Raw genomic sequence first — 112,191 nt, 5'->3', positions numbered from 1 at the left:
TGAGAAAGAATCTGACCATGAAAAGATAAAGGCAAGCCTGTAAAGCGCTCAGCGCTCATGCGACGACGGCGGCAGGCGGATGCAGAAATTCAGGATGTGCAGATGCAAGCCAGAAGGCAGCGCGCAGAATATCAGAAGCTCCCGCCAAAGCCGCCACTATTTGCGCAAGACTCCCCCGACCCGGCGATGCCTTTACGCGCAGCTTTCCGGCCAAGAAGTCCCGAACATCACGGCAGAGGGACTGGCAGGGGCTGAGCGGCATACACCAGCACCTTCAGCGCCCGCTCCGGCTCCACATCGGCAAACACGGGTGGATTGGCCACGCGCTCCACAAACCGCAGATCCGGCGCCAGCTCCTGCATCTGGTCCTGCAAGAAGGCCAAGCCCAGCTCGGGCGCATTGAGGCACAGCAGCGCGTGGCCGCCGGGGGCCAGCAGGTCGGGCAGGCGGCGCATCAGGCGGGCGTAATCCTTGGTGGCGACAAAGCTGCCCTTTTGGTAGCTGGGCGGGTCCACTATGACCAGGCCATATGGGGCGCTGCGGTTGATCTTGCCCCAGCTGCTGAAGATGTCGTGCGGCAAGAAGGTGGCGCCCGTGGTGATGCCGTTGAGCTGGTGGTTCTGCTGCCCGATGCCGATGGCGCCATGGCTCATGTCCACGTTGACCACCTGTTTGGCGCCCGCCTGCAGCGCCACCACCGAAAACGCGCAGGTGTAGGCAAACAGGTTCAGCACCTTGAGGCCATAGCGGTCTGCACTGCGCGCTGCGGCGTAGTTGCGCACCCATTGGCGGCCTGCGGCCATGTCCAGAAACAGGCCGTGGTTCTGGCCGCGCAGCACATGCGCGCGGTAGCGCACGCCCGCTTCGGTGACCACATGGGGGTCGGGCACCGCACCTGCCATCAGGCGGGTTTCGCTGCGTCCCTCAATGCGCAGGGCCTCGCCCCGGTGCTGGAAGACCCAGTTCAGCGGCTGGCCTTCCGGCGCAATCTGGGACCAGCGTGCCTGCAGCGCCTCGCCGAGGGTCGCCAGTTCGGAGTCGCTAGCCGGCGCAAAGCTCGTCAGCACGAACACCGGCGGATACGCATCCAGCACCCACTGCTCGCAGCCCGGAAACAGCCCACCCCGGCCGTGGAAGACGCGCTGGGCGTCGGTGGGCAGGGGCATGGAGGCAATGGCGTCGAGCAGGGCTTGCATGGAGAAAAGGGCTGGCAAAAAACAATTTCAGAATCAAAACGGCACGATGCGCTAGTCCAGCATGCCTGGTCAGCTATTGATTCAATAGCAATTGAGCATTATCGCCGCCAGCGCTGGCGCAGACACCCACCAGCGACAGCGAATGGCCGTGGGCCCGGCTACACCAGCCCGTCGGTGCCAGGCAGCCCCTGCCGCCCCAACCACTGCTTGCGCGATGTGCGCAGCTTGAAGCGCTGGCGGTACGCCCCTGGCGTCACCCCGGCCACGCGGGTGAACACCTTGCGAAAACTGCCCGTGTCGTTGTAGCCGCATTGCTGCGCCACATCGTCCACCGTGAGGTAGGTGGTCTGCAGCAGCGCCTGGGCCTGGGCAATGCGCAGCCGGTGCAGGTAGTCCTGCGGTGTTTCGCCGTGCACCTGGGCAAACCAGCGCAGCAAGGTGCGTGGGCTGGTGGCCGCGGCGCGCGCCGTGGCCTGCAGGCTGTAGGGCTCGTTGCGGTGGTCCTGCAGCCAGCGCCGCGCCTGCTCCAGCGCGCCCGCAGCCAGGGGGTGGCCCGTAGGGGTCTCCATGGCGGTGGTGGCGGTCAGCTGGCGCTGGGGGTCGAACAGCAGCGCGTGCGATGCGGCCTGCGCCAGCTCGGCCGCCGGTGTCTGGGCCAGCAGGTCCAGCATGGCCGCCAGGGTGTCCTGCAGCGAGGCCGTGGTCCATAGGGCGCCATCGCGCTGCCAGGTTCGTTCCCGCTGCCAGATCACTTCAGCCGCATCGGCCGTCTTGGCGCCGCTCTCGCTGGACTGCAGCACGATGGACGGCGCAAAAACCCACGGCAACGCCGCCTTGCGCCCCGCCAGCAGGCCACAGTGCGCCAGCAGGCTGGACCCGTTGAACAGCGCCGCCACCAGCCCGCCCCGCTGCAGGTGGCCCCGCAGCATGGCGCCAAAGTGCTGGCTGTAGCGTTGACTGATCTCGCGCAATTGCGGCCCGGTAGGGACGAGCCAACCGGGGATGACGACCACATCCAGCACCTCTGGGCCCTGTTCTGCGCCGGGCACCGGCGGCGGTGCGGCATCGCGCTCCTGCGGCATGCGCAGCCAGAACCAGCGCACCACAGGCTGCGCGCCCCCGGGGCGCATCGCCGCCAGCATGTTCATGGCGCGCAGGGCGTCCACTGCAGCGGCGGCGGTGCTTGCAACGCTGCCGTGTCCCCAGAGGATGCCCACGTTCAGGCAGGACGGCAGTGCAGTTTTGGCAGTGGACATGGTGGCGATCTTGCCACCCTTTGTGGCCAAACCGCCACCGCTTGACAATGTTACCGGGCAGTAGCATGACCATGCGACGACAGCGCCCCGCAGCCATTGCCTGCGTTGCGGGCCCACACAAACGGAGACACCCACCCATGCACGAACCCTCAACCCACCGCAGCCTTTCCATGGCCTTGACCACCCTGGCTGCAGCCTGCACCGCCCTCTTCCTGGCGGGCTGCGCCAGCCAGCCAGGCGCTGCAGGCGCAGACCGCAGCGTGACCATTGAGCGCACCACGTACGGCATTCCGCACATCACCGCGAACGACCCCGAATCCCTGGCCTACGGCGTGGCGTACGCCTACGCGCAAGACAACGTCTGCATGACGGCCGACCAGCTCGTCACAGCACGCGGCCAGCGCAGCAGCACCTTCGGCGCGCAGACCATCGGGCTGCTGGGCCGCCGCTACATCCCCAACGCGCAGATCGACCTGTTCACGGCCGCCCACATGGACGACGCCATGCTGGAGCGCGCCTGGGCCCAGACCAGTGCCGAAACGCAGGCCCTGGCGCGCGGCTATGTGGCAGGCTACAACCGATTCCTGGCCGACAACGCAGCCACCCTGCCCGAGGCCTGCCGGGGCAAGCCCTGGGTGCAACCCATGACCATGGCCCAGTACCGCCGCATGGCCGAGGTGGTGGCCGTGCAGGCTGGCATCGCCGCGCTGGCCGACGGCATGCTGGGCGCCCAGCCGCCTGCCGCAAAGGCCGCACAGGCACCCAGCTCTGACGTGAACCTGGCCGATGCTGCCCAGGCGCTGCGCGATGTGGGCCTGCTCGACTCGCCCCTGGGCTCCAACGCCTGGGCCTTTGGCAAGGACGTGACGGCCAACGGCAGCGGCATGCTGCTGGGCAACCCGCACTTCCCGTGGAGCGGCCCCAACCGCTTCTATGAAATGCACCTCACCATCCCCGGTCAGATGGACGTGATGGGCGTGGGCATCGGCACCTACCCCATGGTCTCCATCGGCTTCAACAAGGACGTGGCCTGGTCGCACACGGTGTCCACCGGCAAGCGTTTCACCTTCTACGAAGTGACGCTGGCCGAAGGCGACCCCACCACCTACCTGGTGGACGGCAAGCCCGAGAAGATGACCGCCCGCAAGATCAGCGCCCAGATCCCCGGCCCGGACGGCAAGCTGCAGACGCAAGAGCACACCGTGTGGTCCACCCGCTGGGGCCCGTTGGTGGTCGTGCCCCGCGCGGGCCTGACCTGGAACGCCAAAACCGCCTACGCCCTGCGCGACGCCAACACCGGCAACACCCGCATGATGGACGCGGCCCTGGCCTTTGCGCGTGCCCGCTCGGTGCAAGACCTGCACAAGGCCCACGCCAACCTGGGCCTGCCCTGGGTGAACACCCTCGCGGCCGACCGCAGCGGCCAGGCCATGTATGCCGACGTGAGCGTGGTGCCCGACGTGGACGCCGCCCAGCTCGCCCGTTGTGCACCCAGCCAGCCCGCCGCCGCACTGCGCGCCGCAGCCGGCCTGGTGGTGCTGAACGGATCACGCGCCGACTGCGACTGGCGCCGCGACAGCGCATCGCCCGTGCCGGGGCTCATCCCGATTGGCCGCATGCCCGTGGCCTTCCGCACAGACTGGGTGCACAACAGCAATGACAGCTTTGTCTACACCCACCCCGGCCAGAAGTTTGAGGGCATCTCACCCCTGGTCGGCGACGCCAGCCTGACGCGGCCACGCACCCGCGCCGGTCTGGCGGAGATTCCTGAAATGCTCGGCCGGGGCAAGGTCACGCTGCAGGCCATCCAGGGCCAGTTGTTCGAGAACCGCAACTTCATGGCCCAGGTGGTGGTACCCGACCTGCTGGCCGCGTGTGACAAGGCCCCCACGGCCGAATCCCGTGACGGCTGCGGGGCCCTCAAAGGCTGGGACCGCCGCAACAACGTCGATGCACGCGGCGCCCATGTGTTCCGCGAGTTCTGGCGCACCGCGCGCAACATCCCCGGCGTGCACCGCGTGCCCTTCGATGCGCAACAGCCCGTGGCCACCCCTGCAGGCCTGAAGATGGAGGACGCCGCCACCGCCGCCAAGGTGTGGGAGGCGCTGGACGGCGCCGTCAAGGCCATCCGCACCAGCGGCTACACGCTCGACGCCACGCTGGGCAGCGTGCAGCGCCCAGCCATCACCGAAGAAGCGATTGCGCTACACGGCGGCGAGGAGTTTGAAGGCGTGCTCAACAACCTGGGCCGCCAGGAGCCCGCGCCCATCAACAAGGCAGGCTTGCGCATCGACTACGGCACCAGCTATGTGCAGACCGTGACCTTCGACGCCAAGGGCCCAGTGGCCCAGGCCATCCTGACCTATGGCCAGTCCACCAACCCCGCGTCGCCCCACGCCAACGACCAGATGCGCGAGTTCTCGGCCAAGCGCTGGCACACCCTGCCCTTCCACCGCGACGACGTGGTGAAGGCGCGCGTGGGCGAGCCGCTGCGGCTGGTGCGGCCTTGAGCGCCTGCGAGCACTGCGCCTTTTTACAGGGCGGTGCATCGCAGGTGCAAGGCCACATGCTGCAGCAGCATGATGGTCTTGCCGTCCTGGATCGTGCCGTTGGCAATGCCCGCCAAGGCGTCGGCCAGCGGCATCTCGATCACCTCGATGTCCTCGCCCTCTCCCTCCAGGCCGCCGCCGCTGCGGATGCGGTCGCCGGGTTCGTACTCGGCCACGAAAAAGTGCAGCTTTTCCGTCACCGAGCCAGGGCTCATGTAGGCCTCGAACACCTTGCGCGGCTGGCGCACGCGGTAGCCGGTTTCTTCCTCGGCCTCGCGGCGGATGCAGGTTTCGGGGTCGTCGCCGTCGAGCAGGCCCGCGCAGGTCTCGATCAGCAGGCCGTCAGCGCAACCGTTGAGAAAGGCGGGCAGCCGGAACTGGCGCGTCAGCACCACGGTGCTGCGACGCGGGTCAAACAACAGCAGTGCGGCGCCATTGCCCCGGTCGTAGGCCTCGCGGCTCATCGTCTGCCATTGGCCGTCGCGCCGGCGCAGCGAGCAGGTGACCCTGCGCAGCACATACCAGTTGTCGGAGAGCACCTGCACATCCAGCAGCTTCACATGCTCGGTGCGGGCGTTCAGCTCAGCGATGGGGACTTCAGGCACAGAGCGGCTCATGCAATGCTCCCCGCCGGCGGGCTTGGGTAGCGACGCACGGCAAGCGCCAGCGCGAAGGCAGTGTGGTCGGTTAATGAGTGCATGGTTTTGACAAGATTGATTTACGCAATATCATGCACAAACATGCAAATTCGTGCAATCAATTCGTGTAACCCTTCATGCTGACCACCCAACGCAAACAGCTTCTGCTCGACCGCCTGCGTCGGGACGGCCAGATCGTGGCCAAGGCCTTCAGCGAGGAGCTGGGCATCTCGGAAGACACCGTGCGGCGCGACCTGCGCGAACTGGCTGCGGAGGGCCGCTTGCAGCGCGTGCACGGCGGCGCCCTGCCCGCCTCGGCCGCAGTGGGCAGCTTGCAGGTGCGTGAGCAACTGGCCCCCGAAGACAAACGCGCCCTGGGCCGCGCCGGGGCCGCGCTGGTGTTGCCCGGCCAGGTGGTGATCCTGGATGGGGGTACCACGTCGTTGCAGGTGGTGCAGCACCTGCCGCTGGACTTGCGCGCCACTGTGGTCACGCACAGCCCCACCGTAGCGGTGGCGCTGGCTGGGCACACGCAGGTGGAGGTGCTGGTGCTGGGAGGGCGCTTGTTCCGCCACTCCATGGTGAATGTGGGGGCCAGCGTGGTCGAGGCCGCCGCCCAGTTGCGGGCCGACCTGTACCTGATGGGCGTGACCGGCGTGCATGCCGAGGCCGGTCTGACCACGGGAGATTTTGAAGAAGCCGCTGTCAAACGTGCCCTGCACCAGCGGGCGGCAGAAACGGTGGTGCTGGCTTCGCTTGACAAGCTGGACACGGCATCGCCGTTCAGCGTGGCCCCCTTGCACGAACTGGCCGCGCTGGTGGTGCCTGCCGCCACACCGCAGGCACTGCGCAAAAAGCTGCAGGCCGGTGGCGCCAAGGTGGAGATCGCAGCAGCCTGATCAGGCCATCAGACAGTAACGGCGCCAGCGCCCTGGCGCAGGTGCGCGACCAGCGCCGCAGCAAAGCCCGTCAGCACCGCCCCCTTGCGCACGCAGATCTGCAGGTCGCGCTGCGCCCAGGGCTCGTCCAGCTCGACCAGCACCGGCGGCTCGCTCAGGCCCGCCACCTGCAGGGCCGCTCCCCGAGGCACCAGGCCAATGCCCACGCCCGCCCCCACCATGCGGCACACGGCTTCAAAGCTGCGCACCTGAATGCGCACGTCCAGATGCCGCCCCAGCGCGGCAGCGGCGTTGGTCGTGAAGGTGTGGATGGCCGAGCCCGCGTGCAGCATCACAAAGGCCTGGTCCAGCACCTCGGCAAAACCCACGCGGCCACGCCCTGCCAACGCATGGCCTGCGGGCACGATGAGCACCAGGCGGTCCTGCCGGTAGGGTGACAACTCCACACCCGCACCCGTGCCACTGTCGGCCAGCACACCCACCTCGATCTCGCCGCTAGCCACTGCGACCACGATCTCTGCGCTGGTGCGCTCCTCCAGGCTCACGCTCACCTGCGGGTGCTGCTTCAGGAAACCCGCAAGGTCGTCGGGCAGAAAAGTGTGCGTGGCATGGGTATTGGCCCACAGGCTCACATGGCCCCGGATGCCACTGGCAAAGGGCGAGAGGTTGGCATGCATCTGCTCGACGCTGGCCAGCACCTGGCGCGCATTGCGCAGCAGGGCCTCGCCCGCCCGGGTCAGCGCCACGCCCCGGGTCTGGCGCTCAAACAGGGAGGTGTTCAGCGCCTCCTCCAGCCGGCGCAGCCGGTGGCTGGCCGACGACGGTGCAAGGTAGACGCGTGCAGCGCCGCGCGTGAGGTTGCGCTCTTCGGCAATGGCGACAAAAAGGCGCAGATCGATCAGGTCATAGGTCAATGGAGGCCCCTCTCACGTTCGTTTTTGACGAACGCATGGTTGCAGCAATGCCAATTGTGCCTGCCGTGCCTACAAGGCACTATCGCCGCATCCTTTCATATTGCGACTGCCCCATGTGCACTGCGTTCGCTGTTTTCGCATGGTCTGGCAGTTTCTACGCAACCCCACCCACCATCCCCCATGCCCTGGAAACACTGGTCCGCCGAACGCCTTGGCCTCCTCCTTGCCGTCCTGGCAGCGCTGGGCTTCTCGTTCAAAGCCATCTTTGTGAAACTGGCCTATGCGGTGCCCCAGGCCACGCCCGTGGATTCCGTCACCCTGCTGTGCCTGCGCATGGCGTTTTCCGTGCCGGTGTTTGCCTGGGTCGGCTGGCGCGCCAACCGCGACCTGGCACCACTTGCCCGGCGCGACTGGCTGCTCGTGATTGCGCTGGGCCTGCTGGGCTACTACGGCGCGAGCATCCTCGACTTCATCGGCCTGCAATACATCACCGCCAGCCTGGAGCGGCTGATCCTGTTCACCTACCCCACACTCACGATCCTGATCGGCGTGTTGTTCATGGGCAAGCGGGCATCCCGGCGTGAGATGGGGGCGCTGCTGCTGTCCTACGCGGGCATCGGCCTGGCCTTCGCGCACGACCTGCACATTGCGGGCGACACGCGCGCCGTGCTCGTCGGCGCGGGCTTTGTGTTGGGCTCGGCGGTGTCCTATGCGTTCTACCAGGCAGGCAGCGAGCCCGCCATCCGCAGGCTGGGCGCTGCACGCTTCACCGCCCTGGCCATGCTGGTCTCCACGGGCGCCACACTGCTGCATTTCATGGTGTCGCAACCCGTAGCCTCCTTGGTGCAACCCGCCCCGGTCTACCTGCACGCCTTGGGCATGGCCATCTTCTCCACGGTGCTGCCCGTGTTCATGACGTCAGCCGCCATCCGACGCATCGGCGCATCCAAAACCGCGCTCGTGGGCACGCTGGGCCCGGTGCTCACGATCTTTTTTGGGGTGTGGCTGCTGGGCGAGCCGTTGACTTTGTGGCAGATAGGCGGCGCGGCGCTGGTACTCGCGGGTGTGATGCTGATCGGGCGCCGCAGCGCGCCTGCACACTTGCCGAAGGCTGCAAAGCCGGCGGTATAGGCTCATCCCGAGCAGGACTGGCTCTGCCTTACGGGCTTAGGGCAGGTTTTCCCGAAAGATGACTTGGCTGCGTGTGGCCTCCACCCCACTCGTCGGCTCCCGCCCATCCCGCAAGTTGGCAAAAATCCGCACGCAGTTCATCACCGCACCCTGCGGGTTCTGCGTGATTACGGCGTCCATCGTCCCGTCGATCAACAGCGCCCGCGTATCCGGCGTGAGCCCGTGGCCGATGAACACGATCTTGCGGTCTGCACGCGCTTCTTTCAGCGCCCGGCCAATGCCTTCGGCCCCGCCGCCGATGTTGTAGATGCCTGCCAGGTCGTCGTGCTGCTCCAGCAGCGCGCGGGCCTGGCGGTAGTTGCGTTCGGCGTCGTCCTGGCCTTCGCGCACGCCCACCACCTGCACCAGGGGGAACTGTTCTTCAAACAGGTGCAGAAACCCCGCCTCGCGCTCCTCGTGGGCGCGGTAGCGCAGTGATCCAACAATCATCGCCACGTGCGCCTTGCGGCTGTGGGCCAGCGGGCCCATGAAGCGGGCGATCAAATAGGCGGCGGTGCGGCCTGCGGCGCGGTTGTCCAGGCCCACATAGGCCACGCGGCGCGAGCTGGATAAATCCGAGATGAGCGTGACGGTGGGCACGCCCTGCTCTGCCAGCTGGGCCACGGCCTCGCGCACCACAGGGTGCTCCAGCGCCATGAAGGCGATGCCGTCGCAGCGCTTGCCGTAGTGCAGCAGCGCTTTGGCCAGCGCGTCGGGGTTAAAGCTCTCGATGTACGCCGCCTGGCAGCGCACGTTGAACGGCGCCCAGTGGTCTTGCGCGTAGCCGATCACGTCGCCCAGCATTTGCAGAAAGCGGTTGCTGCCCTCGGGGATCAGCACCATCAGGCGCAGGGGCTGGGGTTGCAGTGCTGCGTGCAGCTCGGCCTGCGGCAGGTAGCCCAGGGTGGCGGCGGCCTGCAGGACCCGCTGCGCGGTGGCGTTGCGCACGCCCGAGCGCTGGTTCAGCACCCTATCGACAGTGGCGGTGGAGACGCCGGACAGCTGGGCGATGTCGGGGATGCGTGGGCTGCGGGGACTACTGGGACTGCTGGGGCTGGGCGGGTTTTGGGCCATGTGCAATTCAATCAAAAACCATCATTACGCCTGCTGGTATTTGATGGATTCTGCGGATACTATCACTCGGCGTTCGATGCTGAAAGGCATCAGAATCCATCAGTACAAACCCTAGGTTGTGACGACTGGCACGCTTGCCAGGCCGATCACGCAGGAGACAAAGACATGCCTGGTATTTCCGCTCACGCTCGCCTGCGCCCACAGGGCAAGCCGCCAGCTTTTGGCCGCCGCGCCAGCACTTGCTGATTGACGCGCACGGCTGCCCGACCCATGACGTACGAGTTCGACTTTGCCAGCGTGCTGGCCAACTGGCCCCAGTTTCTGGAAGGGGCGTGGATGACCATCCTGCTGTCCTTCCCGGCCACCGTGATTGGTTTTGTGGGCGGCACGCTGCTGGCCATTGGCCGGCGCAGCGACCAGCACTGGCTGGTGCGGGCCTGCGGTGCCTATGTGGAGGTGCTGCGCAACACGCCGCTGCTGGTGCAGGTGTTTTTGGTGTTCTTTGGCCTGGCCAGCCTGGGCTTCAAGGTGTCGGCGTTTGCTGCGGCGCTGCTGACCCTGGTGATCAACGTGGCGGCCTACACCTGCGAAATCATGCGGGCGGGCATGGATTCGATCCACAAGGGCCAGATCGAGGCGGCCGAGTGCCTGGGCCTGACGCGCCGGCAGGTGTATTGGCATGTGGTGCTGCGCCCGGCGATGGAGAAGGTGTACCCCGCGCTCACCAGCCAGTTCGTGCTGCTGATGCTGGCGTCGTCCATCACCTCTCAGATTTCGGTCGAAGAACTCACGGCCGTGGCGGCGCGGGTGCAGTCGGAGACCTTCCGCCCGTTCGAGGCTTACATCCTGGTGGCGGTGGCGTACCTGGCGCTGTCGCTGTTGATGCGGCTGGGGCTGTGGGTGTTCGGGCAGATCGTGTTCACGCGCCAACGCAAATTGGGGAACGCCAAATGATTGACGGTGGACTGAACTCGTATCACCTGCAGTACCTGCTGTTTGGCGCGCTGTGGACCATCGGCCTGTCGCTGATTGCGTTTGTGGGCGGTGGCGTGGCCGGGGGCGTGATTGCGCTGTGCCGCGTCAGCCCGATCAAGGCGGTGCGCTGGGCGACCATTGCGTGGATTCAGATCATCCAGGGCACGCCGCTGCTGGTGGTGCTGTTCCTGTGTTACTTCGGCCTGAGCATTGCCGGGTTGGAGCTGCCCGCCATCGTGGCGGCCAGCATTGCGATGATTGTTTACGTCAGTGCCTACCTGGGCGAGATCTGGCGCGGCTGCATTGAGTCGGTGCCGCGCACGCAGTGGGAGGCGGCCGAGTGCCTGGCCCTGTCACGCACCCAGCGCATGCGGCTGGTGGTGCTACCGCAGGCAGTGCGCATTGCCACGCCGCCCACGGTGGGCTTCATGGTGCAGATCGTGAAGAACACTTCGCTGGCGTCCATCGTGGGGTTCATCGAGCTGGTGCGTGCCGGGCAGCTCATCAACAACTCGATCTTTCAGCCCTTCACCGTGTACCTGCTGATCGCCATCGTCTACTTTGCGATGTGCTACCCGCTGTCGGTCTGGAGCCGCAAGCTGGAGCAGCGCCAGCAGTTTGGAAACACCCGTGGCACAGCCACCCCCTCTGTGGCCACCGCATGAAACGAGAAGACACCATGAACCTCGCCCGAGACGCTGCCGCGCAACCCTCCCAGCCAGCGGCCTCGCCTGCGCAGCCCGTCGTTGAACTAAAGGACGTGCACAAGAGCTTTGGCAGCAACCAGGTGCTCAAGGGCGTGTCGTTTGCCATTCCCCGGGGCCAGGTGGTGGCCATCATCGGCAAGAGCGGCTCGGGCAAAAGCACGGCGCTGCGTTGTATTGACCGGCTGGAGATCATCGACAGCGGCACCATCAATGTCTGCGGCCACGCGGTGCACGACCCTGCCATCGACCTGCGCCAGTTGCGCCAGGACGTGGGCATCGTGTTCCAGAGCTACAACCTGTTTCCGCACCTGACGGTGGAGCAGAACATCACCCTCGCCCCCAAGGCGGTGAAGAACCTGCCCACAGCCAAGGCGCGCGAGATTGCCGCCCGCACGCTGCAGCAGGTGGGCTTGGCGGACAAAGCACAGGCTTACCCCGAGCAACTGTCCGGCGGGCAGCAGCAGCGCGTGGCGATTGCCCGGTCGCTGGCGATGGAGCCGCAGGTGATGCTGTTCGACGAGGTGACCTCTGCGCTGGACCCGCAACTGACCGGCGAGGTGCTGCGCGTGATCGAAGCCCTGGCCCAGGGCGGCATGACCATGGTGCTGGTCACGCACGAGATGGAGTTTGCCGCCCGGGTGGCCGACACCATCATCTACATGCACGAAGGCAAGGTGTGGGAGACGGGCCCGGGCGACATGCTCAAGAACCCGCAGACCGCCGAGCTGCGCGATTTTCTTTCTCACGGGCTTTGAATTTCAGCTTCAGCCCAGCCCTTTTCGATTCCGTACTCAAAAACCACCAGGAGACAACCACCATGACCGTATCCCTCATCCTCCGCCGCACCTTGCTGGCCATCAGCGCCGCCGCCCTGTGCATGCCCGCCATGGCCGAGCTGGCCGACATCAAAACCGCCGGCAAGCTGCGCGTGGGCATCGACTTTGGCGCGCCGTTTTACGGCTACGTGGACGACAAGATGAAGCCCGTGGGCTCGGACGTGGAAGCCGCCGAGCTGCTGGCCAAGGACCTGGGCCTGACGCTGGAGATCGTGAACACCACCAACTCGGCACGCATCCCCAACCTGCTGTCCAACAAGGTGGACCTGATCATCTCGTCGCTGTCGATCACGCCCGAGCGCCAGAAGGCGGTGGACTTCTCCATTCCGTACGGCGCCATCCAGGCCGCAGTGGGCGCGCCCAAGAGCCTCAAGCTCACCAGCATTGAAGACCTGGCGGGCAAAACCGTGGCCGTGACCCGTGGTGGCCCGCAAGACAAGATCGTGACCGAGCGCGCACCGCAGGCCAAGGTGGTGCGGTTTGACGATGAATCCGCGTCCATCACAGCCGCCGCCACGGGCCAGGCCGACATCGTGGCCATCACGCCGCCGATCATCGCGGCCATCGCCAAGAAGAGCCCGGCGCGCGATTTCGAGACCAAGTTCATCCTGCAGTCGTACCAGCTCGGCGTGGCCATGCGCAAAGGCCAGCCCGAGCTGATGGCCGCCGTCAACGGCTGGATCAAGACCAACCTGGCCAACGGCAAGCTCAACGACATCCATGTGAAGTACGCAGGCGTGCCGATCCCCAAAGAAATCATCGACGGCGCCAAGTAAGCCAAAAAGTAAGCCAAGCGTGCAACCTGGGCGGCGCCTGATGGGCCCCGCCCGGCTACGCCCTGCCCTGACGCATCACCACCAAAGGAAATTTTTATGAGTCGTCATTTCGGCGCCATCCGCCAACTTGGCTATGTGGTCCACGACATCGAAGCCGCCATGGACTACTGGAGCAAGACCCTGGGCGTGGGCCCGTGGTTCTACAACCCCAAGGTTCCGATCAAGAACTACGTTTACAAGGGCGAGTCGTACGAGCCGCACAACTCGGTGGCGCTGGCCAACTCGGGCTATGTGCAGGTCGAGCTGATCCAGACGCGTAACGACGTGCCGTCGATGTACCGCGACTTTCTGCAGGCCGGGCGCACCGGGCTGCAGCACGTGGCGTACTGGACGAGCGACTACGACGCCGACCTGGCGCGTCTGACGGCCCAGGGCTTCAAGACGGTGATGAGTGGCGAGGTGGGCGAAAAAGGCCGCTTCGTCTACTTCGACACCGAGTACCACCCCGGCACCGTGATCGAGCTGTCGGAAGTGGCCGGCCCCAAGGGGCGAATGTTCGACCTGATCCGTGCGGAGTCGGAAACCTGGGACGGCACGACGGACCCGGTGCGGCCCTTCCCAGACCTCTCCAAGATCTGATTTCAAGCCAAATAGCCTTCAGGCGCCTATTCAATATGCACCTGCAGCTATCAATAACATAGCAAAAGCCACCCATGTCGCCAGACCGCTTCGAAGCCACCTACCTGATCGAGACCCCCATGGACCCGGCCCACGTGGCCGAGGTGCTAGCGGGCGAACAATCGTGTGGCACCTTCACCCGGGTGGAGGGCGAGACCGACGCGCTGCGCGAACGTGCCCGCGCCACGGTCGAATCGGTCGAACTGCTGGACGTGGCGCCCGCGCCGTCGCTGCCCAACGGCTGGATGCAGCGGCGCGGCATGTTCGACACGCCGCAGACCTGGCAACGCGCCCGGCTGCGCGTGAGCTTTCCGTGCGACAACATCGGTCCCAACCTGCCGACGCTGGCCGCCACGGTGTCGGGCAACCTGTACGACCTGGGCGAGGTCACCGGCCTGCGCCTGGAGTCGATGAAACTTCCCAGCGCCTACCGCGCCCAGTTCGACATGCCCCGCCACGGCATCGCCGGCACCCGGGCGCTGACCGGCGTGCAGGGCCGCCCGCTGATCGGCACCATCATCAAACCCAACGTGGGTTTGTCGGCCGAAGAAACCGGCGACCTGGCCGGCCGCCTGTGCGCTGCGGGGGTGGACTTCATCAAGGACGACGAGGTCTGCGCCAACCCGGTTCATGCGCCGCTGGCCGAGCGCGTCAAAACCGTGATGCGCCGGGTGCGCGACCACCAGGACAAGACCGGCAAGCGGGTGATGGTGGCCTTCAACATCACCGACGAGACCGATGCCATGCGCCGCCACGCCGACCTGATCGCCGCCGAGGGTGGCAGCTGCGTAATGATGAGCCTGAACTGGTGCGGCTACTCGGCCGTGCAAACCCTGCGCCGCCACACACCGCTGGCGCTGCACGGCCACCGCAATGGCTACGGCGCGCTGTCGCGTCACCCGCTGCTGGGCTTTTCGTTCAACGCCTGGCAGACGCTGTGGCGCCTGGCCGGTGTGGACCACATGCATGTGCACGGCCTGCAGGGCAAGTTCTCGCAGACCGATGAAGAAGTGATCGAATCCGCCCACGACACCCTGGCCCCGCTGTGCGAAGGGCTGGACGACCGCGTGCTGCCCGCGTTCTCCAACGGCCAGTGGGCCGGCACCGTGCCCGCCACCTGGGACAGCATCCGGTCCAACGACCTGCTGTTCATGTCCGGCGGCGGCATCCTGGCGCACCCCGACGGCCCCGCTGCGGGCGTGGCCAGCCTGCAGCAGGCGTGGGACGCGGTGCAGAAGGGCGAAGCCCTGGCCGAGCGCGCGGCCCACGCCCCCGAACTGCGCCGGGCCATCGACTTCTTTGGCAAGAAGTAAGCCCATGACGACGCCCCAGTACGGCTGGTACGGCGACGACTTCACCGGCGCCACCGACACCCTGGCCGTGCTGGCCCAGGCCGGCCTGCGCTCGATGCTGTTCATGGGCGTGCCCAACGCAGAGGCCCTGGCCGCTGCCGGGCCGCTCGATGCGGTGGGCATTGCAGGCGCTGCGCGCGCCATGCCGCCAGAGGCCATGCGGGCCGAGATGTCGGCTGTAGGCCGCTTCTTTGAAAAGCTTGCGCCGCCAGTGCTGCACTACAAGGTGTGCTCCACCTTCGACAGCGCACCGCATGTCGGCAACATTGCCTGCGGCATTCAGACCCTGCACCCGTTTGTGAGCAACCGTTGGGTGCCCATCGTGGGCGGGCAACCCAGCCTGGGGCGCTACTGCGCGTTCAGCAACCTGTTTGCGGCTGCAGGCACCGGCGGGCTCGTGCACCGCATCGACCGCCATCCCACCATGCGCCAGCACCCGGTCACGCCCATGGGCGAGGCAGATCTCCGGCTCCATCTGGCGCGCCAAGGGCTGGATGGCATCACCGCCCTGCACTACCCGCTGTACGACGCCACCACCGACACCGACGCCACCACCGACACCGACGCCACCACCACCGAAGCCCTGGACGCCGCCCTGCAGGCCCTGCTGGCGCATGGCGCAGCGTCCCACGCCATGGCGCCCACCTTGCTGGACCTGACCACGCCCGACCAGTTGGCCACCGTGGGCCGCCTGCTGTGGCAGCAGTCCCAACACGCCCGATTGCTGGCCGTGGGCTCCAGCGCCGTGGCCCAGGCGCTGGTCGCCCACTGGGGCAAGCCGACGTCCACGGCCGCTGCACCGCTGGCGCCCACCGACGGGCCGGTGTTGGCCTGGGCGGGCAGCTTGTCCCCCCTGACCGCCGCGCAGGTGCAGGCCGCCACCGCATACCACCGCATCGCAGTGGACGCCCAGCGGCTGTGCAGCGACACGGCCTACGCGCAGGGTCTGCAGGACAACCTCTGCGCGGGGCTGCACAGCGGGCAGAACGTACTGGCCTTCACCGGCCCCACGGACGGCGCGCCGCTGGCCGCTGCGGCCTCGTCCAACGACGTCGCCCAGGCCAGCGCCGATCTGATCGCCCGCGTGGTGCAAGCCCGCGCAGAGAGCGGCGCGCCACTGCGCCGCATCGGCATCGCCGGCGGTGACACGTCAAGCCACGCAGTCCAGGCCTTGCAGTTGTGGGGGCTGTCGTACCAAACCACGGTCTGCCCCGGGGTCACGCTGAGCCGCGCGCACAGTGCCAACCCGTCGCGCCACGGGCTGGAGTTGATGCTCAAGGGCGGGCAGATGGGGGGGGCGGATCTGTTCGAAAGGCTGCTCGGCGCGGGCTGACGGAGACATCCAGGCGACAAAAAAGCCCGCGCACGGCGGGCTCCTTATGGGAAGGCTGCGCGGCAGGCATGCCTGCCGCTATTTCTTCAAACACGCGGAACCGGAGTTCCCGAGTTCACGCACAGTGCCATGTTCAGCGCCTTGATCGCCGTCTTGTAATCCTCGCGCTCGATCACGAACTGCATATTCACCTGCCGCAGGGTCTGGGACACGCAGTTCACGTTGACGCGCGCATCGGCCAGCGCCTGCGCGGCCTTGGCCAGCACGCCAGGGATGCCGATGTTGGAGCCGATGGTGCACACGATGGCGCTGGGCTTGATCGTCACGACCTGATAGCCCTCCTGCAGCTCGGCCACCAGCTCGGGCGTGACCTGGTTGTCCCACACCAGATGGGCGATGGAGTTGGCGTTGGTGGCCTTGAGGATGTAGCTCACGTCGTGCTTGCAGAACACGTTCATCAGGCCCGCATCAAAGCCCACCGTGCCCACCATGCTGGGGTCGTGGATCTCGATCAGGGTGACCTTGTCAGTGCCGGTCACGATCTCCACACGCGCGCGCTCACCCACGAAGTCCTTGGTGATCAGCGTGCCAGGGTGGTCGGGCTCAAACGTGTTCTTCAGGCGGATGGGAATGCCCGCCAGTTCCATGGGCTTGGCTGCCTTGGGGTGGATGGCTTCCATGCCCACGTCGGCCAGTTGGTCGGCCACGTCGTAGTTGGTGGCGCCCACCACGATGGCGTTTTCCAGGCCCACGAGGTTGGGGTCGGCAGAAGACAGGTGGAATTCCTTGTGGATCACGGCCTCTGCGGGGCGCACTTCCACGGCGATCTTGCTGAACGTGACTTCGGAGTAGCCCCGGTCAAACTCGCGCATGATGCCTTCGGTGCCCTTGGTGTAGCCGGTGGCCACCACCACCTTGTCGCTCAGGTCGATGCCTTTAAAGCTGTTGGCAATGCGCTCGTCAATCGTCCAGGCTTCGTTGTCGTCAAAACCGGCCAGGTCCATCAGCATGGCATTCACGCCATTGGCCTTGAGGATTTCGACCGAGTTGAACGCGCTGTGCGACTCGCCAATCGAGGCCAACACTTCGCGCGCCGCGAGCAACACATCCTTGCGGCTGAGATAGCCGCTGGCCAGCACGTGCTGCATGGCGTTCAGATATTCACGCGCCTGGCCAATGCGCTGGTCGATGAAGGCATCGGCCACATCCAGCGGCAATCCCAGGTCAGCGTAGCCGGCGTTCAGCTTTTTGAGGCTGACCGCCAACTGGGTCAAGGCATCTTGGTAACCCTTGCCTTCGGCAAACAGGGCATAGATGCCGCGCTCGCCCGTCTTCTTGTGCTCCAGCAACTGGTTGGTCACACCCGAGTAGGCGGACACCACATAGATCCGGCCGTTAATGCGCTTGGGATCGTGCAGCACGATGTGGCGCAACACATCGCCAAAGGCGGTCATGGAAGTGCCGCCGATCTTCTCGACAGAGATCTTGGAGTTTTGAACGTCTTGCATGGACAGGCAGGCTCAGAGAGCAAACAAAGGTAAAGCCGGACGAATGTGCCGCCACATAGTGAATGGATTCGCGGCGAAAGTCTTCTATTTTCTACCACTTTTATCCGAGCACGTTCACTCTACCGAAGAGGAGAAGGTGAGGGCTTGGCCCTGCAGCCGGTTACTGGTACTGAATGTCGCCCGCCCAATCAACCACCGACGTGAAGCCATATCGAAGGTCTTAGTCAAGCACCGCTCAGGCGGACTGACGCCAACCGGCGGAGAAGCCCAGCGCGCATTTATTTATTTGGCGACGCGTGCAGGGGGTGCAGCATCACCATCCAAGGCGCAGCCGTATTGCCTGCCAAAGCCGTCGCATCGCGTTTCTGGGGTTGTGCAATACTCTGGCAATCCACATAGTTGAGCCGCCGTAAGGGCCGCGCAGCGCATCAATCTCGCGCTGTTGCTCTACGATGATCTCGCGCGCCTGCGCGAAGGCTTTCTGGTGTTCCAGCAGCGAGGCGTGTTCCTGCGCATACACCGTTTGCAACGCCCGCAAGTCTTCGCTGGCCTTGTCCGCAAGGGTTTGGGCGTCCTGAAGCGCAATGGCGGGTCCGTTTTCGGCGTGGCATGCCACGGTCATCCACTCATAGACTTCAGAGTCCGCGGCTCCAGCCACCAGGCTTTGCCGCTGCACGTCTGTCAAAGCCCCCCAGGCGCGCGCGAACTCACTTTGCTCCACTGGAAACGCATACGGCTCCCAGTAGTTCGGTGACCACCCTGTTCGCCACAGCAGTCGCTCCAGGCTGCGCCGGGTAAAAAATCGCAGGTGGGAATGATCGAGCAGCCCCGTCGGGGTGTAGTCAAACATGCCTTGCACCAGCGCCGCGATCACACCTCCGTAAGCGATGTTCGGCACTGAGACGATAAGCCGGCCCTGCGGCTCCAGACATTGACGCAGAGCTTCCAGCACACGCTCAGGATGGCGCAAATGCTCCAGGACATCGCAGGCCAGCACCGCGTCAAAGCGACGCCCTCGCAATTGTTCCAACCACTGCAAATCCTCAAGGTCAGCAACGATCGTCTCCGCTCCCAGGCCGCGCACGATCTGTGCAGAGTCTGGGTCGATTTCCACTACCGTCAACTGATAGCCCTTGTCAATCATGACCTTTGTCATGACTCCTGGCCCAGGCCCCAGCTCCAAGACTCTGCCCTTCTGGGGCAAGCGGCGGATCAGGCGGGCCGCCAACTCGTCTCCCTCTGGATCAAAGGCATAGTGATAACGTTCGAAATCGCTCAAAGCACCCCCCCTGTTCAGGCACATAGGCCCAATGCCATGTATTGGAATCAATGGGGTGATTGTGGCAGGCGAAGCCGCACTTGGCGTTGAAGGTGCGCCGTCGATTGTTCGAGCGTTTTTTACTTCCGCTGCTGGAGGCTGTCAGGCACCCTGCATGCCCAGCAGATCCTCTCACAGCACCGCTTTGCCGAATAGAGTGCCCTGCGCTAGCGGACGCCTGTCGGCGGCCAGGAAGTTGACCTGTTCGCGCGTTTCCCTACCTTAGGCATCAATGCTAGTTCAGGCACCGCGCAATCGACAAATGGCACTGATGAGTTCGGCCCTGAAATGGTCGGTGGCCGCGGAATGGATGAACGATTCGTCAATCTTGAGCGTATCAATGGGCAAGCGGGCCAGTACGATAGGCCAGAATAACCAATGCCAAAATCGTCAATAGCAATGGTTGCGCCCATGTCGCACAGGGCCTGCAAGGCCTTAACCACAACACTATTCTCGTCCAGGAGCGAGCTATCGGTAATTTCGAACTCCAGTCATTGAGGCTTGCACCCTGTCACGGTCACGATTTAGTGCACCTGCGCCACCAGGCAAGGGAACTGGATTTGGCGGGCCGACAGGTTGACGGCCACCTTGCGTGGCTGCAGCGCCCCGGTATTCCAGGCGACGGCAGTCCAGCAGGCTTCACGCAGCCCCCAGGCGCCCACATCGTTGATCGGGTCGAAGTCTTCTGCCACCGTAATGAACGACTCCGGGGGCACCATGCCCATGCCCATGCCCATGCCCATGCCCATGCGCGAACGCGTCCAGCGCAACAGCGCCTCGCAGCCGATCGTCGCGCCCGACGCTAACAGCACCTTCGGTTGGTAGTGCCGTGCCAGCTCGCCGTGCTTTAGGGCCCGGCGCAGGTCGAGCTCAAGGGTCAGCTGCTGTTGGGCGTGCACCGTCAGGTCCCTGGGGTAAAAACGAAGTTGTAGCGCTCTGAGCGTTTGGCGGAGTGCATCGCCGAATCTGGTACTTGAGCAGTTCTTCCACCACCTCGCGGTCCGTTGGGTACACCGCAACGCCGACACTGCCGGACACGAAAATTTCCTGCCCGTCCAGCCAAGAGCTCTGGTTGACAGTGGTCTTGACTTTCCCCGCCACACACGCCAAACAGCTGGCAGTACCGATCTGCGGCAGCAGCATGCCGAAATCGTCGCCGCCCAGCCACGCTATGGTGTGATAGCTTGTGCGCGCAGGCGCAGGGCGAACTCCTTGAGCAAGACGTCTCCTGCAGCATGGCCCATGGTGTCATTGATCTGCTTGAAGCGGTGGTCCAGGTCCCCCACCGCCTGGCAGCGGTGGTAGCCGCGTCTTCTAGCACTTGCGCCAGGCGGTCATGGAATAGCACTCGGTTGGGCATACCCTTGAGCGAATCGTAGAGGGCACTCTGGTGGGCCTTGTACTGGTAGTCCTCCAACTCACCGATATCGAGCCCTACCAGCAGCACACTGGATACGCTGGCGTTGTCGTCCACCTCGGGGGTCAAGCTGACCAGACTGCAGATGCGGCGCCCCAGCGCATCAGACAATTGCAGCTCAAACTCTGCTGGCATCGCGCCGCCCACCACCTGCACCAAATGCTGCGCCACCTTCGCTCCGGCCTCCTGCCCTAAGAGCACATGCGGCGAGCATCCCTGTGCACCCGTTTCCAGCCGCCCCACGGCCTGCATCAACACCGGGTTGACATAACGGCAGCGGAACTGAGGATCAAAACGTGCAATCACGTCGACAGAGTTTTCGACCAGGGTGCGGTACTCGCGCCACCACCTTGCCATGCTGGTGCAAAGGAGATTTACACACCTCAATCCAGCGCAGCTCCCCGTGCTCATCGACGTACAGCTCCTTCACATAGTGGGCTGCGCCCGACGCTATGAAGGCCTTGTCGTCGGCCACATAGGTTTCCGCCAAATCCTTGGGGAAGAAATCGAATTCAGTCCGGCCCTTCAGTTCGGCTGTCGAGGCCACCCGCGCCACTCTGGCGTACGCTGTATTGGCTGCCAACAAACGGCTTTGCTCGTCCTTGAGCCAGACAAAAATGGGAATTCGTCTAGCAAGGTGCGCCAATATGGCTGACGCTGCTGCAGCGCTTCCTGAATTCATTGGGCTTCCGACACCGACATGTCCGGACGATGGAGACGGCAAACAGGTCCCCTCCCGCCTCAGTGTCACGCCATCCACTTACACAGCCATCAATTTGCCGCTCTGCGTCTTGTGCACTGTGTCGATGACGAACGCCTGGCCCTCGCGGCTTTGCAGGATTTCCAGGCACTGCTCGCTGGAGATAATCGGATCGATGTCTGGCGGCCCCATGGTGAGCAGGGCCTCACAGCTGTACTCCTGGGCGTGGATGGCGGCATCGTTCACATAGACGAAGCGGTCCTCTTCGCCAAAGATGAATACGGCATCCTAGTACAGGCCCAGCCTTCGCCTTCGTCGGCGGCTGGCGGGGGTGGCGAGGCCTCGCCGGCCTCCAGCCCCACTGGTCCCAATCATCGCCAAACAATTCGGCTGGATGATGCTTGCGGTTCGAACCGTTGCCGCCCCGCATGCATTTGGCCGTGCAGTAGAGATCGCAGTCCCAACACACCCGCGCGGGGTGGGCGGGGGCCTTCGGGAAATTCTTGGTGGCGGCCATGTGGCCACTGACGTGGCTGTAGCCGTTAGAAGACCACTACGTTTTCTGCGGTGGCACATCCGTGCAGCTACCGTGCGCAATCTCCGCCGCCATGCCGATGCTTTCGCCCAGCGTGGGGTGCGGGTGGATCGTCTTGCCGATGTCCACCGCGTCGGCGCCCATCTCGATGGCCAGGGCAATCTCGCCGATCATGTCGCCCGCGTGGGTGCCGACCATGCCGCCGCCCAGGATCTTGCCGTGGCCATGGGCTTCTGGCGAGTCGTCGAACAGCAGCTTGGTCACGCCCTCGTCGCGGCCGTTGGCGATGGCGCGGCCGGAGGCCGTCCAGGGGAACAGGCCCTTCTTGACCTTGATGCCTTGCGCCTTGGCCTGGTCTTCGGTGAGGCCGACCCAGGCCACTTCGGGGTCGGTGTAGGCAACGCTCGGGATCACGCGGGCGTTGAAGGCGGCCGCGGCCAGCTCCTTGTTGCCTTGCAGTTCACCGGCGATGACTTCTGCCGCCACATGCGCCTCATGCACCGCCTTGTGCGCCAGCATGGGCTGGCCCACGATGTCGCCGATGGCGAAGATGTGCGGCACGTTGGTGCGCATCTGGATGTCGACGTTGATGAAGCCACGGTCCGTCACGGCCACGCCAGCCTTCTCTGCAGCGATCTTCTTGCCGTTGGGCGTGCGGCCCACGGCCTGCAGTACGAGGTCGTACACCTGGGGCGCGGGGGCGGTGCCACCCTCTTCCGCTGGCGCAAACGTCACCTCAATGCCTTCGGGCGTGGCCTTGGCACCCACCGTCTTGGTCTTGAGCATGATGTTGTCAAAACGCTTGGCGTTCATCTTCTGCCAGATCTTGACGAGGTCGCGGTCGGCGCCCTGCATCAGGCCGTCCATCATTTCGACCACATCGAGGCGCGCGCCCAGCGTGCTGTACACGGTGCCCATTTCGAGGCCGATGATGCCGCCGCCCAGAATGAGCATGCGCTTGGGCACTTCCTTCAGCGCCAGGGCGCCGGTGGAGTCGACCACGCGTGGATCGTCAGGCATGAAGGGCAGGCGCACGGCCTGGCTGCCGGCGGCGATGATAGCCTTCTTGAAGGCGATGACCTTCTTGGTGCCCGTCTTCTCCTGGCCGGTGCCGGTGGTTTCTTCCACTTCGAGGTGGTTGGCACCGACAAAGGCACCGTAGCCACGCACGGTGGTCACCTTGCGCATCTTGGCCATGGCGGCCAGGCCGCCGGTGAGCTTGCCGATGACTTTCTCTTTGTGGCCACGCAGCTTGTCGATGTTGACGGTGGGCGCGCCAAAGTCCACGCCCAGGTCGGCCATGTGGCTGACTTCGTCCATGACGGCTGCCACGTGCAGCAGCGCCTTGGAGGGGATGCAGCCCACGTTCAGGCACACGCCGCCCAGGGTGGCGTAGCGTTCGACGATGACGACCTTGAGGCCCAGGTCGGCCGCACGGAAGGCGGCGCTGTAGCCGCCGGGACCGCCGCCGAGCACGAGCACGTCGCAGTCCAGATCAGCGGAGCCAGCAAAGCTGGATGCTACTGGATTGATAGCTGCCGGCGCATTATTTACCTGCGCTTCAGCCGGTTTCTGCTCTGAAACTGCAGGCGCTGGAGATGCGGCAGGCGCTGGAGCGGCTGCGCCTGCACCCTGCACTTCCAGCGTCAACACCACCGAGCCTTCGGCGATCTTGTCGCCGAGCTTGACCTTGAGTTCCTTGACCACGCCGGCATGGCTGGACGGGATCTCCATGGAGGCCTTGTCGGACTCCACGGTGATCAGGCTCTGCTCTGCCTTGATGGTGTCGCCGGGCTTGACCAGCACTTCGATGATGGCCACTTCGGCGAAGTCGCCGATGTCGGGCACCTTGATGTCGATGATTGCCATGTGTGTTGTCCTCGCGTTACATCACGATGCGGCGGAAGTCCGCCAGCAGCGAGGCAAAGTACACGTTGAAGCGTGCGGCGGCGGCGCCGTCGATCACGCGGTGGTCCCAGCTGAGGGAGAGGGGCAGCATCAGGCGCGGGGCGAACTGCTTGCCGTCCCACTGGGGCTCCAGGCTGCTCTTGCACACGCCCATGATGGCGACTTCGGGGGCGTTGATGATGGGCGTGAAATAACGGCCACCAATGCCACCCAGCGAGCTGATGGAGAAGCAGCCGCCGGTCATGTCGGCCGGGCCGAGCTTGCCGTCGCGCGCCTTCTTGGCCAGGTCGCCCATCTCTTGCGAGATCTGGACAATGCCCTTCTTGTCGGCGTCGCGGATGACAGGCACAACGAGACCGTTGGGCGTGTCGGCCGCAAAGCCGATGTGGAAGTAGTTCTTCATCACCAACTGGTCGCCGTCGAGCGAGCTGTTGAACTCGGGGAACTTCTTGAGCGCAGCCACGGCGGCCTTGATCATGAAGGCGAGCATGGTGACCTTGACGCCACTCTTCTCGTTCTCTTTGTTGAACTGCACGCGGAAGGCTTCGAGGTCGGTGATGTCCGCATCGTCGTGGTTCGTGACGTGCGGGATGACGACCCAGTTGCGGTGCAGGTTGGCGCCGCTGATCTTCTTGATGCGCGAAAGGTCCTTGCGCTCCACCGGGCCGAACTTGGTGAAATCCACCTTGGGCCAGGGCAGCAGGTCCAGGCCCACGCCGGAGCCACCGGATGCCGCAGCGGGCGCCTTGGCGGCCTGGGCCTTGGTCTGCACCGCACCTGCCATCACCTGCTTGGTGAAGGCGGCCACGTCGTCCTGGGTGATGCGGCCCTTGGGGCCGGTGCCCTTGACTTCATCGATGGGCACACCCAGTTCGCGGGCGAACTTGCGCACCGAAGGCGATGCATGGGGCAGCCCTGCCGTGGGGGTGCCGGGCTGGTGGGCAGGGACAGGCACCGAGGCGGTGGCGGTGGCTGAGGCGGGTGCTGCGGCTGCGACGGCAGGAGCGGCCGCAGCCACTGGGGCAGGTGCCGGCGCAGCGGCCGCAACCGGTGCTGCTACAGGCGCTGCAGCAGATGCCGTACCTTCAAGCAGAGCCACCAGATCACCAATGTTGACGGTGTCGCCAATCTTGACCTTGAGTTCCTTGAGCACGCCAGCGGCGGGCGACGGGATCTCCATGGAGGCCTTGTCGGATTCGACGGTGAACAGGGACTGCTCGACCTTGATGGTATCGCCGACCTTGACCAGCATCTCGATGACGGCCACGTCCTTGAAGTCCCCGATGTCGGGCACGCGCACTTCGACCGGGCCTGTGGCCGCAGGGGCTGCAGCAGCAGGAGCTGGGGCAGGTGCCGCCACGGGGGCGGGCGCGGAAACAGCTGCGGCAGGAGCCGGTGCAGCCGCCGGAGCTGCCGCAGCGCCCGCGTCAGCGGACTCCACCACGGCAATCACCGAGCCTTGTTTGACCTTGTCGCCCAATGCAATCTTGAGTTCCTTGACCACGCCTGCGTGGCTGGATGGGATCTCCATCGATGCCTTGTCCGATTCGACCGTGATGAGCGACTGCTCGGCCTTCACGGTGTCACCCACCTTGACCAGCAACTCGATCACGCCCACTTCGTCGAAGTCCCCGATGTCCGGGACTTGAATGTTGACCAATGCCATTGTTCTGTCTCCGTTCGTTTTATGCGTAGAGCGGGTTGATCTTGTCAGCATTGATGCCGTACTTGGCGATCGCCTCGGCCACCTTGGTGGCGGGCAGCACGCCGTCTTCGCTCAGCGCCTTGAGGGCGGCGACGACGATGTAGTGGCGGTTCACCTCGAAGTGCTCGCGCAGCTTGCTGCGGAAGTCGCTGCGACCAAAACCGTCGGTGCCCAGCACCTTGTAGTTGCGGCCCTTAGGTACGAAGGGACGGATCTGCTCGGCATAGGCCTTCATGTAGTCGGTGGATGCGACCACGGGGCCGGTGCTGCTGCCCAGTTGCTGCGCCACAAACGGCACGCGCGGGGTTTCCAGCGGGTGCAGCAGGTTCCAGCGGTCCACGTCCTGGCCTTCACGGGTGAGTTCGTTGAAGCTCGGGCAGCTCCACACATCGGCCTGCACGCCCCAGTCGGCGGCCAGCAGGGTTTGGGCGGCCAGCGACTCGCGCAGGATGGTGCCCGAACCCAGCAGTTGCACGCGCTTTTCACCCTCAGCACCGGGCTTGCACAGGTACATGCCCTTGATGATCTGCTCTTCCGTGCCTTCCACGAGGCCCGGCATCGGGTAGTTCTCGTTGAGCAGCGTGATGTAGTAGAAGACGTTTTCCTGCTGCTCGACCATGCGCTTGAGACCACGGTGCATGATCACCGCCACTTCGTGGGCAAAGGTGGGGTCGTAGCTCACGCAGTTGGGGATGGTGTTGGCCAGGATGTGGCTGTGACCATCTTCGTGCTGCAGGCCTTCACCGTTGAGTGTGGTACGGCCCGAGGTGCCGCCCAGCAAGAAGCCACGGGCCTGCATGTCACCCGCAGCCCAGGCCAGGTCGCCAATGCGCTGGAAGCCGAACATCGAGTAGTACACGTAGAACGGCACCATGATGCGGTTGTTGGTGCTGTAGCTGGTGGCGGCAGCGATCCAGCTGGCCATGCCGCCGGCTTCGTTGATGCCTTCCTGCAGGATCTGGCCGGCCTTGTCTTCCTTGTAGTACATCACCTGGTCGCGATCGACCGGGGTGTACAGCTGGCCCTTGGGGTTGTAGATGCCGATCTGGCGGAACAGGCCTTCCATGCCGAAGGTGCGGGCCTCATCCACCAGGATGGGCACCACACGCGGCCCCAGGGCCTGGTCGCGCAGCAGTTGCGTGATGAAGCGCACGTAGGCCTGGGTGGTGGAGATTTCACGGCCTTCGGCCGTCGGCTCCAGGATGGCCTTGAAGGTCTCGATGGCGGGCACGGTGAAGTGTTCGTCCGCCTTGGGACGACGCTTGGGGAGGTAGCCACCCAGGGCCTTGCGGCGCTCGTGCAGGTACTGCATCTCCGGGGTGTCATCGGCCGGTTTGTAGTACGGAATGTCAGCCAGCTGGCTGTCCGGGATCGGGATGTTGAAGCGGTCGCGGATGTACTTGATGTCCTCGTCCGACAGCTTCTTGGTCTGGTGCACGGTGTTCTTGCCTTCACCGGCCTTGCCCATGCCATAACCCTTGACGGTCTTGACCAGCAGCACGGTGGGCTGGTTCTTGTGCTCGTTGGCGGCGTGGAAGGCTGCGTACACCTTGGCGGGTTCATGGCCACCACGGCGCAGCTCAAACACCTCTTCGTCGGTCATGTGCTCGACGAGCTTGAGCGTCTCGGGGTACTTGCCGAAGAAGTTCTTGCGGACAAAGGCGCCGTCATTGGCCTTCATGGCCTGGTAATCGCCGTCCAGCGTTTCCATCATCAGCTGCTTGAGCTTGCCGGTCTTGTCGCGGGCCAGCAAGGCATCCCAGCCATTGCCCCACAGCAGCTTGATCACGTTCCAGCCCGCGCCGCGGAACTCGCCTTCGAGTTCTTGCACGATCTTGCCGTTGCCCCGCACCGGGCCGTCCAGGCGCTGCAGGTTGCAGTTGATCACGAAGACCAGGTTGTCGAGGTTTTCGCGCGCGGCCAGGCCGATGGCGCCCAGGGATTCGGGTTCGTCCATTTCACCGTCACCGCAGAACACCCACACCTTGCGGTTTTCGGTGTTGGCAATGCCACGGGCGTGCAGGTACTTGAGGAAGCGGGCCTGATAGATGGCCATCAATGGCCCCAGGCCCATGGACACCGTAGGGAACTGCCAGAACTCTGGCATCAGCTTGGGGTGCGGGTAGCTGGACAGGCCCTTGCCGTCCACTTCCTGGCGGAAGCTGTCGAGCTGCTCTTCGCTCAGGCGGCCCTCGAGATAGGCGCGCGCATAGATGCCGGGGGCGCTGTGGCCCTGGATGTACAGCAGGTCACCGCCGTGGTCTTCGCTGGCGGCATGCCAGAAGTGGTTGAAGCCCGCACCGAACATGCTGGCCACCGAGGCAAACGAACCAATGTGACCGCCCAGGTCGCCGCCGTCGGCAGGGTTCAGGCGGTTGGCACGCACCACCATGGCCATGGCGTTCCAGCGCATGTAGGCTCGCAGGCGCTTTTCGATGGCGATGTTGCCAGGGCAGTGCGCCTCTTTTTCCGGCTCGATGGTGTTGACGTAACCCGTGTTGGCAGAAAACGGCAGGTCGATGCTGCTCTGGCGGGCGTGTTCAAGAAGTTGTTCCAACAGGAAGTGGGCGCGCTCTGGGCCCTCCTTGTCGATCACGGCGGACAGCGCGTCCATCCATTCACGGGTTTCTTGCTGGTCGGTATCGGAACCGATGCCGAAACCGGCCTGAGGGTCGGGCTGAGCTGACATGCTTTGTCTCCTGTAGGTGTGGCAGCAATTTAGTACGTTGGCTCTAGTTTCGCATATTTTTTCGCAATTTCAAATGGTGCTTATTCATTTCATATTGCAATAATTTGCTGCAAGCGCACATGATGCGGAGGCCTGAGCACTCCCGGGGCTCCTCTACACTCCCTATATGGATTCGATGCCCACCACCCCCTCCCCCACGGCCACGACCGTGGCAGCGCCGATACGCTGGTGGCGCAAGTGGTGGCGCGGCTTGTCGCCCACCCGGCAAGACCGTTTTGCCGCACTCGCCCCCCTCGCGGCAGTGCTGATGTTCCTGGCCGCCATCGTTGCGGCGTTCTGGTACCTGCGCGCCGAAGAAGCCGAGCGCGAACAAGAAGCCCTACGGCGCGACGTGGAATACGCCCAGCAGCGCGTACGCCTGCGCCTGCTGGAGCGGCAAGAGCAACTCATGCGCATCGCACGCGATGTGTCCAACCAGGACCTGGGTAAGGCAGAGTTCATCAGCCGCGCCGAGGCACTGATCAGCCAGTACCCTGAGCTGCAGGCCATCACCTGGATTGACGACCGCCGACGCATCCGCGCAAGCCAGGCCGCCCCGACACTGGCCAGTGGTGAGCTGCGCATTGCAGGCGAAGTTCTCAAGCCCGGGGACACCGCCGACACCTTTGGCCTGGCGCGGGACCTGCAGCAACCGGTGTACGCGCAGCCGGCCGCCGCGTCGGGCGATGCGACCCCACTGCTGCAGTTGCAGGTACCGCTCAATAACCAGGGCAAGTTCAGCGGCGTGGTGCTGGGTGAATATTCCATCGACAGCCTGCTGCGCTACGGCACCCCCACCGAAGTGCTGGCGCGCTACGCGGTGACGCTGCTCGACAGCAAGAACCAGGTGCTGGCGGGCACGCCGCTGGGTCCGCGCAACAAGGCCACGCAGTTGCTCCCCTGGACGCCCAAGGCCAACGAGTACGAGGTACCGGTCTCCCCCGTCGGCAACGGTCTGGTGCTGCGCGCTCAGGCCTACCGCACGTCGCTTGGCGTGGTGGGCAGCGGGCTGTTCTGGCTGGTGGGCACGCTGAGCGCGATGACAGCCTGGATGCTGATCGCCACCTGGCGCCACACCCGTCGCCGAATGCAGGCGCAAGAGGCCCTGGTGGCCGAGACCAACTTTCGCCGGGCGATGGAAAACTCCATCCTCACCGGCATGCGCGCCCTGGACATGGAAGGCCGTATCAGCTATGTGAATGCCGCCTTTTGCCAGATGACGGGCTGGAGTGCCGAAGAGCTGGTGGGCCTGAAAGCCCCCTTCCCCTACTGGCCCGAGGCCGATCACGAAACCCTGCAGGCCAAGCTGCGCGACGAACTGCGCGGCAACACCATGGCAGGCGGCTTTCAGGTGCGTGTCAAGCGCAAGAGCGGAACGCTGTTCGACGCCCGGCTCTATGTGTCTCCGCTGATCGACGCCCATGGCCAGCAGACAGGCTGGATGACGTCGATGACCGACATCACCGAGCCCAACCGCATTCGCGAACAGCTGTCGGCGTCACACGAACGCTTCACCATCGTGCTGGAATCGCTGGACGCCTCGGTGTCGGTGGCCCCCTTGGGCAGCGAAGAGCTGCTGTTTGCCAACAAGCTCTACCGCCAGTGGTTCGGGTCGCAAACCGGCGGGCACCTGCAACTGGTGGCGCAGGCAGGCGTGGTGCCGATTGCGGGCAAGGAGCAAAGTGGCATGGACGATGAGGACGGCCTGATGGGCCTGCCCACCGACACGCTGACCAGCGCCCGCAGTGAAAACGCCGAGATCTACCTGCCCGACCTGGGCAAGTGGCTGGAAGTGCGCTCGCGCTATCTGAACTGGGTGGACGGTCGCCTGGCCCAGATGGTGATTGCCACGGACATCACCCCCCGCCGCCTGGCTGAAGAGCAGGCCCAGCGGCAGGCCGAGCGCGCGCAGTCGGTCAGCCGCCTCATCACCATGGGCGAGATGGCGTCCAGCGTGGCGCACGAGCTCAACCAGCCGCTCACCGCCATCAACAACTACTGCAGCGGCATGGTTTCGCGCATCCAGAGCGGACAGCTCACGGAAGAGGCCCTGCTCACCGCCCTGCAAAAGACAGCCCACCAGGCGCAACGCGCAGGCCAGATCATCCAGCGGATCCGCTCGTTCGTGAAAAAGAGCGAGCCCAACCGCACACTGGCCGATGTGCATTCGATGGTCAACGAAGCCGTCGAGCTGGCCGACATCGAACTGCGCCGGCACAACGTGCGCCTGACGCACTACGTCGCCGCGCGCCTGCCGCAAGTGATGGCCGACACCATCCTGATCGAGCAGGTGCTCGTCAACCTGATGAAGAACGGCGCCGAGGCCATCCAGCACGCCGACCGCCCCGCCCCCAACCGCAGCGTGGAGCTGCGTGTGGTGCCCAAGCAGATCGATGACCGCCAGGTGGTCGAGTTCTCGGTGCAGGACACCGGCAAGGGGCTGGCCCCCGAAGTGCTGGAGCGCCTGTTCGAGGCCTTCTTCTCCACCAAGCAGGAAGGCATGGGCATGGGCCTCAATCTGTGCCGCAGCATCGTCGAGTCCCACCAGGGCCGGATGCAGGCGGAGAACCTCTACAATGGCTCGGAGGTTACAGGCTGCAGGTTCTCCTTCTGGCTGCCGCTTGCCAAGCCTGCTGATGCCACTACAAATTCTGTAGCAAACGAACAAAACCCAAGGACTGTTGCATGAGCTTGATTCCGAAAAAAGGCACTGTTTACGTTGTGGACGACGACGAAGCAGTTCGCGATTCCCTGCAGTGGCTGCTGGAAGGCAAGGACTACCGGGTGCGTTGCTTTGATTCGGCCGAGACGTTTCTCTCACGCTACGATCCACGCGAGGTGGCCTGCCTGATCGTGGACATCCGAATGGGCGGCATGACCGGCCTGGAACTGCAGGACCGCCTCATAGAGCGCAAATCGCCGCTGCCCATCGTGTTCATCACCGGCCACGGCGACGTGCCCATGGCAGTGAACACCATGAAGAAAGGTGCGCTGGACTTCATCCAGAAGCCTTTTGACGAAGAAGAGCTGGTGGGCCTGGTCGAGCGCATGCTGGACCACGCCCGCGAAGCCTTCGCGGGCTACCAGCAGGCCGCCAGCCGCGACGCCCTGCTGTCCAAGCTCACCAGCCGCGAGGCGCAGGTGCTCGAACGCATCGTGGCCGGTCGCCTGAACAAGCAGATCGCTGACGACCTGGGCATCAGCATCAAGACGGTGGAGGCACACCGCGCCAACATCATGGAAAAGCTCAACGCCAACACGGTGGCCGATCTGCTGAAGATCGCTCTGGGGCAGAACGCGCCCAAGGGTTGATTGCTCCCATTTTGATAGCTACTAGCGCATATTGCACTGGCGCTACCAGCCATTTTGACTTGTATTTTCTGACATGACAGCCCAACTCATCGACGGCAACGCCCTTTCCCGCCAACTTCGCAGCGAGGTGGCGCAACGCGCTGCCGCCCTCACCGCCCGTGCCCACCAGCCTGGCCTGGCGGTGATTCTGGTGGGCGAAGACCCAGCCTCGGCCGTGTATGTGCGCAACAAGGTCAAGGCCTGCGAGGACAGCGGCGTGCGCTCCATCTTTGAAAAGTACGACGCCGATCTCAGCGAGGCTGCGCTGCTGGCACGCATCGAAGCCCTCAATGCCGACCCCACGGTGCACGGCATTCTGGTGCAGATGCCCCTGCCTAAGCACATTGACCCGCACAAGGTCATCGAGGCCATTGCCACCTCCAAGGATGTGGATGGCTACTCGGTGCTGTCGGCTGGCGAACTCATGGCCGGGCTGGACGGTTTCCGCCCCTGCACACCCTACGGCAGCATGAAGCTCATCGAGTCCACGGGCCAGTCGATCAAGGGCAAACATGCCGTGGTCATCGGGCGCAGCAACACCGTGGGCAAGCCCATGGCCCTGCTGCTGCTGCAGGCCAATGCCACGGTCACCGTCACCCACAGCGGCACCCCCGACCTGGGCTACCACACCCGCCAGGCAGACATCGTGGTGGCTGCGGTCGGCCGCGCCAACACGCTCACCGCCGACATGGTCAAACCCGGTGCCATCGTGATCGACGTGGGCATCAACCGCAAGGCCGACGGCAAACTGTGTGGCGATGTGGACTTTGAGGGCGTCAAAGAGGTGGCGGGCTGGATCACCCCCGTCCCTGGCGGGGTTGGACCCATGACCATTACCATGCTGCTGGTGAACACCATCGAAGCCGCCGAGCGGGCTGCCGCGCGCTGACCGCGCCCGGGGAAGACGCCAGCCGCTTTGCAACTTGAACCTGCGCCGCCTGGCGCCATCTAATCCCGCATGAGCAACGCCCTTCTCGACTTCTCCGACCTCCCCGCCTTTGACCGCATCACCCCACAGGACGTAGCCCCTGCGGTTGATGTGTTGCTGGAGCGTGCCAATCAGGCTCTGGAGACCGTCACGGCGCCCGACTCCCCTGCCCGCTGGGATGCCATCGCCAAGGTGCTGGATGTAGCCACCGAACAGCTGGGCCGCGCCTGGGGGGCTGTCAGCCACCTCAACAGCGTTGCCGACACGCCGGAACTGCGCGCGGCCTACAACGCCGCCCTGCCCCGCGTCACGGAGTTCTGGACCCGCCTGGGCGCTGATGAACGCCTCTATGCCAAGTACAAGGCCATCGACCCCGCCACCCTGACGCCCGAGCAACGCCAAGCCCACCGCAACGCAGTGCGCAACTTCGTGCTCAGCGGCGCTGAGCTGACCGGGGCGGCCAAAGAGCGCTTCGCCCAGATCCAGGAACGCCAGGCCGAGCTGAGCCAGAAGTTCAGCGAAAACGCGCTGGACGCCACCGATGCCTTTGCCTACTACGCCACCGCAGAGGAACTGGACGGTGTACCGGCCGATGTGCAGCAAGCCGCTTTGGCGGCGGCACAGGCGGACGGGAAACCAGGCTACAAGCTCACCCTGAAAATGCCTTGCTACCTGCCGGTGATGCAGTTTGCCACCCGCAGCGACCTGCGCGCCAAGCTATACCGAGCCTATGTCACCCGTGCATCAGACCAGGCCGAAGGCGAAGGCCAGAAATTCGACAACACCGCGCTGATTGGCGAAATCCTGGCCTTGCGCCGAGAAGAAGCCCAGCTGCTGGGCTACGCCAACTTTGGTGAAGTGTCCGTGGTGCCCAAGATGGCCCAGTCGCCCGCCGAGGTTGTCCAGTTTTTGCGTGATCTCGCACGCCGCGCCCGGCCCTATGCCGAAAAGGATGTGGCCGACCTGCGCGCCTTTGCGGCCGAACACCTGGGCCTGGCCGATCCGCAGCCCTGGGACTGGCCCTACATCTCTGAAAAGCTCAAGGAAGCCCGCTACGCCTTCAGCGAGCAGGAGCTCAAGGCGTACTTCACGGCACCCAAGGTGTTGGCAGGCCTGTTCAAGATCATTGAGACGCTGTTTGAAGTGTCCATCCGCCGCGACACGGCACCGGTGTGGCACCCTGCGGTGGAGTTCTATCGCATCGAACGCAACGGCCAACTGGTGGGCCAGTTCTACCTCGATCAGCCCGCCCGCACCGGCAAGCGGGGCGGCGCCTGGATGGATGACGTGCGCACGCGCTGGCAGCGCCCCGACACCGGAGTGTTGCAAACGCCGATTGCCCACCTCGTCTGCAACTTCGCGGACGGCGTGGATGGTAAGCCGCCACTGTTGACCCACGACGACGTGATCACGCTGTTCCATGAATTTGGCCATGGACTGCATCACATGCTGACCCAGGTGAACGAACGCGATGTTTCCGGCATTGGCGGCGTCGAATGGGACGCCGTGGAGCTGCCCAGCCAGTTCATGGAAAACTTCTGCTGGGAATGGGATGTGCTCAAACACATGACGGCCCACGTGGACACCGGCGAGCCGCTGCCGCGCACGCTGTTTGACAAGATGATCGCCGCCAAGAACTTCCAGAGCGGCATGCAGACCCTGCGCCAGATCGAGTTTGCCTTGTTCGACATGCTGCTGCACACCGAACACGACCCGGCCCAGGACTTCATGCCCCTGCTGACCCAGGTGCGCCAGGAAGTGGCCGTGCTGCAGCCGCCCGCGTTCAGCCGCACGGCCCACACCTTCAGCCATATCTTTGCCGGCGGCTATGCAGCGGGGTACTACAGCTACAAATGGGCCGAGGTACTCAGCGCCGACGCCTACGCCGCCTTTGAAGAAACCGCCGGTACCGACGGCTTGCCCAGCACCGAAACCGGGAGACGCTACCGTGAGGCCATCCTGGAAGCGGGTGGCAGCCGCCCCGCCATGGAGTCCTTCAAGGCCTTCCGTGGCCGCGAGCCCAGTCTGGATGCCCTGCTGCGCCACCAGGGCATGGCGGAAGAACTGACCGCCTGAGGCTGCAGACTTAACAACCCGCAGCCTGACGTCTAACAACCAGAGTCAACAATAATGAGGAGAACCCGCATGGCCCGTCTTTCATTCGCTCCTGCTGCAGCTGCTTCTTTATTGATGGCCTTGGCATCTGTAGGCGCCCAGGCGCAGGCGGTCTATCGCATCGTTGGACCGGATGGCAAGGTGACCTTTTCGGACCGCCCCCCCGCCGAGGCTACTGCCCAGCCAGCGCGCAGCAGTGCCGCCGCGGCAAGCCCTGCGGCTGCCAATGGAGCGTTGCCCTACGAACTGCGGCAGATTGCCAACCGGTACCCGGTGACCATCTACACCGGCAGCGACTGCGCGCCCTGCGGCAGCTTGCGCAACCTGCTCACGTCACGCGGTGTGCCTTACACCGAGCGCACCGTGGTCAGCAATGAGGACATTGCGGCGCTGCAGCGCCTGAGCGGGAACTCCAGTCTGCCCTTTGGCACCATTGGGGGCCAACAGTTGGTGGGGTTTTCTGACGCCGAGTGGATCCAGTACCTCGACGCGGCGGGCTACCCCAAACAATCACAGTTGCCCAGCAACTATCGCCAGCCAGCGCCCACCCCGTTGGTCGCGGCCAAGCCGATAGAAGCGGCACCAGCGGCTGCTCCAAAAGCTCCTGCTCGGCCCACACCGCCACCACCGGCAAACGATGGCCCCACACCGAGCAATCCGGCAGGCATCCGGTTCTGACAGTGTCATTTAGCCGCCATCTGCGATGAGACCATTTGTTCACCCAGCAAAAAGGGGCCTGTAGAGGCCCCTTTTTGCATTTACTTTGTATCGACAGGCAGCGGGCGTGAGAGCGCCCCATCCACCGCCCAAATCGTCAATAGGCGATCGTCTTCACCCCCTGCGCCGTGCCCAGCAGGCACACGGATGCCTTCTGGTGGGCAAACACACCCACGGTCACCACGCCAGGCCATTGGTTGATCTCTGACTCGAACGCCAGCGGGTCGGTGATGGACAAGCCCTTCACGTCCAGAATGTGCTGGCCGTTGTCAGTCACCAGTGGCTGTCCGTCCTTGAGTCGCAAGCTGGCCTGTCCACCCATGGCGGCAAAACGGCGCGCAATGTGATTGGCAGCCATCGGGATCACCTCCACCGGCAACGGGAACTGGCCCAGGGTCTTCACCAACTTGGATTCGTCGGCAATACACACAAAGCGCTCGGCCAATGCTGCCACGATCTTCTCGCGTGTCAGTGCCGCGCCGCCACCCTTGACCATGTAACCCTGGCCGTCGATCTCGTCCGCGCCGTCGATATAGACGGAGAGCGATGGGACCTCATTGGCATCGAACACGGCAATACCCAGTGCCTTCAGGCGCTCAGTGCTGGCTATGGAGCTGGAGACAGCGCCCTTGATCTGGTCCTTCATGCCCGCCAGGGCGTCAATGAACTTGTTGACGGTGGAGCCGGTGCCCACCCCCACAATCTCGCCAGGCACCACGTATTGCAGCGCGGCTTGGCCTACCAGGGTCTTGAGTTCGTCTTGGGTCAGGGGAGTGGTGGTCGTCATGGGAGAAAATCGGGGGTAATCCTGAATTATCTCCCCATGTCCCTGATCCCCTACGCCCTCACCCGCCCCTTTCTCTTCGGCATGGATGCCGAGGCCGCTCACGAACTCACCATGGACATGCTGGCGCGCGGGCAGCGCACGCCGCTGCAATGGGCCTGGTGCAACGAAACTGTGAACGACCCCATCACCCTGGCGGGGCTGAAGTTTCCCAACCGCGTGGGCATGGCGGCGGGCCTGGACAAGAATGCGCGCTGCATTGACGCGCTGGGCGCCATGGGTTTCGGTTTTGTCGAAGTGGGCACCGTGACCCCCAAAGCGCAGCCGGGCAACCCCAAGCCGCGCATGTTTCGCCTGCCCGAGGCCCGCGCACTGATCAACCGGCTGGGCTTCAACAACGAAGGCCTGGATGCCTTCCTGCGCAATGTGCAGCAGGCGCAGTTTCGCAAGCAGACCCGCCAGCAGCACCCCATGCTGCTGGGCCTGAACATCGGCAAGAACGCCACTACCCCCATCGAGAACGCCACCAGCGACTACCTGATCTGCCTGGAGGGCGTATACCCCCATGCCGACTACGTGACGGTCAACATCAGCTCACCCAACACCCAGAACCTGCGCGCATTGCAAAGCGATGCCGCACTGGATGCACTGCTGGGAGCGATTGCCGAGCGCCGTGAGACGCTGGCCGCCCAGCACCAGCGGCGCGTACCGGTTTTTGTGAAGATTGCACCGGACCTGGACGAAGCCCAGGTGGCAGTGATCGCCGCCACGCTGCAGCGCCACGGCATGGACGGTGTGATTGCCACCAACACGACCATCAGCCGCGCTGCGGTGCAGGGCATGCGCCACGCGGAAGAAACGGGGGGGTTGAGTGGCACTCCGGTGCTGGAAGCCAGCAACCAGGTCATTCGGCAGCTGCGCGCAACCTTGGGCAGCGGATTCCCCATCATTGGTGTCGGCGGCATCATGAGCGCCGACGACGCAGTGAGCAAGATTCGCGCAGGGGCAGACGTGGTGCAGATCTACACCGGCCTGATTTATGAAGGCCCTGCGCTGGTCGTGAAGGCCGCCAAGGCCATCAAGGCCTTGCGCTAACCCCTCGGGCCACAAACGCTCGACCACATGACCCCATAAGAAAACGGAGCCTCTGGCAACAGGGCTCCGTTTCAGTTGTTGGCGTGGGTTTGAGCAGCGGGACGCCGCCCTCCGCAACCCCGCCAGTGGTCAGCGCCGCAAGCGCATCAGCATCGGCAGGACAATGCCCGCCCACCGGATCAACCTGCGCGGGCCGGCCACCAGAGCGACACCGGCCATGGCCGCCACCGCCAGCGGGTGTTCGCGCGCGAACCCGGCGGCGCGCAGCGCCAGCGAGGCATCTCCACCGCCCGTGGCACCTCCGGCTTGCTCCGCGAGCGCGCGGGCCTGGGCCCGGGCCACGCGGCGGGCACGCAGCCGCTCGCGCTGCAGTTCAATTCGGTCAAGCACGCGCTGCTGCTCCGGCGTAGCCACCAGCCTTACCGTGGGCGCAGTCTGCGGTGTACCAATGGTGGGGTGGGGGGTGCTCACAAGCGCTCCTTGATGTCACGCCAGTCCTGGGCCAACTCTCGCCGCGTCAGCGCAAAGCCGCTGCCCGCGCGCTGCGCCACAGACACCAACGACACCGTGGCGGCGGCCCAGCCTGCACCCCATACGGCAGCCACCAGCCACGCCACCAGCGTGCGTTGCGGTGAGTCCCAAAAGTGCACCAGCACCGCCAGCGACACCATGATCAGGGCCACCACCGTGAGCCCAACGACCAGAATGGTCAGCACCAGCAGTTGTTGCAGCCGCTGCTTGAGGTCCGCCCATTCCAGGCGGACCAGATCCATCCGGTCTTCGGCGGCGATGGCGCCCTCGATCAGGTTGGCACGCCAGCGGGCGGCCAACCCTTCCAGACCCAGCAGCGAGAGCCAATTCATGTCTTGTTGCCTCTGTGGCGTGCCGTCATGGGAGGACAGCGACGATCAGCGGCGTGCAAGCAGAAAGCCAACCAGCGCACCCACGGCCAATGCGGCACCCGCCACACGCCAAGGTTCGTCATGGGCGTAGCGGTCGGCTGCCAAAGCGGCTTCCTTCGCTTGGCGGGCGGCGTCCTGAGCAGCGCGCACAGCGGACTCACGCACGTTGTGCATGCCATCGTCCAGGCGCTGGCGCAGCAGCTTGATTTCAGGCACTGCGTCCAGGTCCTTGTTGGCCAACAGCCCCCGCAGATCGGAAACCAGCTTTTCCAGTTCGCCCTGGGTGGTCGTGGTGTCAGAAGCAGTCATACAAGCCTTTCTGTGTAGTGCCAAAAGTGATGGAAAACCCCGCACGCGAACGTTGGGACTGAAGTTCATCTTAGCCATCCGCGCAGAAACCCCTCGTAGGACGGGGACGCAAGAGGTTACTGATTGCAAATGGCTTGCTGCAGATCAAACCAGCGCAGCCACATGCTCCGCAATGGCCAGGGCACTTGTCAAGCCGGGCGACTCGATGCCAAAGAGGTTGACCAGCCCGGCTACCCCATGGACAGCAGACCCTTGAATGACGAAGTCGGCAGCGGGTGCACTGGGCCCGTGGATCTTGGGGCGCATGCCCGCGTAGCCCGCCGCCAGAGCGCCACCTGGCAAGCCCGGCCAATATTTGCGCACCTCGGCATAGAAGGCATCGCCGCGCGCGGGGTCCACCTGCAGATCGTCGGGCGAGTCCACCCATTGCACGTCCGGGCCAAACTTGGCCTGGCCGCCAAGGTCCAGCGTGAGGTGTACACCCAGCCCAGCCGCCTCGGGCACCGGGTAAATCAGTCGGCTGAACGGTGCCTTGCCAGACAACGTGAAATAGTTGCCCTTGGCGTAGCAAGCGGTGGGCACATGCTGCGGGGCCAGCCCCTCAAACCTTGCAGCCAGCGCGGGGGCGTGCAACCCGGCGGCGTTGACCACGGTGCGCGCGCGGAGACGCGTGCCATCCATTGCTTCTAAATCAATAGCATCAGAACCAATAGATGCTAGCGCTAGTGGCGAATTCAGCGCTACAACACCACCCGCATGCTCCAGATCGCCCTGCAGCGCCAGCATAAGCGCATGGCTATCGACGATGCCGGTGCTGGGCGAGTGCAAGGCACCAACGCAGGCCAGCGCGGGCTCCATCGCCAGGGCTTCTTCGCGGCTGAGGCGTTGCAGGTCCAGCACTCCATTGGCACGGGCCCGCACCTGGATACCTTCAAGGCTGTCCAGCTGGGCGGCAGAGGTGGCCACCAGCAGCTTGCCGCAGCGGCGGTGGGGCACACCGCGCTCCGTGCAGTAGGCGTAAAGCAATTCCTTGCCCCGCACGCACAACCTGGCCTTGAGCGAACCTGCGGGGTAATACAGCCCGGCATGAATCACCTCGCTGTTGCGCGAACTGGTGCCAGTGCCGATGGCGTCCGCTGCCTCCAGCACCATCACCTCCCGCCCCTGGAGCGCCAGTGCACGGGCCACCGCCAGACCCACCACGCCCGCGCCTACCACCACACAATCCACCGTATCGATCATCAGTGCATCTCCTGCATCACCTGCCGGGTGCCGCGTCAGGCCTGCTCAAAACCATCGAGCACGTTGACGGCATTGGTGCCCAGCTCGGCCGCCGCATAGCCGCCTTCCAGCACGAACACCGTGGGCAACCCCAGCCGTGCCAGCCGCTCGCCCAGGCGGGTGAAATCTGACGAGGCCAGTGCAAACCGCGAGATGGGATCGCCCTCAAAGGCATCCAGCCCCAGAGAAATCACCAGCCCGTCGGCGCGGTAATCCGTGATGCGCAGGCACGCTTGCTCAAGTGCATCGAACCATGTTGCCGCGCTGGTGCCCGCAGGCAAGGGCAGGTTCAGGTTAAACCCAACACCAGCCCCCTCGCCCGTCTCGTCGGCGTGGCCCAGGTAGAAGGGATACTCCGTGCGCGGGTCACCGTGCATGCTGATGAACAGCACATCGCTGCGGTCGTAAAAGATGCTCTGCGTGCCGTTGCCGTGGTGGTAGTCCACATCCAGCACCGCCACACGCTGGGCGCCCTGGTTGCGCAGGGTTTGCGCTGCCACGGCGGCGTTGTTCAAGAAGCAATAGCCCCCCATGAAGTCCGGGCCCGCATGATGCCCTGGCGGCCGTGTGCAGCAAAACGCGGCGCGCGTCCCCAGCGCAACGCGTGCCGCCGCGCTGGCAGCCGCATCGGCCCCCGCCTTGGCTGCGGCCCAGGTTCCTGCCGCCATGGGTGTACCGTTGTCCATGGAGTACAGCCCCAGCCGTGCGACAAAGTTATCGGGTTCCACATCACTGCGCAGCGTGCGCACCGGCCAGACAGACGGAAAAGGCTGCACTGACACATTGGTTGGGTCCAGCGCCAGCCATTGTTGCCAGGCGGTCTGCAGAAAGGCCAGATAGCGCGGCGCATGCACCTGCGCCAGCACGGCATTGCAGTCCACATCAGGCAACACCAGGGCGTGGCCGCGTGTGCGCAGGGCGTCTTCCACATAGTCCACACGTTCGGGTTTTTCAAAACAGGGCACGCGCTCACCCCGGAAGAATTCGTGGGCCGGTGCATGCCCCTGGTGCAAGGGATTGTGGAAGGTGATCATGGATGCAGCGTTGCAGGTACGGGCGACAAATGTAGCGCGCAAGCCTGCGTTGTACGCCGCTTTGGCGAATGGTCGCTGCACTTTGCAGCTAGCAGACAGCCGGACGAGCCAAGAAAAAACCCCTGCAGGTCGGGAACCTGCAGGGGTTTTTGAATTGGTGGGTGATACATGGATCGAACATGTGACCCCTGCCGTGTGAAGGCAGTGCTCTACCGCTGAGCTAATCACCCGTGCAAGCACCTTGGAGAAAGATACCGCTGCGAAAAGTCTGGCAGCAACATGGTGGGTGATACATGGATCGAACATGTGACCCCTGCCGTGTGAAGGCAGTGCTCTACCGCTGAGCTAATCACCCTTGTCGCTGCGACAGCCTTCTATTATGGCACAGCTTTTCAGGCCGACTGGAGAGTTCGCCAAATTGTTTTGCCACCGCTGGCCTTGTCGATCTGCGTGAGCACCTCGGCATGGGCCGCCTGCTCTTGTTCGCTCGCCCGCAGCACCGGCAGCGCAAGGCCACGCAAATCGATGGCTGCCACCTTCACGCCGTCAGCGCTGTCATGGCCATCGTCGGCGATCAGCAAGGCATCCTGCCCGCGTGTGAGATTGATGTAGACGTCGGCCAGCAGCTCGGCATCGAGCAAGGCGCCGTGCAGCGTACGGCCCGAGTTGTCCACGCCCAGGCGGTCGCACAGTGCGTCCAGCGAGTTGCGCTTGCCCGGGTACATCTCCTTGGCCATGGCCAGCGTGTCGGTCACGCTTTGCACATAGGTGCCAAATGCCGGGTGCCCCACCAGCTCCAGTTCCTTGTTGAGAAAGCCTACGTCGAACGCAGCGTTGTGGATGATGATCTCGGCGCCTTGCAGGTACTGCAGGATGTCGTCCACCACGTCGGCAAATTTGGGCTTGTCCTTCAGGAACTCGTTGCTGATGCCGTGCACCTTCAGCGCATCTTCATGGCTGTCACGGCCAGGGTTGAAGTACAGGTGCAGGTTGTTGCCGGTCAGCTTGCGGTTGAGCAGCTCCACGCAACCCAGTTCAATGATGCGGTCACCACCTTCGGCCGAAAGGCCGGTGGTCTCAGTGTCCAGAACAATTTGCCGGGACATCAGTGGTTTTCCTTGGCGTGGTTGATCGTGTACTTCGGAATTTCAACGATCAGATCGGTCTGCGCCAGGATGGCCTGGCAGGACAGGCGCGACTGCGGCTCCAGGCCCCAGGCGCGGTCCAGCAGGTCTTCTTCCTCTTCTTCTGCCGCATTCAGCGAATTCAACCCCTGGCGCACGATGACGTGGCAGGTGGTGCAGGCACAGCTCATGTCGCAGGCGTGCTCGATGTTGATGTGGTTGTCCAGCAGGGCTTCGCAGATCGAGGTGCCTGCGGGCGCCGTGATCTCAGTGCCAGCGGGGCAGTATTCGGGATGGGGAAGGATCTTGATGACAGGCATGGGGTGGTCTTTTTCTTGTTCAGAGGGATGCGCTGGCTCGTATCACAGGCTCGCAACGTTCTTGCCGGCCAGGGCCTGCTGGATACCGCGGTTCATGCGCTGGGCTGCAAACGCCTCGGTGCCCTTGGCCAGGGCTTCCGTGGCGGCCTCGATGGCCGCGGCATCGTCGGCGTCGCGCTGGTGGCGCAAGGCCACCATCAGGGCGTCGATGGCAGCCCGCTCCTTGGGGCTGAGCACGTCGCCATCCGCGTCAAGCGCGCTTTGCGTGGCGATCAGCATGCGGTCGGCGTCCACGCGGGCCTCGACCACGGCACGGGCTTTCATGTCCTGCGCGGCCGTGGCAAAGCCATCCTGCAGCATGCGCGCGATCTGGTCGTCCGTGAGGCCGTACGATGGTTTCACGTCAATGCGGGCCTCCACCCCACTGCCCTGCTCTTTCGCGGCCACGCTCAGCAGGCCATCGGCATCGACGGTGAAGGTCACACGGATGCGCGCAGCGCCTGCCGCCATCGGGGGAATACCGCGCAACTCAAAGCGCGCCAGGCTACGGCAGTCCTGCACCAGGTCACGCTCGCCTTGGACCACATGGATGGCCAGCGCGGTCTGTCCATCCTTGTAGGTCGTGAAATCCTGCGCCTTGGCGGTAGGTATGGTCTCGTTGCGCGCAACAATGCGTTCCACCAGCCCGCCCATGGTCTCGATGCCCAGGGACAGCGGAATCACGTCCAGCAGCAGCAGGTCGCCTGCCGTGTTGTTACCGGCCAGCTGGTTGGCCTGGATGGCGGCACCCAGCGCGACCACTTCGTCGGGATTCAGGTTGGTCAGTGGCTCCTTGCCAAAGAACTCCGCCACGGCCCGCTGCACCTGCGGCATGCGGGTGGAGCCGCCCACCATGACCACGCCCTGCACTTCATCGCGCGCCAGATGCGCATCGCGAAGGGCACGGCGCACAGCCGCCATGGAGCGGGCGGTCAAATCGGCCGTCACCGCGTCAAAATCCGACCTTTTGACGTCAAATTGCACAGAAGCGCGAGATAGCTCTGCCTTGAACGCTGCAAAATCAGTAGCGGTCAAGGCCTCCTTGCAGGAGCGCGCCGCCATGCGCACGGCCGACTTGTCGGCTGGTGTGACCGCCTGTTGCCCCACCTGCTGCAGAACCCAGTCCGCCAGCGCCGCGTCGTAGTCGTCGCCTCCCAGGGCAGAGTCGCCGCCCGTGGCGATCACTTCGAACACGCCCTGCGTCAGGCGCAGGATGGAAATATCAAACGTACCCCCACCCAGGTCATAAACGGCGTAGACGCCCTCGCTGGCGTTGTCCAGGCCATAGGCAATCGCCGCCGCAGTGGGCTCGTTGATCAGGCGCAGCAGGTTGATGCCGGCGAGCTTGGCCGCATCCTTGGTGGCCTGGCGCTGGGCGTCGTCGAAGTACGCAGGCACGGTGATCACTGCGCCATACAGATCATCATTGAAGGTGTCTTCGGCGCGGTAGCGCAGCGTGGCCAGGATCTCGGCACTGATCTCGACGGGCGACTTGTTGCCATCCACCGTGGCCAAGCTGACCATACCGCCCTCGCCGCCATCAGCAGCAGCCACGAAGTCGTATGGCAGCTTGCCCGCTTCCGCCACGTCCTTGAGGCCACGCCCCATGAAGCGTTTGGCCGAGGCGATGGTGTTGCGTGCATCCTGGGCCTGCGCCGCCACGGCGTCATATCCGATCTGGCGACCGCCGTTGACCAAGTAGCGCACCACCGAGGGCAGCAGCACCCTGCCCTGTGCATCGGGCAGGCATTCGGACACACCATTGCGCACAGCGGCAACCAGAGAATGGGTGGTGCCCAGGTCAATGCCCACCGCGATGCGCCGCTGGTGCGGGTCGGGGGACTGGCCGGGTTCGGAGATCTGCAAAAGCGCCATGAAATTTCGGGTCTCAACGTGGTGGGGAACGCCATCACCTCAGCAAGCGACAGGGGCCCCAGGGGGAAAGCAAAACCGCTCTATTGTCCCAGTTGCTCTCGGCGACGTTCTATGTCGTCCGCAAATCGCGCAATGAACATGAGGGCTCTGACCTGGCGGGCCGCGCCGGCATAGTCCTGCTGCTGGTCGATGAGTTGCTCGCACTGCGACAGAGCGGCACGCCGGGCTTGTTCCACCTCATCGTCCAGTGCGTCCAGCTCGCTGTCTGCGCGGGCATCTTCCAGTGCCTCGCGCCATTCCATCTGCTGCATCAAAAATGCAGCGGGCATGGCGGTGTTGTCTTCGGCACGGATAGGCGCTCCGTGCAGTTCGCACAGATAGGCCGCCCGGCGCATGGGGTCCTTCAGGCGTTGGTAAGCTTCGTTGATGCGCACGGACCACTGCATCGCTACGCGCTGCGCCGCAGCGCCTTGCGCAGCAAACTTGTCGGGGTGGGCTTCGCGCTGCAGTTCCTTCCAGCGCGCGTCGATGGCGCTGCGTTCTTGTGCAAAGCGGCAAGCCAGGCCAAACAGTTCGAAGTCGTCAGATTGCAGATTCATGCGCAAGGGGGCGTGAAGAAAATCCAAGAAAAAACCGCCAGCACAGAGCGCGTTGGCGGTTTGGCGTTACATCAGCTGAAGACGTTCAGACGCGGAAGCTCTCCCCGCAACCGCAGCGATCACGCTCGTTGGGGTTGTTGAACTTGAAGCCTTCGTTCAGCCCCTCACGGACAAAGTCCAGCTCGGTGCCATCGATGTAGGCCAGGCTCTTGGGGTCAATCAGCACCTTGACGCCGTGATTTTCAAACACGATGTCCTCAGGCTCGCTCGCGTCCACATACTCCAGCTTGTAGGCAAGCCCCGAGCAGCCGGTCGTCTTGACCCCCAGACGCACGCCCAGCCCCTTGCCACGGCGGGCAAGGTAGCGGTTGACGTGCCGGGCTGCAGCTTCTGTCAGCGTAATGGCCATGTCTCTCGATCTATCTGTCAAACAATCAGGCGGCAGAGGCCGTGGCGGCGTGCTTGGTCTTGTAGTCCAGCACAGCAGCCTTGATGGCATCTTCCGCCAGGATGGAACAGTGGATCTTGACGGGCGGCAAGGCCAGCTCTTCGGCGATCTCGCTGTTCTTGAGCGCTGCGGCTTCGTCCAGCGTCTTGCCCTTGACCCACTCGGTCACCAGCGACGAGGAGGCAATCGCCGAGCCACAGCCGTAGGTCTTGAAGCGGGCGTCTTCGATCACGCCGGTTTCAGGGTTCACCTTGATCTGCAGCTTCATCACGTCGCCGCAGGCTGGCGCGCCCACCATACCGGTGCCCACCGAATCGTCACCCTTGTCGAACGAACCCACGTTGCGGGGGTTTTCGTAATGGTCAACCACTTTGTCTGAATAAGCCATGATGTGTACCTCTTCAATACGTCCAGAATGTGTGCGGAATCAGTGAGCAGCCCACTGGATGGTGCTGATGTCGATGCCGTCCTTGTACATCTCCCACAGCGGGCTCAGCTCGCGCAGGCGGGCCACGTTCTCGCGGATCGTGGAGATGGCGTAGTCAATCTCTTCCTCGGTCGTGAAACGGCCGATGGTCATGCGCAGGCTGCTGTGGGCCAGCTCGTCGCTGCGGCCCAAAGCGCGCAGCACATAGCTGGGCTCCAGGCTGGCAGAGGTGCAGGCCGAGCCCGAAGACACCGCCAGGCCCTTGATACCCATGATGAGCGATTCGCCTTCGACGAAGTTGAAGCTCATGTTCAGGTTCTGCGGCACACGGCGCTCCAGGCTGCCGTTGATGTAGACCTGTTCGATGTCCTTGAGGCCGTCGAGCAAGCGCTGCTGCAGGGCCTTGGCCTTGGCGTTGCTCTCGGCCATTTCTTCTTTGGCGATGCGGAAAGCCTCGCCCATGCCCACGATCTGGTGCGTGGGCAAGGTGCCCGACCGCATGCCGCGTTCATGGCCGCCACCGTGCATCTGGGCTTCCAGCCGCACGCGGGGCTTGCGGCGCACATACAGCGCACCGACGCCCTTGGGGCCGTAGGTCTTGTGGGCGGTCATGCTCATCAGGTCAATGGGCAGCACGTTCATGTCGATCTCGACACGGCCCGTCGCCTGGGCGGCATCCACATGCAGCAGGATGCCCTTCTCACGGCACAGAGCGCCAATGGCGGGGATGTCCTGGATCACACCGATTTCGTTGTTCACGAAGAGGATGCTGATCAGCACGGTGTCTGGACGGATGGCAGCCTTCAGGGCATCCATGTTGACCAAGCCGTCTTCCTGCACGTCCAGATAGGTGGCTTCAAAGCCTTGGCGCTCCAGCTCGCGCATGGTGTCGAGCACGGCCTTGTGCTCGGTCTTGAGCGTGATGAGGTGTTTGCCCTTGCCTTTGTAGAAATGCGCAGCGCCCTTCAAGGCCAGGTTGATGGACTCGGTCGCACCACTGGTCCAAACGATTTCGCGAGGGTCGGCACCAATCAGGTCGGCCACTTGCACACGCGCTTTTTCCACCGCCTCTTCGGCCTCCCAGCCCCATGCGTGGCTGCGCGACGCCGGGTTGCCAAAGTGCTCACGCAACCAGGGAATCATGGCGTCCACCACGCGGGGGTCTACCGGGGTCGTGGCGCCATAGTCGAGATAGATGGGAAAGTGCGGGGTCATGTCCATGGCTGGCTCAGTAAAAGGTTCTGGCTGGCAAACAGAAGAGGCAGAACAAACAAGAAAACGATTACAACGCGGTCAGGGCAGTGCCGACCCCAGGGCCAGCACGGCGCACCAAGCATCAAGATTTGGCGAAGACGTTACCCAACGCAAACACCGAATTGGGGGCGTTCACGCGGATGGGCTTGACCACCGGCGTCGTGGAGATAGCGCGGCGAACCACAGGCTTGTCTTCGATCTGCACGCCCTTGGCGAGCTGCTCGTCCACCAGCTTTTGCAGGGTGACCGAGTCCAGAAACTCCACCATGCGCTGGTTCAGCGAGGCCCACAGTTCATGCGTCATGCAACGGCCGGCTTCACCCAGGCAGTTTTCCTTGCCACCACACTGCGTGGCGTCGATGGGCTCATCCACCGAAACGATGATGTCGGCCACCGTGATGTCGCCTGCCTTGCGGGCCAGCGTATAACCGCCGCCGGGGCCACGGGTGGATTCCACCAGTTCATGGCGGCGCAGCTTGCCAAAGAGTTGCTCCAGGTACGACAGCGAAATCTGCTGGCGCTGGCTGATGGCAGCCAGCGTGACGGGGCCGTTGTTCTGGCGCAGGGCCAGGTCAATCATAGCGGTGACCGCAAAACGGCCTTTGGTTGTGAGACGCATCGCAAGCTCCTTGTGCTAAGGCTTGTTCGTTGAAGAAACCGCCTGCGCTGACTGTTTGCCAGCGAGGCACCGTCTCCGCCCCTTACTCCGCCCAGTCACCTGCTGCGGAGCCCTTCATCGTTGGGCTGTTTTGTTGAGTGTTTTGTGCGAGTATAGCACAAATCCCTATTGATTCTGTCGGGTTAAAAAACCAAATAGTTATTAATCGACTCAATAGTATTTTCTCATCACATTCCCAATCGCAATCCCTTTTACAAGGCCACGGAATCGCTGCCGTGCGCACCAAAGGCCTGGTCCTTGAGACGCGTGAGCTGGTCGCGCACCCGGGCCGCCTGCTCGAACTCTAGGTTGCGCGCATGTTCCAGCATGAGCTTTTCCAGGCGCTTGATCTCGCGTGCCACGTCTTTCTCGGACATGTCCTCCACCTGCGCCCGCTGCAACGCTTCCTGCTCCAGGCGCTCGGCGTCCTTGCCGGCTTTTTCGCTGTACACGCCGTCAATCAGGTCTCTTACCCGCTTGACAATGCTGCGCGGCGTGATCCCGTTGGCCTCGTTGTATGCGATCTGCTTGATGCGCCGGCGTTCCGTCTCACCCATGGCTTTTTTCATGGAGTCGGTGATGCGGTCGGCGTACAGGATGGCATGGCCGTTCAAGTTGCGCGCTGCACGGCCAATGGTCTGTATCAGGCTGCGCTCGGCGCGCAAGAAGCCCTCCTTGTCCGCATCGAGGATCGCCACGAGTGACACCTCAGGAATGTCCAGCCCCTCGCGCAGCAGGTTGATGCCCACCAGCACGTCGAAAGCCCCCAGCCGCAGGTCGCGGATGATCTCCACCCGCTCCACGGTGTCCACATCGCTGTGCAGGTAGCGCACCTTGACACCGTTGTCGGTGAGATAGTCGGTCAACTGCTCGGCCATGCGCTTGGTCAACGTGGTAATGAGTACGCGCTCATGCTTTTCTACACGAATGCGTATTTCTTGCAGCACATCATCCACCTGATGGGTGGCGGGGCGTACCTCCACCACCGGATCCACCAAGCCCGTGGGGCGCACTACCTGATCCACCACCTGGCCTGTATGGGTCTTTTCGTAGTCGGCGGGCGTGGCCGATACAAAGATCACCTGCCGCATGCGTTGCTCAAACTCCTCGAACTTGAGCGGTCGGTTGTCCAGGGCCGAAGGCAGGCGAAAACCATATTCGACCAGCGTGGTCTTGCGCGAGCGGTCGCCGCTGTACATCGCGTTGAGCTGGCCGATCATCTGGTGGCTTTCGTCCAGAAACATGATCGCGTCCTTGGGCATGTAGTCGGTCAGCGTGCTGGGCGGATCGCCCGGCGCCGCGCCCGACAGGTGGCGCGTGTAGTTCTCGATGCCTTTGCAGTGGCCCACTTCGCTCAGCATTTCCAGATCAAATCGCGTGCGCTGCTCCAGCCGCTGCGCTTCGACCAGCTTGCCGTCAGCCACCAGCTGCTGCAGGCGCTCGGCCAGTTCCAGCTTGATGGTCTCAACCGCCGCCAGCACCTTGTCGCGCGGCGTCACGTAGTGGCTGCTGGGGTACACGGTAAAACGCGGGATCTTCTGCTTGACGCGGCCCGTGAGCGGGTCGAACAGCTGCAGGCTCTCAATCTCGTCGTCAAACAGCTCAATGCGAATCGCCAGCTCGGAGTGTTCGGCCGGGAACACATCGATGGTGTCGCCCCGCACACGGAACTTGCCCCGCGAAAAGTCCGCCTCGTTGCGCTGGTACTGCATGCGGATCAACTGGGCGATCACGTCCCGCTGCCCCAGCTTGTCTCCCACCCGCAGCGTCATCACCATGCGGTGGTAGCTCTCGGGCTCGCCAATGCCGTAGATGGCCGACACGGTGGCCACGATCACCACATCGCGCCGCTCCATCAGGCTCTTGGTGCAAGACAGCCGCATCTGCTCGATGTGCTCGTTGATCGCGCTGTCCTTCTCGATGAACAGATCGCGCTGCGGCACGTAGGCCTCGGGTTGGTAGTAGTCGTAGTAGCTGACGAAATATTCCACGGCGTTCTTGGGAAAGAACTCGCGGAACTCGCTGTACAGCTGCGCGGCCAGTGTCTTGTTGGGCGCAAAGATGATGGCCGGGCGGCCCATGCGCGCGATCACGTTGGCCATGGTGAAGGTCTTGCCCGATCCCGTCACACCCAGCAACGTCTGGAAGGTTTCCCCATCATTCAGTCCCTCCACCAGCTTGTTGATGGCCTCGGGCTGGTCGCCCGCCGGTGGGTACGGCTGGAACAGTTCAAACGGGGAATCGGGGAAGCGGACGAACTCGCCGTCTTGCTTTTCAGTTATGACTTCTGTGATATCCGGCATGGGGGCGGTCAACGGGTGGTGAAGGCGGGCCGTTAAAATCGGCCGAATCCGGCACAGTACACCACGCCCGGATTCTTCGCTACTGACAACCTTTCAAGGATTTTCATGTCTCTGTTCACCGCCGTCGAAATGGCCCCCCGCGACCCCATCCTGGGCCTCAACGAGCAATTCAACGCCGACACCAACCCCAACAAGGTCAACCTGGGCGTCGGCGTTTATTTCGACGACAACGGCAAGCTGCCCCTGCTGCAATGTGTGCAGGCCGCAGAAAAGACCATGATGTCCACCCCCACGGCCCGTGGCTACCTGCCCATCGACGGCATCGTGGCGTACGACAACGCCGTCAAGAGCCTGGTGTTCGGCGCTGAGAGCGAACCCGTGAAGTCTGGCCGCGTGGCCACCGTGCAGGCCATCGGCGGCACCGGCGGCCTCAAGATCGGTGCCGACTTCCTGAAGAAGGTCAGCCCCAACGCCAAGGTGCTGATCTCCGACCCCAGCTGGGAAAACCACCGCGCGCTGTTCACCAACGCCGGTTTTGAAGTGGACACCTACGCGTACTACGACGCTGAAAAGCGCGGCGTGAACTTCGAAGGTTTCCTGGCCAGCCTGAATGCAGCCGCCCCCGGCACCATCGTCGTGCTGCACGCCTGCTGCCACAACCCCACCGGCTACGACATCACCCCCGCGCAGTGGGACCAGGTCATCGCCGTCGTCAAGGCCAAGGGCCTGACGCCCTTCCTGGACATGGCCTACCAGGGCTTTGGCCACGGCATCGCCGAAGACGGCGCCGTGATCGGCAAGTTTGTGGCTGCCGGCCTGAACTTCTTTGTGTCCACCTCTTTCAGCAAGAGCTTCAGCCTGTACGGTGAACGCGTGGGCGGCCTGTCGGTGCTGTGCGCCGACAAGGAAGAAGCCGGCCGCGTGCTGAGCCAGCTCAAGATCGTCATCCGCACCAACTACTCCAACCCACCCATCCACGGTGGCGCAGTGGTGGCCGCCGTGCTGAACAACCCCGAGCTGCGCGCGATGTGGGAAAAAGAACTGGCCGAAATGCGCGTGCGCATCAAGGCCATGCGCCAAAAGCTGGTGGACGGCCTCAAGGCTGCGGGAGTGAAGCAGGACATGTCCTTCATCACCACCCAGATCGGCATGTTCAGCTACTCCGGCCTGTCCAAGGACCAGATGGTTCGCCTGCGCAACGAGTTCGGCGTGTACGGTACCGACACCGGCCGCATGTGCGTGGCCGCCCTGAACAGCAAGAACATCGACTACGTCTGCCAGGCCATTGCAAAGGTCGTCTGAGCACGATGAGGAAGCGGCGCTCGCGCGCCGCTTTGTGAGCGAAACGCTCCAGAACCCGCACAACGCGGCCCTTCTGGAGCGTTTGCCGTTTCTGGGCCTGCCCGACGCGTGGCTGGTGGCGGGCTGCCTGTTCCAGACGGTGTGGAACCTGCACTCTGGCCTGGAGCCCACCGCGAACATCAAGGACTACGACCTGTTCTACTTCGACGGCAACGACCTGTCCGAATCGGCGGAGCAGCAGGTGCAAGCCCGCGCCACCGCCCTCTTCGCCGACCTGCCCATCACCGTCGAAGCCAAGAACCAGGCCCGCGTGCACCTCTGGTACGAGCGCTGGTTTGGTTACCCGTATGCGCCGCTGCAGTCCGCCCGCAACGGGATCGAGCGTTTTCTGGTGCCCTGCACCTGCGTGGGCCTGCAACCTGCCATCACCCCCGGCGTTGCTCAGCCCACGCTGTACGCGCCGTACGGACTGGAAGAGCTGTACGCAGGACTTCTCAAACCCAACCCCGCCTGCCCGCACCTGCCGTTGTTTGAGGCCAAAGCGCAAAGCTACCGCGAACGCTGGCCGTGGCTGACGATCCAGACCGCAGGTCACGCGACGGCCTGAAGACGCCCCACCGCTGCGACGCGGAGATTTCAGGCGTTTTTGGCCTCAAGTGCTAGATGTACATGCGCCAACAGCTATCAAAAAAGAAGCATTCCATCCGCTTCAGAAAGCATCCATCAGCCCCACAGCACCGACCGCATCGAGATCGATGCCGACTGATAGCCCGTGTTGAAAAAGCGGGGCATCTCGCTGGGCAGCACGGCTCCCGCTGCGTAAAGCAGCGGCAGGTAGTGCTCGTAAGTGGGGTGCGCCTGCTGGGCCACGGCGCCCAGCTTCTGGAAGTCCTGCAAGGCGCCCAGCTGGCCCTTCTTGATCTGCTCCTGCACCACGGTGTCGAACTCCGTGGCCCAGTCGTAGGCTTCGTTGGCAGCCGAGCCACGGCGGGATGCGCGCAGGTTGTGCACGATGTTTCCGCTGCCCACGATCAGCACGCCCCGCTCGCGCAGGGCCTTGAGCTGCTGGCCCAGTGCATAGTGCTCGGCCGGTGCTCGGCTGTAGTCCATGCTGAGCTGCATCACCGGAATGCGCGCCTGGGGGAACATGGGCTTGAGCACCGACCAGGTGCCGTGGTCCAGCCCCCACTCGCCCTCGTCCACACCGAGGGCGGCGCCAGTGGCAGGAGATTTCAGCTCCTTGGCCAGGCTGCGCGCCACGGCCGGCGCGCCCGGCACGGGGTACTGCTGGTCGAACAGCGCCTGGGGGAAGCCGCCAAAGTCGTGGATGGTTTTGGGGTTGGCCATGCCGGTGAGCTGCCAGCCACCACGCGTAAGCCAGTGGGCCGACACACACAGGATGAGCTGCGGCTGCACGGCGCGCGCCATCAGTTCCGTACCCATGGCCTGCCAGCTGCGGCGCCAGGCGTTGTCCTCGATGGCGTTCATGGGGCTGCCATGGCCCACAAACATCACCGGCATGCGGGGCGAGGGCTTGAGCGCCTGCAATGCAGATGCCGTGGCGGCGCTGCTCAGGGACGTGGTCATGAAAGCTCCCGGAAAGGCGGCCAGGCCCGTGAGGGCGGCCAAAGAGGTTCTGCGTTGCATGGGTCAGGGAGCGTAACAAATTATGTATAACGCAGGGAGTGAGCCCGCGCGCCCTGCGAAGTTCCAGCGCCGCACCTTCCATTCCAAACCACAACACCGAGACAACCCTGAGCCCATGACCACTTCCCTGCCCCAGCCCCTGCGCAACACCCGTGTCCTGAGCCTTGCACTGAATCTGCCTGGCCCCGCCGCCCTGATGCGCTGTGCACGCATGGGCGCCGAGTGCACCAAGCTCGAACCGCCTCCAGCCCCCGGCTACCCCAGTGCCGACCCCATGGGCATCTACAGCCCGGCGGCCTATGCCACGTTGCACCAGGGCGTGCGCGTGGTGCATGCCCACCTCAAGACGACCGAAGGCCAGGCCACGCTGCATGCAGAGCTGGCAAGCACCGATGTGCTGATCACCTCGTTCCGCCCGTCGGCCCTTGCTAAGCTGGGCCTCTCCTGGGAGGCGCTTCAATCAAAATATCCACGCCTCTCGTTGGTACGCATCGTGGGCGCGGCGGCCGAGCGGGCCGAAGAGCCTGGCCACGACCTCACCTACCTGGCCGACGCCGGCCTGGTGACCGGCACCGAGATGCCACCCACCCTGTACGCCGACATGGGCGGCGCCCTGATGGCCAGCGAAGCCGTGCTGCAGGCCCTGCTGGAGCGCGCCCACACCGGCAACGGCGTGTGCATCGAAGTCGCCCTGGCCGACGCCGCTGCCTGGCTGGCCCAGCCGCGCGACTGGGGCCTGACCACCCCCGAGGGCGACGTGGGGGGCAACCACGCAGGCTACCGCATCTACCCCTGCGCCGACGGCCGCGTGGCCGTGGCCGCGTTGGAATCCCACTTCGCCGCCAGCCTGTGTGCTGCCGCAGGCTTGCCCGCCACGGGCGACCCGCAGGTGCTGCGCGCCCCAGCCACCCACGCGGCCGTGGCGGCGTTCTTGCGCACACAGACCCGCGCGCAACTTGATGCTTTGGCGGTGGCGCAAGACATTCCTTTGCACACCCTGGCCTGAAAGCATTTCCTGACCGATGCAGAAACAAGGCACCGTCGTCCGCTGGGACGCCAGCCGCGCCTTCGGCTTTATCCGCAGCCCTGACACGTCCGCCGATGTGTTCTTTCATGTGCGGGACTACCGGGGTACCGCCCCGCCCCGCGAAGGGCTCGCCGTGGTGTACGAGGAGATTCATGTCGGCGGAAAAGGGCCCCGGGCCATGGCCGTGTTGCCCACTGCACACGCGGGTGGCGCGTTCCAGCCCCGCAGCACGGCACCGACGCCGCCGCCTGCGCACCCCACGCGGCGCGCGCCGGTGCAACGGGCGGGGCAACCTCCGGCCGCCAGGCGCAGGCGCACTGTGACGGCCATCGAACCGACCACTCCCACCGGCTCGGCGCTGATACGGCTACTCATGCTCGGCTGGGCGGGGCTGCTGGGCTGGGGCCTCTGGGCAGGCCGGCTGCCGTGGTGGGTGCTGGGCGCGGCGGTCGCCGTCAACCTCCTGACCTTTCTGGTCTACGCCATCGACAAAAGCGCCGCGCAAAATGGCCGGTGGCGCACCAAGGAAAGCCACCTGCACCTGCTGAGCCTTGCAGGCGGCTGGCCCGGCGCATGGTGGGCCCAGCAGTGGCTGCGGCACAAATCCCGCAAGGCGGAGTTTCGCGCGGTGTATTGGGCGACGGTGGTGCTGCATTGCGCGGCGCTGGGGGCCTGGCTGGGTGGATGGCTGGGCTAGCAGATGCGGTCAAAAACTAACAAATTGATAGCAATCAACCCATGAAGCACTAGCGCATCAAGCGCTTTTGGCACATATTCTTGTGACCCAGCCCCCGGCAATGCAAAGCGGGCTGACGCACAGATGGCCCGCTGGCCTACACAGCGCGCCAGGAGGCCCGGTTTCAATCCCAAAGGTCTGAAACACTTCGGGAGATGCCCATGAAACCCCTCGTCCTTGATTCCACCATGACCACCATGGGCGGCGTTTTCTACCCCACCGGCCAGGTGTTTGCGCTGTTCCCCGACGAGGACTGCGCGCGCCAGGCCGCACTCGCATTGCAGGCAGCAGGCCATCAGGGCGATGTCGCCTACGCCAGCCCCGAAGTCATCCTCGAAGAAATTGTGCACACCCTGGGCACTGCAGATGCGCCGCTGCCATCTGTGGGCGCCGAAGGCGACATGGTGCGGCGCATTGCCGATCTGGCGGGCTCCGGCCACCACGGCATTCTGATCGCAGTGAACGACAAAGACGACACCGACACGCTGGTGGCAGCCATTGCCCCCGAAGGCGCGGTCACGGCGTTCTATTACCGCACCTTCATCATCGAAGACCTGATCTCGCAGCCCGCAGACGATGGCCCGCAGTCCGTGCTGGTGGGCACCCACGCTGCGGCGCCGTAAACACCGGCTTCTGTCAGGCCGGGCAAAACCTGGGCGGAGCCAGCGACGGCCCGCCGCGCGCAGGTTCAGGTGCGGGTGCGCATCGGCATGGCGGCCATTCCCCGCAGGCACAAGGGGTTGCCAAACTTTGCATGCGCTGGCAAGTTGATCTCTATATAGTGGGCCGGAAGCACCGCACCGCCGAACCAGCCATGCGTTCCAGGACAACACTGGACCGCAGGCATTGACAGAGCATGCGGACACACTGATGAGGGCGCGCCGGATGGGGCCACCAGGCATCACTGGCGCAAGCAGCTTGGCACGAGGCGAGGGACCCATCCATGGATGTATTGCAGCCGGTCGAGCGAAGGCCTGTGCCGTTGACGTTGCGGGTGACCTGGCCTTTCATCACCATGGTGTTGCTGCTGGCGGTGTGCGCCACGGCCAGCCTGCATGTCTTGTCCTCGGTGCGTGCCTTCGTCGCAGGCGAAAGCCTATGGACCAAAGGCCAGAAGGACGCCATCTATTTTCTGAACCAGTACGCCATCACCGGCTCCCCCCAGGCCTTTGAAGGGTTCACCCGCGCCATGGAGATCCCGCTGGGCGACCGGGCGGCCCGGCTGGCCCTGGAACCAGGCCAGGTGCAGACGGATGTGGCGCGCGACGGCTTTCTGCGCGGTGGCAACCACCCCGATGACATTGACGGCCTGATCTGGCTGCTGCGCTACTTTGACGACTTTGATCTGGTGAAGAAGCCGGTAGACCAATGGCTGGTGGGCGACGAGTACATCCGTGCGCTGCGCGAGCTGTCGCACGAGATCCACCTGCGCAACACCGCCGGCACGGTGGACGCCCCCACCCGCGAACGGTGGCAGAACACCATCCGCGAGATCAACGCGGGCGTGACCCCGGCGGCCCGGAACTTCAGCGACGCCCTGGGCGAAAGCTCGCGCCACATCGTGCTCCTGCTGATGTGGACCAACATGGGCATCGCCTTGGTGCTGATTCTTCTGACCCTGTGGCACACGCGCAAGTTGCTGGCCCAGCGCCAGAACGCGGAGCGCGCCCTGGAGGTCGAGCGGGAACAGGCGCGCACCACGCTGGCCGCCATTGGCGATGCCGTGGTGACGACCAACATCCACGGCGAGGTCACCTACATGAATCCTGCCGCAGAAACCTTGCTGGCCCGCCCGGCCGCCCAGGCCACCGGGCAACCTCTGGCGCAGTTGCTGGTCTTCGAAGGTGATACACCACCCCTGTCGGCCGACGCCCTGGTGCAGACGCTGCTGCGCAGCGATGGTGCTGCCAAGGGCAACATCCACCGCACCCTGGTGCGACCGGACCAGAGCATCGTTCCGGTGAGGCTGGTGGGCTCTCCCATCCGGCACCGGGGTGTGCTGACCGGGGCGGTGCTGGCGCTGCACGACGTCACGCGCGAGCAGCACTATGTAGAGCAGCTCTCGTGGCAGGCCAGCCATGATGCGCTGACGGGCCTGGTGAACCGCCGCGAGTTCGAGCACCGGCTTGAAGCCCTGCTCAGCCACCCGCGCCAGCCGGGCCGCGAGGGCTCGCTGCTCTACGTGGACATGGACCAGTTCAAGCTCATCAACGACACCTGCGGCCACCAGGCCGGCGACGAGATGCTGCGGGAGGTCTGTCGCATGCTGCAAAGCCACCTGCGCGAAGGGGACACGCTGGCACGGCTGGGCGGCGACGAATTCGGCATCCTGCTCAAGGACTGCCCCGTTGGCCCCTCGGCGCGCATTGCAGAGCAATTGCGCCAGGCTGGCCAGGACCTGCGCCTGGCGTGGGAAGGCCAGCAGCTCAGCACGGGCCTCTCCATCGGCATGGTGCAGCTCATCCCAGCGCTCACCTCCATCCAGGAGGCCATGCGCGTGGCCGACATGGCCTGCTACCGTGCCAAGGAAGGTGGGCGCAACAGGGTGTTCATCTACCAGCCCGAAGACATCGAGATGACCCGGCGCGAAGGCGACATGGACTGGGTGCGGCGCCTGCGCCTGGCGCTGGAGCACAACCGTTTCCAGCTGTACGCGCAGACCATCCGCGCGCTGCAAGGCACCGGTGAAGAAGGCCTGCACATGGAGGTGCTGCTGCGCCTGCGCGAGGAGGAAAACGGCCAGCTGGTGGCGCCTGGCACCTTCATCCCGGCCGCCGAGCACTACGGGATGATGCCGTCCATCGACCGCTGGGTGATCCGCCACACACTGCAGGCGCTGGTGCAGCACCAGCGCACCCCAGGCGCTCGGCCGCTGCACACCTGCGCCATCAACCTCTCAGGCACCAGCCTGGGGGACGACAGCCTGCTCAAATACATACGCACCACGCTCAACGAATCCGGGCTGGACCCCGCGCTGCTGTGCTTCGAGATCACCGAGACCAGCGCGATATCGCACCTGCCCAACGCGGTGCGCCTGATGAAGGAGCTGCAGCAACTGGGCTGCAGGTTCGCGCTCGATGACTTCGGCGCGGGGATGTCGTCCTTCACCTACCTCAAGCACCTGCCGGTGAACTACCTCAAGATCGACGGCGCTTTCGTGAAGGACCTTCTGCAAGACCCCACCAACCGTGCCATGGTGGAAATGATCCACCGCATCGGCCACGTGATGGGCAAGCAGACGATTGCCGAGTTCGCCGAGTCCGAAGCCACCGTGGATGCGTTGCGACTCATCGGCGTGAACTACGCCCAAGGCTATGCGGTGGCAAAGCCCGTGCCGCTGTCGGAATGTCTGGCAAGGGACTACACGACCACCTGACTACCGCGCGGGCCTGGCGCGCCTGAGTTCCGCCACCCCGCCGATGCGGTTGGCGCGGCATGCCAGCGCCCCGTTTCAGCCTGCAGATGCAATGGGCAGATGGACGCCCTACCCGCCACGCCACGCCACGCTGGCACGCTGGCAGCGGACTATCGCGCCTTCTTGAACGGTTTGCCGCCCGCAGCCGGCTTAGCCGCGCTCCCGGTCACGCGCGGTGGCAGGCCCGTGTGCTGGGTCAGGATGCGGCCCTTGGTGGGCTGCTGCACCGTGCGCGACGCCGGTGCCACGGCGGGCTTGGCCCCAGTCGGGGTCGAGTTCTTGCGCCGCGCGCTCTGATAACCACCGTCGGTAAGCGGCTGGAAGGTCGGGATCAGGTGGTGCTTGCCGTTGCCGATCAGGTCCGCCCGGCCCATGGCCTTGAGCGCCTCGCGCAGCAGCGGCCAGTTGTTCGGGTCGTGGTAGCGCAGGAAGGCCTTGTGCAGGCGGCGGCGCTTTTCGCCGCGCACGATGTCCACAGACTCTTCATCCACATCGCGCATTTCGCGGCGCACGCGGGTCAGCGTGTTGCGGCCCGAGTGGTACATGGCCGTGGCCGTGGCCATGGGGCTGGGATAGAAGGTCTGCACCTGGTCAGCGCGGAAGCCGTTCTTCTTCAGCCAGATGGCGAGGTTCATCATGTCCTCGTCACTGGTGCCCGGGTGCGCGGCGATGAAGTACGGGATCAGGAACTGCTTCTTGCCCGCCTCTTCGCTGAACTTCTCGAACATCTGCTTGAACTTGTCATAGCTGCCGATGCCCGGCTTCATCATCTTGGTGAGCGGGCCCTGCTCGGTGTGTTCGGGCGCGATCTTGAGGTAGCCCCCCACGTGGTGCTGTACCAGCTCCTTCACGTACTCGGGCGATTTCACCGCCAGGTCGTAGCGCAGGCCCGAGCCGATGAGGATCTTCTTGATGCCCTTGAGCGCGCGGCCACGGCGGTAGATCTTGATGAGCGGGCCGTGGTCGGTGGTGAGGTTCTGGCAGATGCCGGGGTACACGCAGCTGGGCTTGCGGCAGGCGGCCTCGATCTCGGGGCTGCGGCAGCCCAGGCGGTACATGTTGGCCGTGGGGCCACCCAGGTCGCTGATGGTGCCTGTGAAGCCCTTGACCTTGTCGCGGATGTCCTCGATCTCCTGAATGATCGAATCTTCCGATCGGCTCTGGATGATGCGGCCCTCGTGCTCGGTGATGGAGCAAAAGGTGCAGCCGCCAAAGCAGCCGCGCATGATGTTGATGGAGAACCGGATCATCTCCCACGCGGGGATCTTGGTCGCGCCGTCATGGCTGCCGTTTTCGTCGGCGTAGCTGGGGTGCGGGCCACGCGCGTAAGGCAGGTCGAACACGTAGTCCATCTCGGCCGTCGTCAGCGGGATGGGGGGCGGGTTGATCCACACATCACGCGCCGTCACACCCTCGCCATGGGCCTGCACCAGTGCACGCGCGTTGCCAGGGTTGGTCTCCAGGTGCAGCACGCGGTTGGCGTGGGCGTAGAGCACGGGGTCGCTTTTGACCTGCTCGTAGCTGGGCAGGCGGATCACGCTCTTCTCGCGTGGGGGGACCTTGAGCTTGGCCTTGAGCGCCGGATTGGCAACGAACTGGATCGGCTGAATGGCAGGGTTGGGGCTGTTTTGGCCGGTAGCGCTGGTGTTATTTGCGGTGCCCGCTACAGAATCAGTAGCATTCCCATCCTCTTTACTGCAAGTGCTGCCTTGGGCCGCAGCCTGCTCGCTGGTGGTCATGTACGGGTTGATGTGCGCCTCTACGCGGCCGGGCTCGTCCACCGTGGTGGAGTCGATCTCGAACCAGTCCTTGCCGCTCTCGTCGTCCGGCCGGCGCACAAAGGCCGTGCCGCGCACATCGGTGATCTGCTCCACCGGTTCACGCGCTGCGATGCGGTGGGCCACTTCAACGAGCGCACGCTCGGCGTTCCCGTACAGCAGCAGATCGCACTTGCTGTCCACCACGATGGAACGGCGCACCTTGTCGCTCCAGTAGTCGTAATGCGCAATGCGACGCAGGCTGCCTTCAATGCCGCCCAGAATGATGGGCACGTCCTTGTACGCCTCGCGGCAGCGCTGGCTGTAGACGATGGCCGCACGATCGGGGCGCTTGCCGCCCACGTCGCCGGGGGTGTAGGCGTCGTCGCTGCGGATCTTCCGGTCGGCGGTGTACCGGTTGATCATCGAATCCATGTTGCCCGCCGTCACGCCCCAGAACAGGTTGGGCTTGCCCAGCACCTTGAAGGGCTCGGCGCTCTGCCAGTCGGGCTGGGCGATGATGCCCACGCGAAAGCCCTGCGCCTCCAGCGTGCGGCCGATCACGGCCATGCCGAAGCTCGGGTGGTCCACATACGCGTCGCCCGTGACCAAGATGATGTCGCAGCTGTCCCAGCCCAGTTTCTCCATCTCGGCGCGGCTCATCGGCAGGAACGGTGCCGTGCCAAAGCGCTTGGCCCAGTACGGACGGTAGCTGGTCAAGGGCTTTGCGGCGCGCGCAAAAAAGGAGACGTCAACGGGGGCGTTCATGCAAAGGGGGTCGCGACCGCCCCCGGTGCGATGGGGGCCTTCGTGGGGCGCGTCTGTGGTGGATAACCCGTGATTTTACGTTGGCGGACGGTTTTTGTCGCCTCGGCAGCCCTTGCCCCTCACTGTTACAGGCTTGATGGCCGTCAGGCATATACTTGCTTTTGTCAATTAATTAACTGATAGAGGCATTCATGAGCAACAACACCTCTACCCTTCCCGAGTCCGTCCCGGTGCCTGCGAGCGCGGTGAAGGCCGTGCGCCAGTTCAACCGCTTCATCACCCGCCGCATTGGCGTGCTGGACCCGTACCTGGGCAGCAAGCTGTCGCTGACCGACGTGCGCGTGCTCTACGAGCTCGCCCATCGCGAGGCCCCTGTGGCCAGCGAACTCGCGCGGGAGCTGGGGCTGGACGGCGGGTACATGAGCAGGATATTGCGGCGTTTTGAGCAGGCCGGGTGGATAGAACGGCATGCCAACGCCAAGGACGCGCGCCAAAGCCTGGTCACGCTCACCGCTGCTGGACGCGAGGCGTTCGAGCCGCTGCAGCAGCGTTCGCGCGACGAAGCTGCCGCACTGCTCGCCCCCTTGCCCCCGGCTCGGCGCCAGGAGGTCGTGGAGGCCATGGAACGGATCGAAACCCTGCTGTCCTCCCCCTCCAACGCGGCGGATGGCACCCGAATCGCCGTCCTGCGTGACCCTTTGCCCGGCGACATGGGCTGGGTAGTGCAGCAGCATGGCGAGATCTATGGGCGCGAGTACGGCTGGGACAACCGTTTTGAGGCCTTGGTGGCAGACATCGCAGCGCAGTTCTTGCGCAAGTTCCAGCCCGCATGGGAGAAAGCCTGGATCGCCGAGCTGGATGGCGAGCGCGTGGGCTCGGTGTTTGTGGTGCGCAAATCGGCCACCACGGCGCAGCTGCGCATGCTCATCCTCAGCCCCAAAGCCAGGGGCCTCGGCCTGGGCGCCCGCCTCACCGACGAATGCATTGCCTTTGCGCGTGCAAAAGGTTACAAAAAGATGGTTCTATGGACCAACAGCTGCCTCACAGCTGCGCGTGGCATCTACGGTCAGCGCGGTTTTCGGCTGGTCAAGACCGAGCCCTACGAAGGCTTTGGTCAGCAATTGGTGGGAGAGACCTGGGAGCTAGAGCTTTGAAATGAGGCAACACGACCCGCTGACCGACCAGCGGCCTTCAACGCGAGGCCACGGAGTATCTCGATGACTTTGTCCGATTCGCTTTTGATTCGCCCAGTCACGGCCGACGATGACCTCGCACGCCTGACCTCCCTCATCCACTGCGCCTATGCACCCCACGCGCTGCGGGGTCTGCGCTACTGGGGCACCCACCAGTCTGTGGAAGATACGGCGAAGCGGTTTGCTTCAGGCACGGGGTTGGTGATGCTGGACGGCGAAGACTATGTGGGCACTGTCACGCTGCGACCGCCGCAACCCGAATCCTCGGTAACGCTGTACCGCGACCCTTCGGTGTGGTCTTTGTGCCAGTTCTGCATCACCCCTGACGCCAAAGGCCGGGGTTACGGCACACAGCTGCACGCCTATGCCCTGGACTATGCCCGCCGAGCGGGCGCCCGGGTGATGGCGCTGGACACTGCGCAACCGGCCACGGCCTTGATAGCGATGTATGAATCCTGGGGTTACCGGGTGGTCGGCGAGTGCGACTGGCGCCCTTTGACCAACTACACCAGCGTGCTCATGGCACGCGACCTGGGCGCAGCAGATGGTTGCATGGGCGACACCGGCTGAAGGGACGCTGCGTGGCTTGTTACGTTACGCAGCACGCCGTATCACCACTCGCCGATTTCCCGCACGCGCTGCGCCAGGTCCGGCATCTCTTCGTCGTGCTTTTCCACTGCGTTTGGCATCGCGCCGGTCGATGCCACCGAGCTGGCGCCCGATGCCTGGGAGACCGAGGGAGAGATGAAACGGCCAAACAGATGGCCGGCGAGGGAGGTAGGCAAAGGTGCAGAGAGCGAAGTGGCAAACATGGCGGTTCCTTTTCTGATGGCCCGAGTGCTTTCAAATGCGTAGCAACAGCGTAGGCCACAGCAACAAGTTCGCAGTGTAGGAACCCACGCCTATGGCATGTGTGACAGAACGCACATTCCCAACGCGATTTGTGCCGATCCACACCCTTCAGGGTCCGGGCTGTGACTTCCGTCACACACGGCCCCCTGCTGGCACCCAAAGCGCTCGCCGTACACTCGCTGCCCCATGCCCCAGACTCTGGCTGCCCCGGCGCACAGCGAACTCATCATCAAGAAAAGCCGCTTCATTGGCTGCGTGCAGCCCATGGCCGACCGCGCCAGCGCGCAGGCGGCAGTGGATGCGCTGTGGAAGCAACACCCTGGCGCAGCCCATATCTGCTGGGCGCTACTGGCGGGCGGACAGTCGGCTGCGGTGGACGACGGAGAGCCCGGTGGCACCGCTGGCCGCCCTATGCTGGACGTGTTGCGCCACCAGGACCTGGAAGGCGTGCTGGCCACGGTGGTGCGCTACTTTGGCGGCGTCAAGCTGGGCGCGGGCGGCCTGGTGCGCGCCTATACCGACACAATTGCCCAGGCACTGCTGACGGCCCCCAAGGTCACGCTGCAGCGCATGGCCCTGTTGCAGTGCCAGGTGCCCTATGCCCTGGAAGGCCTGCTGCGCCGCGAAATTGAAGCTGCTGGCGCCGAATTGGTGGACGTGCAGCATGGCACGCTGGTCACCTTGCAGCTGCGCCTGCCCCAGACGCAAGCCGCCCCTTTTGTCCAACGCATCAACGACCACGGGCAAGGCCGTGTGGGCTGGACGGACCCCGAAGCCTGACCGGACGCCGAGACCCGGCCCCCAAAGGGCAACCAGCTCGGTTTTCACATGCGCGCAAGCGCCCTCAGCGGCCTCACTGAAACGGCCTGTGCGCCTACAACGTTGCGGCGGCTCGCGCGTCACACTCCGGCTTTTCAGACCCCGAGAAAGCCCCATGGCCCAACCGCTCGACACCATCATCATTGGCGCAGGCACGGCGGGCCTGGCCGCGCTGCGTGAAGTGCGCAAGCGCACCGACCGCTACCTCATCGTCAATGAAGGCCCCTGGGGCACTACCTGCGCCCGCGTAGGCTGCATGCCATCCAAAGCGCTGATCGAGGCGGCCAACGCTTTCCACCGTCGCCACACCTTTGAAGCATTTGGCCTTCGGGGCGCCAGTGCATTGACCGCCGACCTGCCTTCCGTGCTCCAGCGCGTGCGCGCACTTCGCGACGACTTCGTGGCGGGCGCCCTCAAAGCCACCAATGAACTGGGCAGCAACCAGGTGTCAGGGCGCGCCATGCTGCTGGGGCCGCGTTCGGTGGACATTGATGGCACGGCTTACGCCACGCGCAGCATCATCATCGCCACGGGATCACGCCCCCGTGTGCCCGAGGCATGGCTGGCGTTCGGCGACCGCATGCTCACCACCGACACCTTGTTCGAACAACCAACCCTAGGCCCCCGCATCGCAGTGATCGGCATGGGCCCGATCGGGGTGGAGCTGTCGCAAGCGCTCGCGCGGCTGGGCCTGCAGGTGGCTGCGTTCACCACTGGCCACACGCTGGCTGGCTTGAGCGACCCAACGCTGAATGCCGAGCTGGCGGCCCTGCTCAAGCAGGACATGGTGCTGCACATGGGCGCCGAGGCGCAGCTGCGCGAAGTGCCTGGAGGCATTGAAGTCGCCAGCGGCGCCAACCGCGTGGTAGTGGACCAGGTCATCGCCGCCATGGGCCGGGTGCCCAACATTGAGCACCTTGGCCTGGAGACACTGGGCGTACCGCTGGATGCGCGCGGCCTGCCCGCCGTAGACCCACAAACCCAGCAAATTGGCAATTTGCCGGTGTTTCTGGCGGGTGACGCCAACACCCACACCCCGTTGCTGCACGAGGCGGCCGATGAAGGTCATATTGCAGGCCTGAACGCCCTGACCCCCACTCCCACGCGCTTTCGGCGCCGCACCTTGCTGTCCATCGTGTTCGCCGACCCCAACATCGCTATTGTGGGACCGCGCGTGGCCGACATGGACGCGCACAGCACCGTCACCGGCACCGCCAGCTACACAAACCAGGGCCGCGCCCGCACCGCCCAGCGCAACCATGGACGCCTGTGCGTCTATGCAGACCATGCGAGTGGTCGCCTGCTGGGCGCCGAGCTGTGTGCCCCTGACGGCGAGCACCTGGCGCACCTGCTGGCCTTGGCCGTGCAGCAGCAACTGACAGTGCACGACCTCTTGGGCATGCCCTTCTATCACCCCACGCTGGAAGAAGGCCTGCGCACCGCCTTGCGCGACGCAGCCCGCCAGCTGCCACACACCCACCCATCCGACCTGGCCGCCTGCCCAGCCCTTGGGGTACCCGCGCTGGACTAGGCGGAGCACTACAGAGCAGGTCCACGACCGCTGAACATGTAACAACGCTCAAGCCGCGTTCAGCCGTGCCGATAACCCACCATTGCCCCGAGGAGTCACCATGGACGTCGCCCTGACCAACAGCATCGTCAACACCGCTACCAACCTGGCCAGCGCCAAGACGTCGGACGCCTTGAACATGGTGGTACTGAAAAAGGCGCTGGATATGCAGGCGGTATCGGCCGCCACCATGATCGACGCCATGCAGCAGTCCATGCCCCAACCCCAGCTGGCCACCAGCGGCGCACTGGGCACCAACGTCAACACCTTCGCGTGAGAGGCTGAGCCCCTCCCGTCTGGGCACCTCAGCGCAAACGCGCAGGCGACAGCCCTTCCACCCCCACGCCCTCGCGCACCAGCTCCTCGGCCAGCGGCTCGCCCCGCAACAGTTGCCGCGCCAGCAACGAGGCGCCCGCCGCGCTCTGAATCCCATACCCGCCCTGCCCGGCCAGCCAAAAGAAGCCGGGCACGTGATTGTCCCAGCCGATCACCATGTCGCCATCCGACACGAAGGAGCGCAGCCCGGCCCAGGTGTGCGACGGCCGGCGGATCTGGAAGCGGGTCATTTCCTCGATGTGATAAATCCCGGTGGCCACGTCGAGCTCTTCCGGCACCACATCGTGCGGATGTGTAGGGTCGGCATTGGCCGGTGAGCCCAGTAGTTGCCCCGCGTCGGGCTTGAAGTAAAAGCTCTCGTCGATGCCAATCACGGCTGGCCAGTGGGTGGCATCCATGCCCTCGGGCACCGGGAAGGTGAATGCCGTGCGGCGGCGCGGCTCCAGCCTGATGGGTGGCACACCGGCCAGGCCCGCCACCACATCGGCCCAGGCGCCCGCAGCATTGACGATGATGGGGGCAGCAAACACCCGCCCATCGGCCAGCGTCACTTGCCATACATCACCCTCGCGGCGCACAGCCATGACCTCGGCGTTCGTCAGCACCTGGCCGCCGCGCTGGCGCAGGCCGCGCAGGTAGCCCTGGTGCAGGGCGTTCACATCAATGTCGGCCGCCTCGGGCTCGCTCATGCCGGCTGCCACAGCCTCGGGTTTGAGGCAGGGCAGCATCGCCAGCAGCTCAGCCTTGTCCACCCATTGCACATTGGGCGAGGTGGCGTGCGCTTCGTCGTAGGTCTGCTTGAGCAGGTCCAGCTGGTCCGGCCCGGCCACATAGACCACGCCCCGGGGCGAGAGGATGGGGTCAGCGCCAAACTCCGCCGGCGGCGCGTCGTAAAACGCGCGGCTCGCCCGGGTCAGCGCCTGGATGTTGGGCGTGCCATAGGTCGCCATGTAGAGCGCGGCCGAGCGGCCGGTGGTGTGATAGCCGGGCTGCGATTCGCGCTCCAGCAGCAGCACGCTGGCGCTCTGCCCTGCGGCGCCGGGCTGCACCAGTTGCCAGGCCACGGAGGCCCCGGCAATGCCTCCGCCGATGACGATGGTGTCTACGGTTTGCATCTGCTCCTCCTGCTCAAACGGCCGACACCTGCGCTGCCGATGCCGCACGGTCGTCACGCGGCAGGCTGCGGGCATCGCGGGGGTCGGGTGCCACGGTCACGATGGAGGTCAGCGCGGGTTCGGCATTGGTTTGCATCAGCTTGGCGAAGTCGGGCCGGGGCCGTGCCAGCCCGGCAATGCCCTTGAACGCCTTCTCCAGCGCATGCCCCACGCCCAGCGTGTGGCGGTCGGCACGGAAGCGGCCCACGATCTGCAGGCCAAACGGCATCCCGGCGTCGTCCAGTCCGCACGGCAAGCTCAGCGCCGGGTGGGTGGTGAGCGTGGTCACATAAGTCAGCGCCAGCCATCGGTAGTAGTTGGCCTGCGGCTCGCCGTTGATGTGGCTGGCGAACAGCTGGGTCCACGCAAACGGCGACACCGGCGTAGTGGGCGCCAGGATCACGTCGTACTCTTCGTACAGCCTCTGGAACCGCGCCAGGATGCGTGTCTGCTCGGCCTGCGCCCAGGCGCTGTCGAGCAGCGTCATGGCGGCGCCCATTTCGTAGTTGGCGCGGGTGTTAGGGCCCAGGGTGGCGGGGTCGCGTTCGTAGGCCTCGCGCGTGCTGGCCACAAAGGCCTCGGCGCGCAGCACGTCAAAGCAGCGGTGCACATCGCCCAGGTCGATGTCGATGGCGTCGCAACGCGCAAACAGGTGCTTCATGGCCTGCACCTTGCGGCGGAACACGGCGCGGATGCCGTCGTCCACAGCGCAGGCACCAAAGTCCTCGGAATAAGCCACGCGCAGGCGGCTCAGGTCCACGGCTTCGGGCAGAAGGAAGCCCATCGGGTCCAGCGGGTAGCTCAGCGGGTCGCCCGCCGACATGCCCGCCGATGCTGCCAGCTGCAGACAGGCCTCTTCCACCGTGCGGCCCATGGGGCCGACCACCGAAATCGGCGTCCAGCCCAGCAGCTTGCGCGAGCTGGGCACCACGCCGGGCGAGGGCCGGAAGCCCACCACCCCGCAGATGGATGCAGGAATGCGCAGCGACCCACCCGTGTCCGAGCCCGTACACACCGGCAGCATGTCACACGCCAGCGCAGCGGCCGAGCCGCCCGATGAGCCCCCAGCGTTCAGGTTGGGGTTGAACGGATTGCCCGTAGCGCCCCACACGGTGTTGCGCGAATTGGCGCCCGCCCCCATCTCGGGGATGTTGGTCTTGCCCGTGACGATGGCGCCCGCCGCGCGCAGGCGCGCCACCAGCACGTTGTCCTCGGCCGGAATGTGCTCGCGGTAGATCTGCGAGCCATAGGTGGTCAGCAAGCCCGCCGTGGCCTCCAGGTCCTTCACGCCCATGGGCAGGCCATGCAGCAGGCCCAGCGGCTCGCCGCGCAGCACCGCTTGCTCGGCCGCCTTGGCCTCGGTGCGGGCGCGGTCGTAGCAGGTGGCGGTGACGGCATTCACGTGCGGGTTCACCGCCTCGATGCGTTCAATGCAGGCGTCCAGCAGCTCCACCGGCGAAATCTCGCGTGTGCCAATGCGGTGGCGCAGTTCGTTGGCCGTCAGTTCAACCAGGGCTTGGGGGTTTGTGGTGGTCATCTCGGGCTTGTCTCCTTGTTCTGGTCCCACGGGTTCAGTCTGCGGTGATGGCAGCACGCTGTGCAATGGCGCGCATCAGCGGCAGCTCCTTGTCGATCAGCTCGGCCAACACCCTGGACGAAGCATAGGACGGCTCGAACCCCACCGCGATCATCTTGTCACGCGTTTCGGGGTCTGACACCACCTGGGCCAATGCTTGCTCCAGCCGAGCCGTCACGGCCGGTGGCAGGCCACGCGGCGCCACCATGGCCAGCCAGGTGTCCATCTCCAGGCCGGGGTAGCCACTCTCCGCCAGCGTAGGCACCTTGGGCAGCAGGGCCGAGCGTTTGCCAGAGGTCACCGCAATGGCCTTGATCTTGCCGTCCTTGAGCTGCGGCAGCGCGGCCGACACGGTATCCACCGTGAACGGGATCTGCCCTCCGAGCAGGTCGGTCATCGCAGGTGCACTGCCCTTGTACGGCACATGCTGGATCTTGAGACCCGCCGCGTGGAAGAACATCTCGCCTGCAAACTGCGAGGTGGTGCCCGTGCCGAACGAGCCATACGAATACTTGTCGGGAGCCGCTTTCACCAACGCCACAAACTGCTTCAGGTCGTTGGCAGGCACATCCTTGTTGGCCAGCAGAATCAACCCCGTGCGGCCCGTGATGCCGATGGGCTCAAAGCTCTTGACCGGGTCGTACGGCAGCTTGGCGCGCACCGCAGGATTGACGGTGAAGGTGGTGCCCGAGCTCATCAGCAGCGTGTAGCCATCGGGGGCTGCCCGCGCCACCGACGTTGCACCAATCACCGTGCCAGCCCCCGCGCGGTTGTCGATCACCACGCTCTGGCCCAGCTTGTCGCCCAGCTTTTTGCCGATCAGCCGCCCCAGCACATCGGTGGCGCCACCGGGTGGGAACGGAATCACCAGCGTGATCGGCTTGGTGGGGAAGGCGGCCTCCTGCGCCATGGCCGGAGTCCACGCAGTGGCCCCCAGGGCGGCGCTGAGGACGGCAGACAAAAGCAGTTGCTTGCGGTTCATGGCGTGGCTCCAGACAAAAGTGAAAAGAAAAAAGAGAAAAGAAGGTGCTCAGCCATCAGGCCTGCGCAGCCAGCACTGCCCGCCCGCGCTGCACAAAGCCCTGGTACTGCGCATCGGGCACCAGCAGGCCGCCCGTGGTCCACACCAGATGCGTGGCCTGGTGCAGCACGGCCTCAATGCCCGTGCTGCGCAGCCAGGCCTGCCCGGCCGTGGTACCCGTCAACATGGCCGGGCCGCTGAAGCCTGCGGCAGCCGAGGGCTCGATGTGCTCGCCCAAGGCGTCCAGCACCCGCACCAAGTGTGCAAACAGGGTGTCGTCGGCCACAGTGAACACGCCCGACAGCAGCGGCCGCATCAGCTCGGCCGCCAGCAGCGATGCACGCGGCACGGCCAGGCCGTCGGCCTCGGTGCGGTTGGTCAGGCCCCAGTCGTAGACCGAGGGGTGCTGCCCCACACCTTGCGTTGCATCGGCCATCATCTGCACCATGAAGCACGGCGACTGCACCGGCTCCGCAAAGAAGCAGTGCACATGCGGCCCCAGCACCTGCCGCAGGCCAAAGGTGATGCCCGCGGGCGCGCCGCCTACGCCGCAAGGCAGGTAGACGATGAGCGGGTGTTCGGCATCCACCGCCACGCCCTGCTCGGCCAGCTGCTTTTGCAGGTGCAGCGCGGCCGCGCTGTAGCCCAGCAACAGCGAGAACGATTGCTCGTCGTCCACAAAGTGGCACAGCGGGTTGCTGGCCGCCTCGGCACGGCCTGCGGCCACGGCGCGCTCATAGTCGCCCGTGTGCTCCACCACCTGCACACCCCGCTGGCGCAGGCGGTCTTTCTTCCATTCCTTGGCATCGGCCGACATGTGCACCGTGGCCTGAAAGCCCAGGGCCGATGCCACCACACCAATGCTCATGCCCAGGTTGCCCGTGGAGCCCACCGCCACCTGGTAGCGGCCCAGCACCTCGCGGGCCTGCGGCGTCGCCATCGCGCGATAGTCACCACCGGGCTGCACCAGGCCGTGCTGCAGCGCCAGCCCCTCGGCGAACTCCAGCACCTCGTGCATACCGCCGCGCGCCTTGATGGAGCCCGCCACGGGCAGGCTGTGATCGGCCTTGATGAACAGACGGCCTTGCGCGTCGGCCATGCCCAGTGCGGGCGCCAGCGCCGCAGCAGGCAGCAGGGGCGACTCCACGACGCCCCCGGTGGCGGCGAGTTCGGGGAACACCTGCGCCAGCAGCCCGGCAAAACGGGCCAGGCGGGCAGCCGCTCCTTGCGTATCATCCAGACTAATGGTTCTGCCCAGTGCAGGCAGCGCGGCGGCGGGCTGTGCCTTCTGCGCCGGGTTGGTCCACAGGGCGGGCTGGGCGTTGCGCAGGCGGGTTGCCAGCAAGGCATCGATGGCAGTTTTGGGTTCGGCAATCGTCATGGCGCGTTCATCTCGAAAAGTCTTGCCCTCATTCTTCGCCGGTCACGCTCCCGTCACAAACCATTTATATTGAGCGTATCATTAGTATTAATAATGGATATTCGCCTCTCCCCCTCCCTGCTCGCCTGGCTGCGCAGTTTTGATGCAGCCGCCCGCCACGGCAGCTTTACCAAGGCGGCCGCCGAGCTGTGCATCACCCAGGGCGCCGTGAGCCAGCAGGTCAAGCAGCTCGAAGACTGGCTGCGCCGCCCGCTGTTCCTGCGCACCCCGCGCGCGCTGGTGCCGACGCCCGAGGGCAAATGGCTGGCCGTGGTGCTGCGCGAGAGTTTTGACGCCATCGAAAGCACCCTGGCCCAGATGCGCCAGCCGGCCGAGGCCGCGACGGCCACGCTGAGCTGTTCACCGTCCTTCGCCATGAGCTGGCTCACGCCCCGGCTGGGCGACTTCTTTCGCCAGCACCCGCACACCGGGTTGCGCGTGTTTGGCGAGTTCCACACGCTGGACCGCACCCGCATGGTGCGCGACGGCGTGGAGGCCGCCGTGCGCTTTGACCTGGGCGGCTACCGCGACCTGAATGCCACCGTGTTCCTGGACGAATGGCTCATCCCCGTGGCCAGCCCCGAATTCCTGGCCCGCCACCCGCCCATCACCACACCCGAGGATCTGCACGGCGACTGGCTGCTGCACGACGGCAGCGCCTGGGACGGCGCGAACACCTATGAGGAATGGCAACACTGGTTTGCGCACAGGGGCGCCACGCCCCCTCCCTGGGCGGGTGGTCAGCAGTTCAACCTGTCGCAACTCGCCCTGGGCGCCGCATTGGCCGGCCAGGGCATTGCCATGGGCCGCGCCGCGCTGGTGCTGCAGGACGTGAAGGCCGGGCGCCTGGTGCCGCTGCTGGGGCACAGCGTGCCATCGCGCGCGGCGTATTCGTTTGTGACCACCACCCACCCGAGCCCGGCGATGGAGCTGGTGCGGGAGTGGCTGGTGCAGGAGGCGCAGCGGTTTTGCGCAGAGCGCAGCGAGGTATTGCCTCCATTGGCTTCGCCCTGAGCTTGGTGAGGTGCAGAAAATTTGTTTATTTATCTACTCTTTGAATATAAAAAGAGTATAAATAGCATCATGCCAACCGATCTCATCCCCACCCTCGCCGCCGCCCGCAAGGCCCACCAGATGACCCAGGCCCAGCTTGCAGAAAGCGCAGGTCTTAGCCGTATGACGGTGCAACGCACCGAAGGCGGCGACTTGGACCCCCGCTATTCCACCCTGGCCGAAATGGCGCGGGTGCTCGGCATGGACATCATTGCCGTGCCCAGCAGCCTGCGACCCAGCCTGGAGGCGTTCATTCAGTCGGGCGGCAAGTTTCTGGGTCAGCCCGAAGGGGTGGATGCGCCCCCCTCGGTCGTGGACAGCCTGCGCCGCTGAGCCTGGCGACACCCCACCGCACTGCCTGGCCCACGCCCCATGAGCACCTCCATCCGCTACCTGCGCCTGTACCTGCACCGGCCGCCGCTGGCGAGCGGCAGCGCGGGCGAGCCAGGTACGACAGCAAGCCGTCGTGAAGCGATTGGCTACCTCTCGCAATACGGCGACATCCTGCGGGTGTCGTTTGACGAGGGCTACATCCGCAACCCGCAGCGCCCCACCCTGTCGCTCAGCTACCAGGGCGCGGACGAGGCGGCCACGCAGCAGATCCTGACATCGGCGCGCGATGCGCGGCTGGTGCGCACCGATGGGCGCTGGCCGGTGTACTTTCAGAACCTGCTGCCCGAGGGCCACAACCGCGAGCGGCTGGCGCGCGAGCGGGGCTGCAGCCCCGACGACGAGTTCGAGCTGCTGGCTGCCGCAGGCCACGACCTGATGGGCGCGCTGGAGGTGGAACCCGTGCCCGCGCAAGACGGCATCCCGGACGTGGTGCGCTACTGGCACACCACCCAGGGGCTGGATGTGCTGGAGCCGGGGTTTGTGGAGTTCCCGGTGGAAGACGCCGCCTCGCTGCCCGGCGTGGTGACCAAGTTCAGCGCGGTGCAGGACGGCCGACGCTACACCGTGCACCGCCGGGGCGCGGCGGGCAGCGTGATCCTGAAGCTGCCCACCACCGCCCACCCCGATCTGGTGGCCAACGAGTACACGGGCTACCAGCTGTGCAAGGCACTGGACCTGGATTGCGCCGACGTACGCGTCATCACCCGCGCCGAGGCCGACCTGCCCGACACCGTCCCGTTCAACGACATCCTGGCCGTACAGCGGTTTGACCACCTGCCCGGCGGCGCCCGCGTGCACATGGAGGAGTTCAACCAGGTGCTGGGCTACACGCCGCGCCAGAAATACGGCAAGTCGCACGGCAAGGGCGTGCTACAGGACTGGGCCACCATGCTGCGTGTGCTCAACCGCCTGAGCCGGCAGCCGGTGCAGGACACGCGAGAGTTTCTCGCGCGCATGGTGGCCTTCATCCTGATGGGCAACACCGACGCCCACCTGAAAAACTGGGCCCTGATCTACCCCGATGGCCGCGTGCCCCAACTGGCCCCGCTGTATGACCCGGTATGCGTGGCCGCGTTTTTTGATGGCGTGCCAGACCAGCAGTACGCCGTGAACCGAGCCATCGACAAAACCCTGCGGGCGCTGACCTGGGATGACATGGAAGGCCTGATGAAATCCGCCGGGCTGCTGCGCGTGCCCCGGCACCTGGCGCTGCTGCGGGATGTGGTGAAGCGAGCCAGTAGCGAATGGCCGAACCTGCTGCGGGATGCCCCGTCCAGTGTACGCAGTACGGTCACCCAAAGGCTTGCGGGCGGCATAGCCCTGACTCCGTGATGTTTGACCACACTGAACCGTCTTAGCCTTCTGCGTCCATCCATGTACACCCCCATCCAAAAATCCATACTCGCGCCTTCCCATGCATCCTTGCCGCACGATGCGGAGGTGGGCGCCCTGCAAGTCCCACACATCAAGCGCTGCTGGGCGCGCTGGATGTCAACCCGGCAGGGGCTGGTTGCAGCAGGTGCGCAAGCTGAAGCCCACCGCACGCAGATCGTGCTGTCAGCGCTGGGTGTGGGGTTGGAGCAAACCATGCAGTACGTGATGCGCCAGGCCCCAGACTTTGCAACCTTTGAAGACTGGATCGTCCGCACGGCGGGCGTGCCCGACGCAATCACCGTGGAGCGACTTCAAGCGCTTGTGGAAGGCCATCCTGCACCGCAAGCCTTTGTGGAACTTCACGCCCACATCGATGCCATGGAGCCGGTGCTGGATGCCGACGACCTGGCCCACTGGGAAACGCATGGCTATGTGGTCGTGCGCCAAGCCGTCCCCGCAGCCGACAGCGCTGCGGCAGCGCAGGTGGTGTGGGACGCAGTGCGGGCAGACCCTGCAGATGCGCAATCCTGGTATGCCCACGCCCCACGCAACACCATGGTGCAGCTGTTTCAACACCCAGCATTTGAAGTCAACCGCCGCTCCCTGCGCATCCACAAGGCGTTCGCCCAGCTATGGGGCACAGCCGACCTATGGCGCAGCACCGACCGGTGCGGCTTCAACGCGCCCGAGCGTCCCGGCTACCCCTACGGGGGCCAGGGCATGCACTGGGATGTGAGCCTCTACCAGCCCATACCCTTTGCCACCCAAGGCATCCTGTACCTGACCGACACGCCCCCCGAACAAGGCGCCCTCACCCTGGTGCCGGGATTTCATCGCCGCGTGGGTGACTGGCTGAGCCAGCTCCCCGCGGATGCCGCCCCCCGCCAGCAAGACCTGCAAGCCCTGGGCGCCACGCCCATCGGAGCCGATGCAGGCGACCTGGTGATCTGGCACCAGGCCCTGCCCCACGGCCCCAGCCCCAATCGGGGCACACGGCCGCGGCTGGTGCAGTACATCAACCTGACACCTGCTCACGTGCCCTGTCATGAACACTGGGTTTGAAGTGCGGGGGAAGGAGCACAGCAGGCGCAGCAAAAACCAGAAAATTCATAGCATTCAAGGCATATAAATCAAGCACTTTGAGCCATTTTGAGCCGTACGCTCCAGCGGACATCACACCCGCGCCCCAAACCATGCACCCACCCCCGCCGTAATGGCCATGGCCAGAGCCCCCCAGAAGGTCACGCGCCAGGCCCCCACGGCCATGCTTGCGCCACCTGTGCGCGCTGCCACAGCCCCCAGCAGCGCCAAAAAGATCAGCGCCGAGCCCGCCACCGCATACAGCAGGCTGCTGGCGGGCGCCACCACGGCAACAGCCAGCGGCAGTGCTGCTCCTACCGCAAAGCTGGCAGCTGATGTAAGGGCAGCTTGCACCGGACGGGCAGCGAGTGCCGGGGACACATTCAACTCGTCCCGCGCGTGTGCGCCCAGTGCGTCGTGCGCCATCAGCTGCACTGACACCTGCTGGGCCAGCTCGGGGGTCAGGCCCCGGCCGACGTAGATGGCGGTCAGTTCGCGCGCCTCGGCCGCGGGGTCTGTGGCCAGCTCCGCGCGCTCGCGGTCAAGGTCTGCCTTTTCGGTGTCGGCCTGCGAATGCACCGACACATATTCGCCCGCCGCCATCGACATGGCGCCCGCCACCAGCCCAGCGACCGCCGTCACCACGATGGTGGACTGGCTCGATTGCGCAGCCGCCACGCCCACCACCAGGCTGGCGGTGGAGACGATGCCGTCATTGGCCCCCAGCACCGCGGCGCGTAGCCAGCCAATGCGGTCAGAACGGTGGCCCTCGGTATGAGCACGGCGCGCGGTATGGGGCATGGGGGCTTCCAAAGTCAAAGGTACAAGCCAGCACCATACATGCACACTCCCGACAAGCCAAACCAACAGGTAGCCGCAGCGGGCTCTTACATCCTCTTGCACCGCTGCCAGCACGATGCCAGCGGTTTTGGATTATCTTGGTGGGTCGCGCTGCCGCCCACCTCTCGGCTGAAACCGGCAAAGGGCTGCCGTTTGCAGGCTCCCAGCGCTAGCAGACCTAAAACCCAAAGGACGCCCGTGGCCAAAATTCTGGAAGTGAAATACGAGAACCAGGCCGATGCACGCGTGTGCGAAGTGGCCTACGAGAGCCAGGCCGACCTGTGCTGGCACGAGGTCGCCTACGCCACGCAGGCCACAGGCGATGCGTCCTGGTTCTTTGTGAACTACGAGAACCAGGCCAGCTTCAAAATATTAAAGGTCAAGCGCGAGAGCCAGGCGGACCTCAAGGTCTTCAAAGTGGCCCATGCAGACCAAGCGGGCTGGCGCACCCAGGGGCATGCGCTCAAGGGCAAGCTGGCCTGACGAAGCCCGATGGGCCTGTCACAAAGCCGCTCGGGTGTGCGTGACCACACTACGCTCCTGCTGGTCTCAGCCAGCCTCACCCACCCACGTACTTTTGCAGCTGCTCGCCCAGCCCCGTGGCGCCCAGGCGCACCACATCACCAGGCTTGAGGAACCACGGCGCGGGCTTTTGCCCCAGGCCCACGCCTGCAGGCGTGCCGGTCAGGATGAGGTCACCCGGCTCCAGGGTCATGAACTGGCTGATGTACGACACCACGGTGGGCACGCCAAAAATGAAATTGCGCGTGCTGCCGTTTTGCACACGTTGGCCATTCACCTCCAGCCACAGGTCGATGGCGTGGGGGTCGGCCACCTCATCGGCCGTCACCAGCCAGGGGCCAATGGGCGCGAAGGTGTCGTAGCTCTTGCCCTTGTCCCACTGCCCGCCACGCTCCAACTGCCAGGCGCGCTCGGACACATCGTTGGCCAGCACATAACCAGCGACATGGGCCAGCGCGTCGGCCTCGGACACATGGCGGGCGCGGGTGCCGATGACGATGCCCAGCTCCACCTCCCAGTCGGTCTTGGTGGCGCCGGGCGGTATCCGCACATCATCGTTGGGGCCACTCAGGGCGGTCACGGCCTTCATGAACAGCACTGGCTCGGCGGGCGGCTGCATGCCCGCCTCCTTGGCGTGGTCGGCATAGTTGAGGCCCACACACACGATCTTGCCCACGCCGCCCACCGGACTGCCCAGGCGGGGCGAGCCATAGACGGCAGGCAGGCGGCGCGCGTCAATGGCGGCCAGCGCCGACAGGGCGCGCGGGCTGAGCTGCGCGGGGCCGATATCAGGCAACAGCATGGACAGGTCGCGCAGCGTGCCTTGGGCGTCCACCAGACCGGGGCGTTCTGCACCAGGCTGGCCGTATCGAATGAGTTTCATGGGGTGTCCTTGTCTCTATGGATGAATCCAGGGCCCGGGGGGCGTACCACCCGGCAGCATAGCGGCACACCGCCTTGCGCGCGTGCACCAATGGCCGCCCCGGGCTTGCCCGATGACGACGCCCCGACGCCAGCGCACCGCCCCATGCGCGCGTAACATCACGGGGGCCGCCGCATCACCGAACAGCTATCACAATGATAGCTATCAAGGCATGAATTACCGGCGCATCAGCCACTTTTCACTGAATCTTGCACCCATGGCACCCGCCACCGCCTCACCCCCCCCCACCGAAACACCTGCGCGCCCGCAGCCCCGCAACCCGACCGATCTGTTCTGGTCCTTCACCTGGCTGGCGCTGCAGGGTTTTGGCGGTGTTCTGGCGGTCGTGCAGCGCGAACTGGTGGAGAAAAAACGCTGGATGACGAACGAAGAGTTTGTCGAAGACTGGGCCGTGGCGCAGATCATGCCGGGCCCCAACGTGGTCAACCTCAGCATCATGATCGGGGACCGCTACTTTGGCCTGCGCGGCGCGTTTGCCGCGCTGGCGGGCATGCTGACGTTTCCGCTGATGCTGGTGCTGGCGCTGGCGGTGGTGTATGCGCAGTTCTCTGCCCAACCGGCCGTGGCAGGCGCGTTGCGTGGCTTGGGGGCCGTGGCGGCAGGCCTGATTGCCGGGGTGGGTATCAAGCTGTTTGTCTCCATCCGCAACCATCCGCTCGGCCGCCCCCTGTGCCTGGCCATCACGGCGCTGACCATCGTGGCCATGGCCTGGCTGCGCTGGCCGCTGTTCTGGATCCTGCCGGTGATCGGCGGGGCCGCCTGCCTGCTGACCTGGAGAAAGCTCGCACCATGAGCAGCACCGCCCCCCTCACCGCTCCCTTGATGGCCCTGAGCATCGGCGACTGGTTCAACCTGTTCCTGTACTACCTGTCGCTGTCGCTGCTGGCGGTGGGTGGCGCCATTGCCACCGCGCCCGACATGCATCGCTTTCTGGTCGAGCGCCAGGCGTGGCTGACCGACCCGCAGTTCAACGCCTCCATCGCCATCGCCCAGGCCGCACCGGGCCCCAACGTGCTGTTCATCGCCCTGCTGGGCTGGAACGTGGGCATCAATGCAGGCGGCCCCGGTGTGGCTGGCTGGCTGCTGGGCGCGCTGGGCATGGCGGTGTGCATGCTGGGCGTGATGCTGCCCAGCAGCCTGCTGACCTGGACGGCCACGCGCTGGGGCCACCGCAACCGCGAGCGGCGCGGCGTACGCGCGTTCAAGCAAGGCATGGCCCCGGTGGTGATCGGCCTGCTGGTGGCTACGTCCTGGGTGCTGGCGCGCGCCCATGGCGAATGGACCACCGACTGGCCCCTGTGGCTGCTGACCGCCACAGCCACGGTGCTGGTCTGGCGCACCAAGCTGCACCTGCTGTGGATGCTGGGCGCCGGTGCGCTGCTGGGTGCACTGGGGCTGGTCTGAGGCTTTGGGTGGCCGGGGTGCGCTGCGCAACCCCGGCAACTGGCACGATTTCTTTCTCTTTTTTGAAAGGCACATCCATGCAACTCCGTTCCCTCGGCCGCTCGGGCCTGCAGGTCTCGCCCTTGTGTTTTGGCGGCAATGTGTTTGGCTGGACGGCCGATGAAGCCACCTCGTTCGCACTGCTCGACGCGTGGGTGGACGCAGGCTTCAACTTCATCGACACCGCCGATGTGTACTCGCGCTGGGCACCGGGGCACACCGGGGGCGAATCCGAATCGGTGATCGGCCGCTGGCTCAAGCGCAGCGGAAAGCGCCATCGCATCGTGCTGGCCACCAAGGTGGGCAAGGACATGGGGGATGGCAAGGTGGGCCTGCGCCCCGCCTACATCCGCCAGGCGGTGGAGGCATCGCTGCAGCGGCTGCAGACCGACCACATCGACCTGTACCAGTCACACGACGACGACACCACCGTGCCGCTGGCCGACACGCTGGGCGCGTATGCCGACCTGATCCGGGCCGGCAAAGTGCGTGCCATTGGCGCCTCCAACTACAGCGCCGCGCGCTTGCAGGAGGCGCTGCAGACCAGCGAACGCCTGGGCTTGCCCCGCTACGAAAGCCTGCAGCCGCTGTTCAACCTGTACGACCGCGCCGTGTTTGAAGACGCGCTGCAGCCGCTGTGTGTGCAGCAGCAGGTCGGCGTGATCAACTTCTACGCGCTGGCAGCCGGGTTCCTCACCGGCAAATACCGCACGGCAGCCGACGCCGCCAAGAGCGCACGCGGCGCCAACACCACGGCCAAGTACCTCAACGACCGGGGGCTGCGCATTCTGGCGGCGCTGGACGCCGTCGCACACCGCTACAACGCCACGCCCGGCCAAGTGGCCGTGGCCTGGCAGATGGTGCAACCGGGCATCACCGCACCCATTGCCAGCGCCACGTCGGTGGCCCAGCTACATGAGCTGGTCAAGGCCACCCGGCTGCAACTGGACAGCGATGCACTGTCCCAGCTGGACGCTGCCAGCGCCCAAGGCTGAACCCAACAAAAAAGAACCCGCGCGTGCGCGGGCCCTAGGCGTATGGCTTGACGGGTTACGTGGCGAATGGAATGACGCCCCCTCAGCCCATCAGCTGATCCGGCGACCGTTCTCCGCGTAGATCGCCAGGTAGATGGCGTCCGAGCCGATGTACGGCGCCTTGTTGCTAAAGCCCACGTTGAAGTCGCCAAACGACAGAGACCGGATGGCCATCAGCCCGGCGCGCAGGCGTTCGCGCGTGGGCTCCTTGCCTGCGTTCTTCAGGCCTTCGATCATGATCTGGGCGTTGAGCCAGCCTTCCAGCGCGCTGCCGCTGTTCAAGAACGCAGGATCACCCCCCGTGGCCTTCATGGTGCTCTGGAACTTGCGCACCACCACCGATTTTTGCGAGTTGGCATCCGGGAACACCTGCACCAGCGCCAGCCCGCGCGTGGACGCAGCCAGCTTGGGCAGCTCTGACGAGATCACCGTGACAGACAGGCCTGCGAGCGGCACGCCCTGCGCCTTGGCACGGAAAGCCTGCACAAACGCGGTGTTGGCCGTGCCCGTGGTGGCCAGCAGCACGGCACCGGGGCGCTCTGCCGCCACCTTGTCGGCCAGCTCGGCGCCATTTTTGCCGTCCACGGCCAGCGCAAACTCGCCGCCGCGCTCGACCTTGATCTCATCCAGCGCCGCAGACATGTCCTTGAGCACCTCTTTGCCAAACGGGTTGTCCAGGTACACCACGGCAATGCGCTTGAGGCCCATGTCCACGATCTGCTTGACCAGGCGCTGTGTCTCCTCGCGGTAGCTGGGGCGCAAGAAGAACACGTGCTTGTTGGCTGCTGCACGCAGCGACGTGGCACCGGTCACCGGGCCCACCGTAGGAATGCCCTTGGACTCGATGAGCGGCAGGATGGACGCGGTGTTGGCCGTGCCCAGCGGCGAGATGAGCGCGAACACCGACTGCGCATCGACCATGTCGGTCACGTTCTTGAGCGTGCGCGCAGCCACGTAGCCGTCGTCCTTGACCTCCATGCGGATCTCGCGGCCCAACACGCCGCCAGCGGCATTCACCTCGGCAAACGCGGCCTTCATGCCCGCCACCTGCTCGATGCCGGCCTGGCCGAGCGGGCCCGTCAGGGCAATGGAACAGCCCAGGGTGATGGAGCGCGCAGTCAACGCCTCCTCGGCCGCCATCGCGGTGTGGGCCCATGCGGGCAGGCCAGTGGCGGCAACGGCCTGGGTGGCACGCAAAAGAAAGTGGCGACGGCTCATGGTGTGCAGGGCAGATAAAACAAAGGTGGGGCAGGCTACCGGCCAGAGCGCCTCCCCGCCTGTCAGCTGTGCGACAAAGGGTGGCAGGAGTACGTCAAATCAGGGTTTCTACCGGGATTCGACAGCGTGTGAGCCCCTGCAGCACCGCGCAACCCGGGGCTGAGCGCCTGCGCCACGCACACCCGCTCAATCGCCCAGCAACTGCGGCAGCACCGTCGCCGCCGTGCCGCGCAGCACCGCGTGCGCTACATCGTCCAACGCACTGGGCGCGGGGTTGAGCACCACCACCCTGGCACCGGCGGCCCGAGCCTGGTGGGCCAGACCGGCTGCGGGGTACACCGCACCGGCCGTGCCCACCACCAGCATCAGGTCGCACTGGTTGGCCGCCTGTTCGGCGGCCTCCAACGTCGCCAGCGGCAAAGGCTCGCCAAACCACACCACGCCCGGACGCAGCAGGTTGCCGCAGCGGTCGCAGTACGACGGGTGGCCGGCCACTGCGTGGTCGATGAAGCAGCAGTTGCGCGGGGTGTCGAGCCAGCGGTCCTGAAAAATGTCGCCGTGCAGGCACAGCACGCCGGTGCTGCCCGCGCGTTGGTGCAGCCCGTCCACGTTCTGGGTGATGAGGGTGGTGCGGTCGGGGTGGCGGCGCTGAAAGTCGGCCAGCGCCAGATGCCCTGCGTTGGGCGACACGCCAGCCAGCAGGTCGCGCCGGTACTGGTACCAGTCCCACACCCGCTGCGGGTGGGCGCGAAAGCCTGCCTCGGTCGCCATGTCTTCGGGGAGAAACTGCGCCCAGTAGCCCGTCTGCACATCGCGGAAGGTGGGCACGCCAGATTCGGCGCTGACCCCTGCGCCCGTCAGCACGGCGATGCGCTGGCTTTGCCGGACCCAGGCTTTCACGGTGTCCAGCATGGTGCCTTCCTCGGTGGAGCCAGCGGGCCGAGGATCAAGTCCTCTGGCGCAGCGCCTCGTACAGGCACACGCCGCTGGCCACGGACACGTTCAGGCTCTCGACCGCGCCCTTCATGGGGATGCTGACCAGCTCGTCGCAGGTCTTGCGCGTGAGCTGGCGCATGCCGTCGCCCTCAGCGCCCAGCACCAGGGCCACGGGGCCTTTCAGGTCCACCTGATAAATGGTCTTGGGCGCATCGTCGCTGGTGCCGATGCACCAGATGTTGCGCTCCTTGAGTTCGTTCAGGGTGCGCGAGAGGTTGGTGACCATGAAATACGGCATGGTCTCGGCCGCACCGCTGGCCACCTTGGCCACGGTGGCGTTGATGCCCACGGCGTGGTCCTTGGGGGCGATGACGGCATGGGCACCCGCGCCGTCGGCCACACGCAGGCAGGCACCCAGGTTGTGCGGGTCGGTCACGCCGTCCAGCACCAGCAGCAGCGGCTGCTCGATGCCTGCAGCTTCGAGGTTTTCCAGCAGCTCATCGAGCGAGGTGACCTGCGCCACGGGCTCCACGCGCGCGGCCACCCCCTGGTGGCCATGGCTGCCCGCCAGCTTGGCAATGCGCACACTGTCGGCTTCGATGAGGCGGGCACCGGCCTCGCGGGCACGGTCGAGAAACTGGCGCATGCGCGCATCGCGGCGCGTGGCTTCGTAGTAAATCTCGATGATGGATTGCGGCGCGGTCTTCAGACGCACGCCCACGGCGTGAAAGCCGAAGAGAACTTTGGGGCTGGACATGGGGGGATTATCCGCTGGGCGCAGCCCACTCCCTCAGACCACTATCAAATTCATAGCTGCTTGCGCATGTTTCACTAGCGCCTGCGGCCCAAAACGCTCAAAAACCCCACCCACCACTCACACCACGCGCCCTGCATCGATCGTGATGCGCCGCTCGCACTGCGCGGCGATCGCGCGGTCGTGGGTCACCAGCACCAGCGTTGTGCCCAACTCGCGGTTGAGCTCGAACATGAGCTTCATGATGGTTTCGCCGGTCGCAAAGTCCAGGCTGCCCGTGGGCTCGTCGGCCAGCAGCACGGCAGGCTGCACCACAAATGCCCGGGCCAGGGCCACGCGCTGCTGCTCGCCGCCCGACAGCACCTTGGGGTAGTGCGACAGGCGCTGCCCCAGTCCTACGCGCGCCAGCATCTCGGTGGCGGCCTTGCGTGCATCGCGGCGGTCGGCCAGCTCCAGCGGCAGCATCACGTTCTCCAGCGCTGTGAGGTTGCCCATGAGCTGAAAGCTCTGGAACACAAAACCCACCTTCTGGGCCCGCCATGCAGCCCGCGCATCTTCATCGATGGCAAACAGGTCGTGGCCGTCCAGCCGCACCGTTCCGCGCGTGGGGGTATCGAGCCCCGCGATGATGGACAGCAGCGTGCTCTTGCCCGAGCCCGAGGCGCCGACGATGGCCGCCGTTTCCCTGGCAGCCAGGCGGAAATCGATATCCCGCAGAATGTCGAGGGTTCCGGTGGAATCCGTCACCGACTTGAACACATGCTCCACGGCAATGATGGGGGTGGCGGGCGGTGTCTTGGGCAGCGGGGAGGGTTCGGACATGAAAGGCTCTTTACTTTGATTCGCAATCTGCAGCAACGGCGCCACTTTATCCTGAGCGCGTCTATCGGCCTGGTGATGGGGCTTTGTGCGCCCACAGCCTTTGCGCAGGCCGCCGCCAAGGCAGGGACTGCCGGACGCTCTTCGGTGATTCTGGTGCTGGGGGACTCGCTCAGCGCCGAATACGGCCTAGCGCGGGGCACGGGCTGGGTGGCACTGCTGGAAAAACAACTGGCGCAAGACAAGCTCGCAGCCACCGTGGTCAATGCCAGCGTGAGCGGCGAGACCACCTCGGGCGGCCGCTCGCGCCTGGCTGCACTGCTCGCGCATCACAAGCCCAGCCATGTGGTGATTGAACTGGGGGGCAACGATGCCCTGCGCGGCCTGCCGCTCAAGAACACCGAAGAGAACCTGGCCTGGATGACCCAGGCGGCGCAAAAGGCCGGGGCCAAGGTCTTGCTGGTGGGTATGCAGGTGCCACCCAACTATGGCACCGACTACGCGAACAAGTTTGCGGGCCTCTTCACCACCGTGGCGCAGACCCACAAGGCGGCTGTGGTGCCATTTTTCTTGAAGGGTGTGGCTGACGGACCGGACCCGACCCGCCTGTTCCAGCCCGACCGCATTCACCCTCGCGCCGAAGCGCATCCGCAAATGCTGGCCAACGTGTGGCCAGAGCTCAAAAAGCTGCTGCGTTAGGGATTCGCTGCACGCATCGAGCGGTCAGTGTGCGCTGCGGATCGGGAGGGGCTGCCAGGCGAAAAACGCAGCAATAGCCGTAGCTATTGCGAGTATCTGCAACGCTGCAGACCGCCAGAGACCGCAGATGCACAGGGCGCGGCGATTGGTGCAGCGGACCCCTGTGACGCAGCCAGGTCACTCAGCCTGCAGGCTGCTCGGGATGGCCTGCAGCGCCCGCTGGCTGGTCATCAGCGGGCTGGTCATCCCCTTGCGGATCGTTCGGCCTGCGCTGTGTTTTGGCCCTCAGCTTCTCTTCCTTTTTTTGTTTTTTGGCGAGTTCGCGCTGGCGTTTTTCGTATCCGTAGTTGGGTGTTGCCAAGGTAGTTGCTTCCTGAAGTTGAGACTCACTGTAACAGGACGGGGTTTTTAGGCCCCTGCCGGGGTGCGCTGCAGCGGAATGACGGCAGCTCGGTACGCATGCCAGCTGGCAAAGCCCAGCACAGGCCCCGCCAGCACCAGGCCCACCCCCCAAAACCACAGCGAGACGGCCACGATGAGGGTGATCAATGCCCCCCACAGCAGCATCACGCCGGGGTTTTCAATCACCACACGCATGCTGGTGATGCCCGCAGTCAGCGCATCGGTGTCGCGGTCCAGAATCATGGGGATGGACACCACGGAGGTGGAAAACACCAGCGCCGCAAACACACCGCCCACCACCGTGTACACCGCCACAAAGCTCCAGTTCTGCGGGTTGAACACCGCCTGCAGCACGCCGGTGGTCGAGGGCATGCCGGTGTTGAAGAACACGGCAAACACCACCAGCGAGGCCCTGCCCCAAAGCAGCTCCAGCACCACCAGCACCAGCACCAGCATGCCCATGCTGCCCATGTGGCTGTCCCAGCAGGTAAGGGATTCGCTCAGCTGCGGCTTCAGGCTCGCCTCGCGCCGACGGCTGGCGTCATACAGCCCCATGGCCAGAAAAGGCCCCACCAGCAGACAACCACTGGCGAGCGACATGGTGTATTCAGGCCGCGTGCGGAACACCCAGCCCAGCACCCCCGCCATGACCCAGAAGCAGACGCCATAGAAAACAGCAATGCCCGGCGCGGCGCGCACATCGTCCAGGCCGCGCCGCAGCCACCGGAAGGGGTCAGCCACGCGCAACGGCTGCAGCTGCACGGGCTGCGCGGTCTGGGCCTTCACGCGGTCGGCAATGGCCTCCGCCTGCCGGGCCTCGGAGGTGTCTGGGGTGCCAAGGGTGTCCGGCGCACGCTTGGAGGATGTCGCGTTCATTCCGCCACACTAAGCCCGCCCGTTCGGCTGCGCCACTGAGGAAAGCCCGTATCCCACACGAAATCCAGCGGCAGTGGGCCGCACCGGATCCCTGCCGAGGCCGCTCAGCCCTGGGTGAAGGCGCGTTCCATCGCTTGTTGCAGGTCGCGCCGCAGATCCTCCACAGCCTCCAGGCCGATCGAAAACCGCACCAGCGTGCCCGGCTTCAAATGGGCGGGCGGCCGACTGCGCATGCTGGCAATGTTGTAAGGGACGACCAGGCTCATGGGGCCGCCCCAGCTGTAGCCCAGTTTGAACAAGCGCAAGCCGTCGCAGAAGGCATCCACCTGCTGTTGCGTGTACCGGGCGTCGATCATCACGCTGAACAGGCCAGCTGCCTGCCCCTGCCCGCCGTGCGCAGCACCGCACAGGCCCTTCCAGTGTGCATGGCCGGGCGCGCCTTCCAGCGCGGGGTGCAGCACTTGCGCAATGGCGGGTTGCTGCTGACACCACCGCGCCAGGTGGCGGGCTGCGTCATCGTGGGCGCGATAGCGCAGTCCGATGCTGGGCAGCGCACGCAGCACGGCCTCGGCGTCGTTGGCTCCTACACCCAGTCCCAGCCGCATGTGCGTCAGCTTGATCTTCATGTGCAGGCCCGGGTCGCGCGTGATCACGCTGCCCATGAGCACGTCACCTCCACCGCTCGGATACTTGGTGAGCGCATGGGCCGAAATGTCCACCCCCAGGCTGCCGTCGCCGGTCAGGTCAAAGGGCGCAAACGCCAGGCCCGCGCCCCAGGTGTTGTCCAGCGCGCTTGTCACGCCCCTATCGCGGCAAATGCGCACCTGCTCGCACAGGTCCGGAAACTCCATGCTGACAGAGCCCGGCGCCTCCAGCCAAACCAGACGGGTGGCTGGCGTGATGCGGGCTGCCAGGTCGGCCGGATCCAACGGGTCGTAAAACACATGGGTGACCCCGAACCGGGCGAGTTCGCCATTGGCCAGATCCTTGCCGGGCCCGTAGGCGTTGTCGGGAATCAGCACCTCATCGCCCGGCTTGAGGAGCGCCAACCCCACGTTGGCAATCGCCGCCAAGCCACTGGGCACCAGCACACACTGCAGACCGCCCTCCAGCGCACACAGGCGCTCTTCGAGGATGAAGGTCGTGGGCGTACCGTGCAGCCCGTAGGTGTAGCCGCTTTTGTCTTTCCACTCGCGCGAGCGCATGGCCGCAACGCTGGGAAAGATGACGGTGGAGGCCTTGAAAACCCCCGGTTGGGGGGCTACAAACCCGGCGGGAGGCTGGTAGTCGTGGTGGACGATATGGGTGGCAAGATCAATGTCGTGGTCTTTCATGCCAGCCATGGTAGCGCGCCGCCCGGAGTGACCCGGGCGGCGCTTAGATCGATTGGCGATCACACCGCAGGGCTTGGGATGCATGCACCACAAGCCCTGCAGGTTGGCATTAACCAGCCGTCACGATCAGCTGGTTGTTCACCGAGGTCACGCCACTCACGCCCTTGGCGATGGTCTCGGCGCGTTCACGGGCCACCGTAGAGGGTGCGGGCCCGTTCAGCGTGACCTTGCCGTTGACAGTGTCTACGTTGATCTTGACGGCGCTCAGGTCGGGGTCCTTGGCCAGGCCCGCGCTCACCTGGGCGGTGATGGTGGCATCGTCGATGACGCCCTTGGCGGAGTTGGCTGCCTGCTTGGCCGTGGCTTCCGCATTGGCCGCGCCCTGCTCCATCTTGGCCTCTGCGTTCTGCATCGCGCCCTCGGCCTTCACACGGGCGTCAGCTGCGGCTTGTTCGGTCTTTTCGACGGCAGAGTCCAGTCGCTGGCCCACGGTGGGCTCTTCGGTCTTGTTGCAGGCGGCCAGGCCCAGGGCCAGGGCACTCACGGCCAGAATGCTCGCAACGCGATGGGCGGGACGGTCGATCAGATTCTTGGGGTTCATGCAATGACTCCTTGCGGTTGAAACATGGCCTCACTGTAGGCAGCGGGCCGCGGCTTGCGGGTCGGACATCGCCGAAGTGCTTGTAGGACGGCAACGCCAGCCGCGCATCGGCCGCAGTCCCTGCGGAGCGGGTGACAATCGGGGCATGACCGTGTCTTCGCTCGCCCGTTGGCTTCCTTTTTTGAAATGGCCCCGCCCTGACCGACAACTGCTCAAAGGGGAGTTCTGGGCGGGCATGACGGTGGGGCTGATGCTGGTGCCGCAGGGTGTGGCCTATGCGGCGCTGGCGGGCATGCCGCTGGTCACGGGCATTTACGCATCGCTGATTCCGGCATTGGTCGCCGTGCTGTTCAGTTCATCCACGCGGCTGGGGGTGGGGCCCACAGCGCTCACCAGTTTGCTGATCGGCGCCTCGCTCACCGGCCTGGCCGAGCCAGGCAGTGCGCAGTGGGTGGCCCTGGCGGCATGGATGGCCCTGCTGTCGGGTCTGCTGCAGATGGTGATGGGCATGGCGCGCTTTGGCTGGTTGCTCAACCTCGTGACCTCACCCGTACTCAATGGTTTTACGCAGGCGGCGGCCCTGCTGATCCTGGGGTCGCAGTTGGGGGCACTGACCGGGTTGCGGGCTGCCGACTGGGGCGCCCTGCTGTCCACGCCATCACTGGGGCTGTTCGACCTGACTGCAGCGGGCTTCGGCCTGGGCAGTCTCGCTGTGCTGATGCTGGCGCGCCGCTTGTTGCCCCAGTTCCCGGCGGCCATTGTGGTGGTGGGTGCTGCGGGTGCTCTGAGCTGGGCCCTGGGTTATGCCGATGCAGGTGGCGCAGTGGTGGGCGCCTTGCCATCGGGCTTGCCAGCGCCCTATTGGCCCGGCGCCCTGCCCTGGTCCAGTTTCAGTGCATTGGTCATGCCCGTGCTGGTGGTGACGCTGGTGAGCTTTCTGGAGACGGCATCGAGCGCCAAGGTGGAAAGCCAGCGCTCCAAGGAGCAGTGGAACGAAAACCAGGACCTGATTGGCCAGGGCCTGGCCAAGATCAGCAGTGGCCTGTGCGGCAGTTTTGCCACGAGTGCGTCGTTTTCACGCTCGGCCATCAACCTCTACGCCGGTGCCAAGACGGGCTGGGCCACACTGTTTGCGATCAGCCTGGTGCTGGTCGTGCTGCTGTGGTTGACGCCCGCGCTGTACCACGTGCCGCAGTCGGTGCTGGCGGCGGTCGTGGTCACGGCCGTCACCAGCCTCATCAAACCGGGCACCCTGATGAGGCTGTGGCGGGTGTCGCGGGTAGAGGCAGTGATCGGTGGCGTCACCTTTGCCCTGACCCTGGCCACGGCGCCGCGCATGTACTGGGGCGTGCTGGTGGGCTTGCTGATGAATCTGAGCCACTTTCTCTACCAGCGACTGCACCCGCGCATCATTGAAGTGGGCCTGCACCCTGATGGGAGCCTGCGCGACCGGCACCTGTGGCACTTGCCGCCACTGGCACCCCGGCTGCTGGCGCTGCGCATGGACGCGGAGCTGGACTTTGCCTCTGCCAGCGCTCTGGAGCGGCGCGTGACCGAACACCTGGCCGCCCACCCCGAGGTGCTGCACCTGTGTCTGCTGGCGCAGCCCATCAACCGCATCGATGTGACCGGCGTGGAAACCTTCGCCCAGTTGCTGGCGCAAATGGAACTGCGGGGTGGGACATTGCATCTGAGCGGACTGAAGCTGCCGGCAGAGCAGGTCCTGCGGCAGGCGGGGTTGCTGAAGCTGGGCCCTGGGCTGGCCATGTACCGCACCGATGCCGAGGCGCTGGTGGCGCTGCAGCAGCTTCCCGAGTCCGTCGTGGCCCGTGCGTAGACCGGGTTTCACCTACGCCGCGCCGGCCTTGCGTTGGCCCTGTTCTTGCTGGCGCGCTGGTACACTTGCCTAACTCTCATTGTTCCAATTTGTGTCTGACTCTGCGGCCTCTCATCTGGTAGATCTGCGCGACCTTCGCCTGGATACTGCTCACGCTCTGGTGGCTCAGGCCGGCGGCAGCGAGGCAGCACTGCACCGCGAGGTGCCTTCCCTGTACCTGCAGGGTCTCATCGATGGCCTGTGCGAGCTGTCGCTCAAAGACCCGCTCACCGGCCTGGCCAACCGCAGACATTTCCGCGCGGTGCTCGAGCGCGAGATCGACCGTGTCACACGCTCAGGCGAGGCGGCCCTGCTGCTGATGCTGGACATCGACCATTTCAAGAAGGTGAACGACACCCACGGCCACCTGGCTGGTGACGTGGTGTTGCAGTCGGTGGCCCGCACGCTCAGTGCTTGCGTGCGCCCCATGGACACCTTGGCCCGCTACGGCGGTGAAGAATTTGCCGTGGTGCTGCCGGCCTGCCAGGCTGCCTTTGGCCGCGTGGTGGCAGAACGCATCCGGCGCGCAGTGGCCAACACGCCCATCCGCATTTCCCCCACGGTGGAGCTGAACGTCACCGTGAGCATCGGCGGCGCGTTTGCCATGCAGTGGATCCGCTCCACCACCCTGCTGTGGACCGACCGGGCCGACCACCAGCTCTACCAGGCCAAGGCGTCGGGCCGCAACCGCGTCAGCATCGAGGAACAACCCGACAGCACCGTCAGTGCCGAAGAGAAAAGCCTGTTGTTTGGCCCGCTCTACACCCCTTCGGGTTGGGGCGACCTGCCTCCACTGGACCCCAACCCAACAGGCAGCGCCTACTGAAAGTTAGATGATGAGCGACGCGCTGTCCCCCCAACCCACAACGCCTGCAGCCCCTGCAGGCCCTGCCGCCCCCCTGGCCTCTGCCGCTCCTGGCGCCCGCATCATTGCGGTGACCAGCGGCAAAGGTGGTGTGGGCAAGACTTTCGTATCGGCCAACCTGGCCGCCGCCCTAACCCGCCGAGGCCAGCGCGTGCTGGTGCTCGACGCCGACCTGGGCCTGGCCAACCTGGACGTGGTGCTGAACCTGCACCCCAAGATCACCCTGCACGACGTGTTCACCGGCAAGGCCGCACTGGACGACGCCGTGATCGCCGCGCCCGGTGGCTTTGACGTGCTGCTGGCCGGTTCGGGCATGGTGGAGTATTCGCGCCTCACGCCCGAAGTGCGCAACCAGTTCCTGAACGTGATCCAGGCGCTCACGCCGCGCTACGACGTGGTGCTGCTCGATACCGGCGCCGGTATCTCCGACGTGGTGCTGTTCTCGGTGTCCCTGGCCTCCGAGGTGCTGATCGTGGCCACGCCCGAGCCTACTTCGCTCACCGACGCCTACGCTGCCATCAAGGTGCTGGCCATGCAGCAAAAACGCCAGCATGTGCGCATGGTCATCAACCAGGCGGCGCGTCCGGGCGACGGCCGCGCCATCACCAGCCAGCTGCAGCAGGTGCTCGACCGCTTTGTGAGCACCGAATCCGGTCGCCCCATGCGGCTGATCCACATGGGCGACATCCCGGCCGACCCCTCGGTGCGCGACGCCGTGATGCGCCGCCAGCTGCTGCTGTTGCAGACCCCCGGCTGCCCGGCGGCACTGGCCATTGCCCAGCTGGCCAACAAGATCGAGTCCACGCTGCTTTCGCCTGCGGCCTGACCCGAATACGCCGAGCGGCGCATGAGGCGCAGCCCGGCCACTGTGACCCACAGGCCCGCCAGCGGGCCTTTGTGCATTTTTACTGCCGTGAACACTACCGACACCGTCCTCAACATCTCCTGCTACAAGTTCGTGCCGCTGCCCGATGCCGCCGCGCTGCGCGATGTGCTGCATGAGCGTGCAGTGGCCGCCCATCTCAAGGGCACCATCCTGCTGGCCGAAGAGGGCATCAACTTCTTTCTGGCGGGCCCGGCCGAAGCCGTGCGGGGTTTTGTGGTTCAGCTGCGTACCGACGAACGCTTTGCCGATCTGGAACCGAAGGAAAGCTGGTCGGCCACGGTGCCGTTTCGCAAGATGCTGGTCAAGGTCAAGCGCGAGATCATCCGCATGGACCACCCCACCATCCGCCCCGCCGCAGGCCGTGCGCCTTCGGTAGACCCGGCCACGCTGCGCCGCTGGCTGGACCAAGGCCATGACGACGACGGCCGCGAAGTGGTCACGCTCGACACCCGCAATGCTTTTGAGGTGGACGCAGGCACGTTCGACAACGCCATCGACTGGCGCATCGACAAGTTCACCGAGTTTCCCCCTGCGCTGCGCGCGCACAAAAGCGAACTGCAGGACAAAACGGTGGTGAGCTTCTGCACCGGCGGCATCCGCTGCGAAAAAGCCGCCATCCTCATGCGCGAGGAAGGCCTGCCCCATGTCTACCAGCTGGAGGGTGGCATCCTGAAATACTTTGAGCTGACAGACGGCGCGCACTACCACGGCGGGTGTTTTGTGTTTGACGAGCGCCGCGTGCTGGACACCGGGCTCGCCATCGACACGCCTACAGCGGCTGCAGCCGCTACAGAAGGCGCTATCAAATAATGAGCTGCCAGCGTTTTATGTACTGGCGCTACAGCCCATTTTTATCTACATATCACACTTTGATCACGCCTTGAAGCGGTGTTCCGGCAGGGGTATCCACTCCACCTCGCCCGGCACCTGGCCCATGGCCTGGGCCTCCCAGTCGCTGGCGGCCTGCACGATGCGGTCCTTGCGGCTGGAGACAAAGTTCCACCACATGTGGCGTGGCGCATCCAGCGGCTCGCCGCCAATCACCATCAGGCGCACGGCGCTCTCGCCCGCCGTCAGGCGCAGGGGCCGGCCGGGTTCCGCCACGGCCAGGATGTGCGCCTGCACCTCATCGCCGTTCAGCGACACGGGTGCATCCACGGTGTACACCGCCAGCTCGGGCACCAGCGCCGGAATCTCTAGCGTGGCCCCGGCAGGCAACTGAATGTCCAGGTACAAGGTGCGCGAATACGTGGCCACCGGGGAGGTCTGACCAAAGGCCTCGCCGATCAACACCCGCACGGTGGCGCCATCCACCAGCAGCTCCGGAATGGCCGCCGCAGGCGTGTGTACAAACGAGGGGTCGGCTTCCTCGTGCGCGGCCGGCAACGCAGCCCAAAGCTGGATGCCATGGTTCACATAAGCCTGGTTCGCAAGGCTCTCCGGGCGGCGCTCGGAGTGCACGATGCCGCGCCCCGCCGTCATCCAGTTGATGGCGCCGGGCTCGATCTGCTGCACGTAGCCCAGGCTGTCGCGGTGCATGATGGCGCCAGAGAACAAGTAGGTCACCGTCGCCAGGCCAATGTGCGGATGGGGCCGCACATCGTGGCTGTCGCCCGGTGCCACCGTCACCGGACCGAAGTGGTCGAAAAACAGGAAAGGCCCCACCGCCTTGCGCTGCACAGCGGGCAGCAGGCGGCGCACGGTGAAACCGCCGCCCAGATCCTTGGCATGGCCCGTGAGGGGTAGAAAGCTGGGGGTATCGCTCATGATGCACGCTCCAACGAAGTGCTGATCTCGGTCGTCACCGTGGTCATCAGCTTGTGCACAGGGCATTTCTGCGCCACGGTTTCCAGCTCGGCGATCTGGGCATCGGTGAGATCACCGCTGACCTGCAGCCGGGTCGCGAGGCGGTAGACCCCCGTGCGTTCGGCCGATGCGTCGCGCTCGACCACGGTCTGCACATCTTCCACCGGCAGGCCCTTGCGGCGTGCGTACCACAACACCGTGAGCGCCTTGCAGGCCCCCAAGGCAGCGTCATACAGGTCGTGCGGGCTGGGGCCGCTGTCAGCGCCGCCCTCCTCCACACTGCCATCGGCCACGAGGTCGTGCGCGCGGATATGCACGGTCTGGGCCATGGGCGCGCCGGGGACGCGCCGCAATTCAACTGCCATGGGGTGTTCTCCTGGTTGTATTGGGGCGCGCCACTGTAGCGCCAAACAGGGGCTTCGCCTTAACGGGCGAGCCGGCGGGCCACGTCAGCCACGCGCTGGCCGAACTGCTTGCCCGTTTCCAGGTCGCCAGGGAACATCTCGGCGGCCGAGGCGTCGGACGGCGACTGGGACATGGCGCCGCTGAACGAGCCGATCCAGTTCACATCGTTGCGCGTGGCCGCCTTAGAGTTGGCGGGCATCATGCCGTTGCCCACCCAGATGCCGCCGTGCTGCATGGCCAGGTGGAACATGTAGTCCAGCGTGATCTGCTTGTCGCCATTGGTGCTGGCGCTGTTGGTGAAGCCCGCGAACAGCTTGTCCTTCCAGGCCTGGCTAAACCAGGGCTTGGAAGATGCGTCGGCAAACTTCTTGAACTGCCAGCTGGGGCCCGCCATGTAGGTCGGCGAGCCAAAGATGATGGCGCTGGCAGCGGCCAGCGTTTCCCAGCCGCCTTCGGGCAGGTTGCCCTCTGCATCAATAGCGACCAGCTGGGCGCCGGCACCTTCCGCCACAGACTGCGCCAGGCGCTGCGTGTGACCATAACCCGAGTGGTAAACAACTGCGATGTGTGCCATGAGATAACTCCTGTTGAAACGATGAGGGAACGAGACCAGGGGAAAGAACCAAAAGAACTACCAACAGAACGACAACCAACGACGAGATTGAATGCCAGAACCTGCACCCCTGCGGATTGCAGGCCCTTTCTATTCCAACCGGATCAGCGGTCCGAGCGGCGTGCGTCCAGGCTCCAGGCGCCGGCGCCAAACGCTGCCAGGGCCAGCAGGCCGCCGGTCACGCCCACGTTCTTGAAGAACATGAGCTGCTGCATCATTTGCTTGTCTGCGGGCAGGTTCCAGTAGGCATGAAAGAAGAAGCTGGCCACCAGCGTGAAGAAGGCCAACGCCAGTGCGGCAAACCGGGTGCCCACGCCAAAGATCAGCGCCAGGCTGCCCAGCACTTCGACCGCCGCCGCAACCGCTGCCGCCACCGTGGGCATGGGCAGGCCCACCGAGGTGATGTAGCCCACGGTGCCGGCAAAGCCGGTCAGTTTGCTGATGCCCGCAGGCAGGAACAGGGCGGCCAGCAGCAGGCGCGATGCCAGGGCCAGAGGGTTTTGCAGGGATGTGAACATGGTGAAGAACTCCTGAGTGAAAGTGGTTACGAGGTAAAGATCAGGCGGCCAGGTCAAACACCAGCACCTCGGCGTCGTGGCCATCGGTCAACGACAAGGTGGTTTCCTTTTCCATCAGCAGCGCATCGCCGCCCGACAGGGCCTGGCCGTTGGCGCTCAGCGCGCCACGCACCAGGTGCACATAGGTCTTGCGGGCGGGGTTCAGCGCCAGGGTGGCGGACTCGTCACCATTCAGCAAGCCCGCATACAAGGCTGCGTCAGCATGGATCTTCACCGAGCCCTGGGCGCCGTCGGGCGATGCCACCAGGCGCAGGGCGCCGCGCTTTTCCGACTCGGCAAAGGTCTTTTGCTCGTAGCTGGGCGGGATGCCGCGCACGTTCGGCTCGATCCATATCTGCAGAAAATGCGTGGTCTGGCCAGCAGCGTGGTTGAACTCGCTGTGCTGCACGCCGGTGCCTGCGCTCATGCGCTGCACGTCACCGGGCGGGATGCCCTTGACGTTGCCCATGCTGTCCTTATGGGCCAGCTCGCCCGACAGCACGTAGCTGATGATTTCCATATCGCGGTGGCCATGGGTGCCAAACCCGGTGCCCGGCGCAATGCGGTCTTCGTTGATGACCCGCAGGTTGCCAAAGCCCATGTGGGCAGGGTCGTAGTACCCAGCAAACGAGAAGCTGTGGAAGGAATTGAGCCAGCCATGGTCGGCGTGGCCCCGGTCTTGCGATTTACGAACAGTCAGCATGTGAGTGCTCCTTTCAAGACTCGACTGTAGGACCGCAGCCACCTCTGCGGGCACAGACGGATTGATGGCACTGTTCAAATAATCTGAATTAACATGGCGTCACCATGCAAAACGCCCGCGATGTCCTCACCCCCGATGCGCTGACCATGCTGCAGGTGATTGCCGAGGCTGGCAGCTTTGCCGCCGCCGCACGGCAACTGGGCCTGGTGCCCAGCGCCCTCACCTACCGCGTGCGCCAGATCGAAGACGCACTGGACGTGCTGCTGTTCGACCGCAGCGCACGCCAGGCCCGCCCCACTGAGGCCGGGGTGGAGCTGCTGCGCGAAGGCGCGCGCCTGCTGCAAGACATCGACGCCGTGGCCCACCGCGTGCGCCGCGTGGCCACGGGCTGGGAGCCGCAGCTCACCCTGTCGGTGGACGGCATCATTTCGCCCCACACCCTGCTGGAGCTGGTGGACGCGTTCTACGCCATGAAGCCCCCGACGCGGCTGAAGCTGCGCGACGGCATCATGACCGGCACGCTGGAGGCACTGACCTCCGGCCGCGCAGACCTGGCCATTGGCGTCTCGGTGGCCAGCAACAACGTGGCCGGCCTGCAGCAAGGGCTGCTGGGCGATGTGCTCTTCATCTACGTGGTGGCGCCCCATCACCCGCTGGCCACCGCGCCCGAGCCGATCTCCGACGCCACGCTGCTGGAGCACCGCGCCGTGGCCGTGGCCGACTCGGCCACCCGTGGCGGCGCCACCATGGGCCTGCTGGGCGGGCAGGATGTGCTGACGGTGGACACCATGCAGGCCAAGGTGCGCGTGCAGTTGCGCGGCCTGGGCGGAGGCTTTCTGCCCGAACCCATGGTGCGCCCCTACCTGGAAGCCGGGCGCCTGGTGGCGCGCCGCGTGGCCCGACCCGAACGCAACGTGCGCGTGCACTACGCCTGGGGTGGTCCCGGGTTCACCGCACCCGGCCGCGCGCTGCAGTGGTGGCTGAACCAGCTGCAAAGTCCCGCCACACGCCGCGCTCTGCTGGAAAACCACCATCATTTGTGACCCTGATCAAGTGCGCACAGGCCGGCACCGCGTGTAGAGTGGTTCCTGTTGGTTCTGCATCGCATTTCTTTTGCCGACCGTCACCGAAAGGCCTCCCATGAGCAAACCTGATCCTCTCCCCGCCAAACGGCTCCGACGCACCAGCGCCCCGATCCCTGCGGCCTCCGCAGCGCCCGCCACCCCAGTCACCCCCTCCGGCAAACCGCAGCGCCACTTCGCCATCATCGGCGCAGGCATGGCGGGCATTGCCTGCGCCCGCACCCTGGTCCAGGCCGGCCACCGGGTGACGGTGTTCGAAAAATCCCATCAGGCCGGTGGCCGCACCGCCACCATCGACAGCCCCTTTGGCAACTTTGATGCCGGCGCCCAATATTTCACCGTGCGCGACCCGCGTTTTGCCCGCGCCATCGACACCGTGCCCGGCATCTGCAAGCGCTGGAGCGCCAATTCGGTCCAGGTACTGGACGCTGCAGGCCGCGTAGCCGCCGTGGGCCTGCCCCACCGCGAGGCCCATTGGGTGGCCAGCCCGGGCATGCAGTCGCTGGTCACCACCTGGGCCGACCCCCTGGTTCAGGCAGGCCAGCTCATCACCCACACCCGCGTCACCCGCATCGAACCCGACGCCGTGAACGCACCAGGCTGGCAATTGCGCACCGAAGGCGCAGGCGGCGAGCAACATGTGTACGCAGGCTTCGATGCCGTGCTGCTGGCCCAGCCCTCCGTGCCTGCGCAGGCCCTGATTTCCGGCTCCGGACTCGACTCCCCACTGGCCGACGCCATGTCCAAGGTGGCCATTGCCCCCTGCTGGACCCTGATGCTGGCCTACCCCCAGGCCGTGCGCCCGGGCCTGACCACACTGGGCCCGCAATGGAACGCCGCGCGCAGCACCCACCACCGCATTGCTTGGCTGGCGCGCGAGTCGTCCAAGCCGGGTCGCAATGTGGTGGAGCGCTGGACGGTGCAGGCCAGCCCCGCCTGGTCGGCAGAACACCTCGAAGACGACGAAGCCCGCGTGCAGGCCAAGCTGCTCAAGGCATTTGCCGAGGTCACCGGCATCCGGGCCGAGCCCGCGCATGCCGACACCCGCCGCTGGCGCTATGCGCAGACCACCCACCCGCTGGGCAAGAGCCACCTGTGGGACGCCAAGGCCGGCCTGGGTGCGTGCGGAGACTGGTGCCTGGGGCACCGGCTGGAAGATGCCTTTGTGTCGGGCCTGGAACTGGCACTTGCCGTGGCATGACGGGGGGCGTGGGCGCAACGCCGCACGACAAGGGCAGCCCCGCAGTACGCGTTGAGGGGCGCTATGTGGGGCGGTTTGCCCCCTCTCCCACGGGCCCGCTGCATGCGGGCTCTCTGGTGGCCGCGCTGGCCAGCTGGCTGGACGCACGCGCACACAACGGCCGGTGGCTGGTACGCATGGAAGATGTGGACCAGCCCCGCTGCGTGCCGGGGGCTGACACCTTCATCCTGCAGCAGCTCGCCGCCTGTGGCCTGCACCCCGATGCCCCGCCCCAGTGGCAGTCTGCGCGCAGCGGGCTGTACCAGCATGCACTGGATCAGCTGGTGGCGCAGGGCGATGCCTATCCCTGCGCCTGTTCACGCAAGGACGTCGAAGACGCCCATGCCGCGCAGGGCCATGCGCGTGAACGCCATGCCGCACTGCCCTACCCCGGGACCTGCCGCCATGGGCTGCATGGCCGCACGGGGCGTTCCTGGCGCTTCAATGTGACAGACTTCAAGCCAAAACAGCCGATAGCGCTAGTGGATCATGCCTGGAGTGCTACATATTCAATAGCGGACGGGCTGCTGCAGTGGCACGACCGCCGCCTGGGCCGCCAGCAGCAACAGGTTGCGACCGCTGTGGGCGACTTTGTGCTGCGCCGCGCAGACGGACTGTGGGCCTATCAGCTGGCCGTGGTGGTGGACGACGCCGAGCAGGGCATCACCGATGTGGTCCGGGGCGAGGACCTGGCCGACAACACGCCCCGCCAGATCCTGCTGCAGCAGGCCCTGGGGGTGCCCACACCGCGCTACCTGCACACCCCCCTGGTGTGCGGGGATAACGGCGAAAAACTCTCCAAACAAAACGGCGCGCAGGCGCTGAAACTGCAGAACCCGTTGATGGCCCTGTCCCAAGCCGCGCTGGCACTCGGCCTGCCCGCTGTGGCAAATCTGCACAACATTTGCATACCCGACGCACTGGCACAGTGGGTGGCGGCGTGGCGACGAAACTACAATGGCCCACCGTGACCGAATTGACCACAGCTTCCGCCCCCGCCAGTGCTGCGCCTGCCGCAGCCGCCGCCCCCACAGCGCCCGCCGTACAGGGCTCTGCCCCCGCCGGTGTGACCCACCCCAAAACCATCAAGAGCTTTGTGCGCCGCGCCGGCCGCACCACCACGGGCCAGGCCAAGGCCTTTGAGGACTTCGGCCCGCGTTTTGTGCTGCCCTACACCCCCGCCCCGCTGGACGCCACCGCCGCCTTTGGCCGCAGCGCACCGCTGGTGCTGGAGATCGGCTTTGGCATGGGCGAGGCCACGGCCCATATCGCCCGCGTGCGGCCTGATGACAACTTCCTGTGCTGCGAGGTGCATGAGCCCGGCGTGGGTGCCCTGCTCAAGCGCATCGGCGAGCAAGAGCTGACCAACATCCGCATCCTGCAGCACGACGCTGTGGAGGTGATCGACCACATGCTGCCGCCCGGCGTTCTTGACGGTGTGCACATCTTCTTCCCCGACCCCTGGCACAAGAAAAAGCACAACAAGCGCCGCCTGATCCAGCCCCCGCTGGTTGCCAAGCTGGCTGCACGCCTCAAGCCCGGAGGCTACCTGCATTGCGCCACCGACTGGCAGCCCTACGCCGAGCAAATGCTGCAGGTGCTGAGCGCCGAACCCCTGCTGCAAAACACCGCAGACGGCTTTGCACCGCAACCCGACTACCGCCCGCTGACCAAATTCGAAAATCGTGGCCTGCGACTGGGCCATGGGGTGTGGGACGTGGTGTTTGTGCGCCGTAACTGACCCCACGACATGCCCCGATCGGCCCGCACCACACCGCCTATGAAACCCATCCTGCAAAACCTGGTGGAGATGACTGGCCACCGCGACCACTTGCGGCTGGAGGTATCGGTGCTGTCCACGCTGCAAAAGCTCAGCAGCATCATCGAGGTGCGGGCCCTGGAGCTGTTCACGGACGGTGGTGTGCCCCATGTGCGCCCCCGCACCTGGGTGGACAGCGGCCAGCTCGTGTCCACCGACTCCGAAGCCGCCGCCGACCCCCGCCGCGAGCCGCTGGACCAATACCCCGCGCTGCGGGACTGCGTGGACAGCCATGGCGAAAGCGCGCTGGCCTCGCCCCGCCGGGGCCGCCATGTGTTGTGGCTGCCGGTGTGGATGCACGACAAGGTCAGCACCTGCCTGGAGATCACGCAGTCGCGCCCGTTCTCGGCCCACAAGCTCGACGTGCTCATGGGCGTGTTTCAGGTGTACCAGAACTACCAGAGCCTGCTCGACTACAGCGAGCGTGATGCGCTCACCGGCCTGTTCAACCGCAAGACGTTTGACGAGCAGTTCTCCCGCTACACCATGAGCGGGCTGGCCAGCCGGACGGGCGCCGTTACCGAGTCCTTTGCGGCCGAGGAAACCGCAGTGGCCAGCGACAACGAACCCGTGCAGCAATGGCTGGCGGTGGTGGACATCGACCACTTCAAGCAGGTCAACGACCGGTTCGGCCACCTGTATGGCGACGAGGTGCTGATCCTGATCGCCAACATCCTGCGCAGCTCTTTCCGCAGCCATGACCGCATCTTCCGCTTTGGCGGCGAAGAGTTTGTGGTGCTGCTGCGCTCCACCACACTGAGCACCGCCCACAAGGTGTTCAACCGCTTCCGGCTGGCCGTGCAGGAGTACCACTTCCCGCAGGTGGGCCAGGTCACGGTGAGCCTGGGCTTTGTGAGCACCACGCGCGGCTCGCCCGTAGAGATTCTGGGCCAGGCCGACCAAGCGCTTTACTACGCCAAGGAACATGGCCGCAACCAGGTCTGCTTCTATGACGATCTGGTGGCCAGCGGTCAACTGGCGACCAAGGTCGCCAACGACGACGTCGAGCTGTTCTGACCGGGCCGGGCCCCATGGGCATATGGTCTGCTGTCCGCTGTCCGCTGTCCGCTGTCCGCTGTCCGCTGCAAAAAGGCTAGTCCGCGCAAGAACGCATTGCCCCATCGTCCACCATAGGGCGTCTTTCCCCTCTCAGCCCAGCGACGCCAGAATGGCCTCCACATTGACCTCGTCGCGCTGCGCAGGTGTCAGAAAGCGCTCTGCGTAGTCGCGCCACACGCCGCTGGTCAGGAAGAAGCGGAACACCTCGGCATCGATGTGCCGCTCGCGCACCATGTGGGTCATGATCTTGAGCGACTCGGACAAGGTCTTGGGTGGCTTGTAGGGCCGGTCGGCCGCAGTCAGCGCCTCAAAGATATCGGCCAGTGTCATCACACGGTCGGCCAGCGTCAGCTCTGGCGCCTTCAGACGCCGGGGGTAGCCGGTGCCGTCCAGCTTTTCGTGGTGGGACCCGGCAATCGACGGCACGCGCGCCAGGTGCGGCGGAAACGGCAGACCGCTGAGCATGATGATGGTCTGCACGATGTGGTCGTTGATCTTGAAGCGGTCTTCGGCAGTGAGCGTACCCCGCTGGATGGACAGGTTGTGCAGTTCGCCCAGGTGCGCCTCGTAGGGCGGCAACACCATGTCAAAGCCCCAGCGATTGGCGGGGTTGCCCGCCTCCACCGGCGGCGTGCGTGTGCCCCAGGGCACGATGTGCTCGGGCCGGTCGGCCAGCAGCGGCTCGTTGGCGGGCAAGGGGCGCACCGGCACGCTGGAAAGCCGCAGCATCTCGGCGGCCGACAGGCCCAGGCGGTCGTCAAAATGCCGTTGCCATATCTGGCGGCCAACGGCCTTGAGGCGGGCAATGTCCGCATCGGCCATGAATTCGCCTCCCACGTTGCAGCGGGCTACAAAGGCAAAGTCTTCCTGCAGTTGTTCGCGCCGCTGCAGCAGCTCACGCTGCAGGCGCACCGGGTCCACGCCGGACACATGCTGCTTCCAGTAGTCCAGCTCAGCGTCCCGCCACAACACCTCAAAGCGCATGCGCACCTCGTGAATGCGGTTGTATAGCGTCTCCAGCTTGGTGGCCTTGTCGATGATGTGCTCGGGGCTGGTGACCTTGCCGCAGTCGTGCAACCAGGCCCCCAGGCGGAATTCGTAGCGCTCGGCATCGGTCATGGCCACCTGGGCAAATGGACCGTCCTTGGCCGCACACATGCGGTCCATCAGCGCCTCGGCCAGCTCCGGCACGCGCTCGCAATGGCCACCGGTGTAGGGGCTCTTGGCGTCGATCGCGTCGGCCAGCAGGCGGATGACAGCATCGAGCAGCTTCTTCTGGCCTTCGATCAGGCTGCGCGTCTCGATGGCCACCGACAGCGTGCCCGACAACTTCTCGACAAACGCCCGGAAATGCGCGTCGTCCTGCGTCTGGTCCGCGATGTAGCGCAGCACCAGCAGGCCCAGGGGCTGCCCGTCACGGGTGCGCAGCTGCACACGCAGCACACGCGCGGGCTCGGTGTCGTCGTCGTCTTCGTGCTGGTCGCCGGGTTGGGGCTCGGTATGGTTGATGAATTGCACCATGGCCAGGTGCTCGGGGTAGCGCGACTGCTGCTCCGGGTCTTCGCAATGGCGGGCCGCGCGCAGCAAGCCGGTGCGTTGCGGGTCCACCAGGTACACCGCACCGCCGGTGCAACTGGTGGCGCGCACCAGCTCGTACAGCACGCTCGACAGCATCAGGTCGGTGCGCGACTCGGCGCTGATGTGGTGGGTGATGTGCAAGAACTCCTGGATGGTGTCGGACATGCGGTCCATCACCTGCCCCAGGTCGCGCACCTCGCGCACCGGCGACACCCGCCGTTCGGGCCGCCGGAAATCAAACCGCGCCAGCGCCCTGGCCTGCAACGCCAGCCCGAACAGACTGCGCCCCACGCGCCGGCCAGCCAGCCAGCCCAACGGCAGCATCAGACCGATGAGCGACACCGACAGCCACACCTGCTGGCGCAGGTTGTTGTTCACCTCGGCCAGCAGCTCTTTGGTAGGAATCGCCATCAGGATCTGCAGCCCCTGCCAGCGCATCGATGCCAGCGGCAGCGAACGGCCCAGCCATTCCTCGCCGTCGGCCTGCAGGCGGCGTGACTCGCCATCTTTCAGGCCCAGCGCCTGCAGCGCATGCAGGCTGGGTACACCCAGATCGTCCAGGGCACGCAGCCGCAGGCCCGGCGTGTTGCCATCACGCAGCAGCACGCGTGACATGTCGGGATAGGCCAGCACGCGGCGGTCCTTGTCCACCACCGCGATCTCGGTGCGGGGCATCAGGCGCAGGCCACTGATCTCATGTCCCAGGTCGGTCAGGGCCACGTCCAGGCCAATCACCGCACGCCCGTCCTCGCTGGGCTGGCTCAGCGTGATGCCCACCTCCTGCGTGGTGAAGAACACATAGGGTGCCGTGAGGATCTGGGTGTTCTGCTCCAGCGCCTCGGCGTACCAAGGCCGGGTGCGGGGGTCGTAGCGATATTCCGGGCGCACGGCCGAATCGATCAGCCGCAGGTCCGCGTCGTAATAACTCCAGCGCCCCACCATGCCCGCCAGGCCGCGCTCGCGCGACATGGATTGCACCAGGTACGCCGTTTTGGGCGGTGCATCCAGCCGCACCCGCAAGGCTTCGTTTCGCACCGGTCGCACCAGCAAAAACTGCCCGTCCGGGTAACCTATGAACACCGCCGACAGCAGCGGGTTCTGCTCCAGCAGCCGGGCCAGTACAGGCAGGCGCCGCAGCCGCGCTGGCAGGGTGGACGCAGAGGCCACCGGGTCGAACGCCAGCAGGCGGATGGTGGCATCGGCCGGGTCCACGATGCGATGCACCCGTTCGGCAATGAGCTGGCTGATGCGCTGCGCACTCTCGTCCGACGCCGCAATGATGGCCTGGCGCGCGCTGGTGCTGACCTGGTACACCAGCAACGCTGTCAACAACAGCATGGCGGTGACCACCACGGTGGCGATCAGGACCTCAAAGGGGATGGTGATGCGGCGCCACCATGGCAGGTGGCCGCCTTGACCCACCGAAGCAGCGCCCGTACCGCGAAGCACAGCGGACGGCGGCGGGTCTTGGGGGCTGTCGCGCAGGGTGTCCATGCGCTGCACTTTAGGGTGAAAGCTGGCGTTCCGTCACCCTCTTTTTGGCAGCCATGGCTGCCACACCACAGCGGCGGGTGCCGCCGTGGTGACCGGTACATCAGCCCAGTTGCTGCGTGACCCAGCCTGTCACCGAAGCCAGTGCTGCGGGCAGCTTGGACGCGTCCGTGCCGCCAGCCATTGCCATGTCGGGCTTGCCGCCGCCCTTGCCGCCGACTTGCTGGGCGACAAAGTTGACCAGTTCGCCCGCCTTGAGCTTGCCCACGCTGTCGGCGGTGACGCCCGCAGCGATCTGCACCTTGTCGCCATCCACGGCGGCCAGCACGATGGCAGCGGTCTTGAGCTTGTCCTTGAGCTTGTCCATGGTGTCGCGCAGGGTCTTGGCGTCGGCACCCGGCAGCGCAGCAGCCAGCACTTTGAGGCCCTTCACCTCCACCGCCTGGCTCACCAGTTCGTCACCCTGGCTCGAGGCCAGCTTGCCCTTCAAGGCAGCCACTTCCTTTTCGAGCGCGCGGGCGTTGTCCAGCGCCTGGCTGATGCGGCCGTTGAGCTCGGCCACCGGCGCCTTGAGGGTGCTGGCGGCCTGGTTCACGGTGTCTTCCAGGTTCTGCAAGTACGCCAGTGCGTTGGCGCCAGTCACGGCCTCAATGCGGCGGATGCCAGCAGCCACGCCACCTTCGCCCACCACCTTGAACAGGCCGATGTCGCCCGTGCGCTGCACGTGCGTGCCGCCACACAGTTCGCGGCTGGTGCCGATGTCGAGCACGCGCACGGTTTCGCCGTACTTCTCGCCAAACAGCATCATGGCGCCGGTCTTCTGGGCCGACTCGATGTCCATCACGCGCGCTTGCGTGGGCTGGTTGGCCAGGATTTCTTCGTTCACACGGCGTTCGATCTCGCGGATTTCAGCCGCCGTCACGGCGCCGTTGTGTGTGAAGTCGAAGCGCGTGCGGTCGGCATTGACCAGGCTGCCCTTTTGCTGCACATGGCTGCCCAGCACTTCGCGCAGGGCCTTGTGCATGATGTGCGTAACCGAGTGGTTGCGCATGGTGGCAGCGCGCACGGCGGTGTTCACCTGGGCCTGCACCGTGTCACCCACGTTCAGCGTGCCCTCTTCGAGCGTGCCGTGGTGGCCAAACACATCGGCCTTGATCTTGAGCGTATCGCCGACCGCAAAACGGGCCGAGCCGCTGGTGATGACACCTTCGTCACCCACCTGGCCGCCGCTTTCGGCGTAGAACGGGGTCGTGTCCAGCACCACCACGCCGTTTTGGCCGGCTTTCAGTGCTGCAGCGCTAGTACCGTCTACATAGATTGCTACGATTTTTGCAGTCTCTGCGAGGTGTTCGTAGCCCGTGAACTGGTTGGCGGCACCGTTGTACTCCAGCGCCTTGTCCATCTTGAACTTGCCAGCAGCGCGGGCCTGGGCCTTCTGCTTTTCCATGGCGGTCTTGAAGCCTGCCTCGTCCACTTCCACGTCGCGCTCGCGGCACACGTCGTTGGTCAGGTCGAGCGGGAAGCCATAGGTATCGTGCAGCTTGAACGCCACATCGCCAGGCAGCACCTTGGCGCCGCCGTCCAGGGCCGTGTCCAGAATTTCCATGCCGTTGGCCAGCGTTTCGAAGAAGCGCTCTTCTTCCACCTTGAGCACCTCGGTGATGCGCTGCTCCTGCTCGCGCAGGGATGGGTAGGCGTCACCCATCAGGCGCACCAGGTCGGCCACCAGCTTGTGGAAGAACGGGGTCTTCTTGCCCAGCTTGTACCCGTGGCGGATGGCACGTCGCACGATGCGGCGCTGCACATAGCCACGGCCTTCGTTGCTGGGGATCACACCGTCGCTCACCAAAAACGCGGTGGCGCGAATGTGGTCGGCGATCACGCGCAGGCTTTTGTTGTTGAGGTCCGTCACGCCGGTCTCGCGGCCGGCGGCCTTGATGAGCGCGTCGAACAGGTCGATCTCGTAGTTGCTGTGCACGTGCTGCAGGATGGCCGCAAGGCGCTCCAGGCCCATGCCGGTGTCCACGCACGGTGCGGGCAGCGGGGTCACGGCACCCGTCTCGTCCATGTTGAACTGCATGAACACGTTGTTCCAGATCTCGATGAAGCGGTCGCCGTCTTCATCGGGGCTGCCGGGAGGGCCGCCTGCAATGTGCGGGCCATGGTCGTAGAAGATTTCGCTGCAGGGACCGCAGGGGCCGGTGTCGGCCATCATCCAGAAGTTGTCGGACTTGTAGCGGCCGCCCTTGTTGTCGCCGATGCGGATCACGCGCTCGGGCGGCAAGCCGATTTCCTTGGTCCAGATGTCGTAGGCCTCGTCGTCTTCCTGGTAGACCGTGGCCAGCAGGCGCTCTGGCGGCAACTTGTAGACCTCGGTCAGCAGCTCCCAGGCCCACTTGAGCGATTCGCGCTTGAAGTAGTCCCCAAACGACCAGTTGCCCAGCATTTCAAAGAAGGTGTGGTGGCGCGCGGTGTAGCCCACGTTTTCCAGGTCGTTGTGCTTGCCACCCGCACGCAGGCAGGCCTGAACCGACACCGCCCGGTTGTACGAGCGCTTGTCGGTGCCCAGGAACACGTCCTTGAACTGCACCATGCCCGAGTTGGTGAACATCAGCGTGGGGTCGTTGCCAGGCACCAGAGGGCTCGACGGCACCACGGTGTGGCCCTTGGAGACGAAGAAGTCCAGGAAGGACTTGCGGATGTCAGCGACAGAAAAAGTGGGAGTGCTCATGGTGTTGTGGAGTGGTTGCACGCAGCAGGCAGGCCGCAGGACCCGCGCCTGCGCGCTGCCTGTCGCTGCCCCTATGGGGACCAACCTTTCATTATAGGTTTGCAGTCTGGCGGTCCGTGGCGGGAGGGCGACAGGGCGGGGACAGACGCCTCCACTCCATGCGCCAACGAATGCTGAAAAATCCGCTTGCGCGCTTTAAATATCTTGTTAATATATTAATAACCGCAACCCACCCACCGATCCAAGGAGCCCCTCGTGAACCCACAACCCCGCTGGCAAGGCATCTTCCCTGCCATCACCACCAAGTTCCACGCCGACGAGTCCATCGACGCCGAGGGCACAGCCCGCCACATCGACTTCCAGATCCGCAACGGCATCCACGGACTGGTCACCTGCGGTTCTCTCGGCGAAGCCAGCACCCTCACACTCGAAGAAAAGCTCCAGGTCGCCAAGATCGCCCTCGAAGCCGCTGACGGCCGCGTACCCGTACTCGCCAACGTGTCCGAAACCAGCACCCGCGAAGCCCTGCGGTACATCGACGGCGGCAACAAGCTCGGTGTGGCGGGCTACATGGTCATGCCCTCGGTGATCTACGTGGCCGATGCCCGCGAGGCCATGGCCAATGTGCGCGCCATGGCGGGCGCCGCCCAGCGCCCCTTGATGGTCTACAACAACCCTGTGGCCTACCGCGTGGACCTGAAGCCCGAGCACATGGTGGAGCTGGCCGACTGCGAGTGGATCGCCGCCATCAAGGAAAGCACCGGCGACATCCGCCGCATCACCGACCTGCGCAACACCGTGGGCGACCGCTACCAGCTCTTCCTGGGCGTGGACGACCTGGCTTACGAAGGCCTGGCCCTGGGATGCGACGGCCTGCTGGCCGGCGTGGGCTGCGCCTTCCCGCGCGAAACCGTGGCGCTGTACGACCTGATGAAAGCGGGCAAATTTGCCGAGGCGCTGCCGCTCTACCAGTGGATGACGCCCATGCTGCACCTGGATGTGTCCAACAAGCTCGTGCAGAACCTCAAGCTCATCGATGCGCTGGTGGGTGTGGGCACCGAACACATGCGCCGCCCCCGCCTGCCCCTGGTGGGCGACGAACGCGCATTTGTCGAGAGTGTGGTGCGCAAGGCCCTGGCCACGCGCCCTACAAAATACCAGTCTGTCGCCTGAGACACTGAGCGCCCTACTCCACCACCACAGCACCATGCAACGCATCCACGTGATCGACTCCCACACGGGCGGCGAGCCGACCCGGCTTGTCATCGACGGTTTCCCGGACCTGGGCACTGGCACCATGGCCGAACGGCGTGCGCTACTGGCCGAGCGCCACGATGCCTGGCGGGCCGCCACCGTGCTGGAGCCGCGTGGCAGCGACGTGGTGGTGGGGGCGCTGCTCTGCGCGCCGCAAGACCCGGCCAACGCAGCGGGCGTCATTTTCTTCAACAACAGCGGTTACCTGGGCATGTGTGGCCACGGCACCATCGGGCTGATCGCATCGCTCGCCTACCTGGGCCGCATCACCCCTGGCGAGCACCGCATCGAAACCCCGGTGGGCACCGTCACCACCACCCTGCACACCGATGGCTCTGTCAGCGTGCGCAACGTGCCGGCCTACCGGCTGCATCATCAGCTGGCGGTGGACGTGCCCGGCCATGGCCGCGTGGTGGGCGATGTGGCCTGGGGCGGCAACTGGTTCTTCCTGATCTCTGACCACGGCCAGCGCGTAGCCAGCGACAACCTGGAGGCGTTGATGGCCTACAGCTGCGCCGTGCAGCAAGCCCTCAAAGACCAGGGCATTCGGGGCGACAACGGCGGCGAGATTGACCACATCGAGTTGTTTGCCGACGACGACCAGGCCGACAGCCGTAACTATGTGCTGTGTCCCGGCAAGGCCTATGACCGCTCGCCCTGTGGCACGGGCACCAGCGCCAAGGTGGCCTGCCTGGCGGCTGACGGCAAGCTGGCACCGGGCGCACTCTGGCGCCAGGCCAGCATCATCGGCAGTCAGTTCGAGGCCAGCTACACACTGCAGGACGATGGCAAGGTCATCCCCACCTTGCGGGGCCGCGCGCACATGAGCGCCGACGCTACTTTGCTGATTGAAGACAAGGACCCCTTTGGCTGGGGCATTCGGCTTTAACCCAGCCCTGCTGCTGCACCCGCGCCCCATGCAACACACCGATGTCCTTGTGATTGGCGCTGGCATCGTGGGTGCCGCTTGCGCCCATGCGCTGGTGTCGGTCGGGCTGTCGGTACGTGTCATCGATGCGCGCCTCGGCGGTGCCACGGCGGCGGGCATGGGCCATCTGGTGGTGATGGATGACAACCCGGCAGAACTGGCGCTGAGCCAGACATCGCTGGACCTCTGGCACACCTGGGCACCCCACATGGATGCGGGCTGTGCGTTCACGCCCTGCGGCACGCTCTGGCTGGCCGCCAACGATGCAGAGCTGCAGGCGGCCCATGACAAACGCAGCACCCTGCAAGCACACGGAATCGCCTGCGACATGCTCGACGCGGCCGCCCTGTCCCGCGCAGAACCCGCACTGCGCCCCGGTCTGGCGGGTGCGCTCAAGGTGCAGGGGGATAGCGTGGTCTACGCCCCGCGCGCAGCCCAGTGGCTGCTGGACCAGGCCGCAGCCCACGGACACCTTGTGTTGGAGCAGGCTGAAGCGATGCAGATCGACGGCCACACCGTCACCCTGCGCGACGGAAGCCAGCGCAGCGCAGGCGCCATCGTGCTGGCCAGCGGCATCCACGCCCCGCAGCTGTGCCCCGGCCTGCCGCTGCGCCCCAAAAAGGGCCACCTCGTCATCACCGACCGCTACCCGGGCACCGTGCACCACCAGCTGGTGGAGCTGGGCTACATCACCAGCGCGCACCACAGCGACGGTACCTCGGTGGCCTTCAACGTGCAGCCCCGGCCCACAGGGCAGTTGCTGATCGGCTCGTCGCGCGAGTTCGACACCACCGACCCCGCCGTCAACAACGCCGTGATGGCGCGCATGCTGCAACGGGCACTCGACTACCTGCCAGGCCTGGCCGAACTCAACGTCATCCGCACCTGGACCGGCTTTCGCGCCGCCACGCCAGACAGCCTGCCGCTGATTGGCGCGCACCCCGAACACCCGCACCTGTGGCTGGCCGTGGGCCATGAAGGGCTGGGGGTGACCACCGCCCCGGCCACCGCGCAGTTGCTGGCGGCCCAGATCGCAGGGGGCACCCCGGCGATCGACCCCACGCCCTTTGCACCTGCCCGCTTTGCGGGCCTGAGCACACCATGACCGCATCCAGAACACCCGCCCTGGTGCACATCGTGGTGAATGGCACCCCCCTGCAGGTGCCCCCAGGGACCAGCGTCGCCGCCGCGCTGGCGCAGCAAACACCCGGCACCACACGCACCTCGGTCACCGGCGCAGCGCGGGCACCGCTGTGTGGCATGGGGGTGTGCCACGAATGCAGGGTCCGCATCCACGGCCGCACCCGCCTGGCGTGCCAGACGGTCTGCACCGAGGGCATGTCGATTCACACCGATGTCGGCACAGCACCCGGGAGCGCCACGCCATGAACCAGCCCGTGACCCCACCCATGACCGAGCAACACTCGGCGCACGAGCGCTGCGACATCCTCATCATCGGCGCAGGCCCTGCAGGTTTGGCGGCTGCCCTCGCTGCCGCGCCCAGCGGGGCAGCGATCACCATCGTGGACGACAACCCGCAGCCCGGCGGGCAAATCTGGCGCGACGGCCCCCAGGTGGTCTTACCCGCCCTGGCGCAACAGCACCGCGCGGCGCTGGCCCGGCACACCAACATCCGCCTGCTGCCGGGCACCCGCGTGGTGGGCCTGGGTGATTCCCAACCCGGCGACAAGGCCCCGGCCCTGCTGCTGGAAGACGCAGTCCGGGGCTGGACCCAGCACAGCCACCGCATCGTGCTGTGCACCGGAGCCCGCGAGCTGCTGCTGCCCTTTCCGGGCTGGACGTTGCCCGGTGTGACGGGTGCAGGCGCCTTGCAGGCCCTCATCAAGGCAGGGCTCGACGTGCGCGGCCAGCGCATCGTCATTGCAGGCACAGGCCCTCTGCTGCTGGCCGCTGCCGCCACCGCCAACAAAGCGGGTGCCACCGTGGTGCGCGTGGCGGAGCAGGCGCCGTGGAGCGCGCTCGCTGGCTTTGCAGCGCAACTGCCGCGCTGGCCTGCCAAGGCGTTGCAAGCCCTCACGCTGCTTCACCCGCAGTTGCGCGCCAGCAGCCATGTGCTGGAAGTCCAAGGCACCACGCAGGTGCAAACAGTGAGGCTGCGCAAAGGCCAACACGCCGAAGAAACCATGGCTTGCGACCGCGTGGCCTGCGGGTTCGGGCTGGTGCCCAACACCCACCTGGGGCAGATGCTGGGCTGCACACTGGGCGGGCCGCTGAGCGGTGGCCAGGGCCTGGCTGTCGATGCCCACATGCGCACCAGCGTGCCCGGAGTGTTCGCCGCGGGTGAAGCCACCGGCTTTGGCGGCAGCGAACGTGCACTGGTTCAGGGCGCTATCGCAGGGCATGTGGCGGCGGGACAGGCGCAACAGGCCCAGGCGCTGCGCCCGCAACTGGCACGCTGGGAGGGCTTTGCGCAGGCGTTGCTGGCTTCTTTTCCACTGAACGGAGCACTCAAAACCCTGGCGCAGCCTGCCACCCTGGTGTGCCGCTGCGAAGACGTGCCCTACGCTGCACTGGCCGATCGCAACGGCTGGATCGATGCCAAGCTCCACACCCGCTGCGGCATGGGCGCGTGCCAGGGCCGCATTTGCGGCGCTGCCGCACAGCACCTGTTTGGCTGGACGCCTGCGCCCCCACGGCATCTGCTGGCGCCCACACGCATTGGCACGCTGGCCGCCTGCACGTCCGCGCCCACCACCAGCGCTCAGCGCGAGCCCGCAGCTCCCTCGGGCTGACGGGCGCGCAGCCGTTTTCCCCCGTCCCTCCTTTCAGGGCTTACCCGCACCCAGCAGGCATCCATCTTGCTTTTAAATATATTTGTTAGATATTAAAAAGCACAAGGCTTTTCTTTCATCGCCGCGCCCTCCTCCCCAGGAACCCCATCATGCCCACACCCAACAGTCCACCCGCCCCGCACTCTCCGGCGCCGCGCGCTCCCGTCCGCTGGGTGCTGGCGTTGTCCACGCAGGTTCTGCGCATGGAGCGGCATCTGCTCACCGCCCTCATGACGTTGCTGGTGCTGCTGATCCTGCTCAACGTGGTCACGCGTTACACCGGCATGCCCATCTACTGGGTGGACGAGGCGGCGGTCTACACGGTGGTCTGGCTGACCTTTGTGGGCGCCTCGGTCATGACGCGGCTGCGCATGGACTTTGCCGTGACCATGCTGACCGACCACCTCGGCGCGCGGGGCGCCAAGGCATTCAAGGTAGTAGCCACGTCCGGCGTGCTGCTGTTTGGCCTGGCCATGCTGGTGATGTGCTGGGTGTGGATGGACCCCATCGGCATTGCGCGCTACGGCTTTGACGCCAAAGAGTTTGCGGCCGAGAGCTTCAACTTCATCTACACCGAGCGCACCCAGACGCTGAACTGGCCCACGTGGGTGCTGCAACTCATCCTGCCGATCTTCTCGGCCACCTTCAGCGTGCATGCACTGGCCAACCTGTTCGAAGACATGGGCGCCGCAGAGCGTGTGCAGCACGCGGGCTTCGACGTAGTCAACGCTGACGCCGTGAACTGAACGCCCCTACGCCAGCAAAACCCACCAGAGCCCGACCATGATCACCACCCTGTTCTTCCTCGCCGCCTTGATGGTGGGTGTGCCCATCGGCGTGTGCCTGTGCCTGTCGGGCGCGGTGTACATCCTCAGCATCGGCAGCCCGGTGCTGTTCCAGTCGTTCCCCATGCAGATGTTCGGCGGGGTGGACAGCTATGGCCTCATCGCCATCCCGCTGTTCATCCTGATCGGCGAGATCATGAACAGCGGCGGCATCACGCGGCGGCTGGTGGACCTGTCCATGGCCTTCATCGGCTCCGTCAAAGGGGGGCTGGCCTACGTGAACATCCTGGCCAACATGCTGGTGTCATCCATTATTGGCTCGGCCACCGCGCAGGTGGCCATCATGTCGCAGGTCATGGTGCCCGAGATGGAAAAGCAGGGCTACGACAAGACCTTTGCGGCGGGCCTCACGGTGTACGGCGGCATGCTGGGGCCCATCATCCCACCCTCGGTGATGTTTGTGGTCTACAGCGTGCTGGCCCAGGTGGCCGTGGGCGACATGCTGATTGCAGGCATCCTGCCCGGCGTGCTGCTCACCGTGCTGTTCTTTGTCGTGATCGCGCTCATGGGCTTTGTCTACAACTACCCGCGCAGCGAAAAGCGCACGCTGGCCCAGCGCGCGCGCACCGTGGTGCAGGCCAGCCCCACGCTGCTGATCCCCATCATCATCGTGGGCTCCATACTGAGTGGCCTGGCCAACCCCACCGAATCGGCCGCCGTGGGCGCGCTGGTATCTGCGCTGGTGGGCCGGTATGTGACCAAGGAATTCCGCTTCAGCGCCATGCCGGCCATCCTGCTGCGCTCGGCCATTTACTCCGCCATCGTGCTGTTTCTGGTGGCGGCAGCGGCCGTGTTCTCGTGGCTGCTGATCTACGGCAAGGTGCCTCAGATGGTGGCCGCCTGGGTGCAGACCGTGGCGCACGACCCGGTCACCTTCTTGCTGCTCACCAACGTCATCCTGCTGGTCATCGGCACGGTGATCGACGGCATCCCCGGTCTCATCATGACCGCCCCCATCCTGCTGCCGATTGCCACCGAGGTCTATCACATCGACCCGCGCCATTTTGGTGTG

107 protein-coding genes, 2 tRNA genes and 2 pseudogenes (2 of these 111 running past the window's edge) are annotated in these 112,191 nt (G+C 65.2%); 52 read left to right on the top strand and 59 right to left on the bottom strand.

Annotated elements, in window-relative coordinates:
• The 3 genes from xrtH to C8C96_RS15500 all read right to left on the bottom strand — a co-directional run.
• Positions 1-19: the 5' portion of an exosortase H gene (xrtH, locus tag C8C96_RS15510; RefSeq protein ID WP_056744725.1), read on the bottom strand. The gene continues 497 nt to the left of window position 1, outside the view; the window shows 19 of its 516 coding nt (coding positions 1-19); the start codon lies at positions 17-19; its stop codon lies beyond the left edge, outside the window.
• A gap of 208 nt (positions 20-227) precedes the next feature.
• Positions 228-1,196 (bottom strand): class I SAM-dependent methyltransferase, encoded by a 969-nt coding sequence (locus tag C8C96_RS15505; protein ID WP_121942870.1) that lies wholly within the window; start codon positions 1,194-1,196, stop codon positions 228-230.
• A gap of 158 nt (positions 1,197-1,354) precedes the next feature.
• Positions 1,355-2,452, bottom strand: coding sequence for a GlxA family transcriptional regulator (locus tag C8C96_RS15500; RefSeq protein WP_233584249.1), 1,098 nt, complete (start codon positions 2,450-2,452; stop codon positions 1,355-1,357).
• A 137-nt stretch (positions 2,453-2,589) separates the two neighbouring features.
• Here C8C96_RS15500 and C8C96_RS15495 point away from each other — a divergent pair, with 137 nt between their 5' ends.
• On the top strand, positions 2,590-4,962 hold the full coding sequence (locus tag C8C96_RS15495) for a penicillin acylase family protein (RefSeq protein WP_121942868.1): 2,373 nt from the start codon (positions 2,590-2,592) through the stop codon (positions 4,960-4,962).
• 23 nt (positions 4,963-4,985) lie between these two features.
• Here the strand turns inward: C8C96_RS15495 and C8C96_RS15490 are convergent, their stop codons facing one another.
• Positions 4,986-5,618 (bottom strand): NUDIX domain-containing protein, encoded by a 633-nt coding sequence (locus C8C96_RS15490; RefSeq protein ID WP_121942867.1) that lies wholly within the window; start codon positions 5,616-5,618, stop codon positions 4,986-4,988.
• Between the two features lie 158 nt (positions 5,619-5,776).
• On the opposite strand from C8C96_RS15490, the gene C8C96_RS15485 reads away from it, so the two are divergent.
• Complete coding sequence (locus C8C96_RS15485; RefSeq protein WP_121942866.1) at positions 5,777-6,538, top strand: DeoR/GlpR family DNA-binding transcription regulator; 762 nt, start codon at positions 5,777-5,779, stop codon at positions 6,536-6,538.
• An 8-nt stretch (positions 6,539-6,546) separates the two neighbouring features.
• On the opposite strand, the gene C8C96_RS15480 is transcribed toward C8C96_RS15485, so the two are convergent.
• Positions 6,547-7,452: a LysR family transcriptional regulator gene (locus tag C8C96_RS15480; protein WP_121942865.1), complete on the bottom strand. Its 906-nt coding sequence runs from the start codon at positions 7,450-7,452 to the stop codon at positions 6,547-6,549.
• Positions 7,453-7,632: 180 nt separating this feature from the next.
• On the opposite strand from C8C96_RS15480, the gene C8C96_RS15475 reads away from it, so the two are divergent.
• Positions 7,633-8,583 carry a DMT family transporter gene (locus C8C96_RS15475; RefSeq protein WP_121942864.1) on the top strand — a complete coding sequence of 317 codons (951 nt, stop codon included), beginning with the start codon at positions 7,633-7,635 and terminating at the stop codon, positions 8,581-8,583.
• Positions 8,584-8,619: 36 nt separating this feature from the next.
• Here the strand turns inward: C8C96_RS15475 and C8C96_RS15470 are convergent, their stop codons facing one another.
• Positions 8,620-9,696 (bottom strand): LacI family DNA-binding transcriptional regulator, encoded by a 1,077-nt coding sequence (locus C8C96_RS15470; protein ID WP_121942863.1) that lies wholly within the window; start codon positions 9,694-9,696, stop codon positions 8,620-8,622.
• Positions 9,697-9,966: 270 nt separating this feature from the next.
• Between C8C96_RS15470 and C8C96_RS15465 the strand changes: the two genes are divergently transcribed.
• The 7 genes from C8C96_RS15465 to C8C96_RS15435 all read left to right on the top strand — a co-directional run bounded on the left by C8C96_RS15465 (position 9,967) and on the right by C8C96_RS15435 (position 16,353).
• Positions 9,967-10,650, top strand: a complete 684-nt coding sequence (locus tag C8C96_RS15465) for an amino acid ABC transporter permease (protein WP_121942862.1) — start codon at positions 9,967-9,969, stop codon at positions 10,648-10,650.
• Entirely contained in the window at positions 10,647-11,336 is a 690-nt protein-coding gene (locus tag C8C96_RS15460; RefSeq protein WP_121942861.1) for an amino acid ABC transporter permease, read from the top strand. The genes C8C96_RS15465 and C8C96_RS15460 overlap by 4 nt, the downstream gene beginning before the upstream one ends.
• 14 nt (positions 11,337-11,350) lie before the next feature.
• Positions 11,351-12,133: an amino acid ABC transporter ATP-binding protein gene (locus C8C96_RS15455; RefSeq protein ID WP_121942860.1), complete on the top strand. Its 783-nt coding sequence runs from the start codon at positions 11,351-11,353 to the stop codon at positions 12,131-12,133.
• 62 nt (positions 12,134-12,195) lie between these two features.
• The gene (locus C8C96_RS15450; RefSeq protein ID WP_121942859.1) at positions 12,196-12,990 is read left to right on the top strand and encodes a transporter substrate-binding domain-containing protein; all 795 of its coding nucleotides are present in this window, start codon (positions 12,196-12,198) and stop codon (positions 12,988-12,990) included.
• Between the two features lie 96 nt (positions 12,991-13,086).
• Complete coding sequence (locus tag C8C96_RS15445; RefSeq protein ID WP_057271685.1) at positions 13,087-13,629, top strand: VOC family protein; 543 nt, start codon at positions 13,087-13,089, stop codon at positions 13,627-13,629.
• A gap of 74 nt (positions 13,630-13,703) precedes the next feature.
• The gene (locus C8C96_RS15440; protein WP_121942858.1) at positions 13,704-14,981 is read left to right on the top strand and encodes a ribulose-bisphosphate carboxylase large subunit family protein; all 1,278 of its coding nucleotides are present in this window, start codon (positions 13,704-13,706) and stop codon (positions 14,979-14,981) included.
• Between the two features lie 4 nt (positions 14,982-14,985).
• Complete coding sequence (locus C8C96_RS15435) at positions 14,986-16,353, top strand: four-carbon acid sugar kinase family protein (protein WP_121942857.1); 1,368 nt, start codon at positions 14,986-14,988, stop codon at positions 16,351-16,353.
• 86 nt (positions 16,354-16,439) lie between these two features.
• Here C8C96_RS15435 and C8C96_RS15430 read toward each other — a convergent pair whose 3' ends face one another.
• From C8C96_RS15430 to aceE, 12 genes and pseudogenes are all read right to left on the bottom strand, one after another.
• Positions 16,440-17,861 carry an aspartate kinase gene (locus tag C8C96_RS15430; RefSeq protein WP_121942856.1) on the bottom strand — a complete coding sequence of 474 codons (1,422 nt, stop codon included), beginning with the start codon at positions 17,859-17,861 and terminating at the stop codon, positions 16,440-16,442.
• Positions 17,862-18,174: 313 nt separating this feature from the next.
• On the bottom strand, positions 18,175-19,140 hold the full coding sequence (locus C8C96_RS15425; protein ID WP_158605765.1) for a bifunctional 2-polyprenyl-6-hydroxyphenol methylase/3-demethylubiquinol 3-O-methyltransferase UbiG: 966 nt from the start codon (positions 19,138-19,140) through the stop codon (positions 18,175-18,177).
• Between the two features lie 563 nt (positions 19,141-19,703).
• The gene (locus C8C96_RS24875) at positions 19,704-20,078 is read right to left on the bottom strand and encodes an EAL domain-containing protein (protein ID WP_158605764.1); all 375 of its coding nucleotides are present in this window, start codon (positions 20,076-20,078) and stop codon (positions 19,704-19,706) included.
• Positions 20,050-20,352 carry a diguanylate cyclase domain-containing protein gene (locus C8C96_RS25440; RefSeq protein WP_370107395.1) on the bottom strand — a complete coding sequence of 101 codons (303 nt, stop codon included), beginning with the start codon at positions 20,350-20,352 and terminating at the stop codon, positions 20,050-20,052. The genes C8C96_RS24875 and C8C96_RS25440 overlap by 29 nt, the downstream gene beginning before the upstream one ends.
• A pseudogene (locus C8C96_RS25435) lies at positions 20,349-20,486 on the bottom strand (diguanylate cyclase domain-containing protein); the annotation flags it as partial. The gene C8C96_RS25440 and the pseudogene C8C96_RS25435, both read right to left, overlap by 4 nt.
• 164 nt (positions 20,487-20,650) lie before the next feature.
• A pseudogene (locus C8C96_RS25430) lies at positions 20,651-20,953 on the bottom strand (PAS domain-containing protein); the annotation flags it as partial.
• Entirely contained in the window at positions 20,886-21,278 is a 393-nt protein-coding gene (locus C8C96_RS25160) for a PAS domain-containing protein (protein ID WP_121942851.1), read from the bottom strand. The pseudogene C8C96_RS25430 and the gene C8C96_RS25160, both read right to left, overlap by 68 nt.
• Positions 21,279-21,356: 78 nt before the next feature.
• Positions 21,357-21,542, bottom strand: a complete 186-nt coding sequence (locus C8C96_RS25035) for a hypothetical protein (RefSeq protein ID WP_199737566.1) — start codon at positions 21,540-21,542, stop codon at positions 21,357-21,359.
• Positions 21,502-21,813 carry a DUF3079 domain-containing protein gene (locus C8C96_RS25425; RefSeq protein ID WP_121942850.1) on the bottom strand — a complete coding sequence of 104 codons (312 nt, stop codon included), beginning with the start codon at positions 21,811-21,813 and terminating at the stop codon, positions 21,502-21,504. Before C8C96_RS25425 ends, C8C96_RS25035 begins: the two co-directional genes overlap by 41 nt.
• A 36-nt stretch (positions 21,814-21,849) precedes the next feature.
• Positions 21,850-23,700, bottom strand: a complete 1,851-nt coding sequence (gene lpdA / locus C8C96_RS15390) for a dihydrolipoyl dehydrogenase (RefSeq protein WP_121942849.1) — start codon at positions 23,698-23,700, stop codon at positions 21,850-21,852.
• A 16-nt stretch (positions 23,701-23,716) separates the two neighbouring features.
• Positions 23,717-25,405: a dihydrolipoyllysine-residue acetyltransferase gene (aceF, locus tag C8C96_RS15385; protein ID WP_121942848.1), complete on the bottom strand. Its 1,689-nt coding sequence runs from the start codon at positions 25,403-25,405 to the stop codon at positions 23,717-23,719.
• Between the two features lie 19 nt (positions 25,406-25,424).
• The gene (gene aceE / locus C8C96_RS15380) at positions 25,425-28,133 is read right to left on the bottom strand and encodes a pyruvate dehydrogenase (acetyl-transferring), homodimeric type (RefSeq protein WP_121942847.1); all 2,709 of its coding nucleotides are present in this window, start codon (positions 28,131-28,133) and stop codon (positions 25,425-25,427) included.
• Positions 28,134-28,299: 166 nt separating this feature from the next.
• On the opposite strand from aceE, the gene C8C96_RS15375 reads away from it, so the two are divergent.
• The 5 genes from C8C96_RS15375 (at position 28,300) to C8C96_RS15355 (ending at position 35,244) form a co-directional block, all read left to right on the top strand.
• Positions 28,300-30,861 (top strand): PAS domain S-box protein, encoded by a 2,562-nt coding sequence (locus tag C8C96_RS15375; protein ID WP_121942846.1) that lies wholly within the window; start codon positions 28,300-28,302, stop codon positions 30,859-30,861.
• A complete protein-coding gene (locus C8C96_RS15370; RefSeq protein WP_007848524.1) occupies positions 30,858-31,484 on the top strand; it encodes a response regulator transcription factor in 627 nt (208 codons plus the stop codon). Before C8C96_RS15375 ends, C8C96_RS15370 begins: the two co-directional genes overlap by 4 nt.
• A gap of 73 nt (positions 31,485-31,557) precedes the next feature.
• A complete protein-coding gene (folD, locus tag C8C96_RS15365) occupies positions 31,558-32,412 on the top strand; it encodes a bifunctional methylenetetrahydrofolate dehydrogenase/methenyltetrahydrofolate cyclohydrolase FolD (RefSeq protein WP_121942845.1) in 855 nt (284 codons plus the stop codon).
• A 69-nt stretch (positions 32,413-32,481) separates the two neighbouring features.
• Positions 32,482-34,527 (top strand): M3 family metallopeptidase, encoded by a 2,046-nt coding sequence (locus tag C8C96_RS15360; protein ID WP_121942844.1) that lies wholly within the window; start codon positions 32,482-32,484, stop codon positions 34,525-34,527.
• A gap of 69 nt (positions 34,528-34,596) precedes the next feature.
• Positions 34,597-35,244: a glutaredoxin family protein gene (locus tag C8C96_RS15355; RefSeq protein ID WP_121942843.1), complete on the top strand. Its 648-nt coding sequence runs from the start codon at positions 34,597-34,599 to the stop codon at positions 35,242-35,244.
• Between the two features lie 136 nt (positions 35,245-35,380).
• Here the strand turns inward: C8C96_RS15355 and rpiA are convergent, their stop codons facing one another.
• Positions 35,381-36,070: a ribose-5-phosphate isomerase RpiA gene (rpiA, locus tag C8C96_RS15350; protein ID WP_121942842.1), complete on the bottom strand. Its 690-nt coding sequence runs from the start codon at positions 36,068-36,070 to the stop codon at positions 35,381-35,383.
• 36 nt (positions 36,071-36,106) lie between these two features.
• Between rpiA and C8C96_RS15345 the strand changes: the two genes are divergently transcribed.
• Positions 36,107-37,162 carry a quinone-dependent dihydroorotate dehydrogenase gene (locus tag C8C96_RS15345; RefSeq protein ID WP_121942841.1) on the top strand — a complete coding sequence of 352 codons (1,056 nt, stop codon included), beginning with the start codon at positions 36,107-36,109 and terminating at the stop codon, positions 37,160-37,162.
• Positions 37,163-37,291: 129 nt separating this feature from the next.
• On the opposite strand, the gene C8C96_RS15340 is transcribed toward C8C96_RS15345, so the two are convergent.
• The 16 genes from C8C96_RS15340 to uvrB all read right to left on the bottom strand — a co-directional run bounded on the left by C8C96_RS15340 (position 37,292) and on the right by uvrB (position 49,735).
• On the bottom strand, positions 37,292-37,633 hold the full coding sequence (locus C8C96_RS15340; protein ID WP_369882137.1) for a hypothetical protein: 342 nt from the start codon (positions 37,631-37,633) through the stop codon (positions 37,292-37,294).
• The gene (locus C8C96_RS15335) at positions 37,630-38,025 is read right to left on the bottom strand and encodes a phage holin family protein (RefSeq protein ID WP_121942840.1); all 396 of its coding nucleotides are present in this window, start codon (positions 38,023-38,025) and stop codon (positions 37,630-37,632) included. Before C8C96_RS15335 ends, C8C96_RS15340 begins: the two co-directional genes overlap by 4 nt.
• Positions 38,026-38,070: 45 nt before the next feature.
• Complete coding sequence (locus tag C8C96_RS15330) at positions 38,071-38,373, bottom strand: DUF883 family protein (protein ID WP_008904788.1); 303 nt, start codon at positions 38,371-38,373, stop codon at positions 38,071-38,073.
• Positions 38,374-38,517: 144 nt separating this feature from the next.
• Entirely contained in the window at positions 38,518-39,615 is a 1,098-nt protein-coding gene (locus C8C96_RS15325) for an NAD(P)/FAD-dependent oxidoreductase (RefSeq protein WP_121942839.1), read from the bottom strand.
• A gap of 35 nt (positions 39,616-39,650) precedes the next feature.
• Positions 39,651-40,688, bottom strand: a complete 1,038-nt coding sequence (locus C8C96_RS15320; RefSeq protein ID WP_121942838.1) for a histone deacetylase family protein — start codon at positions 40,686-40,688, stop codon at positions 39,651-39,653.
• A gap of 155 nt (positions 40,689-40,843) precedes the next feature.
• Positions 40,844-40,918: transfer RNA gene (locus C8C96_RS15315), tRNA-Val, on the bottom strand.
• 50 nt (positions 40,919-40,968) lie between these two features.
• Positions 40,969-41,043, bottom strand: a tRNA-Val gene (locus C8C96_RS15310).
• Positions 41,044-41,080: 37 nt separating this feature from the next.
• On the bottom strand, positions 41,081-41,794 hold the full coding sequence (gene dnaQ / locus C8C96_RS15305; RefSeq protein ID WP_121942837.1) for a DNA polymerase III subunit epsilon: 714 nt from the start codon (positions 41,792-41,794) through the stop codon (positions 41,081-41,083).
• The gene (fdx, locus tag C8C96_RS15300; RefSeq protein WP_056744679.1) at positions 41,794-42,132 is read right to left on the bottom strand and encodes an ISC system 2Fe-2S type ferredoxin; all 339 of its coding nucleotides are present in this window, start codon (positions 42,130-42,132) and stop codon (positions 41,794-41,796) included. The genes dnaQ and fdx overlap by 1 nt, the downstream gene beginning before the upstream one ends.
• A 42-nt stretch (positions 42,133-42,174) precedes the next feature.
• Entirely contained in the window at positions 42,175-44,046 is a 1,872-nt protein-coding gene (gene hscA / locus C8C96_RS15295) for a Fe-S protein assembly chaperone HscA (protein WP_121942836.1), read from the bottom strand.
• Between the two features lie 80 nt (positions 44,047-44,126).
• Positions 44,127-44,645 carry a Fe-S protein assembly co-chaperone HscB gene (gene hscB / locus C8C96_RS15290; RefSeq protein WP_056744674.1) on the bottom strand — a complete coding sequence of 173 codons (519 nt, stop codon included), beginning with the start codon at positions 44,643-44,645 and terminating at the stop codon, positions 44,127-44,129.
• A gap of 85 nt (positions 44,646-44,730) precedes the next feature.
• Complete coding sequence (iscA, locus tag C8C96_RS15285; protein WP_056063043.1) at positions 44,731-45,054, bottom strand: iron-sulfur cluster assembly protein IscA; 324 nt, start codon at positions 45,052-45,054, stop codon at positions 44,731-44,733.
• A 25-nt stretch (positions 45,055-45,079) separates the two neighbouring features.
• Positions 45,080-45,481, bottom strand: a complete 402-nt coding sequence (gene iscU, locus C8C96_RS15280) for a Fe-S cluster assembly scaffold IscU (protein ID WP_121942835.1) — start codon at positions 45,479-45,481, stop codon at positions 45,080-45,082.
• 39 nt (positions 45,482-45,520) lie between these two features.
• Complete coding sequence (locus C8C96_RS15275; RefSeq protein WP_121942834.1) at positions 45,521-46,741, bottom strand: IscS subfamily cysteine desulfurase; 1,221 nt, start codon at positions 46,739-46,741, stop codon at positions 45,521-45,523.
• 115 nt (positions 46,742-46,856) lie between these two features.
• Positions 46,857-47,393, bottom strand: coding sequence for a Fe-S cluster assembly transcriptional regulator IscR (iscR, locus tag C8C96_RS15270; RefSeq protein ID WP_015013980.1), 537 nt, complete (start codon positions 47,391-47,393; stop codon positions 46,857-46,859).
• Positions 47,394-47,644: 251 nt separating this feature from the next.
• Positions 47,645-49,735, bottom strand: a complete 2,091-nt coding sequence (gene uvrB, locus C8C96_RS15265; protein WP_121942833.1) for an excinuclease ABC subunit UvrB — start codon at positions 49,733-49,735, stop codon at positions 47,645-47,647.
• A gap of 105 nt (positions 49,736-49,840) precedes the next feature.
• Here uvrB and C8C96_RS15260 point away from each other — a divergent pair, with 105 nt between their 5' ends.
• Both C8C96_RS15260 and C8C96_RS15255 read left to right on the top strand, forming a co-directional pair.
• On the top strand, positions 49,841-51,037 hold the full coding sequence (locus C8C96_RS15260; protein ID WP_121942832.1) for an amino acid aminotransferase: 1,197 nt from the start codon (positions 49,841-49,843) through the stop codon (positions 51,035-51,037).
• Between the two features lie 34 nt (positions 51,038-51,071).
• Positions 51,072-51,644, top strand: a complete 573-nt coding sequence (locus tag C8C96_RS15255; protein ID WP_233584248.1) for a nucleotidyltransferase family protein — start codon at positions 51,072-51,074, stop codon at positions 51,642-51,644.
• A 116-nt stretch (positions 51,645-51,760) separates the two neighbouring features.
• Here C8C96_RS15255 and ygiD read toward each other — a convergent pair whose 3' ends face one another.
• Positions 51,761-52,666 (bottom strand): 4,5-DOPA dioxygenase extradiol, encoded by a 906-nt coding sequence (gene ygiD, locus C8C96_RS15250; RefSeq protein ID WP_121942830.1) that lies wholly within the window; start codon positions 52,664-52,666, stop codon positions 51,761-51,763.
• A 133-nt stretch (positions 52,667-52,799) separates the two neighbouring features.
• Here ygiD and C8C96_RS15245 point away from each other — a divergent pair, with 133 nt between their 5' ends.
• From C8C96_RS15245 to C8C96_RS15230, 4 genes are all read left to right on the top strand, one after another.
• Complete coding sequence (locus tag C8C96_RS15245; protein ID WP_121942829.1) at positions 52,800-53,690, top strand: CoA transferase; 891 nt, start codon at positions 52,800-52,802, stop codon at positions 53,688-53,690.
• A gap of 16 nt (positions 53,691-53,706) precedes the next feature.
• Positions 53,707-54,408, top strand: coding sequence for a cold shock and DUF1294 domain-containing protein (locus C8C96_RS15240; protein WP_121942828.1), 702 nt, complete (start codon positions 53,707-53,709; stop codon positions 54,406-54,408).
• A 200-nt stretch (positions 54,409-54,608) separates the two neighbouring features.
• The gene (locus tag C8C96_RS15235) at positions 54,609-55,070 is read left to right on the top strand and encodes a hypothetical protein (RefSeq protein ID WP_121944038.1); all 462 of its coding nucleotides are present in this window, start codon (positions 54,609-54,611) and stop codon (positions 55,068-55,070) included.
• A 320-nt stretch (positions 55,071-55,390) separates the two neighbouring features.
• Entirely contained in the window at positions 55,391-57,823 is a 2,433-nt protein-coding gene (locus C8C96_RS15230; RefSeq protein WP_233584247.1) for an EAL domain-containing protein, read from the top strand.
• Positions 57,824-57,972: 149 nt separating this feature from the next.
• Here the strand turns inward: C8C96_RS15230 and C8C96_RS15225 are convergent, their stop codons facing one another.
• The gene (locus tag C8C96_RS15225) at positions 57,973-60,387 is read right to left on the bottom strand and encodes a YgiQ family radical SAM protein (RefSeq protein ID WP_121942826.1); all 2,415 of its coding nucleotides are present in this window, start codon (positions 60,385-60,387) and stop codon (positions 57,973-57,975) included.
• A gap of 191 nt (positions 60,388-60,578) precedes the next feature.
• On the opposite strand from C8C96_RS15225, the gene C8C96_RS15220 reads away from it, so the two are divergent.
• The gene (locus C8C96_RS15220) at positions 60,579-61,541 is read left to right on the top strand and encodes a bifunctional helix-turn-helix transcriptional regulator/GNAT family N-acetyltransferase (RefSeq protein WP_121942825.1); all 963 of its coding nucleotides are present in this window, start codon (positions 60,579-60,581) and stop codon (positions 61,539-61,541) included.
• A gap of 63 nt (positions 61,542-61,604) precedes the next feature.
• Positions 61,605-62,150 carry a GNAT family N-acetyltransferase gene (locus tag C8C96_RS15215; RefSeq protein ID WP_121942824.1) on the top strand — a complete coding sequence of 182 codons (546 nt, stop codon included), beginning with the start codon at positions 61,605-61,607 and terminating at the stop codon, positions 62,148-62,150.
• A gap of 41 nt (positions 62,151-62,191) precedes the next feature.
• Here C8C96_RS15215 and C8C96_RS15210 read toward each other — a convergent pair whose 3' ends face one another.
• A complete protein-coding gene (locus tag C8C96_RS15210; protein WP_121942823.1) occupies positions 62,192-62,392 on the bottom strand; it encodes a hypothetical protein in 201 nt (66 codons plus the stop codon).
• A 226-nt stretch (positions 62,393-62,618) separates the two neighbouring features.
• Here C8C96_RS15210 and C8C96_RS15205 point away from each other — a divergent pair, with 226 nt between their 5' ends.
• The 3 genes from C8C96_RS15205 to C8C96_RS15195 all read left to right on the top strand — a co-directional run bounded on the left by C8C96_RS15205 (position 62,619) and on the right by C8C96_RS15195 (position 65,098).
• A complete protein-coding gene (locus C8C96_RS15205; RefSeq protein ID WP_099730362.1) occupies positions 62,619-63,212 on the top strand; it encodes a YigZ family protein in 594 nt (197 codons plus the stop codon).
• 154 nt (positions 63,213-63,366) lie between these two features.
• Positions 63,367-64,782 (top strand): dihydrolipoyl dehydrogenase, encoded by a 1,416-nt coding sequence (locus C8C96_RS15200; RefSeq protein WP_121942822.1) that lies wholly within the window; start codon positions 63,367-63,369, stop codon positions 64,780-64,782.
• A 100-nt stretch (positions 64,783-64,882) separates the two neighbouring features.
• On the top strand, positions 64,883-65,098 hold the full coding sequence (locus C8C96_RS15195) for a putative motility protein (RefSeq protein WP_108497152.1): 216 nt from the start codon (positions 64,883-64,885) through the stop codon (positions 65,096-65,098).
• Between the two features lie 28 nt (positions 65,099-65,126).
• On the opposite strand, the gene C8C96_RS15190 is transcribed toward C8C96_RS15195, so the two are convergent.
• From C8C96_RS15190 to C8C96_RS15175, 4 genes are read right to left on the bottom strand one after another with little or no spacing between them, the layout of a single operon-like run.
• On the bottom strand, positions 65,127-66,272 hold the full coding sequence (locus C8C96_RS15190) for an FAD-binding oxidoreductase (protein ID WP_121942821.1): 1,146 nt from the start codon (positions 66,270-66,272) through the stop codon (positions 65,127-65,129).
• A 13-nt stretch (positions 66,273-66,285) separates the two neighbouring features.
• Positions 66,286-67,848, bottom strand: a complete 1,563-nt coding sequence (locus C8C96_RS15185) for an amidase (protein WP_121942820.1) — start codon at positions 67,846-67,848, stop codon at positions 66,286-66,288.
• A gap of 34 nt (positions 67,849-67,882) precedes the next feature.
• On the bottom strand, positions 67,883-68,869 hold the full coding sequence (locus C8C96_RS15180; protein WP_121942819.1) for a tripartite tricarboxylate transporter substrate binding protein: 987 nt from the start codon (positions 68,867-68,869) through the stop codon (positions 67,883-67,885).
• A 55-nt stretch (positions 68,870-68,924) separates the two neighbouring features.
• Complete coding sequence (locus C8C96_RS15175) at positions 68,925-70,289, bottom strand: D-serine ammonia-lyase (protein WP_121942818.1); 1,365 nt, start codon at positions 70,287-70,289, stop codon at positions 68,925-68,927.
• Positions 70,290-70,382: 93 nt separating this feature from the next.
• Here C8C96_RS15175 and C8C96_RS15170 point away from each other — a divergent pair, with 93 nt between their 5' ends.
• From C8C96_RS15170 to C8C96_RS15155, 4 genes are all read left to right on the top strand, one after another.
• Positions 70,383-71,342, top strand: a complete 960-nt coding sequence (locus C8C96_RS15170; RefSeq protein WP_121942817.1) for a LysR substrate-binding domain-containing protein — start codon at positions 70,383-70,385, stop codon at positions 71,340-71,342.
• A 69-nt stretch (positions 71,343-71,411) separates the two neighbouring features.
• Complete coding sequence (locus tag C8C96_RS15165) at positions 71,412-71,714, top strand: helix-turn-helix transcriptional regulator (protein WP_121942816.1); 303 nt, start codon at positions 71,412-71,414, stop codon at positions 71,712-71,714.
• A 39-nt stretch (positions 71,715-71,753) separates the two neighbouring features.
• Positions 71,754-73,106 (top strand): type II toxin-antitoxin system HipA family toxin, encoded by a 1,353-nt coding sequence (locus tag C8C96_RS15160; protein WP_121942815.1) that lies wholly within the window; start codon positions 71,754-71,756, stop codon positions 73,104-73,106.
• A 42-nt stretch (positions 73,107-73,148) separates the two neighbouring features.
• Complete coding sequence (locus C8C96_RS15155; protein WP_233584246.1) at positions 73,149-74,210, top strand: phytanoyl-CoA dioxygenase family protein; 1,062 nt, start codon at positions 73,149-73,151, stop codon at positions 74,208-74,210.
• Positions 74,211-74,321: 111 nt separating this feature from the next.
• Here the strand turns inward: C8C96_RS15155 and C8C96_RS15150 are convergent, their stop codons facing one another.
• A complete protein-coding gene (locus C8C96_RS15150) occupies positions 74,322-75,029 on the bottom strand; it encodes a VIT family protein (RefSeq protein WP_121942814.1) in 708 nt (235 codons plus the stop codon).
• Between the two features lie 237 nt (positions 75,030-75,266).
• Between C8C96_RS15150 and C8C96_RS15145 the strand changes: the two genes are divergently transcribed.
• The gene (locus C8C96_RS15145; RefSeq protein ID WP_121942813.1) at positions 75,267-75,551 is read left to right on the top strand and encodes a DUF6150 family protein; all 285 of its coding nucleotides are present in this window, start codon (positions 75,267-75,269) and stop codon (positions 75,549-75,551) included.
• 76 nt (positions 75,552-75,627) lie between these two features.
• Here the strand turns inward: C8C96_RS15145 and C8C96_RS15140 are convergent, their stop codons facing one another.
• Positions 75,628-76,473: a fumarylacetoacetate hydrolase family protein gene (locus C8C96_RS15140; RefSeq protein WP_056744619.1), complete on the bottom strand. Its 846-nt coding sequence runs from the start codon at positions 76,471-76,473 to the stop codon at positions 75,628-75,630.
• Positions 76,474-76,729: 256 nt separating this feature from the next.
• Here C8C96_RS15140 and C8C96_RS15135 point away from each other — a divergent pair, with 256 nt between their 5' ends.
• The 3 genes from C8C96_RS15135 to C8C96_RS15125 all read left to right on the top strand — a co-directional run bounded on the left by C8C96_RS15135 (position 76,730) and on the right by C8C96_RS15125 (position 78,971).
• Positions 76,730-77,326 carry a chromate transporter gene (locus C8C96_RS15135; protein WP_121944036.1) on the top strand — a complete coding sequence of 199 codons (597 nt, stop codon included), beginning with the start codon at positions 76,730-76,732 and terminating at the stop codon, positions 77,324-77,326.
• Positions 77,323-77,937: a chromate transporter gene (locus C8C96_RS15130; RefSeq protein WP_199170816.1), complete on the top strand. Its 615-nt coding sequence runs from the start codon at positions 77,323-77,325 to the stop codon at positions 77,935-77,937. Before C8C96_RS15135 ends, C8C96_RS15130 begins: the two co-directional genes overlap by 4 nt.
• A gap of 77 nt (positions 77,938-78,014) precedes the next feature.
• Positions 78,015-78,971, top strand: coding sequence for an aldo/keto reductase (locus tag C8C96_RS15125; RefSeq protein ID WP_121942812.1), 957 nt, complete (start codon positions 78,015-78,017; stop codon positions 78,969-78,971).
• A 90-nt stretch (positions 78,972-79,061) separates the two neighbouring features.
• On the opposite strand, the gene C8C96_RS15120 is transcribed toward C8C96_RS15125, so the two are convergent.
• From C8C96_RS15120 to C8C96_RS15105, 4 genes are all read right to left on the bottom strand, one after another.
• Positions 79,062-80,228 carry an ABC transporter substrate-binding protein gene (locus C8C96_RS15120; protein ID WP_121942811.1) on the bottom strand — a complete coding sequence of 389 codons (1,167 nt, stop codon included), beginning with the start codon at positions 80,226-80,228 and terminating at the stop codon, positions 79,062-79,064.
• A gap of 186 nt (positions 80,229-80,414) precedes the next feature.
• A complete protein-coding gene (locus C8C96_RS15115; protein ID WP_121942810.1) occupies positions 80,415-81,140 on the bottom strand; it encodes an NAD-dependent deacylase in 726 nt (241 codons plus the stop codon).
• Between the two features lie 34 nt (positions 81,141-81,174).
• Positions 81,175-81,921 carry a 23S rRNA (guanosine(2251)-2'-O)-methyltransferase RlmB gene (rlmB, locus tag C8C96_RS15110; protein WP_056063133.1) on the bottom strand — a complete coding sequence of 249 codons (747 nt, stop codon included), beginning with the start codon at positions 81,919-81,921 and terminating at the stop codon, positions 81,175-81,177.
• A 117-nt stretch (positions 81,922-82,038) separates the two neighbouring features.
• On the bottom strand, positions 82,039-82,740 hold the full coding sequence (locus tag C8C96_RS15105) for an ABC transporter ATP-binding protein (RefSeq protein ID WP_121942809.1): 702 nt from the start codon (positions 82,738-82,740) through the stop codon (positions 82,039-82,041).
• 15 nt (positions 82,741-82,755) lie between these two features.
• Here C8C96_RS15105 and C8C96_RS15100 point away from each other — a divergent pair, with 15 nt between their 5' ends.
• Positions 82,756-83,436, top strand: a complete 681-nt coding sequence (locus tag C8C96_RS15100; RefSeq protein ID WP_121942808.1) for an arylesterase — start codon at positions 82,756-82,758, stop codon at positions 83,434-83,436.
• A 181-nt stretch (positions 83,437-83,617) separates the two neighbouring features.
• On the opposite strand, the gene C8C96_RS15095 is transcribed toward C8C96_RS15100, so the two are convergent.
• The 4 genes from C8C96_RS15095 to C8C96_RS15080 all read right to left on the bottom strand — a co-directional run bounded on the left by C8C96_RS15095 (position 83,618) and on the right by C8C96_RS15080 (position 86,649).
• Positions 83,618-83,797: a hypothetical protein gene (locus C8C96_RS15095; RefSeq protein ID WP_082564946.1), complete on the bottom strand. Its 180-nt coding sequence runs from the start codon at positions 83,795-83,797 to the stop codon at positions 83,618-83,620.
• Positions 83,798-83,844: 47 nt separating this feature from the next.
• Positions 83,845-84,714: a DUF2189 domain-containing protein gene (locus C8C96_RS15090; RefSeq protein WP_233584245.1), complete on the bottom strand. Its 870-nt coding sequence runs from the start codon at positions 84,712-84,714 to the stop codon at positions 83,845-83,847.
• Positions 84,715-84,818: 104 nt separating this feature from the next.
• On the bottom strand, positions 84,819-86,057 hold the full coding sequence (locus C8C96_RS15085; RefSeq protein ID WP_121942807.1) for a PLP-dependent transferase: 1,239 nt from the start codon (positions 86,055-86,057) through the stop codon (positions 84,819-84,821).
• A gap of 100 nt (positions 86,058-86,157) precedes the next feature.
• Positions 86,158-86,649 (bottom strand): BON domain-containing protein, encoded by a 492-nt coding sequence (locus tag C8C96_RS15080; protein WP_121942806.1) that lies wholly within the window; start codon positions 86,647-86,649, stop codon positions 86,158-86,160.
• 145 nt (positions 86,650-86,794) lie between these two features.
• On the opposite strand from C8C96_RS15080, the gene C8C96_RS15075 reads away from it, so the two are divergent.
• The 4 genes from C8C96_RS15075 (at position 86,795) to C8C96_RS15060 (ending at position 91,086) form a co-directional block, all read left to right on the top strand.
• Positions 86,795-88,486 carry a SulP family inorganic anion transporter gene (locus C8C96_RS15075; RefSeq protein ID WP_121942805.1) on the top strand — a complete coding sequence of 564 codons (1,692 nt, stop codon included), beginning with the start codon at positions 86,795-86,797 and terminating at the stop codon, positions 88,484-88,486.
• Between the two features lie 91 nt (positions 88,487-88,577).
• A complete protein-coding gene (locus tag C8C96_RS15070; protein ID WP_056065041.1) occupies positions 88,578-89,351 on the top strand; it encodes a GGDEF domain-containing protein in 774 nt (257 codons plus the stop codon).
• A gap of 10 nt (positions 89,352-89,361) precedes the next feature.
• Positions 89,362-90,216, top strand: coding sequence for a MinD/ParA family protein (locus tag C8C96_RS15065; RefSeq protein ID WP_056065043.1), 855 nt, complete (start codon positions 89,362-89,364; stop codon positions 90,214-90,216).
• A gap of 87 nt (positions 90,217-90,303) precedes the next feature.
• The gene (locus C8C96_RS15060; protein ID WP_121944035.1) at positions 90,304-91,086 is read left to right on the top strand and encodes a sulfurtransferase; all 783 of its coding nucleotides are present in this window, start codon (positions 90,304-90,306) and stop codon (positions 91,084-91,086) included.
• A gap of 63 nt (positions 91,087-91,149) precedes the next feature.
• Here C8C96_RS15060 and C8C96_RS15055 read toward each other — a convergent pair whose 3' ends face one another.
• From C8C96_RS15055 to C8C96_RS15035, 5 genes are all read right to left on the bottom strand, one after another.
• The gene (locus tag C8C96_RS15055; RefSeq protein WP_121942804.1) at positions 91,150-92,043 is read right to left on the bottom strand and encodes a pirin family protein; all 894 of its coding nucleotides are present in this window, start codon (positions 92,041-92,043) and stop codon (positions 91,150-91,152) included.
• A complete protein-coding gene (locus C8C96_RS15050; RefSeq protein WP_099730380.1) occupies positions 92,040-92,447 on the bottom strand; it encodes an OsmC family protein in 408 nt (135 codons plus the stop codon). The genes C8C96_RS15055 and C8C96_RS15050 overlap by 4 nt, the downstream gene beginning before the upstream one ends.
• A gap of 59 nt (positions 92,448-92,506) precedes the next feature.
• Positions 92,507-93,061 (bottom strand): flavodoxin family protein, encoded by a 555-nt coding sequence (locus C8C96_RS15045; protein ID WP_099730381.1) that lies wholly within the window; start codon positions 93,059-93,061, stop codon positions 92,507-92,509.
• A 143-nt stretch (positions 93,062-93,204) separates the two neighbouring features.
• Entirely contained in the window at positions 93,205-93,618 is a 414-nt protein-coding gene (locus C8C96_RS15040) for a DoxX family protein (RefSeq protein ID WP_056744599.1), read from the bottom strand.
• A gap of 40 nt (positions 93,619-93,658) precedes the next feature.
• Positions 93,659-94,360 (bottom strand): pirin family protein, encoded by a 702-nt coding sequence (locus C8C96_RS15035; RefSeq protein ID WP_108497528.1) that lies wholly within the window; start codon positions 94,358-94,360, stop codon positions 93,659-93,661.
• Between the two features lie 104 nt (positions 94,361-94,464).
• On the opposite strand from C8C96_RS15035, the gene C8C96_RS15030 reads away from it, so the two are divergent.
• From C8C96_RS15030 to C8C96_RS15010, 5 genes are all read left to right on the top strand, one after another.
• On the top strand, positions 94,465-95,403 hold the full coding sequence (locus tag C8C96_RS15030) for a LysR family transcriptional regulator (RefSeq protein ID WP_056744595.1): 939 nt from the start codon (positions 94,465-94,467) through the stop codon (positions 95,401-95,403).
• Between the two features lie 235 nt (positions 95,404-95,638).
• Complete coding sequence (locus C8C96_RS15025) at positions 95,639-96,643, top strand: FAD-dependent oxidoreductase (RefSeq protein ID WP_233584327.1); 1,005 nt, start codon at positions 95,639-95,641, stop codon at positions 96,641-96,643.
• Positions 96,640-97,653 carry a tRNA glutamyl-Q(34) synthetase GluQRS gene (gene gluQRS, locus C8C96_RS15020; protein WP_233584244.1) on the top strand — a complete coding sequence of 338 codons (1,014 nt, stop codon included), beginning with the start codon at positions 96,640-96,642 and terminating at the stop codon, positions 97,651-97,653. Before C8C96_RS15025 ends, gluQRS begins: the two co-directional genes overlap by 4 nt.
• Positions 97,650-98,423: a tRNA (guanosine(46)-N7)-methyltransferase TrmB gene (trmB, locus tag C8C96_RS15015; protein WP_121942802.1), complete on the top strand. Its 774-nt coding sequence runs from the start codon at positions 97,650-97,652 to the stop codon at positions 98,421-98,423. Before gluQRS ends, trmB begins: the two co-directional genes overlap by 4 nt.
• A 39-nt stretch (positions 98,424-98,462) precedes the next feature.
• Complete coding sequence (locus C8C96_RS15010) at positions 98,463-99,518, top strand: GGDEF domain-containing protein (RefSeq protein ID WP_056063179.1); 1,056 nt, start codon at positions 98,463-98,465, stop codon at positions 99,516-99,518.
• Positions 99,519-99,650: 132 nt separating this feature from the next.
• On the opposite strand, the gene C8C96_RS15005 is transcribed toward C8C96_RS15010, so the two are convergent.
• Together C8C96_RS15005 and alaS are read right to left on the bottom strand one after the other, a co-directional pair.
• Positions 99,651-102,632 (bottom strand): HD domain-containing phosphohydrolase, encoded by a 2,982-nt coding sequence (locus C8C96_RS15005; protein ID WP_121942801.1) that lies wholly within the window; start codon positions 102,630-102,632, stop codon positions 99,651-99,653.
• A gap of 100 nt (positions 102,633-102,732) precedes the next feature.
• Complete coding sequence (gene alaS, locus C8C96_RS15000; RefSeq protein ID WP_121942800.1) at positions 102,733-105,360, bottom strand: alanine--tRNA ligase; 2,628 nt, start codon at positions 105,358-105,360, stop codon at positions 102,733-102,735.
• A 255-nt stretch (positions 105,361-105,615) separates the two neighbouring features.
• Between alaS and C8C96_RS14995 the strand changes: the two genes are divergently transcribed.
• From C8C96_RS14995 to C8C96_RS14965, 7 genes are all read left to right on the top strand, one after another.
• A complete protein-coding gene (locus tag C8C96_RS14995) occupies positions 105,616-106,533 on the top strand; it encodes a dihydrodipicolinate synthase family protein (RefSeq protein ID WP_055398099.1) in 918 nt (305 codons plus the stop codon).
• A gap of 34 nt (positions 106,534-106,567) precedes the next feature.
• The gene (locus C8C96_RS14990) at positions 106,568-107,503 is read left to right on the top strand and encodes a 4-hydroxyproline epimerase (RefSeq protein ID WP_108498410.1); all 936 of its coding nucleotides are present in this window, start codon (positions 106,568-106,570) and stop codon (positions 107,501-107,503) included.
• Positions 107,504-107,531: 28 nt separating this feature from the next.
• On the top strand, positions 107,532-108,647 hold the full coding sequence (locus C8C96_RS14985; protein ID WP_121944033.1) for an FAD-binding oxidoreductase: 1,116 nt from the start codon (positions 107,532-107,534) through the stop codon (positions 108,645-108,647).
• A 23-nt stretch (positions 108,648-108,670) separates the two neighbouring features.
• On the top strand, positions 108,671-108,931 hold the full coding sequence (locus C8C96_RS14980) for a 2Fe-2S iron-sulfur cluster-binding protein (RefSeq protein WP_199737542.1): 261 nt from the start codon (positions 108,671-108,673) through the stop codon (positions 108,929-108,931).
• Positions 108,928-110,295 (top strand): FAD/NAD(P)-binding oxidoreductase, encoded by a 1,368-nt coding sequence (locus tag C8C96_RS14975; RefSeq protein WP_233584242.1) that lies wholly within the window; start codon positions 108,928-108,930, stop codon positions 110,293-110,295. The genes C8C96_RS14980 and C8C96_RS14975 overlap by 4 nt, the downstream gene beginning before the upstream one ends.
• A gap of 149 nt (positions 110,296-110,444) precedes the next feature.
• Complete coding sequence (locus tag C8C96_RS14970; protein ID WP_121942799.1) at positions 110,445-111,080, top strand: TRAP transporter small permease; 636 nt, start codon at positions 110,445-110,447, stop codon at positions 111,078-111,080.
• 37 nt (positions 111,081-111,117) lie between these two features.
• A protein-coding gene (locus tag C8C96_RS14965; protein ID WP_121942798.1) for a TRAP transporter large permease crosses the window boundary here: on the top strand, positions 111,118-112,191 show its 5' portion. It continues 192 nt past the right edge of the window; only the first 1,074 of its 1,266 coding nucleotides appear in the window; its start codon is at positions 111,118-111,120; its stop codon lies off the right edge, out of view.

This window comes from Acidovorax sp. 100 (assembly GCF_003688355.1).
GTDB lineage: Bacteria > Pseudomonadota > Gammaproteobacteria > Burkholderiales > Burkholderiaceae_C > Acidovorax > Acidovorax delafieldii.
The sequence above is the reverse complement of the archived record's forward strand: the minus strand, read 5'-3'. Positions and strand labels throughout refer to the sequence as shown.

Excerpts from the sequence above, each read along its gene's own strand:
- C8C96_RS15505 (WP_121942870.1), bottom strand. The coding sequence starts at position 1,196 with ATGCAAGCCCTGCTCGACGCCATTGCCTCCATGCCCCTGCCCACCGAC.
- C8C96_RS15500 (WP_233584249.1), bottom strand. The coding sequence starts at position 2,452 with ATGTCCACTGCCAAAACTGCACTGCCGTCCTGCCTGAACGTGGGCATC.
- C8C96_RS15495 (WP_121942868.1), top strand. The coding sequence starts at position 2,590 with ATGCACGAACCCTCAACCCACCGCAGCCTTTCCATGGCCTTGACCACC.
- C8C96_RS15490 (WP_121942867.1), bottom strand. The coding sequence starts at position 5,618 with ATGAGCCGCTCTGTGCCTGAAGTCCCCATCGCTGAGCTGAACGCCCGC.
- C8C96_RS15485 (WP_121942866.1), top strand. The coding sequence starts at position 5,777 with ATGCTGACCACCCAACGCAAACAGCTTCTGCTCGACCGCCTGCGTCGG.
- C8C96_RS15475 (WP_121942864.1), top strand. The coding sequence starts at position 7,633 with ATGCCCTGGAAACACTGGTCCGCCGAACGCCTTGGCCTCCTCCTTGCC.
- C8C96_RS15470 (WP_121942863.1), bottom strand. The coding sequence starts at position 9,696 with ATGGCCCAAAACCCGCCCAGCCCCAGCAGTCCCAGTAGTCCCCGCAGC.
- C8C96_RS15465 (WP_121942862.1), top strand. The coding sequence starts at position 9,967 with ATGACGTACGAGTTCGACTTTGCCAGCGTGCTGGCCAACTGGCCCCAG.
- C8C96_RS15460 (WP_121942861.1), top strand. The coding sequence starts at position 10,647 with ATGATTGACGGTGGACTGAACTCGTATCACCTGCAGTACCTGCTGTTT.
- C8C96_RS15455 (WP_121942860.1), top strand. The coding sequence starts at position 11,351 with ATGAACCTCGCCCGAGACGCTGCCGCGCAACCCTCCCAGCCAGCGGCC.
- C8C96_RS15450 (WP_121942859.1), top strand. The coding sequence starts at position 12,196 with ATGACCGTATCCCTCATCCTCCGCCGCACCTTGCTGGCCATCAGCGCC.
- C8C96_RS15445 (WP_057271685.1), top strand. The coding sequence starts at position 13,087 with ATGAGTCGTCATTTCGGCGCCATCCGCCAACTTGGCTATGTGGTCCAC.
- C8C96_RS15440 (WP_121942858.1), top strand. The coding sequence starts at position 13,704 with ATGTCGCCAGACCGCTTCGAAGCCACCTACCTGATCGAGACCCCCATG.
- C8C96_RS15435 (WP_121942857.1), top strand. The coding sequence starts at position 14,986 with ATGACGACGCCCCAGTACGGCTGGTACGGCGACGACTTCACCGGCGCC.
- C8C96_RS15430 (WP_121942856.1), bottom strand. The coding sequence starts at position 17,861 with ATGCAAGACGTTCAAAACTCCAAGATCTCTGTCGAGAAGATCGGCGGC.
- C8C96_RS25160 (WP_121942851.1), bottom strand. The coding sequence starts at position 21,278 with ATGAATTCAGGAAGCGCTGCAGCAGCGTCAGCCATATTGGCGCACCTT.
- C8C96_RS25425 (WP_121942850.1), bottom strand. The coding sequence starts at position 21,813 with ATGGCCGCCACCAAGAATTTCCCGAAGGCCCCCGCCCACCCCGCGCGG.
- lpdA (WP_121942849.1), bottom strand. The coding sequence starts at position 23,700 with ATGGCAATCATCGACATCAAGGTGCCCGACATCGGCGACTTCGCCGAA.
- aceF (WP_121942848.1), bottom strand. The coding sequence starts at position 25,405 with ATGGCATTGGTCAACATTCAAGTCCCGGACATCGGGGACTTCGACGAA.
- aceE (WP_121942847.1), bottom strand. The coding sequence starts at position 28,133 with ATGTCAGCTCAGCCCGACCCTCAGGCCGGTTTCGGCATCGGTTCCGAT.
- C8C96_RS15375 (WP_121942846.1), top strand. The coding sequence starts at position 28,300 with ATGGATTCGATGCCCACCACCCCCTCCCCCACGGCCACGACCGTGGCA.
- C8C96_RS15370 (WP_007848524.1), top strand. The coding sequence starts at position 30,858 with ATGAGCTTGATTCCGAAAAAAGGCACTGTTTACGTTGTGGACGACGAC.
- folD (WP_121942845.1), top strand. The coding sequence starts at position 31,558 with ATGACAGCCCAACTCATCGACGGCAACGCCCTTTCCCGCCAACTTCGC.
- C8C96_RS15360 (WP_121942844.1), top strand. The coding sequence starts at position 32,482 with ATGAGCAACGCCCTTCTCGACTTCTCCGACCTCCCCGCCTTTGACCGC.
- C8C96_RS15355 (WP_121942843.1), top strand. The coding sequence starts at position 34,597 with ATGGCCCGTCTTTCATTCGCTCCTGCTGCAGCTGCTTCTTTATTGATG.
- rpiA (WP_121942842.1), bottom strand. The coding sequence starts at position 36,070 with ATGACGACCACCACTCCCCTGACCCAAGACGAACTCAAGACCCTGGTA.
- C8C96_RS15345 (WP_121942841.1), top strand. The coding sequence starts at position 36,107 with ATGTCCCTGATCCCCTACGCCCTCACCCGCCCCTTTCTCTTCGGCATG.
- C8C96_RS15335 (WP_121942840.1), bottom strand. The coding sequence starts at position 38,025 with ATGAATTGGCTCTCGCTGCTGGGTCTGGAAGGGTTGGCCGCCCGCTGG.
- C8C96_RS15330 (WP_008904788.1), bottom strand. The coding sequence starts at position 38,373 with ATGACTGCTTCTGACACCACGACCACCCAGGGCGAACTGGAAAAGCTG.
- C8C96_RS15325 (WP_121942839.1), bottom strand. The coding sequence starts at position 39,615 with ATGATCGATACGGTGGATTGTGTGGTGGTAGGCGCGGGCGTGGTGGGT.
- C8C96_RS15320 (WP_121942838.1), bottom strand. The coding sequence starts at position 40,688 with ATGATCACCTTCCACAATCCCTTGCACCAGGGGCATGCACCGGCCCAC.
- dnaQ (WP_121942837.1), bottom strand. The coding sequence starts at position 41,794 with ATGTCCCGGCAAATTGTTCTGGACACTGAGACCACCGGCCTTTCGGCC.
- fdx (WP_056744679.1), bottom strand. The coding sequence starts at position 42,132 with ATGCCTGTCATCAAGATCCTTCCCCATCCCGAATACTGCCCCGCTGGC.
- hscA (WP_121942836.1), bottom strand. The coding sequence starts at position 44,046 with ATGGCGCTTTTGCAGATCTCCGAACCCGGCCAGTCCCCCGACCCGCAC.
- hscB (WP_056744674.1), bottom strand. The coding sequence starts at position 44,645 with ATGAATCTGCAATCTGACGACTTCGAACTGTTTGGCCTGGCTTGCCGC.
- iscA (WP_056063043.1), bottom strand. The coding sequence starts at position 45,054 with ATGGCCATTACGCTGACAGAAGCTGCAGCCCGGCACGTCAACCGCTAC.
- iscU (WP_121942835.1), bottom strand. The coding sequence starts at position 45,481 with ATGGCTTATTCAGACAAAGTGGTTGACCATTACGAAAACCCCCGCAAC.
- C8C96_RS15275 (WP_121942834.1), bottom strand. The coding sequence starts at position 46,741 with ATGGACATGACCCCGCACTTTCCCATCTATCTCGACTATGGCGCCACG.
- iscR (WP_015013980.1), bottom strand. The coding sequence starts at position 47,393 with ATGCGTCTCACAACCAAAGGCCGTTTTGCGGTCACCGCTATGATTGAC.
- uvrB (WP_121942833.1), bottom strand. The coding sequence starts at position 49,735 with ATGCCGGATATCACAGAAGTCATAACTGAAAAGCAAGACGGCGAGTTC.
- C8C96_RS15260 (WP_121942832.1), top strand. The coding sequence starts at position 49,841 with ATGTCTCTGTTCACCGCCGTCGAAATGGCCCCCCGCGACCCCATCCTG.
- C8C96_RS15245 (WP_121942829.1), top strand. The coding sequence starts at position 52,800 with ATGACCACTTCCCTGCCCCAGCCCCTGCGCAACACCCGTGTCCTGAGC.
- C8C96_RS15240 (WP_121942828.1), top strand. The coding sequence starts at position 53,707 with ATGCAGAAACAAGGCACCGTCGTCCGCTGGGACGCCAGCCGCGCCTTC.
- C8C96_RS15235 (WP_121944038.1), top strand. The coding sequence starts at position 54,609 with ATGAAACCCCTCGTCCTTGATTCCACCATGACCACCATGGGCGGCGTT.
- C8C96_RS15230 (WP_233584247.1), top strand. The coding sequence starts at position 55,391 with ATGGATGTATTGCAGCCGGTCGAGCGAAGGCCTGTGCCGTTGACGTTG.
- C8C96_RS15225 (WP_121942826.1), bottom strand. The coding sequence starts at position 60,387 with ATGAACGCCCCCGTTGACGTCTCCTTTTTTGCGCGCGCCGCAAAGCCC.
- C8C96_RS15220 (WP_121942825.1), top strand. The coding sequence starts at position 60,579 with ATGAGCAACAACACCTCTACCCTTCCCGAGTCCGTCCCGGTGCCTGCG.
- C8C96_RS15215 (WP_121942824.1), top strand. The coding sequence starts at position 61,605 with ATGACTTTGTCCGATTCGCTTTTGATTCGCCCAGTCACGGCCGACGAT.
- C8C96_RS15210 (WP_121942823.1), bottom strand. The coding sequence starts at position 62,392 with ATGTTTGCCACTTCGCTCTCTGCACCTTTGCCTACCTCCCTCGCCGGC.
- C8C96_RS15205 (WP_099730362.1), top strand. The coding sequence starts at position 62,619 with ATGCCCCAGACTCTGGCTGCCCCGGCGCACAGCGAACTCATCATCAAG.
- C8C96_RS15200 (WP_121942822.1), top strand. The coding sequence starts at position 63,367 with ATGGCCCAACCGCTCGACACCATCATCATTGGCGCAGGCACGGCGGGC.
- C8C96_RS15195 (WP_108497152.1), top strand. The coding sequence starts at position 64,883 with ATGGACGTCGCCCTGACCAACAGCATCGTCAACACCGCTACCAACCTG.
- C8C96_RS15190 (WP_121942821.1), bottom strand. The coding sequence starts at position 66,272 with ATGCAAACCGTAGACACCATCGTCATCGGCGGAGGCATTGCCGGGGCC.
- C8C96_RS15185 (WP_121942820.1), bottom strand. The coding sequence starts at position 67,848 with ATGACCACCACAAACCCCCAAGCCCTGGTTGAACTGACGGCCAACGAA.
- C8C96_RS15180 (WP_121942819.1), bottom strand. The coding sequence starts at position 68,869 with ATGAACCGCAAGCAACTGCTTTTGTCTGCCGTCCTCAGCGCCGCCCTG.
- C8C96_RS15175 (WP_121942818.1), bottom strand. The coding sequence starts at position 70,289 with ATGACGATTGCCGAACCCAAAACTGCCATCGATGCCTTGCTGGCAACC.
- C8C96_RS15170 (WP_121942817.1), top strand. The coding sequence starts at position 70,383 with ATGGATATTCGCCTCTCCCCCTCCCTGCTCGCCTGGCTGCGCAGTTTT.
- C8C96_RS15165 (WP_121942816.1), top strand. The coding sequence starts at position 71,412 with ATGCCAACCGATCTCATCCCCACCCTCGCCGCCGCCCGCAAGGCCCAC.
- C8C96_RS15160 (WP_121942815.1), top strand. The coding sequence starts at position 71,754 with ATGAGCACCTCCATCCGCTACCTGCGCCTGTACCTGCACCGGCCGCCG.
- C8C96_RS15155 (WP_233584246.1), top strand. The coding sequence starts at position 73,149 with ATGTACACCCCCATCCAAAAATCCATACTCGCGCCTTCCCATGCATCC.
- C8C96_RS15150 (WP_121942814.1), bottom strand. The coding sequence starts at position 75,029 with ATGCCCCATACCGCGCGCCGTGCTCATACCGAGGGCCACCGTTCTGAC.
- C8C96_RS15140 (WP_056744619.1), bottom strand. The coding sequence starts at position 76,473 with ATGAAACTCATTCGATACGGCCAGCCTGGTGCAGAACGCCCCGGTCTG.
- C8C96_RS15135 (WP_121944036.1), top strand. The coding sequence starts at position 76,730 with ATGGCACCCGCCACCGCCTCACCCCCCCCCACCGAAACACCTGCGCGC.
- C8C96_RS15130 (WP_199170816.1), top strand. The coding sequence starts at position 77,323 with ATGAGCAGCACCGCCCCCCTCACCGCTCCCTTGATGGCCCTGAGCATC.
- C8C96_RS15125 (WP_121942812.1), top strand. The coding sequence starts at position 78,015 with ATGCAACTCCGTTCCCTCGGCCGCTCGGGCCTGCAGGTCTCGCCCTTG.
- C8C96_RS15120 (WP_121942811.1), bottom strand. The coding sequence starts at position 80,228 with ATGAGCCGTCGCCACTTTCTTTTGCGTGCCACCCAGGCCGTTGCCGCC.
- C8C96_RS15115 (WP_121942810.1), bottom strand. The coding sequence starts at position 81,140 with ATGCTGGACACCGTGAAAGCCTGGGTCCGGCAAAGCCAGCGCATCGCC.
- rlmB (WP_056063133.1), bottom strand. The coding sequence starts at position 81,921 with ATGTCCAGCCCCAAAGTTCTCTTCGGCTTTCACGCCGTGGGCGTGCGT.
- C8C96_RS15105 (WP_121942809.1), bottom strand. The coding sequence starts at position 82,740 with ATGTCCGAACCCTCCCCGCTGCCCAAGACACCGCCCGCCACCCCCATC.
- C8C96_RS15090 (WP_233584245.1), bottom strand. The coding sequence starts at position 84,714 with ATGAACGCGACATCCTCCAAGCGTGCGCCGGACACCCTTGGCACCCCA.
- C8C96_RS15085 (WP_121942807.1), bottom strand. The coding sequence starts at position 86,057 with ATGGCTGGCATGAAAGACCACGACATTGATCTTGCCACCCATATCGTC.
- C8C96_RS15080 (WP_121942806.1), bottom strand. The coding sequence starts at position 86,649 with ATGAACCCCAAGAATCTGATCGACCGTCCCGCCCATCGCGTTGCGAGC.
- C8C96_RS15075 (WP_121942805.1), top strand. The coding sequence starts at position 86,795 with ATGACCGTGTCTTCGCTCGCCCGTTGGCTTCCTTTTTTGAAATGGCCC.
- C8C96_RS15065 (WP_056065043.1), top strand. The coding sequence starts at position 89,362 with ATGAGCGACGCGCTGTCCCCCCAACCCACAACGCCTGCAGCCCCTGCA.
- C8C96_RS15055 (WP_121942804.1), bottom strand. The coding sequence starts at position 92,043 with ATGAGCGATACCCCCAGCTTTCTACCCCTCACGGGCCATGCCAAGGAT.
- C8C96_RS15050 (WP_099730380.1), bottom strand. The coding sequence starts at position 92,447 with ATGGCAGTTGAATTGCGGCGCGTCCCCGGCGCGCCCATGGCCCAGACC.
- C8C96_RS15045 (WP_099730381.1), bottom strand. The coding sequence starts at position 93,061 with ATGGCACACATCGCAGTTGTTTACCACTCGGGTTATGGTCACACGCAG.
- C8C96_RS15040 (WP_056744599.1), bottom strand. The coding sequence starts at position 93,618 with ATGTTCACATCCCTGCAAAACCCTCTGGCCCTGGCATCGCGCCTGCTG.
- C8C96_RS15035 (WP_108497528.1), bottom strand. The coding sequence starts at position 94,360 with ATGCTGACTGTTCGTAAATCGCAAGACCGGGGCCACGCCGACCATGGC.
- C8C96_RS15030 (WP_056744595.1), top strand. The coding sequence starts at position 94,465 with ATGCAAAACGCCCGCGATGTCCTCACCCCCGATGCGCTGACCATGCTG.
- C8C96_RS15025 (WP_233584327.1), top strand. The coding sequence starts at position 95,639 with ATGGCGGGCATTGCCTGCGCCCGCACCCTGGTCCAGGCCGGCCACCGG.
- gluQRS (WP_233584244.1), top strand. The coding sequence starts at position 96,640 with ATGACGGGGGGCGTGGGCGCAACGCCGCACGACAAGGGCAGCCCCGCA.
- C8C96_RS15010 (WP_056063179.1), top strand. The coding sequence starts at position 98,463 with ATGAAACCCATCCTGCAAAACCTGGTGGAGATGACTGGCCACCGCGAC.
- C8C96_RS15005 (WP_121942801.1), bottom strand. The coding sequence starts at position 102,632 with ATGGACACCCTGCGCGACAGCCCCCAAGACCCGCCGCCGTCCGCTGTG.
- alaS (WP_121942800.1), bottom strand. The coding sequence starts at position 105,360 with ATGAGCACTCCCACTTTTTCTGTCGCTGACATCCGCAAGTCCTTCCTG.
- C8C96_RS14990 (WP_108498410.1), top strand. The coding sequence starts at position 106,568 with ATGCAACGCATCCACGTGATCGACTCCCACACGGGCGGCGAGCCGACC.
- C8C96_RS14985 (WP_121944033.1), top strand. The coding sequence starts at position 107,532 with ATGCAACACACCGATGTCCTTGTGATTGGCGCTGGCATCGTGGGTGCC.
- C8C96_RS14975 (WP_233584242.1), top strand. The coding sequence starts at position 108,928 with ATGAACCAGCCCGTGACCCCACCCATGACCGAGCAACACTCGGCGCAC.
- C8C96_RS14970 (WP_121942799.1), top strand. The coding sequence starts at position 110,445 with ATGCCCACACCCAACAGTCCACCCGCCCCGCACTCTCCGGCGCCGCGC.